This window comes from Litchfieldella anticariensis FP35 = DSM 16096 (assembly GCF_000409775.1).
GTDB lineage: Bacteria > Pseudomonadota > Gammaproteobacteria > Pseudomonadales > Halomonadaceae > Litchfieldella > Litchfieldella anticariensis.
Genome location: NZ_KE332388.1, coordinates 235,277 through 347,743, shown reverse-complemented (window position 1 = coordinate 347,743; position 112,467 = coordinate 235,277). Strand labels below are relative to the sequence as shown.

At 59.3% G+C, this 112,467-nt stretch carries 112 protein-coding genes and 1 riboswitch (2 of these 113 only partly in view); of the genes, 61 read left to right on the top strand and 51 right to left on the bottom strand.

The genetic code is table 11. From position 1 onward, the window contains the following. The 3 genes in view from L861_RS08600 to L861_RS08590 are tightly spaced (at most 59 nt apart) and all read left to right on the top strand, a layout consistent with a single transcriptional unit that may run on beyond the window. Window positions 1-339: the 3' portion of a GntR family transcriptional regulator gene (locus tag L861_RS08600; RefSeq protein ID WP_236617117.1), read on the top strand. It extends 375 nt beyond the left edge of the window; only the last 339 of its 714 coding nucleotides appear in the window; its start codon lies off the left edge, out of view; it ends in the stop codon at window positions 337-339. A gap of 59 nt (window positions 340-398) precedes the next feature. Beyond that, window positions 399-830, top strand: coding sequence for an RbsD/FucU family protein (locus L861_RS08595; protein WP_016416670.1), 432 nt, complete (start codon window positions 399-401; stop codon window positions 828-830). Then, entirely contained in the window at window positions 827-1,657 is an 831-nt protein-coding gene (locus L861_RS08590; RefSeq protein ID WP_016416669.1) for an amidohydrolase family protein, read from the top strand. Before L861_RS08595 ends, L861_RS08590 begins: the two co-directional genes overlap by 4 nt. A 54-nt stretch (window positions 1,658-1,711) precedes the next feature. On the opposite strand, the gene L861_RS08585 is transcribed toward L861_RS08590, so the two are convergent. Both L861_RS08585 and L861_RS25355 read right to left on the bottom strand, forming a co-directional pair. Continuing rightward, window positions 1,712-2,029 carry a CcdB family protein gene (locus tag L861_RS08585; protein WP_016416668.1) on the bottom strand — a complete coding sequence of 106 codons (318 nt, stop codon included), beginning with the start codon at window positions 2,027-2,029 and terminating at the stop codon, window positions 1,712-1,714. Then, complete coding sequence (locus L861_RS25355) at window positions 2,029-2,808, bottom strand: type II toxin-antitoxin system CcdA family antitoxin (protein ID WP_442915663.1); 780 nt, start codon at window positions 2,806-2,808, stop codon at window positions 2,029-2,031. The genes L861_RS08585 and L861_RS25355 overlap by 1 nt, the downstream gene beginning before the upstream one ends. A gap of 134 nt (window positions 2,809-2,942) precedes the next feature. On the opposite strand from L861_RS25355, the gene L861_RS08570 reads away from it, so the two are divergent. Beyond that, window positions 2,943-4,103, top strand: coding sequence for a Fic family protein (locus L861_RS08570; protein ID WP_016416664.1), 1,161 nt, complete (start codon window positions 2,943-2,945; stop codon window positions 4,101-4,103). A gap of 80 nt (window positions 4,104-4,183) precedes the next feature. Here the strand turns inward: L861_RS08570 and L861_RS08565 are convergent, their stop codons facing one another. The 3 genes from L861_RS08565 to L861_RS08555 all read right to left on the bottom strand — a co-directional run bounded on the left by L861_RS08565 (window position 4,184) and on the right by L861_RS08555 (window position 9,852). Continuing rightward, window positions 4,184-5,056: an SDR family oxidoreductase gene (locus L861_RS08565; RefSeq protein WP_016416663.1), complete on the bottom strand. Its 873-nt coding sequence runs from the start codon at window positions 5,054-5,056 to the stop codon at window positions 4,184-4,186. A 219-nt stretch (window positions 5,057-5,275) separates the two neighbouring features. Beyond that, complete coding sequence (locus tag L861_RS08560; protein WP_016416661.1) at window positions 5,276-8,572, bottom strand: AAA family ATPase; 3,297 nt, start codon at window positions 8,570-8,572, stop codon at window positions 5,276-5,278. After that, complete coding sequence (locus L861_RS08555; RefSeq protein ID WP_016416660.1) at window positions 8,569-9,852, bottom strand: exonuclease SbcCD subunit D; 1,284 nt, start codon at window positions 9,850-9,852, stop codon at window positions 8,569-8,571. Before L861_RS08555 ends, L861_RS08560 begins: the two co-directional genes overlap by 4 nt. A 276-nt stretch (window positions 9,853-10,128) precedes the next feature. On the opposite strand from L861_RS08555, the gene L861_RS08550 reads away from it, so the two are divergent. Together L861_RS08550 and nfi are read left to right on the top strand one after the other, a co-directional pair. After that, window positions 10,129-10,545: a DUF1499 domain-containing protein gene (locus L861_RS08550; RefSeq protein WP_016416659.1), complete on the top strand. Its 417-nt coding sequence runs from the start codon at window positions 10,129-10,131 to the stop codon at window positions 10,543-10,545. A 27-nt stretch (window positions 10,546-10,572) separates the two neighbouring features. Next, window positions 10,573-11,238, top strand: a complete 666-nt coding sequence (gene nfi, locus L861_RS08545) for a deoxyribonuclease V (RefSeq protein ID WP_016416658.1) — start codon at window positions 10,573-10,575, stop codon at window positions 11,236-11,238. On the opposite strand, the gene L861_RS08540 is transcribed toward nfi, so the two are convergent. Further along, on the bottom strand, window positions 11,235-12,125 hold the full coding sequence (locus tag L861_RS08540) for an aldo/keto reductase (RefSeq protein WP_016416657.1): 891 nt from the start codon (window positions 12,123-12,125) through the stop codon (window positions 11,235-11,237). The two genes, nfi and L861_RS08540, sit on opposite strands and share 4 nt — an antisense overlap. Window positions 12,126-12,256: 131 nt before the next feature. Between L861_RS08540 and L861_RS08535 the strand changes: the two genes are divergently transcribed. From L861_RS08535 to L861_RS08525, 3 genes are all read left to right on the top strand, one after another. Beyond that, window positions 12,257-12,817 carry a DUF1415 domain-containing protein gene (locus L861_RS08535; protein WP_016416656.1) on the top strand — a complete coding sequence of 187 codons (561 nt, stop codon included), beginning with the start codon at window positions 12,257-12,259 and terminating at the stop codon, window positions 12,815-12,817. Window positions 12,818-12,888: 71 nt separating this feature from the next. Then, window positions 12,889-13,389 (top strand): thiol peroxidase, encoded by a 501-nt coding sequence (gene tpx / locus L861_RS08530; protein WP_016416655.1) that lies wholly within the window; start codon window positions 12,889-12,891, stop codon window positions 13,387-13,389. A gap of 95 nt (window positions 13,390-13,484) precedes the next feature. Then, window positions 13,485-13,916, top strand: a complete 432-nt coding sequence (locus L861_RS08525; RefSeq protein ID WP_016416654.1) for an OsmC family protein — start codon at window positions 13,485-13,487, stop codon at window positions 13,914-13,916. Between the two features lie 80 nt (window positions 13,917-13,996). Here the strand turns inward: L861_RS08525 and L861_RS08520 are convergent, their stop codons facing one another. The 5 genes from L861_RS08520 to L861_RS08500 all read right to left on the bottom strand — a co-directional run bounded on the left by L861_RS08520 (window position 13,997) and on the right by L861_RS08500 (window position 18,949). Beyond that, on the bottom strand, window positions 13,997-14,617 hold the full coding sequence (locus L861_RS08520) for a glutathione S-transferase family protein (RefSeq protein ID WP_016416653.1): 621 nt from the start codon (window positions 14,615-14,617) through the stop codon (window positions 13,997-13,999). Window positions 14,618-14,631: 14 nt separating this feature from the next. Beyond that, entirely contained in the window at window positions 14,632-16,317 is a 1,686-nt protein-coding gene (locus L861_RS08515) for a GMC family oxidoreductase (RefSeq protein ID WP_016416652.1), read from the bottom strand. Window positions 16,318-16,420: 103 nt separating this feature from the next. After that, on the bottom strand, window positions 16,421-17,119 hold the full coding sequence (locus L861_RS08510; RefSeq protein ID WP_016416651.1) for a gamma-glutamyl-gamma-aminobutyrate hydrolase family protein: 699 nt from the start codon (window positions 17,117-17,119) through the stop codon (window positions 16,421-16,423). Beyond that, the gene (locus tag L861_RS08505; RefSeq protein ID WP_016416650.1) at window positions 17,116-18,120 is read right to left on the bottom strand and encodes an amidoligase family protein; all 1,005 of its coding nucleotides are present in this window, start codon (window positions 18,118-18,120) and stop codon (window positions 17,116-17,118) included. Before L861_RS08505 ends, L861_RS08510 begins: the two co-directional genes overlap by 4 nt. Window positions 18,121-18,205: 85 nt before the next feature. Beyond that, on the bottom strand, window positions 18,206-18,949 hold the full coding sequence (locus L861_RS08500) for a sulfite exporter TauE/SafE family protein (protein ID WP_016416649.1): 744 nt from the start codon (window positions 18,947-18,949) through the stop codon (window positions 18,206-18,208). A gap of 107 nt (window positions 18,950-19,056) precedes the next feature. Between L861_RS08500 and L861_RS08495 the strand changes: the two genes are divergently transcribed. The 4 genes from L861_RS08495 to L861_RS08480 all read left to right on the top strand — a co-directional run bounded on the left by L861_RS08495 (window position 19,057) and on the right by L861_RS08480 (window position 24,614). Then, window positions 19,057-21,414 (top strand): mechanosensitive ion channel domain-containing protein, encoded by a 2,358-nt coding sequence (locus L861_RS08495; protein ID WP_016416648.1) that lies wholly within the window; start codon window positions 19,057-19,059, stop codon window positions 21,412-21,414. Between the two features lie 134 nt (window positions 21,415-21,548). Continuing rightward, window positions 21,549-22,541, top strand: coding sequence for a LacI family DNA-binding transcriptional regulator (locus L861_RS08490; RefSeq protein ID WP_016416647.1), 993 nt, complete (start codon window positions 21,549-21,551; stop codon window positions 22,539-22,541). A 217-nt stretch (window positions 22,542-22,758) separates the two neighbouring features. Continuing rightward, window positions 22,759-23,538, top strand: a complete 780-nt coding sequence (locus L861_RS08485) for a ThuA domain-containing protein (protein ID WP_016416646.1) — start codon at window positions 22,759-22,761, stop codon at window positions 23,536-23,538. Beyond that, window positions 23,538-24,614, top strand: coding sequence for a Gfo/Idh/MocA family protein (locus tag L861_RS08480; protein WP_016416645.1), 1,077 nt, complete (start codon window positions 23,538-23,540; stop codon window positions 24,612-24,614). The genes L861_RS08485 and L861_RS08480 overlap by 1 nt, the downstream gene beginning before the upstream one ends. On the opposite strand, the gene L861_RS08475 is transcribed toward L861_RS08480, so the two are convergent. The 8 genes from L861_RS08475 to L861_RS08440 all read right to left on the bottom strand — a co-directional run bounded on the left by L861_RS08475 (window position 24,574) and on the right by L861_RS08440 (window position 31,859). Continuing rightward, window positions 24,574-24,990 carry a hypothetical protein gene (locus L861_RS08475; RefSeq protein ID WP_016416644.1) on the bottom strand — a complete coding sequence of 139 codons (417 nt, stop codon included), beginning with the start codon at window positions 24,988-24,990 and terminating at the stop codon, window positions 24,574-24,576. The two genes, L861_RS08480 and L861_RS08475, sit on opposite strands and share 41 nt — an antisense overlap. Before the next feature lie 5 nt (window positions 24,991-24,995). Further along, window positions 24,996-25,847, bottom strand: coding sequence for a DnaJ domain-containing protein (locus L861_RS08470; RefSeq protein WP_016416643.1), 852 nt, complete (start codon window positions 25,845-25,847; stop codon window positions 24,996-24,998). 150 nt (window positions 25,848-25,997) lie between these two features. Next, a complete protein-coding gene (gene cdd / locus L861_RS08465; protein ID WP_016416642.1) occupies window positions 25,998-26,423 on the bottom strand; it encodes a cytidine deaminase in 426 nt (141 codons plus the stop codon). Window positions 26,424-26,426: 3 nt separating this feature from the next. Continuing rightward, a complete protein-coding gene (gene deoD, locus L861_RS08460) occupies window positions 26,427-27,161 on the bottom strand; it encodes a purine-nucleoside phosphorylase (protein ID WP_016416641.1) in 735 nt (244 codons plus the stop codon). 37 nt (window positions 27,162-27,198) lie between these two features. Beyond that, window positions 27,199-28,416 carry a phosphopentomutase gene (locus L861_RS08455; protein WP_016416640.1) on the bottom strand — a complete coding sequence of 406 codons (1,218 nt, stop codon included), beginning with the start codon at window positions 28,414-28,416 and terminating at the stop codon, window positions 27,199-27,201. Next, window positions 28,413-29,756 (bottom strand): thymidine phosphorylase, encoded by a 1,344-nt coding sequence (gene deoA / locus L861_RS08450; RefSeq protein ID WP_016416639.1) that lies wholly within the window; start codon window positions 29,754-29,756, stop codon window positions 28,413-28,415. Before deoA ends, L861_RS08455 begins: the two co-directional genes overlap by 4 nt. Further along, a complete protein-coding gene (gene deoC / locus L861_RS08445) occupies window positions 29,756-30,532 on the bottom strand; it encodes a deoxyribose-phosphate aldolase (RefSeq protein ID WP_016416638.1) in 777 nt (258 codons plus the stop codon). The genes deoA and deoC overlap by 1 nt, the downstream gene beginning before the upstream one ends. 52 nt (window positions 30,533-30,584) lie before the next feature. After that, window positions 30,585-31,859, bottom strand: coding sequence for a NupC/NupG family nucleoside CNT transporter (locus L861_RS08440; RefSeq protein WP_016416637.1), 1,275 nt, complete (start codon window positions 31,857-31,859; stop codon window positions 30,585-30,587). A gap of 246 nt (window positions 31,860-32,105) precedes the next feature. Here L861_RS08440 and L861_RS08435 point away from each other — a divergent pair, with 246 nt between their 5' ends. Next, a complete protein-coding gene (locus tag L861_RS08435) occupies window positions 32,106-32,879 on the top strand; it encodes a DeoR/GlpR family DNA-binding transcription regulator (RefSeq protein ID WP_016416636.1) in 774 nt (257 codons plus the stop codon). A 15-nt stretch (window positions 32,880-32,894) separates the two neighbouring features. Then, complete coding sequence (locus L861_RS08430) at window positions 32,895-33,707, top strand: alpha/beta hydrolase (RefSeq protein ID WP_016416635.1); 813 nt, start codon at window positions 32,895-32,897, stop codon at window positions 33,705-33,707. 15 nt (window positions 33,708-33,722) lie between these two features. Here the strand turns inward: L861_RS08430 and L861_RS08425 are convergent, their stop codons facing one another. Then, window positions 33,723-34,325, bottom strand: coding sequence for a class I SAM-dependent methyltransferase (locus L861_RS08425; protein WP_021029145.1), 603 nt, complete (start codon window positions 34,323-34,325; stop codon window positions 33,723-33,725). Between the two features lie 246 nt (window positions 34,326-34,571). On the opposite strand from L861_RS08425, the gene L861_RS08420 reads away from it, so the two are divergent. The 7 genes from L861_RS08420 to L861_RS08390 all read left to right on the top strand — a co-directional run bounded on the left by L861_RS08420 (window position 34,572) and on the right by L861_RS08390 (window position 41,164). After that, window positions 34,572-35,267, top strand: coding sequence for a CBS domain-containing protein (locus L861_RS08420; RefSeq protein ID WP_016416633.1), 696 nt, complete (start codon window positions 34,572-34,574; stop codon window positions 35,265-35,267). Window positions 35,268-35,658: 391 nt separating this feature from the next. Beyond that, the gene (gene cyoA, locus L861_RS08415; RefSeq protein ID WP_016416632.1) at window positions 35,659-36,576 is read left to right on the top strand and encodes a ubiquinol oxidase subunit II; all 918 of its coding nucleotides are present in this window, start codon (window positions 35,659-35,661) and stop codon (window positions 36,574-36,576) included. A 4-nt stretch (window positions 36,577-36,580) separates the two neighbouring features. Further along, window positions 36,581-38,608 carry a cytochrome o ubiquinol oxidase subunit I gene (cyoB, locus tag L861_RS08410; RefSeq protein ID WP_016416631.1) on the top strand — a complete coding sequence of 676 codons (2,028 nt, stop codon included), beginning with the start codon at window positions 36,581-36,583 and terminating at the stop codon, window positions 38,606-38,608. Between the two features lie 2 nt (window positions 38,609-38,610). Next, the gene (gene cyoC, locus L861_RS08405; protein WP_016416630.1) at window positions 38,611-39,213 is read left to right on the top strand and encodes a cytochrome o ubiquinol oxidase subunit III; all 603 of its coding nucleotides are present in this window, start codon (window positions 38,611-38,613) and stop codon (window positions 39,211-39,213) included. A gap of 1 nt (window position 39,214) precedes the next feature. After that, on the top strand, window positions 39,215-39,532 hold the full coding sequence (gene cyoD / locus L861_RS08400; protein ID WP_016416629.1) for a cytochrome o ubiquinol oxidase subunit IV: 318 nt from the start codon (window positions 39,215-39,217) through the stop codon (window positions 39,530-39,532). Continuing rightward, complete coding sequence (gene cyoE, locus L861_RS08395) at window positions 39,532-40,419, top strand: heme o synthase (RefSeq protein WP_016416628.1); 888 nt, start codon at window positions 39,532-39,534, stop codon at window positions 40,417-40,419. The genes cyoD and cyoE overlap by 1 nt, the downstream gene beginning before the upstream one ends. A gap of 142 nt (window positions 40,420-40,561) precedes the next feature. Next, complete coding sequence (locus tag L861_RS08390) at window positions 40,562-41,164, top strand: Yip1 family protein (protein ID WP_016416627.1); 603 nt, start codon at window positions 40,562-40,564, stop codon at window positions 41,162-41,164. A 92-nt stretch (window positions 41,165-41,256) separates the two neighbouring features. On the opposite strand, the gene L861_RS08385 is transcribed toward L861_RS08390, so the two are convergent. The 3 genes from L861_RS08385 to L861_RS08375 form a co-directional block, all read right to left on the bottom strand. Then, the gene (locus L861_RS08385; RefSeq protein ID WP_016416626.1) at window positions 41,257-42,375 is read right to left on the bottom strand and encodes an aminotransferase class V-fold PLP-dependent enzyme; all 1,119 of its coding nucleotides are present in this window, start codon (window positions 42,373-42,375) and stop codon (window positions 41,257-41,259) included. Between the two features lie 173 nt (window positions 42,376-42,548). Then, on the bottom strand, window positions 42,549-43,598 hold the full coding sequence (locus L861_RS08380) for a L,D-transpeptidase family protein (RefSeq protein ID WP_236617115.1): 1,050 nt from the start codon (window positions 43,596-43,598) through the stop codon (window positions 42,549-42,551). 292 nt (window positions 43,599-43,890) lie between these two features. After that, complete coding sequence (locus L861_RS08375) at window positions 43,891-44,229, bottom strand: DUF6482 family protein (protein ID WP_016416624.1); 339 nt, start codon at window positions 44,227-44,229, stop codon at window positions 43,891-43,893. 226 nt (window positions 44,230-44,455) lie between these two features. On the opposite strand from L861_RS08375, the gene L861_RS08370 reads away from it, so the two are divergent. Next, window positions 44,456-44,992 carry a porin family protein gene (locus L861_RS08370; protein ID WP_016416623.1) on the top strand — a complete coding sequence of 179 codons (537 nt, stop codon included), beginning with the start codon at window positions 44,456-44,458 and terminating at the stop codon, window positions 44,990-44,992. A gap of 46 nt (window positions 44,993-45,038) precedes the next feature. On the opposite strand, the gene L861_RS08365 is transcribed toward L861_RS08370, so the two are convergent. The 5 genes from L861_RS08365 to L861_RS08345 form a co-directional block, all read right to left on the bottom strand. After that, window positions 45,039-46,316, bottom strand: coding sequence for a PQQ-dependent sugar dehydrogenase (locus L861_RS08365; protein ID WP_016416622.1), 1,278 nt, complete (start codon window positions 46,314-46,316; stop codon window positions 45,039-45,041). A gap of 213 nt (window positions 46,317-46,529) precedes the next feature. Continuing rightward, window positions 46,530-46,952: a helix-turn-helix domain-containing protein gene (locus L861_RS08360; protein ID WP_016416621.1), complete on the bottom strand. Its 423-nt coding sequence runs from the start codon at window positions 46,950-46,952 to the stop codon at window positions 46,530-46,532. A gap of 3 nt (window positions 46,953-46,955) precedes the next feature. Further along, complete coding sequence (locus L861_RS08355; RefSeq protein WP_016416620.1) at window positions 46,956-47,264, bottom strand: type II toxin-antitoxin system HigB family toxin; 309 nt, start codon at window positions 47,262-47,264, stop codon at window positions 46,956-46,958. Between the two features lie 90 nt (window positions 47,265-47,354). Continuing rightward, a complete protein-coding gene (gene thiC, locus L861_RS08350; protein ID WP_016416619.1) occupies window positions 47,355-49,244 on the bottom strand; it encodes a phosphomethylpyrimidine synthase ThiC in 1,890 nt (629 codons plus the stop codon). Between the two features lie 86 nt (window positions 49,245-49,330). Beyond that, window positions 49,331-49,462, bottom strand: a riboswitch (TPP riboswitch). Between the two features lie 67 nt (window positions 49,463-49,529). Continuing rightward, a complete protein-coding gene (locus L861_RS08345; RefSeq protein WP_016416618.1) occupies window positions 49,530-50,120 on the bottom strand; it encodes a CDP-alcohol phosphatidyltransferase family protein in 591 nt (196 codons plus the stop codon). 111 nt (window positions 50,121-50,231) lie between these two features. On the opposite strand from L861_RS08345, the gene L861_RS08340 reads away from it, so the two are divergent. From L861_RS08340 to L861_RS08325, 4 genes are read left to right on the top strand one after another with little or no spacing between them, the layout of a single operon-like run. Continuing rightward, on the top strand, window positions 50,232-51,209 hold the full coding sequence (locus tag L861_RS08340; protein WP_016416617.1) for a zinc-dependent alcohol dehydrogenase: 978 nt from the start codon (window positions 50,232-50,234) through the stop codon (window positions 51,207-51,209). Between the two features lie 26 nt (window positions 51,210-51,235). Next, on the top strand, window positions 51,236-51,634 hold the full coding sequence (locus tag L861_RS08335) for a 6-pyruvoyl trahydropterin synthase family protein (RefSeq protein WP_016416616.1): 399 nt from the start codon (window positions 51,236-51,238) through the stop codon (window positions 51,632-51,634). Next, window positions 51,631-52,725, top strand: a complete 1,095-nt coding sequence (locus L861_RS08330) for a glycosyltransferase family 4 protein (protein ID WP_051149312.1) — start codon at window positions 51,631-51,633, stop codon at window positions 52,723-52,725. Before L861_RS08335 ends, L861_RS08330 begins: the two co-directional genes overlap by 4 nt. After that, complete coding sequence (locus L861_RS08325) at window positions 52,722-53,618, top strand: class I SAM-dependent methyltransferase (protein WP_035568068.1); 897 nt, start codon at window positions 52,722-52,724, stop codon at window positions 53,616-53,618. The genes L861_RS08330 and L861_RS08325 overlap by 4 nt, the downstream gene beginning before the upstream one ends. 71 nt (window positions 53,619-53,689) lie before the next feature. Here the strand turns inward: L861_RS08325 and L861_RS08320 are convergent, their stop codons facing one another. After that, entirely contained in the window at window positions 53,690-54,550 is an 861-nt protein-coding gene (locus tag L861_RS08320) for a RibD family protein (RefSeq protein ID WP_016416615.1), read from the bottom strand. Between the two features lie 88 nt (window positions 54,551-54,638). Between L861_RS08320 and L861_RS08315 the strand changes: the two genes are divergently transcribed. After that, the gene (locus L861_RS08315) at window positions 54,639-55,760 is read left to right on the top strand and encodes a GTP cyclohydrolase II (protein ID WP_016416614.1); all 1,122 of its coding nucleotides are present in this window, start codon (window positions 54,639-54,641) and stop codon (window positions 55,758-55,760) included. Here the strand turns inward: L861_RS08315 and L861_RS08310 are convergent. From L861_RS08310 to L861_RS08300, 4 genes are read right to left on the bottom strand one after another with little or no spacing between them, the layout of a single operon-like run. Continuing rightward, on the bottom strand, window positions 55,739-56,560 hold the full coding sequence (locus tag L861_RS08310) for a creatininase family protein (protein ID WP_016416613.1): 822 nt from the start codon (window positions 56,558-56,560) through the stop codon (window positions 55,739-55,741). The two genes, L861_RS08315 and L861_RS08310, sit on opposite strands and share 22 nt — an antisense overlap. Beyond that, window positions 56,557-56,727 carry a hypothetical protein gene (locus tag L861_RS24680; protein WP_016416612.1) on the bottom strand — a complete coding sequence of 57 codons (171 nt, stop codon included), beginning with the start codon at window positions 56,725-56,727 and terminating at the stop codon, window positions 56,557-56,559. Before L861_RS24680 ends, L861_RS08310 begins: the two co-directional genes overlap by 4 nt. Before the next feature lie 3 nt (window positions 56,728-56,730). After that, window positions 56,731-58,647, bottom strand: coding sequence for a glucans biosynthesis glucosyltransferase MdoH (gene mdoH / locus L861_RS08305; protein WP_016416611.1), 1,917 nt, complete (start codon window positions 58,645-58,647; stop codon window positions 56,731-56,733). Then, the gene (locus tag L861_RS08300; protein WP_016416610.1) at window positions 58,634-60,358 is read right to left on the bottom strand and encodes a glucan biosynthesis protein; all 1,725 of its coding nucleotides are present in this window, start codon (window positions 60,356-60,358) and stop codon (window positions 58,634-58,636) included. Before L861_RS08300 ends, mdoH begins: the two co-directional genes overlap by 14 nt. A 133-nt stretch (window positions 60,359-60,491) precedes the next feature. Here L861_RS08300 and L861_RS08295 point away from each other — a divergent pair, with 133 nt between their 5' ends. Genes L861_RS08295 through L861_RS08285 form a run of 3 tightly spaced genes read left to right on the top strand, consistent with a single transcriptional unit; the run spans window position 60,492 to window position 64,156 of the window. Then, entirely contained in the window at window positions 60,492-62,150 is a 1,659-nt protein-coding gene (locus L861_RS08295; protein ID WP_016416609.1) for a sulfatase-like hydrolase/transferase, read from the top strand. Beyond that, complete coding sequence (locus tag L861_RS08290) at window positions 62,122-62,709, top strand: YceI family protein (RefSeq protein ID WP_016416608.1); 588 nt, start codon at window positions 62,122-62,124, stop codon at window positions 62,707-62,709. The genes L861_RS08295 and L861_RS08290 overlap by 29 nt, the downstream gene beginning before the upstream one ends. Window positions 62,710-62,746: 37 nt before the next feature. Further along, entirely contained in the window at window positions 62,747-64,156 is a 1,410-nt protein-coding gene (locus L861_RS08285; protein WP_016416607.1) for a mannose-1-phosphate guanylyltransferase/mannose-6-phosphate isomerase, read from the top strand. Between the two features lie 25 nt (window positions 64,157-64,181). Here L861_RS08285 and L861_RS08280 read toward each other — a convergent pair whose 3' ends face one another. The 3 genes from L861_RS08280 to L861_RS08270 all read right to left on the bottom strand — a co-directional run bounded on the left by L861_RS08280 (window position 64,182) and on the right by L861_RS08270 (window position 65,950). Next, complete coding sequence (locus L861_RS08280) at window positions 64,182-65,117, bottom strand: lysophospholipid acyltransferase family protein (RefSeq protein ID WP_016416606.1); 936 nt, start codon at window positions 65,115-65,117, stop codon at window positions 64,182-64,184. A gap of 6 nt (window positions 65,118-65,123) precedes the next feature. Then, window positions 65,124-65,504 (bottom strand): DUF4870 family protein, encoded by a 381-nt coding sequence (locus L861_RS08275; RefSeq protein WP_016416605.1) that lies wholly within the window; start codon window positions 65,502-65,504, stop codon window positions 65,124-65,126. 65 nt (window positions 65,505-65,569) lie between these two features. Further along, complete coding sequence (locus tag L861_RS08270; protein ID WP_016416604.1) at window positions 65,570-65,950, bottom strand: VOC family protein; 381 nt, start codon at window positions 65,948-65,950, stop codon at window positions 65,570-65,572. An 82-nt stretch (window positions 65,951-66,032) separates the two neighbouring features. Here L861_RS08270 and L861_RS08265 point away from each other — a divergent pair, with 82 nt between their 5' ends. The 4 genes from L861_RS08265 to L861_RS08250 all read left to right on the top strand — a co-directional run bounded on the left by L861_RS08265 (window position 66,033) and on the right by L861_RS08250 (window position 70,232). Next, entirely contained in the window at window positions 66,033-66,680 is a 648-nt protein-coding gene (locus L861_RS08265) for a class I SAM-dependent methyltransferase (protein WP_016416603.1), read from the top strand. 172 nt (window positions 66,681-66,852) lie between these two features. Beyond that, a complete protein-coding gene (locus L861_RS08260) occupies window positions 66,853-68,289 on the top strand; it encodes an MFS transporter (protein WP_016416602.1) in 1,437 nt (478 codons plus the stop codon). A 90-nt stretch (window positions 68,290-68,379) separates the two neighbouring features. Then, window positions 68,380-69,228 carry a 3-hydroxybutyryl-CoA dehydrogenase gene (locus tag L861_RS08255; RefSeq protein WP_016416601.1) on the top strand — a complete coding sequence of 283 codons (849 nt, stop codon included), beginning with the start codon at window positions 68,380-68,382 and terminating at the stop codon, window positions 69,226-69,228. A gap of 230 nt (window positions 69,229-69,458) precedes the next feature. Beyond that, entirely contained in the window at window positions 69,459-70,232 is a 774-nt protein-coding gene (locus L861_RS08250) for an enoyl-CoA hydratase-related protein (protein WP_016416600.1), read from the top strand. A gap of 72 nt (window positions 70,233-70,304) precedes the next feature. On the opposite strand, the gene L861_RS08245 is transcribed toward L861_RS08250, so the two are convergent. Further along, window positions 70,305-71,195 (bottom strand): DMT family transporter, encoded by an 891-nt coding sequence (locus L861_RS08245; protein ID WP_016416599.1) that lies wholly within the window; start codon window positions 71,193-71,195, stop codon window positions 70,305-70,307. Between the two features lie 668 nt (window positions 71,196-71,863). Here L861_RS08245 and L861_RS08240 point away from each other — a divergent pair. The 3 genes from L861_RS08240 (at window position 71,864) to L861_RS08230 (ending at window position 73,857) form a co-directional block, all read left to right on the top strand. Continuing rightward, a complete protein-coding gene (locus L861_RS08240; protein WP_016416598.1) occupies window positions 71,864-72,475 on the top strand; it encodes a cell wall hydrolase in 612 nt (203 codons plus the stop codon). A gap of 221 nt (window positions 72,476-72,696) precedes the next feature. Then, window positions 72,697-73,302 (top strand): CBS domain-containing protein, encoded by a 606-nt coding sequence (locus L861_RS08235; RefSeq protein ID WP_027947530.1) that lies wholly within the window; start codon window positions 72,697-72,699, stop codon window positions 73,300-73,302. A gap of 270 nt (window positions 73,303-73,572) precedes the next feature. Then, entirely contained in the window at window positions 73,573-73,857 is a 285-nt protein-coding gene (locus L861_RS08230) for a DUF4282 domain-containing protein (RefSeq protein WP_016416596.1), read from the top strand. Between the two features lie 109 nt (window positions 73,858-73,966). Here the strand turns inward: L861_RS08230 and L861_RS08225 are convergent, their stop codons facing one another. Continuing rightward, the gene (locus L861_RS08225; protein WP_016416595.1) at window positions 73,967-74,191 is read right to left on the bottom strand and encodes an amphi-Trp domain-containing protein; all 225 of its coding nucleotides are present in this window, start codon (window positions 74,189-74,191) and stop codon (window positions 73,967-73,969) included. A 192-nt stretch (window positions 74,192-74,383) separates the two neighbouring features. Between L861_RS08225 and L861_RS08220 the strand changes: the two genes are divergently transcribed. Beyond that, window positions 74,384-75,508, top strand: coding sequence for an ion channel (locus tag L861_RS08220; protein ID WP_016416594.1), 1,125 nt, complete (start codon window positions 74,384-74,386; stop codon window positions 75,506-75,508). A 3-nt stretch (window positions 75,509-75,511) separates the two neighbouring features. Here the strand turns inward: L861_RS08220 and L861_RS08215 are convergent, their stop codons facing one another. Further along, window positions 75,512-76,471: an AraC family transcriptional regulator gene (locus L861_RS08215; protein ID WP_330217774.1), complete on the bottom strand. Its 960-nt coding sequence runs from the start codon at window positions 76,469-76,471 to the stop codon at window positions 75,512-75,514. A gap of 150 nt (window positions 76,472-76,621) precedes the next feature. Here L861_RS08215 and L861_RS08210 point away from each other — a divergent pair, with 150 nt between their 5' ends. Then, window positions 76,622-77,803: an MFS transporter gene (locus L861_RS08210; RefSeq protein ID WP_016416592.1), complete on the top strand. Its 1,182-nt coding sequence runs from the start codon at window positions 76,622-76,624 to the stop codon at window positions 77,801-77,803. Between the two features lie 221 nt (window positions 77,804-78,024). Here the strand turns inward: L861_RS08210 and L861_RS08205 are convergent, their stop codons facing one another. After that, on the bottom strand, window positions 78,025-79,041 hold the full coding sequence (locus L861_RS08205; RefSeq protein WP_016416591.1) for a zinc-dependent alcohol dehydrogenase family protein: 1,017 nt from the start codon (window positions 79,039-79,041) through the stop codon (window positions 78,025-78,027). Between the two features lie 97 nt (window positions 79,042-79,138). Here L861_RS08205 and L861_RS08200 point away from each other — a divergent pair, with 97 nt between their 5' ends. Continuing rightward, a complete protein-coding gene (locus L861_RS08200) occupies window positions 79,139-80,023 on the top strand; it encodes a LysR family transcriptional regulator (protein ID WP_016416590.1) in 885 nt (294 codons plus the stop codon). 100 nt (window positions 80,024-80,123) lie between these two features. Here L861_RS08200 and L861_RS08195 read toward each other — a convergent pair whose 3' ends face one another. After that, the gene (locus tag L861_RS08195) at window positions 80,124-80,837 is read right to left on the bottom strand and encodes a GntR family transcriptional regulator (protein WP_016416589.1); all 714 of its coding nucleotides are present in this window, start codon (window positions 80,835-80,837) and stop codon (window positions 80,124-80,126) included. 282 nt (window positions 80,838-81,119) lie between these two features. Here L861_RS08195 and L861_RS08190 point away from each other — a divergent pair, with 282 nt between their 5' ends. The 4 genes from L861_RS08190 to L861_RS08175 all read left to right on the top strand — a co-directional run bounded on the left by L861_RS08190 (window position 81,120) and on the right by L861_RS08175 (window position 85,758). Further along, window positions 81,120-82,511, top strand: a complete 1,392-nt coding sequence (locus L861_RS08190; protein ID WP_021029143.1) for a flagellar protein FlgA — start codon at window positions 81,120-81,122, stop codon at window positions 82,509-82,511. 112 nt (window positions 82,512-82,623) lie between these two features. Further along, a complete protein-coding gene (locus tag L861_RS08185) occupies window positions 82,624-83,592 on the top strand; it encodes a Bug family tripartite tricarboxylate transporter substrate binding protein (protein ID WP_016416587.1) in 969 nt (322 codons plus the stop codon). Window positions 83,593-83,711: 119 nt separating this feature from the next. Continuing rightward, a complete protein-coding gene (locus L861_RS08180; RefSeq protein WP_016416586.1) occupies window positions 83,712-84,227 on the top strand; it encodes a tripartite tricarboxylate transporter TctB family protein in 516 nt (171 codons plus the stop codon). A 28-nt stretch (window positions 84,228-84,255) separates the two neighbouring features. After that, window positions 84,256-85,758 carry a tripartite tricarboxylate transporter permease gene (locus L861_RS08175; RefSeq protein WP_027947531.1) on the top strand — a complete coding sequence of 501 codons (1,503 nt, stop codon included), beginning with the start codon at window positions 84,256-84,258 and terminating at the stop codon, window positions 85,756-85,758. Between the two features lie 4 nt (window positions 85,759-85,762). Here L861_RS08175 and bla read toward each other — a convergent pair whose 3' ends face one another. Next, window positions 85,763-86,656, bottom strand: coding sequence for a class A beta-lactamase (gene bla, locus L861_RS08170; RefSeq protein ID WP_016416584.1), 894 nt, complete (start codon window positions 86,654-86,656; stop codon window positions 85,763-85,765). Window positions 86,657-86,732: 76 nt separating this feature from the next. Between bla and L861_RS08165 the strand changes: the two genes are divergently transcribed. From L861_RS08165 to L861_RS08150, 4 genes are all read left to right on the top strand, one after another. Further along, the gene (locus L861_RS08165) at window positions 86,733-87,770 is read left to right on the top strand and encodes a LysR family transcriptional regulator (protein WP_282705710.1); all 1,038 of its coding nucleotides are present in this window, start codon (window positions 86,733-86,735) and stop codon (window positions 87,768-87,770) included. Window positions 87,771-87,957: 187 nt separating this feature from the next. Continuing rightward, a complete protein-coding gene (locus L861_RS08160; protein ID WP_016416582.1) occupies window positions 87,958-88,287 on the top strand; it encodes a hypothetical protein in 330 nt (109 codons plus the stop codon). Window positions 88,288-88,381: 94 nt separating this feature from the next. Continuing rightward, window positions 88,382-89,320: a metallophosphoesterase gene (locus L861_RS08155; protein ID WP_016416581.1), complete on the top strand. Its 939-nt coding sequence runs from the start codon at window positions 88,382-88,384 to the stop codon at window positions 89,318-89,320. 50 nt (window positions 89,321-89,370) lie between these two features. Further along, window positions 89,371-90,126 carry an aspartate racemase/maleate isomerase family protein gene (locus L861_RS08150; RefSeq protein WP_016416580.1) on the top strand — a complete coding sequence of 252 codons (756 nt, stop codon included), beginning with the start codon at window positions 89,371-89,373 and terminating at the stop codon, window positions 90,124-90,126. 96 nt (window positions 90,127-90,222) lie between these two features. On the opposite strand, the gene L861_RS08145 is transcribed toward L861_RS08150, so the two are convergent. Continuing rightward, on the bottom strand, window positions 90,223-91,221 hold the full coding sequence (locus L861_RS08145; RefSeq protein WP_016416579.1) for an NADP-dependent oxidoreductase: 999 nt from the start codon (window positions 91,219-91,221) through the stop codon (window positions 90,223-90,225). A 152-nt stretch (window positions 91,222-91,373) separates the two neighbouring features. On the opposite strand from L861_RS08145, the gene L861_RS08140 reads away from it, so the two are divergent. The 4 genes from L861_RS08140 (at window position 91,374) to L861_RS08125 (ending at window position 95,036) form a co-directional block, all read left to right on the top strand. Further along, window positions 91,374-92,351 (top strand): LysR family transcriptional regulator, encoded by a 978-nt coding sequence (locus tag L861_RS08140; RefSeq protein WP_016416578.1) that lies wholly within the window; start codon window positions 91,374-91,376, stop codon window positions 92,349-92,351. Window positions 92,352-92,403: 52 nt separating this feature from the next. Then, a complete protein-coding gene (locus L861_RS08135; protein ID WP_016416577.1) occupies window positions 92,404-92,718 on the top strand; it encodes a cupin domain-containing protein in 315 nt (104 codons plus the stop codon). A gap of 93 nt (window positions 92,719-92,811) precedes the next feature. Further along, window positions 92,812-93,987, top strand: a complete 1,176-nt coding sequence (locus tag L861_RS08130; protein WP_016416576.1) for a zinc-binding dehydrogenase — start codon at window positions 92,812-92,814, stop codon at window positions 93,985-93,987. Beyond that, on the top strand, window positions 93,984-95,036 hold the full coding sequence (locus L861_RS08125; RefSeq protein ID WP_016416575.1) for a proline racemase family protein: 1,053 nt from the start codon (window positions 93,984-93,986) through the stop codon (window positions 95,034-95,036). The genes L861_RS08130 and L861_RS08125 overlap by 4 nt, the downstream gene beginning before the upstream one ends. Before the next feature lie 104 nt (window positions 95,037-95,140). Here L861_RS08125 and L861_RS08120 read toward each other — a convergent pair whose 3' ends face one another. Further along, the gene (locus tag L861_RS08120) at window positions 95,141-97,375 is read right to left on the bottom strand and encodes a thiamine pyrophosphate-dependent enzyme (protein ID WP_016416574.1); all 2,235 of its coding nucleotides are present in this window, start codon (window positions 97,373-97,375) and stop codon (window positions 95,141-95,143) included. 325 nt (window positions 97,376-97,700) lie between these two features. Beyond that, the gene (locus L861_RS08115; RefSeq protein ID WP_027947533.1) at window positions 97,701-98,660 is read right to left on the bottom strand and encodes an AraC family transcriptional regulator; all 960 of its coding nucleotides are present in this window, start codon (window positions 98,658-98,660) and stop codon (window positions 97,701-97,703) included. Window positions 98,661-98,820: 160 nt separating this feature from the next. Here L861_RS08115 and L861_RS08110 point away from each other — a divergent pair, with 160 nt between their 5' ends. Both L861_RS08110 and L861_RS08105 read left to right on the top strand, forming a co-directional pair. Further along, a complete protein-coding gene (locus L861_RS08110) occupies window positions 98,821-99,759 on the top strand; it encodes a homocysteine S-methyltransferase family protein (RefSeq protein WP_016416572.1) in 939 nt (312 codons plus the stop codon). A 194-nt stretch (window positions 99,760-99,953) separates the two neighbouring features. Further along, the gene (locus L861_RS08105) at window positions 99,954-101,531 is read left to right on the top strand and encodes a tetratricopeptide repeat protein (RefSeq protein ID WP_016416571.1); all 1,578 of its coding nucleotides are present in this window, start codon (window positions 99,954-99,956) and stop codon (window positions 101,529-101,531) included. A gap of 10 nt (window positions 101,532-101,541) precedes the next feature. Here the strand turns inward: L861_RS08105 and L861_RS08100 are convergent, their stop codons facing one another. The 3 genes from L861_RS08100 to L861_RS08090 all read right to left on the bottom strand — a co-directional run bounded on the left by L861_RS08100 (window position 101,542) and on the right by L861_RS08090 (window position 104,228). Further along, window positions 101,542-103,479, bottom strand: coding sequence for an aconitate hydratase (locus L861_RS08100; RefSeq protein WP_016416570.1), 1,938 nt, complete (start codon window positions 103,477-103,479; stop codon window positions 101,542-101,544). Between the two features lie 67 nt (window positions 103,480-103,546). After that, window positions 103,547-103,741: a winged helix DNA-binding protein gene (locus L861_RS08095; RefSeq protein ID WP_016416569.1), complete on the bottom strand. Its 195-nt coding sequence runs from the start codon at window positions 103,739-103,741 to the stop codon at window positions 103,547-103,549. Between the two features lie 121 nt (window positions 103,742-103,862). Then, a complete protein-coding gene (locus L861_RS08090) occupies window positions 103,863-104,228 on the bottom strand; it encodes a MerR family transcriptional regulator (protein ID WP_027947535.1) in 366 nt (121 codons plus the stop codon). A 98-nt stretch (window positions 104,229-104,326) separates the two neighbouring features. On the opposite strand from L861_RS08090, the gene L861_RS08085 reads away from it, so the two are divergent. After that, window positions 104,327-105,100, top strand: coding sequence for an SDR family NAD(P)-dependent oxidoreductase (locus L861_RS08085; protein WP_016416567.1), 774 nt, complete (start codon window positions 104,327-104,329; stop codon window positions 105,098-105,100). Window positions 105,101-105,251: 151 nt separating this feature from the next. Continuing rightward, window positions 105,252-105,812, top strand: coding sequence for a GNAT family N-acetyltransferase (locus L861_RS08080; protein WP_016416566.1), 561 nt, complete (start codon window positions 105,252-105,254; stop codon window positions 105,810-105,812). Between the two features lie 128 nt (window positions 105,813-105,940). Here the strand turns inward: L861_RS08080 and L861_RS08075 are convergent, their stop codons facing one another. Continuing rightward, entirely contained in the window at window positions 105,941-106,870 is a 930-nt protein-coding gene (locus tag L861_RS08075; RefSeq protein ID WP_016416565.1) for a LysR family transcriptional regulator, read from the bottom strand. Window positions 106,871-107,047: 177 nt separating this feature from the next. On the opposite strand from L861_RS08075, the gene L861_RS08070 reads away from it, so the two are divergent. From L861_RS08070 to L861_RS08055, 4 genes are all read left to right on the top strand, one after another. Continuing rightward, window positions 107,048-108,037 (top strand): Bug family tripartite tricarboxylate transporter substrate binding protein, encoded by a 990-nt coding sequence (locus L861_RS08070; RefSeq protein WP_016416564.1) that lies wholly within the window; start codon window positions 107,048-107,050, stop codon window positions 108,035-108,037. 24 nt (window positions 108,038-108,061) lie between these two features. Continuing rightward, a complete protein-coding gene (locus tag L861_RS08065) occupies window positions 108,062-108,496 on the top strand; it encodes a tripartite tricarboxylate transporter TctB family protein (RefSeq protein ID WP_016416563.1) in 435 nt (144 codons plus the stop codon). A 33-nt stretch (window positions 108,497-108,529) separates the two neighbouring features. Then, window positions 108,530-110,026 (top strand): tripartite tricarboxylate transporter permease, encoded by a 1,497-nt coding sequence (locus L861_RS08060; RefSeq protein ID WP_016416562.1) that lies wholly within the window; start codon window positions 108,530-108,532, stop codon window positions 110,024-110,026. Between the two features lie 62 nt (window positions 110,027-110,088). Continuing rightward, window positions 110,089-111,402 carry an aminotransferase class V-fold PLP-dependent enzyme gene (locus L861_RS08055; protein WP_016416561.1) on the top strand — a complete coding sequence of 438 codons (1,314 nt, stop codon included), beginning with the start codon at window positions 110,089-110,091 and terminating at the stop codon, window positions 111,400-111,402. Window positions 111,403-111,588: 186 nt separating this feature from the next. On the opposite strand, the gene L861_RS08050 is transcribed toward L861_RS08055, so the two are convergent. Both L861_RS08050 and L861_RS08045 read right to left on the bottom strand, forming a co-directional pair. Next, complete coding sequence (locus L861_RS08050; protein WP_016416559.1) at window positions 111,589-112,260, bottom strand: 2OG-Fe(II) oxygenase; 672 nt, start codon at window positions 112,258-112,260, stop codon at window positions 111,589-111,591. Between the two features lie 6 nt (window positions 112,261-112,266). Beyond that, window positions 112,267-112,467 carry the 3' portion of a CoA pyrophosphatase gene (locus L861_RS08045; RefSeq protein ID WP_016416558.1) on the bottom strand. 450 nt of this gene lie beyond the right edge of the window, so 201 of the gene's 651 nt are visible here — the last part of the coding sequence; its start codon lies off the right edge, out of view — the gene reads right to left on this strand; its stop codon occupies window positions 112,267-112,269.

Sequence of the window (112,467 nt, the reverse complement as noted above, 5' to 3'; positions counted from 1 at the left end):
GTCAGGCTGCAGCGACTCTTGGTAGAGGACGGTGATTTTTCAGGCTTTTACACGGCGGATGAGGAGTTTCACGAACTGATCATGGAGTTCACCGGATTTCCCGGCGTCTCTCTGGTCGCCGGCAACGTTTCGTTGCAGCTCAAACGTGCGCGCATGTTGTTGCTACCAGAAGAAGGCCGCCCCGCGGGAGCCGTCAAGGAGCACCAGCGGGTGCTCGACGCCATCCGCGCCGGCGATCCGGCGGCCGCTCAAGCAGCGATGAAAGCGCATCTGAGACAACTGATCCCCCGTCTCGAACCGTTGGAACGGCTGCATCCCGAGTATTTTCGCTCGCGCTGACCGGCTCAGCCCCGGTAGCCGAAGGTCGAACGCGACACAGCTCAAAGAGGAGAGGGCGCATGCTACGCAACATCCCCGCGATTCTGTCACCGGATCTGCTCCATGCGCTGCGGGCAATGGGCCATGGTGATGAAATCGTCATTGCTGATGCCAATTTCCCGGCCGAGAGTTGCGCCCTTCGCGTGATCCGGCTGGATGGCGTATCGGCGACCGAGACACTGGGCGCCGTTCTGCAGTTGATGCCACTGGACACGTTCGACCCGAAACCGGCACTGACCATGCAGGTGGTAGACGACCCCGATGCGGAGCCCGACATCGTCGCCGCCTTTCAGGAGATCATCGACCGGACCGCCGATCATCCTGCCCAGCTTGCCGGTCTGGAGCGCTTCGCATTCTATGAACGCGCCCGCTCCGCCTACGCCATCGTCCAGACCGGCGAGCAGCGTCTGTACGGCAATATCATCGTCAAGAAGGGGATCGTCCAGCCATGAGAGTCGATGCTCACCAACATTTCTGGCAACTCGCACGTGGTGATTACGGCTGGCTGACACCGGAACTTACCGAGTTATATCGCGATTTCCTGCCCGAGAATCTTGTCCCTCTTCTGGTACAGAACGGCATCGACGGCACGGTACTGGTCCAGGCAGCCCCCACCAAGGCCGAAACGGCATACTTGCTCTCATTGGCCGAGAAGCACGATTTCATCAAAGGCGTGGTTGGCTGGGTGGATTTTGAAGGTCCGGACGTGGAGTCGGAGATCGCACAACTGGCGGAGCAGCCGAAAGTAGTGGGTCTGCGCCCCATGATTCAGGATATCCCCGATCCGGACTGGATGCTCAAGCCCGAGCTGGAACGGGCCTTCAAGGCTATGATCGCCACCGATCTGACCCTCGATGCCCTGACGCTTCCCCAACACCTGGCCAACCTGTTGCAACTCTTGCAGCGCCACCCCGAGATGCCTGTGGTGATCGATCACGCCTCGAAACCCCGGATTCGTAGCGAAGAGTTCGACCCGTGGGCCCGGCAGATGGCCGAGCTGGCGGCAAACACCAATGCCTACTGCAAGCTCTCCGGTCTGGTCACGGAAGCCAATGAAGGATGGTCCCTTGATGACCTGAAACCCTACGTCGATCACCTGCTGGATTGCTTCGGAGCGGAGCGGCTGATCTGGGGAAGCGACTGGCCGGTCTGCCTGCTGGCCGGCGACTACAGGCAATGGCTCATGGCAGCAGAGCAACTGCTCGAAAGCGTCTCCGACACCAGCGGAATCTTCGGCCGTAATGCACTGAGGGCCTACAATATTCCAATAAGCTTTTAACAATGCATCAGGTAACTTTCATGGGCTGATTGGGGAAAACATGGAACCTGTCATTCATATACCGGAGATCATGAAATCGACAGCAGCGATGATTTTCTCTCGGTCTTGGTTGAGGTCACGAACCTTGCTTCCCAGGCGTTGCCTGTCCATGCCAGCAAGATCTTGAATCATGGCGATGAAAACTTCGCCATTGATCTGGAGGCTGGGATTGAGCCGAGAGATTTGCATTCCTTCTGCCAAATTGGCAGGGCAAAGCGGAACAACAACAGTGGTGCGGAGCTCGCTCAGCAAGTCACTTTGGATATCGAGCAGGTAAGGGTATTGCTTGCGTGATGCCGGGTTCTTGTTTTCGTACACCCAGAACTGGGCCATCAGAATTTCCTTGCGCTATCACCGAACGTTCCGTTTTCCTCAACGAATTGGTTGTACGCCTGGATCGCGCCAGTATTCTCCTGTTGCCATTGGGTGCGTTGCTCGGCACGGACCTGCTCGGCGAGGATGCTTTCCAGCGAAGCGGATAGGTTGATGCCAAGACTTCTGGCTTTTTCAAGCAAGTCACTATTAATGCTGACGTTTGTTGGTTTCTTTGGAGCTTGGGTATCGTAGATCTGATGCATGGTTGCTGCCTCGCCAAAGTTATGCGTATAGCCTATGCGCATTGGTGATGACGGGCAAGCCATGCGAGCAAGAAACAAGCAGAGGCCTTCAATGCAGGGAAAATCAGACTGCGGGGAAGGCGGCAACTTCGGGTTTCTGTCCGGGCACGACCCGATCTTTCTCGAGCTCGCCAGTAGTGCCGAGCGTGCCTTCTCCCACGACCCCAACACCACCCTGATCAAGCTGCGCCAGCCCGGCAAGGCCATGCCCTGCACGCCTGGATGCCCGCCCAGCGCAAGTGGCTCGAGCGCCTGGCCAAGCAGCTCACCCACGAGGTGGTGCTCGACCGCGACTTCATCAACAAGCGCTTCGCCGACCATGGCGGCCTCCAGCGCCTCGACGCCGTGCTGGACCATCATCTCGATGAGGTGCTGGAGGCCCTGAATGACTCCCTCTGGGAAGCCAGTTGATATGTCCACCACATCGACACATCGCCACGACATGTTTATAAAACGCGATTTTATCGACACGTCTTTGGGATATGTCGATAGCATCGGCATGTCGGCGGTTGGGGAAGGCGACGAAACTAAAATAATACCGGCGCTTATTTTAATTTAGGCCTTAAGTTAAAATAAGATGCGTCACTATTTTAACCAAGCGCTGCATCCAAGCAGTGGGATCAAACGCCATGGAACGCGGACTCACAGGCCACTACGTAGACAGCATTGCCGGTGGGGTGCGCTGCCAGGCGTTTCTCCCCGATTCGCTGCCGCCGGAACCACCGCTGGCACTGGACAGCAAGCTGCAGCGCCGTATCAACCACGCGATGCTGGCGTTGGGGCGTCTTGACGCCATCAGTACCCTGCTGCCCGATGCCTCACTGTTTCTCTACAGCTATGTGCGCAAGGAAGCGGTCATGTCATCGCAGATCGAGGGTACCCAATCCTCGCTCAGCGACCTGATGCTCTATGAGATGGAGGGCATGCCGGGGGTGCCCATGGACGACGTTCAGGAAGTCTCCTGCTACGTGAACGCCTTGACACTGGGGGTGCAACGTATCCGCGAGGGCTTTCCCATCAGCCATCGGCTGGTGATGGAGATGCATACGGCGCTGATGACCTCGGGGCGTGGCATCCACCGCGGGCCGGGCGAGTTTCGCAGTAATCAGGTGTGGCTGGGAGGACACCGCCCCGATGAGGCAGTCTTCGTCCCACCACCACCCCAGCACCTGGCCGATTGCTGGTCGGCGCTGGAACATTTCATCAACGATATCCCCGAGGCTACCGATCCGCTGATCAAGGCCGCGCTGACCCATGTCCAGTTCGAGACCATTCACCCCTTCATGGATGGCAACGGTCGACTGGGCCGCCTGCTGATTCCTTTGATCCTGGTCGAGGCAGGCATTCTCAACGAACCCTTGCTCTACCTGTCGGTGTTCTTCAAGAAGCATCGCCAGGTCTACTACGAGCGGTTGCAGCAGGTACGCGTTACCGGAGACTGGGAGGCTTGGCTGCTGTTCTTCGTGGATGCCGTCGCAGACACCGCGACCCAGGCGGTAACGACTGCTCAGCAGCTCAACCAACTACGCGAGCAGGACAAGGCGCGCCTGGCGGTGCTTGGCCGCCAGGCGGGATCGGCTGGGCTGCTGATCGACGCTCTCTTCCAACAGCCCATCGCCAATATCAGCCATCTCTGCCAACGCACGGGGCTTACCCCGGCCACGGTTGGCAAGCTGCTGACGGCCATGGAAGCCGAGCTTGGCATCATCAATGAGATCACCGGCCAGAAGCGCAACCGTATCTACGCCTACCGGGCCTATATCGATATTCTCAATCAGGACCCACTATGACCCAGAACGACATTGTCCAGAAGCCTGGCGCTGATGAACGCCTTACTACACGGCAACCACGGGCCTGCGGTGGCTTGTTTCTATTGTGATAATTCCCGCTCATCCCTAGTCGAACGCAGCAGCACCCGATCCATGCCCCGGGTGCTCAGGAGTCGCTTCAGCGCCGCGAACAGGTGGGTGGGCAATGTCACCGCGTAGCGGGGCCGCGGGCGTCGGCTCTCCAGGGCGTGGATGAGCTTGGCCACCACCGCGTCGGCCTCCAGCGTGAAGGGCGCCTTTCCGTCCTGACTGGCGAGGCGGGCCTCCACCTTGCGATAGGTATCGGCATGAACGCTGTGGGCGACGTCGATATTCGCCTTGAAGGCGCGGTAGGCGTTCTCGCGGAAGTGGCTGGCGATGGGGCCGGGCTGGATCAGGCTGACGTGGATACCACTGCCCTTGAGCTCCTGGCGCAGGGTGTCGGTGAGCCCCTCGAGGGCGAACTTGGAGCAGACGTAGGCGCCGCGATAGGGCAGGGCGGCGAAGCCCAGTACCGAGCTGTTCTGCACGATGCGGCCGTGTCCCTGGGCGCGCATCATCGGCAGGACCCGGGCGGTGAGTTCGTGGGTTCCCAGCAGGTTGGTCTCCAGCTGGGCCCGCAGCACCGCCCGGGACAGGTCCTCCACCGCACCGGGCTGACCGTAGGCGCCGTTGTTGAACAGCGCCGTCAGCCGTCCTTGGGTACGTTCTCGCACTGTCGCGACCGCGCTCTCGATCGAGGCGCTGCTGGCGAGGTCCAGGGGCAGGGCCTCCAGGCCTTCCTCGCGGAGCCGTGCGACGTCCGCCTCGCGGCGGGCCGTGGCGAAGACCCGCCAGCCGCGCCTCGCCAGGGCATGGGCCGCGGCATGGCCGATGCCGCTGGAGCAGCCCGTGATCAGTATGCTGCGCGTCGCCGTCTCTCGTGCGTCTGGCATCCTCGTCTCCTCATGACGGCCCATCAGTGTTCGATGCCTCAGTAGCGGTAGTGCAACTGCGCGATCAGCAGCGCATCTTCCGTCACCTTGTAGACGAGAAGGTGCTCATTGTAGCTGATAGCTTCCATGATCTTTTCCTGTACAAAATATTGTCCAGTACGGAATGGCGTACGTATTTAGGCAGGACAATCCGTAAGGGAAAACTCACCCCTTCGCTGCTCAAACGCTAACCAACCTTGCCCGGCTGGTCCCATTACCCAGCGGCTCCACCTGGATTTGCACCGGGATTCGCTCGTGCATCTCCTGCACATGGGAGATCACCCCCACACGGCGACCCAAGGCCTGCAGGCCGTCCAGCGCTTCCATGGCCAGCGCCAGTGACTGAGGATCGAGGCTGCCGAAACCCTCGTCGATGAACAGTGACTCGATGACCAGTTCGCCGGAGGCCATGGAGGCCAGCCCGAGGGCGAGGGCCAGGGAAACCAGGAAGGTTTCGCCGCCGGAGAGCGAGTGCACCGAGCGGCGTTCGTCACCCATGTCGTGGTCTACTACCAGCAGGCCGAGGGGCGTGCCGCCGCGCGCCAGGCGGTAGCGGCGGCTGAGGCCGGCGAGGTGCAGGTTGGCGTGTTCCAGCAGTTGTTCCAGGTTGTAGGCTTGGGCGATGCGCCGGAATACCTTGCCATCGGCCGAGCCGATCAGTTCGCTGATACGACCCCAGCGCACTTGCTCGGCACGCGCCGTTTCCAGTTCAGCCTGGCCCTCCTGCTGGCGTTCCCGGCGCCGGTCGTCGTCACGCAGCGCGTGAACGGCGTCATCACGCTTCTGCTGGGCGGTTTCCAGTCGCGGGGCAAGCGATTCTCGCTCGCCGGCCAGCGCTTCCCGGCGTCGTTGGATCTCGGCCTCTACGTCACCTCCCAGAAGCGCTTCGTCATTCTCGGCCAGCGCTTGATCGCGGCGATGGTGGATGAGTGACTGGCGGCGCTCGGCCAGGCTAGCGTCAGCGCGCTGACGCGCCTCCTCGGCTTCGGTCAGTTGCTGCTCCTGGCGTCTGGCTTCCTCCTCTGACTGGGCGAGCAGCCTTGTCAGGGTGGCATCGTCCAGTTCCGGGTGAGCCTGGCGCCATTCGGCCAGTTCGTAGTCCAGAGCATCGCGTTCCTGGCGTAGCTTGGCGAGCTGCTCGGTTTCGAATTTCGCCTGTTGGGCGAGCCGTTGATACTCCTGTTGTGCGTCATGGAGATTAGCGAGCGCCGTATTCCGCGCTTTGTGGGCAGTATCCTGGCGAGCGTCCAGGTGTTGCTGCCAGGCGTCCGGGGAGCCGTGCTCGCCGAGTATGCCTTTGAGTTGGCTGACGGTCTCGTCTCGTGCCTGGCGCAAAGGAGGTGTCTGCTCGGCCAGCCTGGCTAGCTCCTGCTCGAGGCCGGTTCGCTGGGTCTCGAGTTGAGCGAGCCGTATCTCACCCTGGCGCAGCGTTTCCTCCAGCGGTGCCAGTTCGGCCTCGGCACGGGCCAACTCCTGTCGCATCGTTTCGGTACGTTGACGCTCTGCGTCACTTGCCTGGCGCTGGTGCTCAAGCCAGGCGTTGCGTTCGCCGGCGTCGATGATGGCAAGCTCGTCATACAGGGGATGATTGCAGAGAACTTGCTGGGCACTGGCCAGACGCTGTTCGGCTTCCCGCAGGTCTTGGAGCTGCTCTGTGAGCGACGCCTCGACGGCTCGGTATTGCCCCAGGAGGTCATCGCGCTGCTGTTGGGCCTGGTCCCGCTCTTGCAGTGCCTGCGCCAACTGGCGATCTTCCTCGGCCTGTTGGGCAGCGAGTTGGGTGGCTTCGGGTGTCTCCGGTGGGTGGTGGCGCCATGGGTGATCGAGGCCACCGCATACTGGGCAGGGCGCGTCCTCTTGCAGGCGTTGGCGGAGTTTCATCACGCTTTCGCTGCGCACGGCGCGGTTGCGTTCGATGACCTCGTACACGCTGCGGTAGTGACGCTCCCGCTCGTCCAGCCGCTGCCGCGCGGCCTTGCCCTGTTCCATCAGCCGTGCCTTGCGCCTTTTGTCGTCATCCAGACGCGTCGTGAGCTTCCGGTGGGCTTGTTCGGCGCGGCAGGCTTCCTGCCAGGCAGCGGCCAGCTCGTTCAGCGCCAGGCCGCGCCGCGCGGCTTGGTCATGGTCCCTCTGTGTCGCTTGGCGTGCACTTTCCAGCCGTTTGTGATCGCCCATCAGTCGGCGCAGGGTGGCCTGCCACTCTTCGCGCTGGCGGGTAAGCCTGAGCTGGTCATTCTCGGCCTGTTGGCGTGCCTTGGCGAGTTGGCTGGCCTGCTGCTGGCGTTCGATGCCGGCTTTCTCGAGGTCCGCGAGTTGCTTCTCTAGTGTATCGAAGCGCTGGGCATGCGCTCGGGCTTCGCGCAGCGTTGGTTCGGCCTGCTGCCGCGCAGTCGTGGCGGCGGTCAGCGCTTGCTCGGTTTGATCGCGGTCCTTTTCGGCGTCCTGCTGACGGACCTGGGCCTCTTCCATCGCCTGACGAGTTTGGGTATGGGTCTTCTCGAGGTTGGCGACCTCACCGGGCAATTCGGCCAGGCGTGTCAGGCGATGGCGCTGGGGGGGCAGTAGGCGGCGCCACTCCCTATCCGAGCGTGCCTCGGCGAGTGCCTGCCAACGGGCCTCGGTGTCCTGTCGTTGCTGCCATCCCTCGGCGTGGGCACGGCGTAGCTGCTCGTCTGTTGCGTGCCACTGCTGACGCGTCTCCAGGCGTTTGGCTTCCTGTTGCACGCTGTCCAACTGGCGCTGGGCATCCTCGGTGGTGCGCTCGAGTTCGGCACGGGTCTCGGCATCCGCGGGAAGGTCTTCGGCGAGTTTGGTCTCCAGGGCATCGACCCGCTTTTTTGCCTCGTTGGCGCGCCGATAGGCGGCGATGGAGATCGCAGAGTATTCTGCGGTGCCGGTCAGGCGCTCCAGCAGGTCGCTGCGCTCGTTGTCGTCGGCCTGCAGGAAGGCGGCGAACTCGCTCTGGGCCAGCAGTACGGCACGGGTGAACTGGTCGAAGCTGAGCCCCAAACGTTCCGGTAGCAGGCGGTCGAACTCGCGCTTCTGGGTGGTGAGCAGGCGGTCGTCGTCGAGGTCGCGTAGCGACTGATCCACAGCTTGCAGGCGTCCTGTGGCTTTTTCCCGGGCGCGGCGCACGGCCCAGCGCGCCCGGTAGCGGCGGCCGTCGCGGCCCAGGAAGTCCACCTCGGCATAGCCGCTGACGGTGCCGCGGCGCAGCAGGGTACGCGGATCGGCCGTGCTCACTGTTTCGCCTTCCACATCGGGCAGCGGGGCATCGCGGCCGGGCGCCTGACGCAGCCGCGGCGTGCTGCCATAGAGTGCCAGGCACAGCGCGTCGAGTAGGGTGCTCTTACCGGCACCAGTGGGGCCGGTAATGGCAAACAGGCCCGCGTCGCGCAGCGGCGAGACGGTGAAGTCGAGCTCCATGGGGCCGGGAAGGGAGGCCAGATTGGCCAGGCGCAGGGCGAGGATCTTCATGCGTGTTCCTCTCTGGCGGCGCTCTCCAAGGTATCGTTATCCAGTACGTCCTGGAGCAACCGTTCGAAGTCGGCCTGCACTTCCTCGCTGGGTGGTTCTCCCCAGCGCTCCAGCCAGGTGCGCTCGAAGAGGCGTCGTGGGCCTAGTTCTTCCAGATCGACCCGGGCCGACGCGTTGTCGCTGTCGACCTGGGGCAGGCGGCGTTCCAGTCGCAGCAGCCGCAGCGCTTTGCCCTCCAGCGCGGTTTCCACCTGGGCGCGTAGGTCGGGCACCGGCGCACTGAGCTCGACGCGTACCTCGAGCCAGGGCCACTGCTCGCGGGGAAGGGCAGGGTCGTGCGCCAGTGCCTTGAGTTCGGTCAGCGCCTCGGGAAGTTTCGCGGGCCCAATACGGTGCATGGCCACTGGGCGCGGCACGGGAATCGCTTCCACGGCGGAGAGGGATTCGCCCTCCAGGGTTACCTCCACCACTTGGTGGGGATAGGCCACTTCACTGAAGTCCAGTGGCAGGGGGCTACCGCTGTAGCGGATGCGTTCCTCTCCGACTCGTTGGGCGCGGTGCAGATGCCCCAGCGCCACATAGGCGATCTCCTCGGGAAACAGCGTCGCCGAGATCGACTCTTCGCCGCCGATCACGATGGGGCGTTCGCTGGTTTCGGAGACGGCGGCGCCATGCAGGTGGGCGTGGCTCATGGCTACCAGCGCCTGGCCGGGCTGGCGCTGATTACGCGCTGCCTCGATCAGTTGTTCGTGGACCCGGGAAATGCCAGCCACATAGTCGTTGCGGCTGTCGCTCCCAGCGTCGTCGTCGCGGGCCAGCCCGCCACCGGTGACCTCGGCTGGTCGCAGGAAGGGCAGTGCCAGGCACCAGGCACGCGTCTCGCCGTTGGTATCGGTCAGCGGAACCAGTAAGCGCTCGGTATCGAGGGTGCCGTCGTCGCACCAGCTTACTCGGCCCAGGGCATGGGCATTGAGGCGTTTCATCAACGGCGCCGGGAGCTCGATACGGTTACCGCTATCGTGGTTGCCAGCAATCATCACGATGTCCAGCATCGGCAGGCGCTCGTGGGCGTTGACGATGAAGTCATAGAGCAGTTCCTGGGAACGCAGTGAAGGGTTGACTACGTCGAAGATGTCGCCGGCCACCAGCAGGGTATCGGCCTGGCGCGCCGCCAGGGTATCGAGCAGCCAGGTCAGGAAGGCGCGATGCTCGAAATGGCGCTCCTGGCCATGGAAGGTCTGGCCCAAGTGCCAGTCGGCGGTATGAATCAGCTTCAACACAGGCTCCGAACTCTGTGGGACTTCATTGGACCGATGATACACGATGAGGGTGGTGTGCCGTGTCTTGTCCTCAGTGTGTCGTTGACAGCGAAACTTGCGCTCCTGAGAGGGGTGAACTTGACTGATAAGTCGAAGTCGCATCGGTAAGAGACTGTTGGCCTGTGAGCGATGGTGCTTGACAAGTTTGTGTTTGTGGAAAATATTTCCATATAATGCTGTGGGAGTGTGACTTCCCCTGCGTATTCGGGATGGCTACAACAACAGAGGACGCACTCTATGATCACCAACCCATTGACCAGCAAGCGCCCCCAGACACTGGGCGTTCATCAGGGCAAGTTGGCGAGCTGCCCGTCAGTGCCCAATAGTGTCTGCAGCCAGGCGGAAGATACCGCACATTACATCGAGCCATTGGATCCAGGTTGGCGCACCAAGAAAGAGTTGATGCGTCGGCTCAAGAGCGCTCTGACCGCCTGCGAGGAAGCGGAGATCATAACCGCGACAGATGACTACCTGCATGCGGAGTGCCACTCTTCGCTGGGGTTCGTCGATGACCTGGAGCTGTTGTGGAGTGAAGAGGAAGGTGTCTGTCATGTTCGCAGCGCTTCGCGCCTGGGGGTTACCGATTTGGGCAAGAATCGGGCCCGGGTCGAGAAGCTGCGCATGTTGCTGGAGGGTTGGGGTTTTTGTGAATGATGCGGATGCGCGAGCGTTGGCGCAGTGATGCCTTTGCATGAATGGACATTGAGTCCCGAAGAGGCAATCGCACTTCAATGGCGCTTGGCCCCGCGTGTGGAGTGTCGCGATCGTATCGGTGACGTACACCGCATCGCGGGGATCGATATCGGTTTCGAGCAGAACGGCGAAATCACGCGGGCCGCCGTAGTGGTGCTGGCGTGGCCGGGGCTCAGCATGCTTGAACATGTCGTTCATCGCGAGCCGACGCGAATGCCCTACATTCCTGGATTGCTGTCGTTTCGCGAGGTACCGGCGGCGCTACAGGCGTTCACCCTTCTGAATTCACCTCCTGATCTGGTGATGGTCGATGGCCAGGGGATCGCGCATCCCCGCCGGCTGGGGGTCGCCTCCCACTTGGGCCTATGGCTCGATATTCCCACCATTGGCGTTGCCAAGTCGCGGTTGTGCGGTACGCACGATGATGTGCCGCCGCGGCGAGGTGAATGGACACCGCTGCGTGATGGCGACGAGACGATCGGTGCCGTGCTGCGTAGCCGTCAGAGCGTGAAGCCGGTGTACATCTCGCCAGGTCATCGGCTCGGGCTCGAGACAGCGGTGGCTTGGGTGGTGCGTTGTCTGGGACGTACCAAGCTGCCGGAGCCGACGAGGTTGGCGGATCGCCTGGCTTCACGACGGGGGGCGTTTCTCTAGACAATATCCAGCGATACCTTGCCTTCAGGTGCCGGGAAAGCGGCATCGAGCCGAGCAATGGCTTCCTCGCTAAGATGTACCTCCAGCGCCTTGGCATTCTGCTCGACATGCTCGCGCTGCACCGCCTTGGGGATGGCGATCACGTCGCGACGTCCCTCGTATTCGCGAATGACCCAAGCCAGTAGTAGCTGAGCCGGTGTGATACCGAGTTCGGCGGCGACTTCCAGCACCTCGGGGTGAGACATCAACTCGTCACGCAACCTGCCACCTTGTGCCAGAGGACAGTACGCCATTAGTGGCATGCCTCGCTCGCGCATCCAGGGACGCAACTGGAGCTCGATGCCACGTGACCCAAGATGGTAGAGCACCTGATCGGTCGCACAGGCATCGCCACCCGGTAGCCCACACAGTGATGCCATGTCATCGACATCGAAGTTGGATACCCCGAAACGACGGATCTTGCCCTGCTCCTGCAGGCGCAGGAACGCCTCCAGCGTCTCGTCGAGCGGAATACTACCTGGCCAGTGCAGCAGATAGAGGTCCAGGTAATCAGTATCTAGACGTTTTAGGCTGCGCTCGCAGGCCTCGATGGCGTTGTCGCGTCCGGCATTCCAGGGATAGACCTTGGATACCAGAAATGCCTGGTCACGGCGACCGGCGAGGGCTTCGCCGACGACTCGTTCTGCGCCGCCGTTGCCATACATCTCGGCGGTATCGATTAGTGATAGACCGAGTTCCAAGCCTTGCTGCAGGGCGCGTACTTCCGAGCGATGCGGCGCCAGGCCCTCGCCCATGTACCAGGTCCCTTGGCCGATGGTAGGCACTTCGACGGCTGGCAGATCGACGGTGGTGGGGAATGGCACCCGAGGCAGAGACGTGGGGTTCATGATGACCTCTTCATGTCATGAATTTTTATGGAAGCCTTTTCTATCCCATGCTGGCCCAGGGCGTGGGGCTTTGCAATGACCGGTGGCGATATCGGCTATACTGGACATCCTCTCACCACCCGAGTCTTGCCATGAGCCGATCCGATAGTGCGCTTGCCGCGACCCGTAGCTGGGTCGAGGACTTCGTGGTAGCGCATGATGTCTGCCCTTTCGCCGGCCGCGAACTGCGTCGCGAAGCGATTCGCTATGTAGGCGTCGCCGCCGATGACTGGCCGGCTACACTGACGACACTGATCGAGGAGTGTCGGCGTCTGGACGGTGCTCCGGACATCGCTACCACGCTGTTGGTGCTGACCAGCGGAGTGGAAGACTTCGACGACTATCTCGACCTGCTGGCCATCGCCGAGACGCTGTTGATCGATCAGGGCTATGAGGGCACTTATCAGCTAGCGAGCTTTCACCCCGATTACTGCTTCGCGGATACCGATCCCGGAGATCCTGCCAATTTCACCAATCGTTCGCCTTGGCCGATGCTGCATCTGCTGCGTGAAGCCGATATCGAGCGGGCGCTAGCGCACTACCCTGATCCCGAGGAAATTCCCGAACGCAACATTGCGGTCATGCAACGCCTGGGGCGGATGCCGTTGGCCGAGCAATTGGCAGCGTTACGACATTCCCGGGATCGGACTTGAATCTGCGCCGAGGACATCGCCATAGGCTATGGTATAGAGGCTGTGAACCCTGATGAGATCGAGGAGCAAAGATGAACCAGGTCACCCGAGCGGGTACCCCTATCGATGTTGCTGGTGATTTCCCGGTGGTTGGCCACCCGGCACCACCGCTGTGTCTCACGAACCAGGAATTGCAGGACGTGACCCTGGCCGATTTCGCCGGCAAGTGTAAGGTCCTCAATATCCTGCCCAGCGTGGATACCCCCACTTGCGCGACCTCGACACGCAAGTTCAATGAACTGGCTTCCACCCTGGACAATACCGTGGTGCTGGTGGTGTCGGCGGACTTGCCGTTTGCTGCCAAGCGCTTCTGTGGTGCCGAGGGGCTGGAGAATGTCATTACCCTATCGACGTTCCGTCATCCCGAGTTTCATCGTGATTATGGCGTCGCGCTGTCCAGCGGGCCGTTGAGTGGTTTGACGGCACGTGCTGTGGTGGTGCTCGATGAACACGATCAGGTCATCCATAGCCAACTGGTGCCGGAGATCAAGCAGGAACCGGATTATGACGCTGCCCTGGCGGTATTGAAATGACCGCACTTGCTAGCAGCCGTCTACACTGATTCGGGCAAATCCATGGCGGCATCTTGCGGTGCCGTCGAGTCAAGACAATCCAGGAGGGAGGTGCTATGAGCATCCAGAAGACCGGGTCCGCAGAATGGCAAGGCAGCTTGAAGGAAGGCAAGGGCACCGTGTCGACCCAGAGCGGTTCACTCAAGGATAATCCTTACGGCTTCAAGCATCGCTTCGAGGGTGAGCCGGGAACCAACCCCGAGGAATTGATCGGTGCCGCCCATGCCGCCTGCTATTCCATGGCGCTGTCGATGATTCTGGGCGAGGCGAACCTGGAAGCCGAAAGTATCAAGACCAAGGCCACCGTCACCCTGGATCAGGACGCCAGCGGCTTCAGTATTAGCCGGATTCATATCGACACCACTGCCCGGATTCCCGGCGCCGATACGTCGACGTTCGAAGAGTGTGCCAACAAGGCGAAGGAGGGCTGTCCGGTGTCCAAGCTGTTCAATGCCGATATCACGCTGGATGCCAAACTGGAAAACTGATCCGAGTAGTTACGTACCCTCATTTGGCTGTCGGCCACCCTCCAAGAGGGTGGCCGATGTCGTTCAGGAGCGATGCTTGTTCAGGTGAAAGCGCTGTACTGGAAACTGCGCCGTGACAAGCGAGCGTCCTCCCAGGCTGCCAGGGCTGGATAGTGAGACACCCAGTCCAACTCCTGAAAACGCAGACGCAAGTAGTCCAACCCCACACCGATGACGATATCGTCTAGCGTGAGGTGGGCATCATCGGCATAACGGTGTCGGGGGGCAGTTTCGGCTTCCAGGGTCGTCAGGGTGCGTTCGATGGCAGCCAGGCGACGGCGCCCCAACACGCTGCGATCAGGATCGTCCAAATCGGCATGCCGGCGGGCGGTCGTCTGTTGGAAAGCGGCATCGATCAACCCCATGCCGAGTCCCACGCCGTGCAATACCTCGGCCAGCGCTTCAGCCGGTAATAGATCGGGGCCGGTACCGATGTTGTCCAGATAGGAGGCAATCAATAGGGTTTCGGTAATGGTGACGCCTTCCGGTGTGCGTAGTGTCGGCACCTTGGCGTGGGGGTTGGCTTCGAGCAATGCTTCATCGTCGGCCCAAGGGTCGACCCAGCGCAATGTCAGGCGATCCCCGAAGCCTTTTTCCTGGGCACAGATACGTGCCACCCGGGCGTAGGGGGACGTAGCATTGAGAAACAGTTCCAGGCTCATTGATACCTCCTGGATCACGAAGTGGCTGTCGTCGCCATGTCGTTCACTTGTTGTGGTTGCTGATGACGGCTATGGCGTTCCTCGGTCACCATTTGCGCAGCTTTCTCGGCAATCATCAATGTTGGCGAACAGGTGTTGCCCGAGGTGATAGTCGGCATGATCGAAGCGTCGACGACGCGCAAGCCATCGATACCGTGGACCCGTAGCCGGGCATTGACCACGGCATCGCTGTCCTGACCCATCTTGCAGGTACCCACTGGGTGGAAGATCGTCGTGCCGATATCGCCAGCGGCTCGGGCGAGATCGTCGTTGCTTTCGAGTTCAGGGCCCGGTTTGATCTCTTCGGGACGATAGCGAGCCAGCGCCTTCGAGGCTGCGATGCGTCGGGTCAGGCGAATGGCATCTACTGCCACGCGCCGGTCTTCCTCGGTACTCAGATAATGAGGGTCGATCGAGGGTGCCACCCAAGGATCACGTGAGCGGATATCGACCCGTCCACGGCTTTCCGGCCTCAGGTAGCATACGGAGGCGGTAAAGGCCGGGAAGTCGTGCAGAGGCTCGCCGAAGGCCGGTAGTGACAAGGGCTGGACGTGATATTCCAGATTGGCGCTGGTCTGGCTGGCATCGGAACGAGCGAAGGCGCCGAGCTGGCTGGGCGCCATCGATAGTGGCCCACTGCGCGAGATCAGGTACTCCCAGGCGATGCCGGCCTTGCCCCACCAGTTCGAGGCGATCTCGTTGAGTGTCTTGACGCCCTGGACGCGAAAGATCATTCGTAGCTGCAGGTGATCCTGGAGATTGCCGCCGACGCCTGGCAGTTCGTGGACCAAGGGGATGTCGAGCGAGGCCAACAGACGGCGTGGCCCGATCCCTGAACGCTGCAGAATGGCTGGCGAGCCGATCGAGCCGGCACACAGGATCACCTCGTCGGCATGCATCGCCTGCCAGGCGCCCTTGAGCCGAACCCGTACGCCGGTGGCACGTGGCCGTATACCATCCCGTGAGCCGGACTCGGCGAACAGCAGGCGATCGACCTCGGCACCGGTCACGATAGTGACGTTTGGACGTTTGTCCAGGCCACGCAGGAAGGCTTTGGAGGCGCTCCATCGTATGCCTTTTCTCTGGTTGACCTGAAAGTAGCTGACTCCTTCGTTATCGCCGCAGTTGAAATCATCGACCTTGGGAATGCCGCACTCGCTGGCGGCATCGCGGAAGGCCTCGAGGATTTCCCACTGGAGTCGCTGGCGTTCGACCCGCCACTCGCCACCACTGCCGTGGTGTTCGCTGGCGCCGGCGAAGTGGTCCTCGCTGGCCTTGAACAGCGGTTCGACGCTAGCCCAGTCCCAGCCAGGGTTGCCGAGTGTTGCCCAATGGTCATAATCGCGCGCTTGCCCGCGCATATAGATCATGCCGTTGATCGATGAGCTGCCGCCTAGCACCTTGCCACGTGGATAGCCGAGACTGCGTCCGTTCAGTCCAGGGTCGGCCTCGGTGCGGTAGCACCAGTCGGTACGTGGATTGCCTATGCAGTAGAGATAACCCACTGGGATATGGATCCAGGGGTAGCCATCCTTGCCACCGGCCTCGAGCAGGACCACCCGGTGTGCGGGATCCTCCGAGAGGCGCTTGGCGAGCAGGCAACCGGCGGGGCCGGCGCCGACGATCAGAGTCGTGGTGGTTGCGGGAACGGCTGTGGTCATAGGGAATCGGTCCGCCGCTATGGTGCTGAAGACATTATCGTTGTGTGGATCAGCTTAGAGCAAACCGTGGCCGTGAGAGAGGCGACCATGGTCCAAAGGAAGTTCAAGTGCTTTCCAGTACGGTTCGGGATTGGCTTCGGTGACGCTCGGCGGCTTTGATTAGAGCGCGAATCAGGCGTTGCTGAGGACGATTGAATATCAGCCACTCGGGGTGCCACTGCACACCAAGCAGGAAGTCGTGATCGCGGGACTCGATACCCTGGACCAGGCCATCACGATCGCGGGCGACGATGTCGATGCCACGCCCGGTGCGTTGCACCGCCTGGTGATGCAGGCTGTTGATGCGACACCAGGTGACCGAGAGGATGCGGTGTAGCTTGGTGTCGGCGACGATGTCCACGGTCTTGCGCGGTAGTACCGTCCGGCGCCGCTTGAGTCCTTGGTGGGTAGTGTAGATGTCGCTGTCCAGGGTGCCGCCGAGATGGACGTTGATCAGCTGAGCACCACGGCAGATGCCCAGCACCGGGCAGCCTTGAGGAATGAAGTGCTCCAGCAATCGTAGCTCCAACGCGTCGCGTTGAGGGTCGACACGCACGTCGAGTTGGACTTCGCCACCATAGAGATGTGCTTCGATGTCATCGCCACCACCGATGATCAGGCCGTCGAGGGATCCCGGTGTCGGACGCGAGGGTGACAGGCGCAGGGGACGACCACCATGTCGCCATACTGCCAGCCAGTCGAAGAACCAGGCGATCAGGCTCTTGCGGTCTGAGGTGGTGATGCCGATCAGAGGACGCGTCATTCGTTCATCCACCCGCGTAGCTTGTCCAGCCAGCGTGACATGGGGGATTGCGCGTGATGGGCAAGGTATTCACGAGCTCGAGCGTCGAGCCGGCCAAGGTCGGCGGCCAGACACTCCACTTCCCGCCAGCGATTCCACTCGGTGACCACTCCCCAGTCGGGAACCGAGAGTTGCGCATTGGGTAGGCGGTAGTGGTAGGTCGGACGCGGCTTGACCAATTCATTGGCAAACAACTGGCTGGGGTACTCCGGGCGCAGATAGGCGAACAAGGGAAACAGGTCCAGTTCGCGGTTACGAGTGGGGTTGTACTCGAGATAGTCGGCAATCAGTTCATCCAGCCCAGGGTGGTAGGCGGGGTCGAGCATCTTGATGGCATAGGCCTTGGAAAAATGGTTGGCGTGCGGCAACACTTCTCGGGTGATATCGATGTCGATCTGGTCTCGCAGCCATGCGGCCAACAACAAGTAGGCGCGTAGGTGGGCCAGGATGCTCTCTGGCTCCAGGCTCGGGACCTCGGGATTCAAGTGCAGGCCGAAGCCGTACAGCAGGCTGGCGTCGGTCCCCTTGGCACCATGCTCGCGCAGAGCGTCGAACAGGGCGTCCAACTCACCCAGTTCGTTCCAGGGAATAGGGGGGCAAGCGATTTCGGTGGGCACCAGGCCGGCTACTACATCACCGATCAATTCACGTGTCTTGGTGTGGAATTCGATCCGCAACTGACGGCGCTGCAAATCCCACTCGGTGTCGCTCTTGGGGGGCTTATCGATCACTTTGGTGTCGGGGTGAGCGTATTTGGCATCGAGTTCGATGACGAATTCACCCCACCGGCTATCGGACACCTTGAGGCGATGCGGACTGACCACATGCACATGCCCTCCGAACAGCCGGGTGACGAGCCCTGCGGCATGGTGAGGGGGGATCCCGGCAAACTCGAGTTCCACACCGACTCGCCGGATCTCGCCCGTAGGTGTGTACCCGATCGGGGGCGATTGCGGTTCCATGGCTGACTCCGAAAGCCAAAGTAGGTCAATGCTTTGCAGACTATCATAGCTTAGGAGGTGCTGAATAAATCGACGTGAGGGCTGCCTAACTCAACGCTCGATAGATCAACTGCACACCCACCGTGGCCATGGCCAGGATGATCAGCCGATAGAATAGTCGTTCGTTGACGCGATGTTGCAACCACAACCCGCTGCGAACCCCGGCCCAGGCGATCGGTACCAACAGTAGTGAGGCCCAGGCGCTGGAGATGTTTATCTCGCCGAGCCACAAATAGGGCCCCAGCTTGAGCAGGTTGACGCAGGTGAACGTCACCACGCTAGTGGCAATGAACGTTGGCTTGTCGAGCCCTCGGGGGATCAAGTACAAGTTGACCGGCGGTGCGCCGGCGTGGGCCAGGAAGCTGGTGAAGCCACAGCCGATGCCGGCCGGCCAAGCCCATAGGGGATGGGGTGGGCGCGGGGTCAAAGGTTTGAATAGCATGTAAGCGGCAAACAGGATCGAGATCAAGCCGAGAATCAGGCGCACGGTATCGTCGTCGAAGACGCCGCTAAGCAGGGTGCCGATGATGATACCGATAGCGGCAGCGGGCACCAGGCGTTTGACCTCGGATACCGAATGCCTGCCCCACCAAGCCCGGATACTGAAGACATCCATGGCGATCAACAATGGCAGCAACAAGCCTGCGGCTTCCACCGGTCCAATGGCGATTGCCATCAAGGGAACCGAGAGCCCGCCGAAGCCACCTGCGAAACCACCTTTAGAAATGCCGGTCAGGTAAGTGGAGAAGACGATCAGAGCCCAGGCGAGCAATGAGTAGTCTGGCAGCATGGTGCGACGCGTCCTTGTCCTGAAAAGATGGTGACGAGAGCCGTGTACTGTACCCTGTTCGTTGCCTCGTGAAGACTCTGACTTTGCGCGCCGCTTCGGGAGACCTCATGTTTCAGACGCTTTCATATGCTTGCTCATGGCGTATCGGTATCCGTCACTTGCTCCATTTGCTACTTGGTTTGTGCTTGTCGCTATCGTTGGTCGCGGGGGTGGAGGCCCAATCACTGTCGCTCCCCGACCTGACGGGGAACCAACAATCGGGTAGCGAGCAACAGCAGGGGCCGAAGCCCGACCCCGAGTCGTTGCGGCAGTCGCTCGATGAAGTGATCGCCACTCTGGAAAACTCCGAACGTCGTAGTGCGCTGCTAGAGCGCCTCAAGGAATTGCGAAACGCTACGGCACAGGTGGAAGAAGAGGAGCCGCCGATACATCAAGGGTTGCTTGGCGCCCTGGCCGATACCCTCAGCGATTTTGGTGAGCAAGCCGAGGCCGGCCAGTCACCGTTGGATGACTGGCAGCGTCATTTCAACCAGGCGTGGCAGGAAGCGGTTGCGATCGTCAGCGAGGCAGGATGGGCCGACGTGGTACGCGTGATCTTCGAGGCCTCGGTCATGCTATCGCTGTGGGTTGGCGTGTTGGCTTTCCTGATCCTGGGAGGGCGCCTGATTGCGCAGCGCCAGGGGTGGCCACTGCAATTACCCCGCGAGCCACGCGCCTGGTTGCTCGGCATACATTTCGTACGACGCCTGCTGCCCTGGTTGCTTGCCTTTGCCCTGATGCTGGCCTTGGCGCAGTTCATCGAGCCGGGCCCCGGGCGTAGCCTGGGGCTGGTAGTCGCTTATATCGCCTTTTGTGGGCGTTTGCTGTCGGTGGTCTGCGAGGTGGTCATTTCAGTATTCTCTCGCGGTCACCGCTATGTCGCCGTGGCCTATCTGCGACGGCGTGGTGTACGTCGCCTGTTCGTGATCGGGGCACTGGTGGCCTTGGCCGATGCCTTGGATTCCAGCCGGTTGATCGCATTACTCGGTGACAACTTGGCTGGCTTTCTCTCGATACTGGCCAATGTCCTGGCGGCCTTGATCGCCGGAGCCTTCGTGCTGCGTTTCAAGCGCCCCATCAAGCATTTGATCTGCAATCGTCCCTACTCACAGCGCAAACAGGCCAATACCTTCGATGAACTGGTCTGTGTGCTGGGCAGGCTATGGCACATACCGGCCCTGTTGCTGGTAGGGGCATCGCTGGTGGCGATTTTCGTCTCGATGGGGGATGCCGGTGGAGCCCTGACACGCTCGATCATCTCCGCTGCCTTGCTGGTGGTGACGCTGGTAGTCACCGGTTTGATTCGACGTAACAGCGAAGCCTTGGGGCGACGCAAGCGCATGTCGCAATATCGCAAGCGGCTGGAGCGATTCGGTTATGCGCTCTCACACCTGCTGTGCTGGTTCGTTTTCGCCGAGTTGTCGCTGCAAGTCTGGGGTGGTTCGTTGATTGGCATCGGTCGCCAAGGGGTGGCCAGTGCACAGATCGGCCAGGCTCTGTTGGCTATTGGGTTCACCGTGCTGCTGGCCTGGTTGGCGTGGATCTTTGCCGATACCGCCATTCATCGGGCGCTGATGTCGTCGGCACGAGCACGCGGCGGGCGGGTCAACAGCGCGCGAGTGCAGACTATCACACCGCTGATTCGTAACGTCATTTTCGCCACCATCGTGATCATTGCCGCTATCGTCGGCCTGGCCAACCTGGGGGTCAACGTCACGCCGTTACTTGCCGGCGCCGGTGTCATCGGGCTAGCTGTCGGCTTTGGTGCCCAGACGTTGGTGCAGGACCTGATCACTGGCATGTTCATCCTGATCGAGGATTCGCTGGCCATCGACGACTTCGTCGATCTTGGCGGGTATATGGGCACGGTCGAAGGTTTGACGCTACGTACTGTGCGACTACGCGATATCGACGGCATCGTGCATACCATCACCTTCAGCCAGATCAACTCGATCCACAACATGTCCCGGCAATTTGGCATTGCCCTGATGCGCGTGCGTATTCCCCATGGCATCAAGATCGACGATGCCATCACCCTGATGCGTGAAGTTGCCGAAGAACTGCGCCAGGACCCGATGATGCGCCATCACATCTGGTCGCCACTGGAGATGCAGGGTATCGAAAGCTTCGAAGAAGGCGCGGCAGTGCTGCGCATGCACATGCGTACGGCACCGGTGAAGCAGTGGGACGTAGCACGCGCCTTCAATCTGCGTCTCAAACAGCGTATGGAAGCTGCTGGGATGGACATGGCCATGCCACGCATGTCCATTCAGATGGAAAACCGCACCGGGCAAGAGAGGAAGGACACCGCGTCTGATGACCGAGATACCTCTGGCCGCGCATTGGGTGAAGCCGGTATCGCCGATCCGGAGGGGGATACCAGTCGTAGCGGTGGCTCGCCGGATGCTTCGCCATCCCAGGACTAGCCTTTCGGCCGATCATCGGACGAGAGTGATGCGGTGTGACCATCAAGCGGCAGCAACGCCGCTTTCAAGCTGCAAGGAGAGGGGAAATCGGGCACAATCGTGGCACTCTCTCGTAACATGCATGGCATTCGCCAATGACCAGACACCCTGATGTTCCGGGCCAGCCGGCGAAAAGTGCCACCATCCATGAAATCGCCAAGGCAGCGGGAGTATCGATCGCCTCGGTGAGCCGCGCCTTGAACGGCAAGCCGGGGATCAGCGACAAGCTTCGTCAGCACATCCTGCAGATCAGCCGTGACATCCATTACCAACCCAGTGCTGCGGCACGAGCCTTGATCAGTGGCAAGAATGCCGTGGTGGGTATTTCCCTCGGTCGCCAGGATATCGAGCTGCGCCCCTATTACACCTTGATCTATCAGCACTTGACGCTGGCCTTGCATCGCCAAGGCATGGTGCCGGTCTTCTTCCACCACGACGAGACCGAGTCGTTATCGCAGCGTGCGGGGTCGGCGATCCTGTTATGCAGCATGCCGGACGACGATCGACCGACATGGCTTGCCCGCCACGGGATACCGTTCGTGAGAATCGGTGAACGACAGGCAGGAAGTTTCTCAGTGGCCCCGGACGATCAACATGGTATTTACCTTGCCACTCGGCATTTGATCGAGACAGGGCGTCGCAAGATCGCCTATATGGGCGACGATCTGCAATGGCCCCATAACCAACATCGTCTCAAGGGTTACCTGCAGGCGCTGGTTGAGACAGGGCTGCCCGACTTTCGCATCAGCGTGCCCTTCAACTACGACCCGGGGTTGACCGCTTATCGCCATCTCACCCGTTTGCTGCTGCAGGGGCCACCAGACTTCGACGCCGTCGTTTGTGACAAGGACGAACTGGCCTTGGGCTGCTTGGCTGCATTGGACGATCATGGCATTGCTGTACCCGAGCAGGTAGCGGTGACCGGCTTCGATGATCTGCCGACTCTGGCTGCCCAACTGACCACGGTACGCCAGGATATCGGTCAGATCGCCAGCGAAGCGGTGAGCCTGCTGGGCGATGCCATCGCCGGTGCTTCCCCTCGCCATGTCACGTTGCCGGTCGTTCTGGTTCCACGCCAAACGAGCTGAGCTGCCCGCATTCACGACAGAGAACCACCAAGCGTCTGTTTTTCGCACCAATGGCCATTATCGGCATATGGTTTGCCTTCCCATACTTTGGTTGGATTGACGTGAAAAGTTATGGGTAAACGTTTACTCTCAATGCGTAAGCGTTTACTTTCCACGATATCGGCTATCAAGCAAAGCATACGATATATCCATCAATCACCCTGAAAGGAGAGTCGCGATGACACTCAAGGTCACCGTTTGGGGAGAAAATGTGCATGAACAGACCAACGAAGTGGTTGCCCGAATCTATCCCGATGGCATGCATGCCTGTATTGCTGCCGCTCTGAACGAAGACCCCGAGATCGAGGCTCGCTCGGTGACGCTGCAGGACCCCGAGCACGGCCTCACCGAGGACGTGTTGGAGAACACCGAGGTATTGCTGTGGTGGGGGCATGCCGCCCACGGCGAGGTGCGCGATGAGATCGTCGACCGGGTGCAGGAACGGGTGCTGCAGGGTATGGGGCTGCTGGTGCTGCACTCCGGCCATTACGCGAAGATATTCAAGCGCCTGATGGGGACCACCTGTTCACTGAAGTGGCGGGAAGCCGGCGAGCGCGAGCGGTTGTGGGTGGTCAATCCTGGCCATCCCATCGTCCAGGGGCTGGGGGATTACATCGAGCTGCCGCACACCGAGATGTATGGTGAGCCATTTGCGGTACCCAATCCTGATGAGGTGATCTTCATCAGTGCCTTCGAGGGCGGTGAAGTATTCCGTTCGGGGCTGACCTACAAGCGCGGCAACGGCAAGATCTTCTACTTCCGTCCCGGACACGAAACCTATCCCATCTACTACGACGAGCAGGTCCGCCGGGTGCTGAAAAACGCCGTGAAGTGGGCGCGTCCCGAGGGATCGCGCTGGATTGACAGCTGTCCCAATGTGCCGCCGGAACGAGCGCCGAACCCGGTGACGGCCAAGGGAGAAGGCTTGCACAAGCCAGGAGAGGAGGGATTCCGCTAATGATCAAACTCGCGATCATCGGTGCCGGTAGCATGGCCGGCGAACATGCCAAGCATTTCAAGGCGATCGAGGGCGTCGAGGTGGTGGCGGTCTGCGATCTGGATGGCGATAAGGCGCGTGCCTTCGCCGAGCAGCACGGCATTGCCGAAGTATCTACCGACCTCGCGGCAATGCTGGCGCGTGACGACATCCAGGCGGTGGCCAATGTCACTCCCGACGGCGCCCATAAGGTAACGTCACTGGCCGCCATCGCCGCCGGCAAGCATATTCTGTGCGAGAAACCCCTGGCCACCAATGCCGCCGACGCCGAGGAAATGGCGGAAGCCGCGCGTCGTGCTGGGGTGATCAACATGATCAACCTGAGCTACCGCGATGCCCCAGCGATCCAGCACGCTCGCGATTTGATCGCTTCCGGCGCTATCGGTCGGGTGATGCATGTCGATGCCAGCTACCTGCAGAGCTGGCTGGTGAGTCATGCCTGGGGCCGCTGGGATAGCGACAGTCAGTGGCTGTGGCGGTTGTCCGAGGCACATGGCAGCAAGGGCGTACTGGGTGACGTCGGGGTGCACATCCTCGATTTCGCCAGCTTCCCGGTAGGCGATATCACGCGGGTCAACTGCCAGCTCAAGTGCTTCGACAAGGCCCCTGGGGATCGGATCGGCGATTACGGTCTAGACGCCAACGATAGTGCTCTGATGCGTGTCGAGTTCGAGGGTGGCGCACTGGGAACCGTGCAGGCCACGCGCTGGGCCACCGGGCATCTCAATTCGCTGAAGCTAAGCGTGTATGGTGACAAGGGGGCGGTGAGTGTAGTACTTGACGATGCACGGGATAGGGTACTGACTTGCTTTGACGACGATGTGCATCAGGCGAAATGGACATCGGTTGAGTGTCCGCCGACGCCGAGCATTTACCAGCGTTTCATCACCGGTATCGTGAGCGGCCACAACGACCAGCCCGACTTTGCACGCGGTGCTGCACTACAAAGGGTGCTGGATGCCTGTTTCCTGGCTGATGAGCAGGATCACAGCGTGGCTATCGCAACAATAGATGGCAGAGCGCTATCCCCAGCATGATGCCAACGGCCAGCAGGCCAGCCATCGACCAAGGCCCGCGCCAGCGCTGCCAGCGATTGTGTAGCGTTACGGCGTGGGTCACGCGGCCGATCAACTCGTCGTGTTGCGAGCAGGTGTTGTCCGGCGGCAACGAGAAGTCATTGGCCACGCTGTCCTGCCAGTAACGACCGTGAGTGAGGCCGAGCCGTGCCCGCAGTAGTCCAATGTCGCACAGCGTAGCATGCAGGGCGTCATACTCTTCGCGGCGCGACTTCACACTTAGTACCGTACGCGCATCGGCTTTCAGAGCCGTATGTTCGCAGGCCTCGATGGCCGTGGCGATATCGCTGTCGGAGGCTTGGGGGGTGATGCCCAGACGTTTGTAGAGGTCGCGCATAGTGTTCAGCTTGCCTGCATCAAGTAGTCATAGGCCTTCTTGATCTTCTGAAAGCGCATCGAAGCGTTGGCCACCATCGCCTCTCCTTCGGCGAAGAATCGGTCTGGGTGATGGAGTTGTGCCAGTCGGCGATAGGCCTTGCGAATCTCGCTGCGGCTGGCACCCGGTTCCAGACCCAAAATTGCCAACGCGCGTCGGGTTCGGTCACCGGGTGGTGGCTCTTGTGTCGAGTGGTGGCGATGCTGTCGCTGGGAGCCGCCCGTTCCCGAGCGCTGGTGATGCTGTTGACCGGAAGAGTATCGCTCATGAGAGTGCCGTTCACGAGAGTGCCGGTCTTGGCTGCGCTGGCGTTCTTGCTGCTGGTGCTCCTGCTGTTGGCGATGACGCTCCTTGGCTTGCCAGTAGCCGGTGCGGCTGGGATCGTCGGGATTGGCAAACTCCTTGCCGGCGACTTCAGCAAACAACTGAGCGAACTCGGAAGGCGAAACGCCCAGCAGATCGGCCAGAAAGCGCAGGATATGGTGGTGAGCGCTCGCCAACTTGCCGTCGGCCACCGCCAGGGCGATGACCTGGCGCAGGAAGGGGTAGGCCTGTTCGCCGCAGCAGTCCTTTTGCATTACCTCGGCAGCCAGTTGAATGGCGCCTAGATCCTGCTGTGCGGCGATCTCGATGATTGGCTCGAGCTCATGACCATGCCGGAAATCACGTGCCAGTTCAGTCAGGCGCCGTCGGTCGGCATCGGCAAGATGTCCCTTGCTGGCCAACACCCAAGCCAACAGCAACAGGCCCGCGGTGTCGGCCTGGTTGCGGCTCTTCAATAGCAGCAGTTCGAAGGGTGAAAACCGAGCGATGGGCATTCCCTGGCTCCGCGACAGGTATCTCTGTTGTTGTGGCTAGCGCTAGCAATGGTCGCCCCGCCGGAGAACGAAGGCAAGTCCCATAAAGTATCGGCGTTCTCTGGCCGGGCTTTAGGACGGGAGCAGGAGGGGGCGATAGCGCCTGTCGTCTCAAGGTCGCATTGGCGAGGACTGGCCGAGGTTCTCAGGCCCGAAGGAGTCAGGCAGCAGTTCGTCCATGCTATAGCTCTTGAGCCATTCGCCCTGTGCATCGAGCACATGGATTTGCGTCTCCGGCGAGGCGAATTCGCGGATTCGTTGGCGGCAATCGCCGCATGGCGTGCATAGGTGCTCGCCAGGGCCGATCACGTAAAGTGCCGTGATGGTTTGTTGGCCGCTGGACACCATGGCGGCGATGGCCGAGGCTTCGGCACACAACCCCTTGTAGTTGGCGATTTCCACGTTGCAGCCATAGAAGATCTGGCCGTTGCCACTTTCCAATGCCGCGCCTACCGGATGATGGGAGTAGGGCACGTAGGCGTTGTCGCGTACGGCGAGAAGCCGTTGGCGAATGTCGTTGGGGATCGGGTATGTCATGGGTCAACCCTTGCTGCGACTGGTGGAATCGTCACGCAGTATCGCTTCAAACGTCACTTCCATCATCTCGTTGAACGTATTCTGGCGTTCGTCCGAGCTCAGTGCTTCGCCACGCAGGATATGGTCGGACACCGTGCAGATGGTCATCGCGCGGGCACCGTATTCCGCTGCTACGCCATATAGTCCGGCAGCTTCCATCTCGACGCCGACGATGCCATAGCGCTTCATGAGTTCGAACAACTCGTGCTGTGGCGAATAGAACAAATCGGCCGAGAACAGGTTGCCGACCTTGAGTGGAATGTGCCTCTCCCGGGCCACGCTGACCGCATGGCTGACCAGGTCGAAATCGGCAATGGCGGCGAAATCGTGACCCATGAAGCGCGTGCGGTTGACCTTGGAATCGGTGCTGGCACCGAGTCCAATTACCACGTCGCGGACCTTGACATCGTCGCGCACCGCACCGCAAGAACCGACACGAATCAATGTCTTGACGTCGTAGTCGGTGATCAATTCCTTGGCATAGATGGACACTGAGGGAATGCCCATGCCGTGGCCCATCACCGAGATCTTGCGACCCTGATAGCGGCCGGTGAAGCCCAGCATGTTGCGGACCCGGTTGACTTCCCGGACATCGGTCAGAAAGGTGTCGGCGATGAACTGTGCGCGTAGTGGGTCGCCAGGCATCAACACGGTATCGGCAAAATCGCCTTTATCTGCCTGAATATGTGGCGTCGCCATGGGAAACTGACTCCTGTCGATTGAGTAATGGGTCGTGTCACAAAAAACTGCAGCCGTAGTCCATGGAGCTCAGTGCGAAGTGGTTGGCCAGCGACTGGCCGATATCGGCGAAGGTCTCGCGCATGCCCAATGAACCAGGCTGCAGCCCGCCGCCAATGGCCAATACTGGAATATGTTCCCGCGTATGATCGCTGCCGTGCCAGGTTGGGTCGCAGCCATGGTCGGCGGTGATGATCAGTAGATCGGTTGGTGCGAGGCGTTCCAGCAACTCCGGCAGGCGTGCATCGAAGGCTTCCAGTGCCGCGGCGTAGCCGGCGATATCGCGGCGATGGCCGTAGACCATATCGAAGTCGACGAAGTTGGTCATGACCAGGGTGTTGTCGCCGGCTTGCTCGAAGGCGTCGAGGGTGGCGTCGAACAGGGCGTCGTGGCCGCTGGCCTTGACCTTTCGAGTGATGCCGCAGTGAGCGTAGATGTCGGCGATCTTGCCGATCGACACTACGTCACCGCCTTTTTCGTCGACGAGCTTTTGCAACACCGTGGGTGAGGGCGGTTCCACCGAATAGTCGCGCCGATTGGCGGTCCGCGAGAAACTCGTGGCGTTCTCCCCGGTAAAGGGGCGAGCGATTACCCGCCCGATATTGTAAGGCTCGAGTAGGCGCCGAGCGATCTCGCATAGCCGATAGAGGCGCTCGAGACCAAAGGTATCTTCATGCGCGGCTATCTGGAATACCGAGTCTGCGGAGGTATAGACGATTGGCTTGCCGCTGTGCACATGCTCTTCGCCGAGACGTTCGATGATCGTGGTACCCGAAGCATGACAATTGCCAAGTAACCCGGGCAGTTCGGCTTCTCGAATCAGTGCGTCGAGCAACTCGGGCGGAAAGCTCGCCTCCTTGTCCTTGAAATAGCCCCATTCGAACAGCACCGGTACTCCCGCGATCTCCCAGTGGCCAGAGGGGGTGTCCTTGCCCGAGGAAAGTTCGCGGGCATGGCCATAAGCACCATTGATGGTGGCCGGTACCTCAACCCCTGGTGCCCAGCTACCAGTGCTCGCATGGTGGGCATGAAAAAGCCCCAGACTGGCCAGGTTGGGCAGCGAAAGTGGGCCTTGTCTGCCAATGTCGGCTTCCCCCCGAGCACAAGTCTCAGCGATATGACCCAGAGTATCGGCTCCGGCATCACCGAAAGCCTCGGCATCCGGTGTGGCGCCGATGCCAAAGGAGTCCAAAACCAGAACGATGGCACGTTTCATATGGCCTCCCCAGCATGGGTAATAGGACGAATTACATCGTGAACCAGAGTCGGGGGCGTTGCCCTGGAATCGCTGATGACGAAGGTGTCATGTATCTGTTGGGCAGCACGCTCGGCATCGGCTTCGGTGCGGGCATGCACCAACGCTAGTGGCCGTTCGCTGTCCACGGCCTCTCCAATGGCAGCGACGTGAGCCAACCCTACGGCGTGGTCGATGGTGGCACCGGACTTCAGGCGGCCGCCGCCGAGTTCGACTACCGCCATGCCCAGTGCCCGAGTGTCCATGGCTTGGACATGTCCTGGCTGGTTGGCATGCACCGCGCGCACGATGGGTGCCTGGGGTAAATAGCGTTCACGGTGAGCGAGAAAGTCCCCAGGCCCTCCGAGCCCAGCGACCATGCGCTCGAAACGTTCAGCGGCAGCGCCAGAACTTAGTGCCGAATCGAGCCGTTCGAGTGCCGCTTCGCGTGAATCAGCCAACCCTCCCGCAAGCAGCATCTCGACCGCCAGTGTGCGAGTGACTTCGAACAGGCGCCCGTCATGACGTTCACCGGTCAGTAGCGTTGTGGCCTCGTGGACTTCCAGGGCGTTGCCGGCACAGCTTGCCAGCACCTGGTTCATGTCGGTTAGCAGTGCCGTGGTTGGGGTGCCGGCACCATTGGCGACAGTGACGATGGCCTCGGCCAATTCTCGTGAGGCGGCATCGGTAGGCATGAAAGCGCCGCTACCGGCCTTGACATCCATGACCAGTGCCTCGAGGCCACAGGCCAGTTTCTTGCCAAGGATCGAGGCCACGATCAGGGGAATGGACTCCACGGTGGCGGTGACGTCACGAATGCTATAAAAGCGCTTGTCAGCGGTGGCCAGGTTACCGGTCTGGCCGATGATCGCCACTCCGGCATCTCTGACCAGGCGGCGGAAGGTGGCGTTGTCCGGTGAGACATCATAACCGGGAATCGACTCCAGCTTGTCGAGGGTGCCGCCGGTATGACCCAGGCCACGCCCGGAGATCATCGGTACGTGGCCGCCACAGGCGGCGACCCAGGGGCCGAGCACTAGCGATACCACATCGCCCACACCACCAGTGGAGTGCTTGTCGAGTACCGGGCCAGGCAGGTCTAGCCCGCGCCAATCGAGCACTTCGCCGGAGTCGCGGATAGTCGTGGTCAGCGCCACTGCTTCGTCAGCATTCATGCCGTTGAGGAATACTGCCATGGCGAAGGCGCCGATCTGGCCGTCGCCAATGCTGTCATCGGCAATGCCGGCGACGAATTGGCGGATCTGCTCGCCGCTGAGCACCTGGCCGTCGCGTTTACGGCGAATGATCTCCTGCGGCAACATCAGTAGCCTCCCGATGTCGGGCGCGTACCCGCTTCGACTCCTAGAGTGGCGAGCAGGTTGCCAAGTAGTCCCGAGGCACCAAAGCGGAAGTGTGCCGGGGTGAGCCAGGTTTCTCCCATCAGCCGGGTGGCGAGGTCGAGATAGGCCTTGGCCTCCTCGGCGGTGCGCACGCCACCGGCGGCTTTGAAGCCGACGTCTCGGCCACTGTCGCGGATAGTGCTCAGCATGATCTCGGCAGCCTCCAGGGTCGCGTTGACCTCGACCTTGCCGGTGGAAGTCTTGAGGAAGTCGGCGCCACCGGCGATGGCCAGCTCGCTGGCCTGGCGGATCAACTTGGGTTGTTTCAATTCACCGGTTTCCAGAATCACCTTGAGCGGGCGCCCGCCACAGGCCGCCTTACAGGCCTCGACCAACGCTTGGCCCATGGTCGTATCGCCAGCCATCAACGCATGATAGGGGAAGACCACGTCGATCTCATCGGCGCCCAAGGCCACGGCTTCGCGCGTCTCGTGGACGGCCTGGTCGATGTCGTCATCACCGTGAGGAAAATTGGTGACGGTGGCGATTTTTACAATACCGCCGAGCCCCAGCAACTCGAGTTCGCTCCGCGCCCTGGCAATGAATGGCGGATAGATGCAGATCGCAGCGGGAGAGCCCACTGGTGTTTTCGCCTGGCGACACAGTGCAACGATACGCGCATCGCTGTCGTCGTCGTTGAGGCTGGTCAGATCCATCATCGCCAGGGCCTGGCGTGCGGCATGCTGCAAATCGGTCATGGCTGTTACCACTGTTAATGAGCTTGGCGTGAGTGGGGTGATGTATCAAGTGTCAGCCGCCCGAGGCGGTCAGGGCAATGAAGAACCCGGCGATCGTCGCCGACATCAGGTTGGACAGCGTCCCGGCCAGTACGGCCTTGATGCCATAACGGGCGATATCGTGACGGCGGCTGGGGGCGATGCTGCCCAGGCCGCCCAACAGGATGGCGATGGATGACAGGTTGGCGAAGCCACACAGCGCGAAGGAGAGTATCGCTGCGGTATGCGGTGTCATCGCCTCTCCGGTCGCTGCCACCATCTGTTCACCGTCGATGTAAGGGGCCAGGTTGATGTAGGCCACGAACTCGTTGACCACCAGCTTCTGGCCGATGAAGGAGCCGGCCAGTGTCGCTTCCTCCCAAGGAATTCCAAGCAGGAAGGCCAGCGGGGCGAACAGCCAACCGAGCAGCATCTCGAGACTCAGGTTTTCCATGCCGAACCAGCCGCCGACACCGCCCAGGATGCCGTTGATCAAGGCGATCAGGCCAATGAAGGCCAACAGCATGGCGCCCACGTTGGCCGCGAGTCTGAGGCCTGAAGAGGCACCGGCCGCTGCGGCATCGATCACATTGGTGGGATGGTCTTCTTCCTCGATGCGCTCTCTGGCATGGGCGATGTCGTCATCGGGGGTATCGGTTTCGGGCATGATCAGCTTGGCGAACAACAGACCACCAGGTGCCGCCATGAAGGAGGCGGCGACCAAGTACTCCATGGGAATGCCGAGCGCCGCATAACCTGCCAGTACCGAGCCGGCCACCGACGCCAGGCCACCACACATCACGGCAAACAGTTGCGATGATGTCATGTTGGCGATAAAGGGGCGTACCACCAGCGGGGCTTCGGTCTGGCCAACGAAGATATTGGCGGTGGCCGACAGCGACTCGGTGCGCGAGGTGCCCAGTGCCTTTTGTAGCGCCCCACCCAATAGGCGAATGATCCACTGCATGATGCCCAGGTAATAGAGCACCGCGATCAGCGACGAGAAGAAGATGATCACCGGCAGGACATTGATGGCGAACACGAAGCCTATCTGTTCGTTATCGACCAGCCCACCGAACAGGAAGCCGACACCGTCGTTGGCGTAGGCCACCACCTGACTGACCCCGTCGGAAATGGCCTTGAGTACTGCCTGGCCGAAGGGCACATAGAGCACGAAAGCGCCGATGCCTGCCTGGATGGCGAAGGCGCCTGCCACGGTGCGCAGCCGAATGGCGCGCCGATTGTAGGAGAAGATGATGGCGATAAGGATCAGCGTCGCCATCCCTACCAAGCTCATGATGATGGTCATGGGGAACCTCGTTGTTTGTCATTGTTTGCCCGGTTCGCCTCGGGCACTCGATCTCTGTGAAGTGAAAAATATAACATCAAGTGTTATATTTCTAACATTTTGTGGCTCGACTAAGCATTCGGGTCTGCCTATCCCTTGTATTGCCCATGGGTGGATATTCCCCGTTGAGTGGCGCAGCATGAAAAGGCAAGCAATTGATGGGCATAGGGTTGTGTCGAGAGGGCAGCGAAATGAGAGGGCAAGGCCATGAACAGCCGTAGCGCCATGCGCTTGGCGCGTCTGCAGGAGGCCCTGAGTCGCGGTGGAACCATTCATCTATCCGAAGCGGCACGTCTGTGTGGTGTCTCGGAAATGACCATTCGCCGTGATGTGGTCGCAAGTGAAGGGACCATGACACTGCTTGGTGGGCGGCTGGTGATGGCCGACAACCCGCAATATGCCCCTGCCTACAATCTTGATGAGCAACGGGATAGCCACTATCTGGCCAAGCAGCGCCTGTGTCAGTGTGCGGAAGCTTTCATCGAGGATGGTGACACGCTGTTCGTCGATTGCGGCACCACCTTGATGCCATTGGTGTCTTCCCTGGCTGGTGACAAGACACTGACGGTGGTGACTTACGCGCTGAACGTTGCCAATGCCGTCAGTCGGTTACCTCATGTGCGACTGGTACTGCTCGGCGGGCTCTATCATTCGAGCTCGCAGTCTTTTGGCAGTGACGACATGGCCGGGGCGATTCAGCGGTTGGGGATCAACAAGGCGTTCATTTCGGCGGCGGGAGTCCATGTCGAGCGAGGGGTGAGCTGCTTCCACTTCCATGAGGTGGCTCCCAAGCGGGCAGCCATCGAAGCCGCCGGCAAGCGCATTCTGGTTGCCGACGACAGCAAGTTCGGCGTCATTCGTCCGGCTTACTTCGCGCAGCTCGATGAATTCGATGTCGTCGTCACCAATGGTGGTGTCGGCGAGCGTTTGAGCCGCCGGCCATCGGACGACACGACGTTGCCTCGCATCATGGTGGCTTGAGTGAGCCGGGCTCTCATGGCGATCGTCATTCTGGCCCTGTCATCCCAGGCGCAAGCCGTCGATCGTGAGGCTACCGTATGCGGGGTAATCAAGGAACGTTTCTGCTTCTGGCAGTGGAGCCGGATGGCGCCATCACCCGACCCGGCGCGGGTAGCCGGGCTCGAGCACGTGGAAGTGACAACCTTCGTTACGGGCGACAATAAGCGACTGGCCGGCTACCGCTATGCTGCTTACGACAATCTGAGCGAGAAAGGCAAGCCGCGTGGCTACGTACTGATGGCCATGGGCAATGCCATGGTAGCCGACATGATGATCCAGCATCTGGGCGATTTCGCCGCTGCCGGCTTCGATACCTATGTATTCGACTATCGTGGCTATGGCAACTCACAAGGACGCCGACGGATCAATGCCATCATCGAGGACTACAAGGAGATTGTCGCCGCGCTCAACGAGCGCTATCCGAGCGCGCGGCTGTATGGGACTTCCCTGGGCGGGGCGGTGATGATGAATGTGATTGGCAGCGGTGTCGATTTCGATCGTGCGGTGATCGATGCCAGCCCCAGCCGCTTTTCCCCTTTCGGCTGTCCGCGCCGCATCGATCCGGTCGAACATCTCCCTGACGATGCCAGCCGGCTGCTGGTCATCACCGGTCAACAGGACTCGGTGCTGAATGCCGGCATGACCCGTGAACTGCGTGTCGAGGCCGAGAAGCGGGGTGCTACGGTAATTGATGGAGAAAGCTATGATCATCCATTCATGGACCGGTCAGAGGTGCATCGTGAACGGATGGAAAGAATCGAGCGGTTTCTGTTAGCCGAGCTGTTGTGATGCCAGTTGCGTTTCTCAGGGCACGCAGTAATAGAGCTGTGCCGGCAAAACGTTGAGTGGCTCGAAACCATGCCGGACTTCCGAGAATACATTCTGGAGATGCGGCAATACCTTGGGTGAGAACTGATAGATCAGCAAGGCCCCGCTAGGGGATAGTACCTGATGGGTGCTGCGCAGCACCGCCTCACAGATGGGTGTCGGCATGGTGCTGAAGGGAATTCCCGCGATCACGTAATCGGCACTCTCGAGTTCGCGCTCGACGAGAGTATCGCAAATGTCGGCTGCCGAACCATGAACCACTTGTAGCCGAGGATCGGGGAGAGAGTCGTGCAGGAAAGCCACGAAGTCCTGATTGGTTTCCACCACCACGAGTAGCGCGTCGGGATGCATGCGGCGTAGGATCTCGCGGGTAATGGTGCCCACACCGGGGCCGTATTCGACGATCACACGGGCACGAGCCCAGTCGACCTGGTCCAGTAGCCGCCTGACGAGAAAAGGGGAACTCGGGATGATCGAACCCAGCATCCTGGGGTGTTTGAAGAAGTTTCTTGCGAACAGCGACCACTGGTTACGCTGGGATGGCTCGGGCTTCTCTGACGTGCGCGACTGAAAATCCATAGACCACACCCTTTGTCCGAATATGAAGACGTTTTCTCCACTCTAGGTCACCGGGGAGCACTGGGAAAGGGCAAATACTTGAAATGGCGAAACTTCGCCTTTCCTTCAAAAAACTGTCCTCGATCAAGGTGGATCGTCGAACGTCTTGCTAGATTGATAAACAGGAGCGGAATTGAGGTCGCCGCCGTGCGCTGCCCATGCCATTGTCCGGTCGCTTTGTCGCGACGATCACCGGGAGACATCGCCATGCAAGCTGTAGACGTCATGACCCCCAACGTCATTACGGTAACGCCCGATACCGAGGTGCGAGAGATCGCCCGACTGTTGCTCGAGCACCGTATCAGTGCTGTGCCGGTGGTCGATACCGACCACAATGTGTTGGGTATCGTCAGCGAGGGCGATCTGATGCGTCGCGTGGAGAACGAGACCGACAAGCGCCAGTCATGGTGGTTGAGGTCGATCTTTGCCGGTGAGAGCCGGGCCAGCGACTACGTCAAGACCCATGGTCGCAAGGCACACGAGATCATGACTACCGAGTTGGTGGTAGTGGGCGAGGATGAGCCCTTGTACAAGATCGCGACGCTGCTCGAGAAGCACCATATCAAGCGCGTACCGGTGGTTCGCGATGGTCGATTGGTGGGTATTGTCAGTCGCGCCAACCTGCTGCGGGGCTTCGTGGCAACCACCCCGGATGCCGGCGCCCAGATGACGGTGGACGATCGTGAAATCCGCGATGCTATCCTCAAGGAGATCAACGACAACACCGGGCTGACGTTCGATCGCGTCAATGTCATCGTGCAGGACGGCGTCGTGCAGCTATGGGGCCTGGTGGAATCCCAGGATGAAAAGAGTGCGGCGGAGGTTGCCGCCGAGAATACCCCCGGTGTCAAGCGGGTGGAAAACAATCTGGGCTTCTTGCCGCTGGGCATGAGTAGCGTCTGATTTCACTCGTTCACCAGAGCAAGAACGACGGGGCGGCTGAAGAGCCGCCCCGTCGTTTTTGCGAATCGTTCACGATGGTATGGCTGCAATTGCTGTCCTTGTCGAAGGATAACGGACTATCTGCGACAAAACGCCCTGCGACAAAACGCCTCTTCCCATCATGGCATCCCATGCCGACAATTCCGCCTCCGCGGCCGGACTGATGCTCGACCGTGTGGCTCGAGATGCTGCTTATGGCAGCTCAAGCTTTCGACGTACTCCTCTCGGAGCAACTTCACCTCTTCAGAGGGGCGAAGCGACCGATTCCAAGGGGGGTGTTTGTTGCGCTCGTTAGCTTGCTTATTAGTAGCATATTCACAATACCCTGCCTCCAGCCCTGACGAGGTCGTACATGAGAAGAACACCCTGCCTGCGTGTGCTCGGCGTCTTGCTGTTGCTATCGCTGCCCTTGCTGCTTGGCGGCTGTAGTTCGGCGCTACTGGATCCCAAGGGCCAGATCGGCGTCGAGCAGCGCACTCTGATCCTGACCGCCTTTGGCTTGATGCAAATCGTCGTCATTCCCGTGATCGTGATGACACTGCTTTTTGCCTGGCGTTACCGTCGAGGCAACAAAGAGGCTGCCTACCATCCCGAGTGGGCGCACTCCACTCGGATCGAGGCCGTCGTTTGGCTCATTCCTTGTGTGATCATCGCCTTCCTGGCGGCATTGACCTGGTACACCTCGCATAGCCTGGATCCCCACAAGCCTCTGGCCGAGGAGGAGGGAGAAGCACTCGAGATTCAAGCTGTGTCGCTGGATTGGAAGTGGCTGTTCATCTATCCCGAGCAGGGCATCGCCACCGTCAACGAGATCGCCTTCCCAACCGATATGCCGGTGCATTTCCGGGTGAGTTCGGGGTCGGTGATGAATGCCTTCTTCATTCCAGACTTGGGCAGCCAGATCTATGCCATGGCAGGGATGGACAACGACGTTCACCTGATCGCCAACGAGGAAGGCACCTATCCTGGCCGGTCGACCAACTACAGTGGGGCAGGGTTCTCGGGCATGACCTTCGAGGCGCATGCCACCTCACAGCAGGAATTCGATGCCTGGGTCGAGCAGGTGCGCCAGTCGCCCGACACGCTGACCTTCCCCGATGGGTACGACGTCTTGGCGCAGCCTAGCGAGGACCATCCGGTCGAGTACTTTTCCCAGGTATCCCCTGGTCTTTACGAAAGCATCATCAAGAGTTTCCACTCCGGTTCCGGGCATGACGACATGCATGGTGGCCATGGTGAGATGCTCATGAGCGCGGAGGCAGCGGAGTAACATCATGTTCGGAAAACTCAGCTTAGAAGCGATTCCCTATCACGAGCCGATCCTGGTGGCGGTGGGAATCGTCGCCGCCATCGGCGGTCTTGCCCTATTCGGTGCCCTGACTTATTTCCGCAAGTGGAACTGGTTGTGGAGCGAGTGGTTCACCTCCGTCGACCACAAGAAGCTCGGCATCATGTACTTCATCGTGGCGCTGGTGATGCTGCTCAGAGGCTTCGCCGATGCCATCATGATGCGTACCCAACTGGCCATGGCATCTGCCGGCTCGGCGGGGTATCTGCCTCCTGAACACTATGACCAGATCTTCACCGCCCACGGCGTGATCATGATCTTCTTCGTCGCCATGCCCATGGTCATCGGTCTGATGAACCTGGTAGTGCCGTTGCAGATCGGCGCCCGCGACGTTGCCTTTCCGTTCCTCAACAACCTGAGCTTCTGGTTGTTCGTGGCCGGCGCGCTCCTGGTCAACATCTCCTTGTTCGTCGGGGAATTCGCCAAGACCGGCTGGCTGGCTTATGCCCCGCTATCGGGAATCGAGTACAGTCCCGGGGTCGGAGTCGACTACTGGATATGGGCATTGCAGATATCGGGGATCGGCACGACGCTCACCGGTATCAACTTCTTCGTGACCATCCTGAAGATGCGCACCAAGGGCATGACGTTGTTCCGCATGCCGATCTTCACCTGGACCTCGCTGTGCGCCAACGTTCTGATCATCGCGTCCTTCCCGATACTGACGGTGACCATTGCCCTGTTGACGCTGGATCGTTACCTGGGGATGCACTTCTTTACCAACGATTTCGGCGGCAACATGATGATGTACGTCAACCTCATCTGGGCCTGGGGTCACCCGGAGGTATACATCCTCATCCTGCCGGCGTTCGGCGTGTTCTCCGAAGTCATCGCGACCTTCGCTCGCAAGCGCCTGTTCGGTTACAACACCATGGTCTGGGCGACCGTATGCATCACCCTGTTGTCGTTCATCGTCTGGTTGCACCATTTCTTCACCATGGGAGCGGGGGCCAACGTCAATGCCTTCTTCGGCATCATGACGATGATCATCGCCATTCCCACCGGGGTGAAGGTCTTCAACTGGCTGTTCACCATGTATCGCGGCAGCCTCGAGCTCTCCTCGCCGGTGCTGTGGACGCTGGGCTTCATCATTACCTTCACCCTGGGCGGCATGACCGGGGTGATGCTGGCGGTGCCGGCGGCCAACTTCGTGTTGCACAACAGCCTGTTCGTCATCGCGCACTTCCATAACGTGATCATCGGCGGCGTGGTATTCGGCATGCTGGCGGGCTTGACCTACTGGTTCCCGAAGGCCTTCGGCTTCAAGCTCGACGAAAAATGGGGCAAGCGCTCCTTCTGGTGCTGGCTGGTCGGTTTCTACCTGGCCTTCATGCCGCTCTACGTACTGAGCTTCTTCGGTGCCGTACGTCGTATGCAGTCCTATGAGAACCCCGAGTGGCAGTCGTGGATGATCCTGGCCTGGGTGGGTGCCGTCATCATCATGCTGGGTATCGCCTGCACTGTGATCCAGTTCTATGTCAGCATCCGTGACCGCCGCAAGTACGCGGATGTCACCGGCGACCCCTGGGATGGACGTACCCTGGAGTGGGCCACATCTTCGCCTGCACCTTTCTACAACTTCGCGCATCTGCCACAGGTCGAGTCCGTCGACTGCTTCTGGGAGCAGAAGCAACAAGGCATCGCGACGGTAAGCAAGGGGCCGTACCAGGACATCCATATGCCCAAGAATACCGTGGCCGGCCCGATCATCAGTCTGTTTGCGCTGATCATGGGATTTGCGTTGGTGTGGCATATCTGGTGGCTGGCGATCGTCGGTGCCGCGGGAACCTTCATCAGCTTCCTGGCGCGTATCTTCAACGAAGATGTCGACTACTACGTGCCCGCGGCGGAAGTCGAGCGTATCGAACTCGAGCACCAGCAGCGGCTGAAGCTGCACGAGCAGCAGCCTGAAGATGAGAGCGTGCTCAACACACGGTTTGGAGTGCAGGTGTAATCATGACTACCGAAACATTGAGTCATCACGATGCGCATGATCACCACGATGCCGGAGGCACCAAGGTATTCGGCTTCTGGGTCTACCTGATGAGTGACCTGGTGATCTTCGGATCGCTGTTCGCCACTTACGCCGTGCTCATGAAGGGCACGGCTGGGGGGCCGACGGGAGCGGATATCTTCGAGCTGCCGTTCATCCTGGTCGAGACCTTCCTGCTGCTGTTCAGTAGTTTCACCTATGGCATGGCGGTGCTGGCGATGAATGCCGGCAGGATCGGCCAGATTCAGGCCTGGCTGGGGATCACCTTCCTGCTCGGTGCTGCCTTCGTGGGCATGGAGATCTATGAATTCCAGCACCTGATCCATGCAGGCTTCGGCCCTGATCGCAGTGCTTTCCTGTCGTCGTTCTTCACCTTGGTCGGTACTCATGGTCTGCACGTGACCTTTGGCCTGATCTGGATCCTGGTGATGCTCGTGCAGCTTCGCACCAAGGGGCTGAACGACGTGACCCGGCCGAGGATCCTGTGTCTGAGCCTGTTCTGGCACTTCCTCGACATCGTCTGGATCTGTGTTTTCTCTTTCGTTTACCTGATGGGAGTCCTGTGAGATGAGCGATTCGCACTCTGCGCACGGCAGTGTCAAGTCCTATGTCATGGGGCTGATCCTATCCATCATACTGACCGTGATTCCGTTCAGTGTGGTAATGAGCGGTGCGTTCAGCACCATGGCCATGGTCGCCGTCATCGTCGTCACGGCGACACTGCAGATTCTCGTGCAGTTGATCATGTTCATGCACATGAACACCAAGTCGGACGAAGGGTGGAACTTCCTTTCCTTCGTCTTTACGGTGACGATACTCGTCCTGGTCGTCGGAGGTTCGCTGTGGATCATGCATCATCTGCATCTGAACATGATGATCGGCTGATGCCGCGTCGTGGAATGGTCAGGGATCTCTTTATCCTGACCAAGCCAGGGATCATCGGAGGCAACCTGATCTCCGTCATGGGCGGCTATTTCCTGGCCGCCCGCGGTGAGTTCGACCCGTGGTTGTTTCTTTCCGTGTTGATCGGGCTGGCGTTGGTGATTGCCTCGGGGTGCGCCTTCAACAACGTCATCGATCGTGATATCGATGCCGTGATGCGGCGTACCCGCGACCGTCCGCTAGTGCAAGGACGCATCACACCCACCGTAGCCCTTTGTCAGGCGACATTGCTGGGTATTGCGGGTTTCGTGCTGTTGGCAATAGGCACCAACCCGTTGACGGTCGGTCTGGCGGCATTCGGTTTCGTGATCTATGTCGGTGCCTATAGCCTGTACATGAAGCGGCACTCCGAGTATGGCACCCTGGTAGGCAGCCTGTCGGGGGCCGTGCCGCCGGTGGTAGGCTATTGTGCCGTGACCGGCCACTTCGATGCGGGTGCCCTGACACTGTTGATCATCTTCAGCTTGTGGCAGATGCCGCATTCCTACGCCATTGCCATCTTCCGTCTCGAAGACTATCGGATGGCCTCGATCCCCGTACTGCCAGTGGTCAAGGGGATTGCAACGGCCCGTCATCATATCCTCGGCTATATCCTGGCCTTCGTCGCGGCGTCTCTGGCGCTGGCGCTGGCCGGTTATGCGGGACCAGGCTACGTGGTGATCGCCCTCGTCATGGGAGGCTATTGGCTTTACCTGGCCTTGCAGGGCTACCGCACCCAGGACGAGGTGCGCTGGGCAAAGCGCGTGTTCGGTGTCTCGATCCTCACCATCACCGCCTTGAGCCTGATGATGTCGCTCGATTCCACTCTCGGGACGTTGCCCCTCCTATAGGCTGACTGGCTTCCCTGCCGGGAGGCCGTCCGTCCACGGCTGCGTTGAAGCAGCATTGCAAAACGCCTGCCTATACTGTCAGTGACGCCCATGCGGGCATCACTGGCGGTATTCCGTTCAAACGGATATCAGGAGGCTTTGGATGCTGACTCATGTCTGGGGGCTATTGTCCCATCCCTATCGGGAATGGAAGCAGATGCATGACGAGCGGGAAACGGTGACGCATCTCTATGCGCACCATGTGCTCATCATGGGCGCCATTCCCGTGATCTGCGCCTATATCGGTACCACTCAGGTCGGATGGGGCCTGGGAGGGGAACGCGTCATCAAGTTGAACCTGTTGGATGCGTTCTATGCCGGCATCGTCTTCTACATTGCGATACTGGCTGCCGTATTCATGATGGGAAGCGTGATCCACTGGATGGCGCAACGCTACGCCAATCCACCCAGCCGTCGGCGCTGTGTGATTTTCGCCGGCTATCTCGCCACGCCCATATTCCTGAGTGGGATAGTGGCACTCTATCCCGTGGTCTGGCTGTGCTTGCTGGCAGGGATCATCGGGCTCTGTTATACCGCCTATCTGCTCTACGTGGGCATACCCGCCTTCCTCGATATCAGTAGTGAGGAAGGCTTTATCGTCTCCAGTACGACCCTGGCAATTGGCGTATTGGTACTTGAGGCCATGCTGGCAGTCACGGTGCTGCTGTGGGGTTACGGCGAACGAATCCTGCTGTCGCTGTTTTGAGCATCGATCCACCAGCCATGACGTAATAATGAAAAGGGCGATCCGCAGGGTCGCCCTTTTCAGCGATAGACACTAGCTCGAGAGATAGTGTCCTATAGTCGGTCCAGCGCCTGCTCGAGTCGCGCCACGGCGCCGTCCACGTCGTGCAGCTTGTCCAGGCCGAACAGACCGATGCGGAAGGCTTGGTATTCATCGCCTTCGTCGCACATCAGCGGTACACCTGTAGCTACCTGCAGGCCGGCCGCCATGAACTTGCCCGCAATGGCGCCATCCTCGGTATAGCTGACCACCACGCCAGGGGCCTTGAAGCCTTCGGCTGCCACACTCACGAAGCCGCGTTCTTCGAGCAGGGCTCGCACTCGCTTGCCGAGTTCCCACTGTTCGTCGCGGACCTTGTCGAAGCCATAGTCGGCGGTTTCCTGCATGATGTCGCGTAGGCGTCGCAGGCCATCGGTGGGCATGGTGGCATGGTAGGCATGGCCGCCGTTCTCGTAGGCCTGCATGATCTCATGCCATTTACGCAGGTCGGCGGCGAAGCTGGTGCTGGTGGTGGCTTCTAGTCGCTCCAGGGCTAGTGGTGAGAGCATTACCATCGCGCAGCACGGTGAGCCGCTCCACCCTTTCTGTGGAGCACTGATCAACACGTCTACGCCGATCTCCCGCATATTCATCCACAGCGTACCGGAGGCGATGCAGTCGAGCACGAGCATGCCGCCGACCCGGTGTACGGCATCGGCGACCTGCTTGAGATAGTCGTCGGGCAATAGCATACCCGAGGCGGTTTCCACATGGGGGGCGAATACCAGATCCGGCCGTTCAGTCTCGATGGTGGTGACGACCTCGTCGATGGGAGCAGGGGCGAAGGGCGCCTGTGGGCCATTGCCGATGCGGTGGGCTTTCATCACCGTCGACGCAACAGGGATGTCACCCATCTCGAAGATCTGTGTCCAGCGGTAGCTGAACCAGCCGTTGCGAATCACCAGGGTCTTCTTGCCGGTGGCAAACTGCCGGGCTACGGACTCCATGCCAAAGGTGCCGCTGCCGGGCACGATCACCGCCGATTCGGCACGATAGACATCCTTCAGGGTCCGGGAAGTGTCGCGCATCACCTGCTGGAATGACTGCGACATGTGGTTCAACGAACGATCGGTATAGACCACCGAATACTCGAGCAGTCCATCGGGGTCGATGTCGGGAAGCAAGCCGGGCATGGTGATCTCCTGTGTCGCGCCTAGAGGCCAGAATCGGTCATGATGCCATAACATGGCTGCCATGGGGTGTGTCAGCCCTTGGCTGGCCGCCCGAGACGGTGCACTTGGAGCCAAACGTTCCACGTTGGGTGACCATTGCGATCCGCGCGGAGCAGCGTTCCAACGCTGCCACCTCAGTCATCCTCTGCCATGGTGATGATCAGCTGATTGTAGAAGGTTTCATCCAGTTCGAGCTGGTCATAGAAATGGTAGGGAATCTCGAACGGTGCGCCGGCCAAGTATAGGGGGACGGTTAGGCCATCGGGGGTATCGAGTGCGTGCTTCAACCGCCCGTAGTCGACGAGGAAGTCACGACCCTTTACCGCCTCGGTGGCTTCATTCAGGCCCTTCTCGATGCGTGAATCGGCGTTGTCTCCCCCCTCTTCCGATGAGGGATATGCTTGTACCAGCAGCCCTTCCTCGTCTGTCCAGCCGAACTTGACCGGCTCATTGACAATCCGAACCTTAGTGCCTTTGGGGACGCGATAGATCAGGTTTTCGATATCACCAGGCAGCATGCGTATACAGCCATGAGAAACGTACATGCCCACCCCTTGGGGGCGGTCGGTGCCATGGATCAGATAACCCGGAATATCCAACAGCATGGCGTAGTCGCCAAGCGGGTTGTCAGGGCCCGGGGGGACGACCCGTGGGAGGTTATCGCCTCGCTCGGCATGTTCCTGAATGATGCTGTCGGGCGGATACCAGGCAGGCGACTCCAGCTTGGTCGTTATCCGAGTCTCCCCGAGTGGCGTCTGCCAGCCCTGGCGGCCGATACCAATTGGGTAGGTCTCGACTCGGGGCGCCTCACCCTCTTCCACGGCAGGGTAGTAATAGAGTCGTAGTTCGGCGATGTTGATCACGATGCCTTCGCGGGGGGCTGAAGGAAGCACGAAGCGAGTGGGCAGGACCACCTCCGTGCCTTCCCCCGGTATCCAGACGGGAGTATCCGGGTTGGCGGCAAGCATCGCGTTGTAGCCGATCCCGTGACGAAGTCCGATATCGATCAATGTATCTTCGTGGGAGGCCTTGACTCTCTGGATGTCCCCGACGACGTTTCCTTGCTCAGGAAGCGGATAATGGCCGGTTGGCCATTCGTCTTCGTCTTGCGCCATGAGCAGGCGCGGAATCGTCAACATGCCCACCAACAGCCAACTGCTCATCCGTCGTTGTCGTAATCGCATCGTTCGTGACTTTCCTGTCAATTCGTAACATTGTGGGGGAATCGCCGAAAACACCGTAACCTAACCAAAGGCGTAGCCGGTGTCTATCGCCAGGGAGTGAGTGCACGTGTTCATCGCGCTATTGCTGATGTTGTCATCAGGGCGGCATTAGGCACGCCAAGCCTGGCCGATGCTCGGCGCCTGGTGGCTGCTGGGTGAGTGTGTTGGAGCGGCGCAGGTCATCGGCAGCCTGGTGGTGATCAAGGGGGCTGATGATCTGCGCTGCCAAAAGGCAAGGCGGGGATGAGTATCCTTAGAACCCTATGCGTGTGCCGTTTTTCAGTGCGTCTTCGCTGCTCACCCTATCCATGGCGGTACCAATCATTTCGTCACTGTCATCGATGAAAGTCAGCGTGCCATGGGTGAAACCCAGTGGACGCAGTAGATCCTTGGCTTCCTCGATGGCATGAAAATGAAGAGGCATCTGATGGTTGTCGACGAGTTGATAGGACTTGGATCCGTCATGCAGGTGTACCAGATAAACGCCGGCTCGGCAGGAGCATAGTTCCACTTGTGGCGGGGGATTCTGGTGAGCCATCGAGCGGAGTTGCTGCTGAGTCACGTTCTCGAGGGTGTCGGGCCTTGTGGTCATGCGAGGGTCTCCTTCTTGATCATTGGAGAATCGCCATCGGCTGGATGGGCAAGCCGTGATCCAGCGCTATATTCTCTTACCATAGCGCTGTGTGATCAGGCTGCAAGCAGGGAACAGGATCGTTCGTCCCGAATGATCGAGTAACGCGCTGATTGCAAGTGACGAGGTTGTAGGCCAAACTGCAGTAAAATAAAAAACACTGTTTTTTAATGGGGAGAGGTGGGCCATGAAGATTCTTGCTATATCCACTGCCGTACTACTGATGTCAGGCACCGCTGCCATGGTTCAGGCACAGTCATTCTCGTCCACCAATTATCCTCACTTCTATGTCGGCGGTGACGCTATGTGGTGGGAATTCGATCCGGATCGTGGGTCTGCCGTCGACAGCATCGGTCTGCGCCTGCTGGGGGGAGCCCAGTTCAATGACTATTTCGCTGTAGAAGGGCATTTAGGCGGTGGTGGCTCCGATGCCGAGCAAGACATCGAGACCAAGTTGGAATACGTGGTCGGTGCCTATGCAAAGGGTATCTTGCCGGTAGCCGACAGATTTCGCCTCTATGGCCTCGCTGGCTTCTCTGAGGTGAGAACGGATGTCTCTGGCCCACTCTCCGGCGATGATCGGGAAGGCGGCTTTTCCTATGGTGCGGGAGCTGAGTTCGATATGGCGCCCAATGTCGCGGTCGGCGCCGATTACATGCGTTATCTCGACAAGTCCAGCCATACCTTCGATGCTGCCAGTGTCGGTGTGCGTTACCGCTTTTGAAGCAGAGCCTCCGGCGTGGATGCACGCCGGAGGCGATTCGCCTTGACTATTCGCCGCTTTGAGATACGTCGTCGAGAGTGGTGTCGGCACCGACGGGTTCGCCATCGAAGGTCACCCGGTAGAGCCCACTGTCGCCACTATCGGAGGTGAAATAAAGTGCTCCGTCTGGAGCAAAGGCGATGCCGGTGGGGCGTGCCCAACGCTTGCCTTGCTCATTCTGGAAACCGCTCAGCAGTTCGTTGACTTTTCCCTGGTCTTGGCCATCGAAAGTAATTCCCACGATTCTCGGTTCACGGCGTGTCGCCGGGTCGCCGGAAGCACGGCCATCTGGCAGGGTCGCCCAACTGCCGTGTACGGCAACCACGGCATCCAGTGCTAAGCCATTGCCCTCGGGCAGGAAGTCCATTCCCAAGGGGGCGCTGCGTGCCGGCAGGGTGGCGGCTGGCGCCGCAATGCTGTCCGCCGAGTGTGGCGGCTCGCTGTTGACACAGTCGTCGCGGCGATACTCACCATCCACCCATTGGAACCAGGGCATGCCGTGGAAACTGCCTTCCTCGGTACGCACCACGACTTCTCTAGGCACCTCATAACCCCAATGATCCGGGCCATTATTGGTGGCAAAGAGGACGCCCTCGTGATTCCAGGCCAGTCCGACCGGGTTGCGTAGGCCAGTGGCATAGGGTTGCCATTGGGGAGAGTCACCGCTTTCGTCGAGCACCATGATGCCGCCGCGGCGATCGGCAAAACCATAGCCTTCGCCAATGAACTGATCCGAGCAATTGCCCTGGATACCCAAGGACAGGTGAATACGTCCATCGGGGCCCACTGCCAGTGTACGGGTATTGTGCCCGCTACCGCCCGGCAGCTTGGCGACTTCCTTGAAGTCATCGGCCGAGAGGGAAGCGCCGGCCTGGTAGTCGGCCCGCAACAAGGCCGTGGTGGTGGCGACGTAGAGGTGGTCACCGCGCTGTATCACACTGTTCGGATAATCCCCAATCTCGGCGAGAGCGGAGGCTTGGTCGTAAGGTGGAGCCGAGCGGTAGATGCTACCGCTAGTGCTGCCGATGAACATCTCGCCATCGAGCCCGATGCTGATCATTCGGGGTGAGTCCAGCGAGGCGATTTTTTCGACCTGCACACCTTTGGGCGCCACTAGCTGATGACTGGTGCCGGCGACATCGATCGTCTGCAGGTCGCCACTCTGTTCTTGGTCATTCTGGCCAAGTGCCGCACTGGAAACTGTCAATGTCAGTGCCAGCATAGTGAATTGGGAAATGCGCCACAGGCAATGTGAAGGGAAAGCAGAACGAGAGTTGACGGGCATGGTTTCGGCTCCTTGAATCGGGTCGTCCTGTCCAGGACGATAACCTTCCGGGTGACAATATCGGTTTGCGTACAACCGCAGCGTTCCGTCCCCCAGTGTAGACGACCTCTTGTGGTGCCCTTGCGTTCCTTTCCGATTCTCTTGGCCGGGAATGAAACCTTGGACACGACAACGCCCCGCGAGGGGGCGTTGTCGACGGTACTCGCGCGTTTTTCAATGTCGATGGAAGAAAAGCGCTGGACTGATGTCGAAGCGTTGGCTCAGTGCTTGGATATGGTTGCGGGTGAGGTGCCGGCCACGACCATTCAGGATCTTCGAGACCAACGATTTGCTGCCGATCTCGGGCAGGTCGGCGATACCCAGCCCGTGTTGCTCCATCAACAGCTTGAGTACAGCGACGTCATCCAGGCCGGCGACCCGAGCATTGAAGTCGGCGAATTCTTCCGATGTTTCCTCCCAGCGCTCGATCGATGCCTCGAGGACCTCAATGAGCGTCCGGTTGTCATCGTAGTCATCGATTAGTTCGTCCATCAACGCCAGCGCCTGACGATAGTCATCGTCATTGTGGATATGGGCGATGAAAGGGGCTTCGCGAAAGAGTTCATGTGCCTTGGCGGCAATGGTGGCAAGCTCCATCAGTCAACCTCCTTTCGCATAGCGTTTGCAGAGTCGGTCATACTCGGCATGTGTCACGATGTGCTTAACGTACATGCGTTGGTCACGAAACTCGATGAAAGCCATCAGGCGCAGATTGTTGCCACCGATATCGATGACCCACCACTTGTCTCGGTAGCGGAAGTTGTCCAGGGAAGGGAAGACTCGACGAAGTGCATCGGGGGTCTCGAAACTTCCCGCTTTGAGTATCCGATAGGTCCGAATGATAGCCTCGGCATCGTTGGGATAAGCTCTGGTGGCATCATTGAATGGTTTTCTCGAGATAACATGCATCCGTGCATCGATTCCTGGTTCTACGATCTAGAAAACACTTTGGCAGCGAGTTGACATTTTGTCAACTCGCTGCCATTGGTTTACGTTTCTCTACACCTCTTGGTATAGCTCGGCGCCTTGCTGGCGGAACTTCTCGGCCTGTTCCTCCATGCCTTTCATCACCGCTTCCTGATCGCCGTCAAGCCCCTTGTCCTTGGCGTAGTCGCGCACTTCCTGGCTGATCTTCATCGAGCAGAACTTGGGTCCGCACATCGAGCAGAAGTGGGCGACTTTGGCGGAGTCCTTGGGTAGAGTCTCGTCGTGGTACTCACGCGCGGTATCGGGGTCGAGCCCCAGGTTGAACTGGTCTTCCCAACGGAACTCGAAACGTGCCTTGGACAGCGCGTTGTCGCGGCGCTGGGCGGCTGGGTGGCCCTTGGCCAGGTCGGCGGCGTGGGCGGCGATCTTGTAGGTGATGATGCCGGTCTTGACGTCGTCCTTGTTGGGCAGGCCGAGGTGCTCCTTGGGCGTCACGTAGCACAGCATGGCGCAGCCGTACCAGCCGATCATCGCTGCGCCAATACCCGAGGTGATGTGGTCGTAGCCAGGAGCGATGTCGGTGACCAGCGGGCCGAGGGTGTAGAAGGGCGCTTCGTCGCAGTACTCGAGCTGCTTGTCCATGTTCTCTTTCACGAGGTGCATGGGCACGTGACCGGGGCCTTCGATCATCACCTGCACGTCGTGCTTCCAGGCGATTTTCGTCAATTCGCCCAAGGTCTTGAGCTCGGCCATCTGCGCCTCGTCGTTGGCGTCGGCCACCGAGCCGGGGCGCAGGCCGTCACCCAGCGAGAACGCCACGTCGTACTGCTTGCAGATCTCGCAGATCTCCTCGAAATGGGTATAGAGGAAGCTCTCGCGGTGATGGAACAGGCACCACTTGGCCATGATCGAGCCGCCGCGGGAAACGATGCCAGTGACGCGCTTGGCGGTCAGTGGCACATAGCGCAGCAGCACGCCGGCGTGAATGGTGAAGTAATCCACGCCCTGCTCGGCCTGCTCGATGAGTGTGTCGCGGAATACCTCCCAGGTCAGATCCTCGGCGACACCGTTGACCTTCTCCAGCGCCTGGTAGATGGGCACGGTTCCGATCGGCACCGGCGCGTTGCGGATGATCCACTCGCGGGTCTCGTGGATGTTCTGCCCGGTGGACAGGTCCATGATGGTGTCGGCGCCCCAGCGGATGCCCCAGGTCATCTTGTCGACCTCTTCCTCGATCGAAGAGGTCACCGCCGAGTTGCCCAGGTTGCCGTTGATCTTCACCAGGAAGTTGCGGCCAATGATCATCGGCTCGGATTCCGGGTGGTTGATGTTGTTGGGAATGATGGCGCGGCCCGCCGCCACTTCCTGGCGCACGAACTCTGGGGTGATCTCCTCGGGTAGACGAGCGCCGAAGCCTTCACCCGGATGCTGGTGGCCCAGTATCCGTTCGACTTCCTCGGTACCCAAGGCTTGCCGGCGCTGGTTCTCGCGGATGGCGATGAACTCCATCTCCGGGGTAATGATGCCCTGGCGCGCGTAGTGGAGTTGGGTGACATTCTTGCCGGGCTTGGCCCGACGCGGGGTGCGAGTCAGGTCAAAGCGCAGCGGCGCAAGCATCGGATCATTGGCACGGCGTTGGCCATATTCGCTGGTTGGGCCGTCGAGAAACTCGGTATCGTCGCGTTCCTCTATCCAGGCACGCCGTAACTCGGGCAACCCCTTGCGCAGGTCGATGTCGGTATCAGGGGCGGTGTAGGGGCCAGAGGTATCGTAGACCAGCAAGGGCGGGTTCTGCTCATCGGCGCCGGAGGTCTTGGTCGGCGACAGCGAGATCTCACGGAAAGGTACGCGGATATCTGGACGCGAGCCTTCGACGTAGACCTTGCGCGAGCCGGGCAGAGCCTGGACAGCGGCTTCATCGACGCGCGCGCTCTCGGCGAGAAAGTGGGCAGTTTTTGCCATGCGGGGGTTCTCCCTTCCTTATTAAGCCAGTGTGTGGTCGTCAGGGAGGACCGGCGGGGAAGGGACAGGGGCAGGTGGGATCGGGCGCCTGCTTGTCGCTTGATCCCTACGCTGGTCCTAACCAGGTCAGGTTCAACGGGCCCCGCCGTGACGACATCGGCGCGATGCGTGTCGTAAGGCGATCTCAGCCGGTTCCACCGGCACCCCGTCAAGCGAGTGATGGTCAGTCTAGGTGATGGCGACTATTGCCGCAATGGCCCCAACTCTCGTGGGGGCAAGGTCGGTTCAATCAGCGTTGCCTCGCAACCAGCGTACATCCATGGCAAAGGAAGCCGACAACAGCAGTAGCGCCATGCCACTCAGCAGCGATGCCTGGGCATGGCCGACGATCGGCAACAAGCAAATCAGCAAGGTGGTGACCTGCCATACGCAGATCGCCTTGCGTCGCCGGCTGTCGGGCAGTTCAGCGCGTAACCAGTCCCAGTGCCACCCAGCGATGATGAAGACATAGCGCATGGCGCCGATGGCCAGCACCCAAGCGCCAACCTTGTCGAGCACCATGAGGACGGCGCACAGTACCAGGATGAAGATGGCATCCACTTCCATGTCGAAGCGGGCACCGAAGGCGCTGATCATACCGGTGCGTCGTGCCACCCAGCCGTCCAGCCCGTCGAGCAGCAGGGCGACGAAGGCTAGAGAGGCCAGGGATATGCTCTGGCTCGCCATGAACTCGGGAAATGGCAGGGTCGCGGCGATCATCATCACCAACAGGGCACGTAGCAGGGTGATGCGATTGGCCCAGCCGTGCCATGGTCGCGTATGAGCAAACGCGAGGAGCCGGTTGGCAGTGCGAGTGGGTGATGACGGCTCATCCATCGGCGGTTTACCTAGGCTTTCTACTATGTTGAGTGGAAGCGCTATGTTGAGTGGAAGAGCGTGATTGATTGAGCGTAGATCTGGCCACCCAACAACCACAAGGACAGTGTCATGCCACTGATTTCCGCCAAGGCATTCTGGCTTCTGGCTCCCGGCCACGGCGCATTGCGTGATGAGTCGTTGCGGCCACCGGAAAGTGGTGAAGTGCTGATCAAGACACGCTTCAGTGCCGTCAGCCGCGGTACCGAAGCGCTAGTGTTCAACGGTCAAGTACCCGTCAGCGAATACGAGCGTATGCGTGCTCCTTTCCAGACTGGCGACTTTCCCGCACCGCTGAAGTATGGCTATGCCAATGTCGGCATCGTTGAAGAAGGGCCCAAGACACTGGTAGGACGGCACGTTTTTTGTCTCTTTCCCCATCAGGATCGCTACGTGGTGCCAGCCGATGCCGTACACCCGCTTCCAGAGGGGCTTCCGCTGGAGCGCGCAGTGCTAGCAGCCAACATGGAAACCGCACTCAATGGCTTGTGGGATGCCGCCCCATGCCTTGGTGATCGCATCCTGGTAATCGGCGCTGGAGTCGTTGGGGCGTTGGTCGCCTATCTATGTGCCCGTGTTCCCGGCACTCGCGTGCAATTGATGGATATCGAGCCGCAGCGAGCCAAACTGGCCGAGGCGCTGAATGTCGGCTTTTGCTCCCCTATGCAGGCGACTGGCGACAACGACCTGGTGATACACGCCAGCGGTAATCCAGAGGGATTGCGTCAGGCCCTGTCGTTGGCTGGACCGGAGGCCACCGTGCTGGAGATGAGTTGGTATGGTGAGCAAGAGGTGGCGTTACCTCTGGGCGAGGCGTTTCACGTTCAGCGGTTGACCTTGCGTTCGAGCCAGGTCGGTGGAATCGCTGCAGTGCGGCGTCCACGCTGGGATCATCGTCGGCGCATGGCTTTGGCGCTCGAGCTGTTGACGGACGAACGTCTCGATGCCTTGATCAGTGGTGAGAGCGATTTTCTCGATCTGCCCGAAACCATGCCGGACCTCGTCGCCGGATGCGGTGAAGTGCTGTGTCATCGGCTGCGTTACCGCTAGCCTCACTTCATGGATTGGAGAACCACATGTTCAGTTTGACCGTTCGCGATCATTTCATGATTGCCCACAGTTTCAACAGCGAGACCTTTGGCCCCGCCCAGCGCTGCCATGGGGCCACTTATGTCGTCGATGTGACCTTCAAGCGTCCGGACCTCGATCGTGACGACCTAGTCGTGGACATTGCCCAGGCCAACAAGGCGCTGCACGAGGTGCTGACCGAGTTCAATCTGCACAATCTCGACGAATTCGAAGAATTCAAGGGGCACAATACCACCACTGAGTTCATGGCCCGGGTGGTCTTCGAACGCCTCTCCAAAGCCGTTCACAAAGGGCGATTGGGAGACACCGCCAAGGGACTCACGGCCATGTGCGTTACCCTGCACGAATCGCATGTCGCTTGGGCTAGCTACGAGGGGGCACTATGACGAAGTCACTGACCCTGATCGTTGCTGGGGATCCTGCACAAATCACGGGTGGTTATGTCTACGATGCTCGAATCGTGGCGGCATTACGTGCCCGGGATTGGCAGGTCGAAGTGCTAGGGCTGGAGGGCGCGTTCCCTGAACCCGACGCTGTGGCGGCTGGTGCCTTGGAAACAGCGTTGGCCCTTCAAGAGGATGGTGCGTATGTGGTGATCGATGGCCTGGCCATGGGCGGTTTGCCCGAGGTAGTGGCGGCACATGCCAAACGGCTCGACATTACGGCGTTGGTGCATCATCCATTGGCGGACGAGACCGGGCTCGACGATGCCGAACGGACACGCTTCACGATCAGCGAAACCCGTGCCTTGGCGGCGGTAGGGCGGATCATTGCCACCAGTCCCTTTACCGCGCGGCGACTCGCCGACTTCGACGTGCCTGCCACCAAGGTGGCGGTGATCGAACCCGGCGTCGAGCCTGCTCCCTTGGCTGCCAGCGTCGCTGACGGAAGTGATGAGCGTTTCCAGCGCTTGCTGTGCGTGGCTACCGTTACCCCCCGCAAGGGGCACGAAGTACTGATCGAAGCCTTGGCATCGCTGACCGGTCGCGACTGGCAGTGCGATTGCATCGGTGGGCTTGATCGTGATCCGGCACACACCGAACGGGTTGCAGAGTCGATCGCTGCCCATAAGCTCGGTGACCGTCTGCGACTGCTCGGCGAGCGTCCGCCCGAAAGGCTGGGAGAGGCCTATCATCACGCCGACCTGTTCGTGTTGCCTTCTCACTACGAAGGTTATGGCATGGTAGTGACAGAGGCTTTGGCACGGGGACTGCCAGTGATCACTACGACCGGTGGGGCATTGGCACATACACTGCCTGCAGGGGCGGGAATTGCGGTGCCACCCGGAAATGTCGCCGCCCTGCGCGATGCTTTGCAACAGTGGCTCGATGACTCTGAGTTGCGTGCGCGACTACGCAGGGGGGCACGTGAGGCTCGTGGTCGCCAATACGACTGGCAGGCCGCTGGTGATGCCTTTGCCGCTGCCCTGAGCCAGCGCCCCTTGGGGGAACCCGACGATGCGGGAACTCCACCATGAATGTTTCCGCACGTGATAGCCGCTTTACCTTCGACTGGCTGGCGCTGCGCGAGCGAGCCGACGGCCAGGCGCGTAGTTGGCGGTTGACCCGCTTGGCTGCCGATTTTCTGCGACAGTGCGACCCGCCGTTGACCATGGTCGATCTTGGCTGTGGCGCCGGTGGCAACTCATGCTACTTGGCTTCACGGCTACCGGGGCCTCAGCGCTGGCGTCTGATTGACCATGACGCTGATCTGTTGGTCCAGGCCGCTCAGCGCTGTCGAGTCGTGGGTGACAGCGAGGGGCGTGCTCTGGACATTGAGACGTGGCTCCATGACTTGAACGACCTTGGCGCCGCCTGGTGGAAGGGGGTTGTCCTGGTCTGTGCTTCTGCTCTGTTCGATCTAACCTCCCGTGACTGGGTGAAGCGTTTCGTGGCTGCTTGTGCCCGACAGAGGGCCGCCGTGTTGCTTACCTTGAATGTCGATGGTCATTGGGCCTTCATCGATCGACGTGGCCTGGTTGATGATGATGAGGATGATGCGTGGGTCAAGGCCTTGTTCAATGCTCATCAGCGACGTGACAAGGGTCTGGGAGTGGCGCTAGGCAGCGAGGCGCCGACGGTACTGCGCGATGTTTTCATCGAGCATGGCTATGAAGTGGAAATGGCACCCAGTCCTTGGCAGCTTCCCGCTGGCGATCCCGATACTCTGGAACTTGCCAGTGCCCTGGTCGATGGTTGGTTGGATGCCGCTTGTGAGCAAGAGCCAGCGTCGCGTATGCGCTTGGCCGATTGGCATGGCCGTCGTCGTACGGCACTGGCCAGGGGAAAGTTCGGTGTACGGGTTGGACATGTCGATCTCTTTGCTTGCCCTCGACCACGACAATCCATGCAAGGAGAGAAACGGACATGACCTTGCCGGCTCCACGTTTCGCACAGGCTTACGATATGGTGAGCGAGAGTACTGTGTCGGAGGATGCTGGGTCAGGTGACGGCGGTCAGATCGAGGTCGAAGAGAATGTCGTCGCCGCAATCGAAGTGCCTCCATGCGGGACGCAACGCCTGGTCGAGCGTCAGGATGGGAGGAAGCTCGAGTCCGGGGCGGCCCGATCCGATCAACAGTGGCGCTACCAGCAGATGAAGGCGTTGCAGCGCCCCGGCTTCCAGAAAGCGAGATACCGTCTTTCCTCCACCTTCGATCAGTACCCGCTTGAGGCCCAGTCTTGCCAGTCGTTCGAGGATGGCGTGAGGCTCGATACCGTTCTCGGTCTGCGTCATCGTGAGCCGTGTGACATGCTTGCCCATCGGTCCCGAAGGCAGTACACCTTCACCGATCACATGCAGGGTTGGAGCCTCGGCGACCTGGAAGACATGGCTTGCAGCCGGCACCCGCCCGCTAGGGTCGATCACCACACGTTGCGGCTGGTGACCATTGACATGGCGCACACTGAGCTTTGGATTGTCGGCTATGACGGTGCCGGCGCCCACCACTACGGCGTCGACCAAGGCGCGCAAGCGGTGAAGATGTACGCGACCGGCAAGGCCGTTCACGTACTGCGAGTGACCTGAGACGGTGGCGATGCGTCCATCGAGGCTTTGCCCAAGCTGTGCGATTGCCAGCGGGGCATCATGGGCGACTAACGGCAGCAGGCAGTCGAGCAGGTCTCGGGCCTCGTCGGGAAGGGGCGCTTCGGCATGCCAGATGCCGCCTCGTTCGACGCTCAAGTGGATGTCTCGTAGGGTGAAATGCTGCAATGACGACGTTGACCAATCGCGTTCGCATGACCGGCGTACGCAATCCCAAGCCGCCTCGAGCAGCGAGGCTTCGCGGGGGGTATCAGACATGCGGCCTCCTAATCGGAGCGGGCTTTAACATCTTGCGCAGTCCATCATGGAAGCACAACCCTTCGCCTAGTGCTGACAGGAGACGTCCATGCATCAGATCGAACGTGCCATTTTCGATATCCGACGCGGCTTCCCGGTACTCCTGCATGATGGTGGCACCGACGTATTGGTTCAGCCCGTCGAGGGTGTGGATGATGGGGGGCTCGATGACTTGATCGCTACGGCAGGTGAGTCCCCCTCGCTGGTGATCAGTCGCTATCGCCTAGCCCTGCTGGGTGAGGACATCGCTGCTGAAGCCGCGCGTCTGCCGTTGACGTCGTCAGCCCCGCTGAGCGTTCGGTGCCTGAATGCTTTGGCATTCGGTGACCAGCCACGGCGCCTCAGATTGTTTCGAGCACCGCAAGCTGCCGAACTCGCTGATCTGGCTGCCCTGGCATTGATGCGTCGCGCCTTGTTGATTCCTGCAGCACTAACGGCACGGGTGGCGGCCAAGGCGAAGTCTCGGGTTCAACAACTGGTCACCGAGGGGAGCCTGCTGTCGGTAGCGGCCGAGAAGGCGGTGCGTTGTTTCGAGACTTCGACAGGACTGTTGAAGCGGGTCAGTGAAGCAAGGATTCCGCTTGCCGACGCACATGAGAGTCGCTTCATCCTGTTCCGTGAACCGGACGGGTTACGCGAACATGTAGCGGTGATGATTGGTGATGTCGAGCGTTGGCGGGACGCCGTGCCGTTGCGCCTGCACTCGGCCTGCCTGACTGGCGATCTGTTCGGTAGCTTGCGCTGTGATTGCGGTGAGCAACTGCGCAAGGCAGTGGCGGATATCGATGCCATGGGGGGCGGCGTGCTGCTGTATCTGGCTCAGGAGGGACGCGGCATCGGCTTGGCCAACAAGTTACGCGCCTATGCCCTGCAGGATACCGGGTTTGACACCTTGGATGCTGACCAAGTGCTGGGTTTTGGTGAAGACGAACGCGATTATCGAGTTGCCGTGGATATGCTCTCGGCTTTGGGAATACAACGAGTGCAACTGCTGACCAACAATCCACGCAAGATCGATGCTCTGATAGAAGGAGGCATTGAGGTCGTCGATCGCCAGGCACTCTATGGGCGGCTCACCGATCATAACCACCGTTACTTGAGCGCCAAGGCCGAGCGGGCTGGTCACCTGCTCGACGAGGTCCTCAATGGTCACTCTTCCGGCCAAGCTTGAAAATCGTCGATCTCCATGTCGCCGGCCTCGCGCAGGATACGTGCCAGTCGCTTGGCATAATGGGCGACCAGGCGTTCGCCTAGTTCGGGCGTACCCAACCGGGCGTTTCCCGTTGTGCCGCTGGGGTGCAGGTCCTCAGCCAGCCAGGCGAATGCCGCTTCACCTTCCGGTGCCAGCAGCCAGCCTTCGTTCTCCATCGCTTCGCCTCGCGAAGCCGGATGCTCGAGATGCTCGACACGTACTTTGTGGGGGGCCAGATAACGCATCATGGCGGTTTCCACCGCGCCACCGTGCAATCCATGACGCAGTTCCTCGGCAGGCAGGCCGCCGCTTGGCAACATTCCGGGGGGAGGCATCTTCATGTACTGGGCTTTGACCACCAATAGGCCGTGGCGTTGGCGAAGTGCTAGAGCAGCGAGGTCCATCACCGCTTGGTTGCCACCGTGGCTGTTGATCAGTACCAGCCTTTCGAGTCCGGCACGAGCTACGGCATCGCCATGGGCCTCCAGTGTGGCGATGGCAACGTCTGGGGGCAGGCTCAAGGTGCCTGGAAAGCTTAAGTGCTCGTCGCTGGTGCCCACCGCCATACTCGGTAGCTGGACCAATGGAAACCCGTCCGGTAAATGCTCCAGAGCTGCTTCGAGCAGCCCCTCACCGATATCGAGGTCAGTGGATAACGGCAGATGGGCACCATGCTGCTCAATGGCCCCTAGCACCATGACGGCAATGCTCTCTTCAGGTAGTTCGGCGATATCCTGACTGGTCAAGTCCTGCCAGAGAGGGAAGGTCGAGATGCTCATGAGACGTTCTCCTGCGATATGAGTCGTACAGAGCGATCGCCGGAGGCCATGTCATCGGCACCGTTGTGTAGCCAGGCGCCGATATCAACGGCCGACTGCCAGTGCGAGCGCACCAAGCCCAGGCAACTCCTCAACCGGGAGGCTGGAAACTTGGTGGCTCGGCCCATGGGCTACTCCTTGACGGGAACTTTCGTCAGTGGGCGGGCTCGTGGGTGCGGTAGATCGGTGAAAGACTGTATCGGCATCTCACCGGGAAGCTCCGGAGGAGGTGGCGCCAGACTAAGCCCTTGGGAATCCGACGATAACGACGACGTTTCCAGTGGCTGCAAGACCGGTGGAGGCGACACTTCGGACGGCACTAGCAAGAGTCCAAAGCGGCGTAATCTGGCACCCCGCTTCAGGCTACTGGTGAACCTCACCAGCGGAGCTGCCAGCAGCAGTCCGGCCCACACCGGCGACAGCCACCAGAAAAACTCCGGTGCCATCTGGTAGGTGGCAAGTCCCCATATCGCCCCGAGCAGAGTGCCCGCCCAGGTATGACGAATGGCATCTTTCCATGGTACCGAGCGTCCTTCGCGAACCTGAGCGTTCCAGGTCACGTTATAGCCGGTCAGTACACCGATGATGAAGAGGCTGTGAAACGCCATCATGATGGGGGCGATCAGGACGGCGATGGCGATTTCCAGAAAGGTGCTTGCCACGAGACGGAATCTTCCGCCATAGGCGGCTGGGCACTGAATGAAAGCCAGCAAGACGCCCAATGCCTTGGGCAGCAGTAGTAATACCACCGTGCTGACCAATAGCGGGATGATCAGGCCGGGCGTAGAGATTGGCCAGTCGGGGAAGAGCTGATAGCCATCGCTGAAGAAATGGTGCTGACCTTGCGCGCGGCCGATGGCGTCCACGGTACTGACACCGAGCATCATGGCCCATAGCAATGAAGAAAGGTAGGCCAGGGCGCCGCACAGGAAATGGAAACGGTTCATGGTATGCAGCCCACGTCCGGTAAGAAGACGCAAGTGCTGCATGTTGCCCTGGGTCCAGCGACGATCTCGCTTGGCGAATTCGAGCAGGTTGCTGGGTACTTCCTCGAAACTCTCTTCGAGGCTGGTATCCAGTCTGACTTCCCATCCCGCTCGCCGTAAGAGTGCCGCTTCGACGAAGTCATGACTCAGGATTTCACCACCCAGCGGTGGTTTTCCGGAGAGAGTCGGCAAACCACAGCAGTCCATGAAGGCACGTGTGCGCAAGATAGCGTTGTGCCCCCAGAAGTTGGCGGCATCACCCTGCCAGAAGCTTTGTCCAGTAGCCAGCATGGGGCTGTGCAACGCCGCGGCGAATTGGGTGAAACGTCCGAAAACGCTATCCTGGCGGATCGGTATCGGTACCGTCTGGATCATGCCCACGCTGGGGTTGGCCTGCATCGACTGCACCAGTGACATGAGCGTCTTGCCGCCCATGATGCTGTCGGCATCCAACACCACCATATAGTCGTAATGCCGGCCCCAGCGGCGACAGAAGTCCGCCAGGTTACCTGCCTTACGTCCGTGATTTTCTTCGCGGCGTCGATAGTGGATAGTGAAGCGTGATCCCAGCCGTTGTTGGAGGGCGGCCACGGCGATCTCTTCCCGGCGAGCGATCTCGTCATTCGAGGTATCGCTTAGCACGAACGCCTCGAACCGTTCGGCGCCGGGATATTCCAACAGCGAACGACAAGTACACTCAAGCCCATTCGCTACCCGCTGTGGATCCTCGTTGAAGATGGGCATTACCAGAGCGGTACGATGCTCCCCAAGCTGAGTTGGTACGTCATTGGTGCGGAGCTTGGCCAGGGTCAAGGGATCACGTCGGGTCAGTTGCAGGACAAAACCCATGATGGAGGTCCAGAAGGCGATCGTGATCCAGCCGAAGGTGATCACGAACAACCCCAGGATCACGCATTGCAACGGCGTGATGCCATTGACACGCAGGATTTCGAACATCGTCCAGCCACCCAGCGCCGTACTGGTCAGCACCAGAAGGGCGAAGATTGCTCGCCGTGTGCCTAACCAGGGTATGTCATGTGTGGTCGGGTCAGCGGAGTTCATTTGGGGTCCATACATAGTTCCAGGTTTCCGTTACTGGCTTACCGCGCATCGACAGCCTCAGGCGCATGTCGACGGGCTGTTGGCCTTCCGGTTGCAGATGAAACGAAGCTCTCCATGTTCGTCCATCGGGCAGTTGCTGTACTTCTAGGTTGCGAATCTCGCCGTTCGAGGCGCTCAAGTCGGCCTCGACGGGGTGGCTGGCATCCAGGGTAGAGAGATCTCCACCCTGGAAGTCGACCACGAATTGACGTTGGGTGCGGGGCGGTGGCTCGACCTGCCCCGGTTCTCTTGCCCAGCCTTGCCGGGTACGCACCACGCTGGCCAGCGTCTGTTGAGGCAAGTGGGCGTCGAAGGTGGATATCTGATAGCGATAGGTACGTTCATCGCCGGCTTGCATCGAACGCTTGGGGACCCAATAAGCCACGATGTTGTCGTTGGTCTCGGAGTCGCTGGGGATTTCGACCAACTCCACGCTGCCGGGGCCCCAATCGTCCAGTGGCATTACCCAGTAGCTGGGGCGGCGATCGTATCGACGCTTTGCGTCCAAGTAGTCTTCAAAGTCTCGCTTGCGCTGGACCAGGCCGAATTGTGAAGGAGTCTCGTCCTGAAAGCGCGAGATGCGTAGTTCACGGGGGTTGTTCAAAGGGCGCCAAACCCATTCCTTGCTGCTGGTGCGTGTCAATAGCCCCCCGGAGTCGTGCGCCCTGGGGCGGAAATCATCCGCTGGAAAGAGACTGGCATCGCCATGGCCGAACATGCTGGTCAATGGTGCTATGCCGAGCTTGTCGATGTCCTGGCGAGCGAACAGGCGTGCTTCGACATCCACCGTCACTCGCTCGCCTGGTCGAATAGTGAAAAGATAGGCGCCAGCGACGGAGGGGCTGTCGAGCAGGGCCACCACATTCATGCTGGTATCATCGGGGCCGGGTTTGAACAGCCAGAATTCGCGAAAGGCGGGAAACTCCTCGCCTTCGGGTGTGGCGGTATTGATGGCCAGACCTCGTGCGGAAAGGCCATATCTCTGATGACGGCCTACCATACGGAAGTAGGAGGCACCACGAAAGACCAGAAATTCGTCGTGGTAATTTTCGCGGTTAATGGGATAGTGCAGGCGAAAGCCAGCGAAGCCCGCGTTGCTTAGATCGCGCTCCGCCAAGGGAGCAGCATCACCCTCGTACTGGAAGAAGTCCTTGCTGAAGGATAGGGGATCGATCTTGCCATCCTTTACTAGATGAATACTCACTGGCTGGTTGTACAGGAAACCGGAATGGAAGAGTTGAACCGAAAACAGTTCTTCACCCTTCCACAAGGCACTTTCCGGGCGAAAACGGATCGACTCATAAACATTGTGATCGAGTTCACGCAGAGCCTCGGGCAATGCACCTGAACGACTCTCGTAGGAGGAGGAAGCCAACTCGCGCGCTTGCTCCGTGACGTCATTGAATACCGACGTCGGCGTGGCTTCGGGCTGGGTCTCGTTGACTTGAGCCTCTTCCGGTGAGGCATCGTCAGCTTGGTTCTCGCTAGCTTGTTCCTCTTTGTCAGTCGTTTGTGCCTCTTCCGATGAGGCTTTGTCGGCTTGTTCTTCGTCGGCTTGAGCCTCTTCCGATGGGGCTGCGTCGGCTTGGGGTTCATCGGACTGAGCCCATGAAGAAGGCGCTAGAATCGTCCCTAGCAGCAAGGCGATGGCCAGTTGCCGCACCAAATGCATGTGGTTCTCCTCCCTGAATTGATAGTGCCCTAGCGTGGTGACAACAAATCCGTAGTGAAGTTGCGAGAATAAAACGCTACAAGGGCTATACAATACTCGAAAGGTGGTTCAAGCAATCTGGATATCCTTATCAATGTTTTCTCTCCCGGTAGTTCGGTGGCTGTTACTCACCGTTGTCTTCAATGTCGTACTGCTGGTTCCGATATGGCTTCGGTTTGGAGAACTGGCACCGCGTTGGGTCGCTCTCGAAGCTTGGTTGATCGCGGCTAGTCTTGCACTGTTGCCTACCTGGCGATGGCATCGGGCACTTTGCTGGAGTGTCGTCGTCATGATCATGCTGGCCTTGCTGGCCGGGTTCGGTGATGCCGCTACACAACTCGTACTCGGGCGTTCATTGAATCTGTACCTCGATATGCCATTGTTGCTGTCGGTCCATCACTTGCTGGAAGGCAATCTCGGCTCTCTGCTGGCGTTGCTGGTCTGTATCGTGACGGTGCTTCTGTTGCTGGGCTTAGCAGTCATGCTGGCAAAATTGTTGCAGCGTTTGCCACGTCTTAGCTCACGCTCGCCGACAGGAATTGCCATCAGCGGGGTACTACTGATCAGTATCGTGCTGTTAGTTGCGGAAGCTAGCGACCGACGACTGGTTGGCATCGCACGGACACCGGTGATAGACACCTTGGCATCTCAGAGCCAACAGATGTTGGATACGCATCGTGCTCGCCAAACCTTCATCGCCAGCCTGCAGGCCACGCCTTATCCGGTGCAAGCCTTGCCTGCTCTAAGTGACAAGGATGTGATCATAATGTTCATTGAATCATATGGTATCTCAACTATCGAGAATGAACGTTATGCCGAAATAGTGGTGCCACGACTGAAAGCACTGGAAAAGCGTTTGGAGGAGGTTGGCTTGGAGATGGCTTCAAGCACCCTGGCCTCGCCGATTCGAGGGGGGCAATCGTGGCTTGCGCATGCCACGGCTCTGAGTGGGCGCTGGATCGATAATCAGCTCTGGTATCGGCTATTGCTCGATAGCCGCCGTGCGACCCTGATCGATGACTTCCGCGCTACCGGCCATGTCACACTGGCGGTGATGCCGGCGATCAACATGCCTTGGCCGGAGGGGCAGGCCTATGGGTTCGATCAGATCCATGCCGCTGCCGATATCGAGTATGCCGGTCCGGCGCTGCACTGGGTGACCATGCCCGATCAATTCACGCTGTATCATTTCCAGCAACGGATTCGAGCAAGGCTCGATGAGCCGATATTCGCTCAGATTGCACTGATCAGCAGTCACGCGCCTTGGACACCGATTCTTCCTGTGTTGGAAAACTGGGACGACGTGGGCGATGGCAGTGTCTTCATGCGCTGGAAGGATGCCGGAGAAGCGCCGGGAGTCTTGTGGCAAGACCAGGAACGGGTACGCCAGCATTTCGCCTTGTCGGTGGACTACGCTGTGAATGCAACCTTGAGCTGGGCGGCGGAATTCGTCGACGATCGAACCCTGTTGATCGTGCTGGGCGATCACCAGCCGGCTTCTCTGATTACGGGTGATGATGTCGGTACCGGCGTACCGGTACATATCATCAGTGGTGATACCGATTTGCTCGAGCCGTTTCTGGCTCGTGGCTTCGAACCCGGAGCCGTGCCAATGCCGATGAGCGATCCTCCAGGTATGGACCGTCTGAGACACTGGCTTCATGAGGATTTCAGTGGAGCCTCTAAGCTGCGTACGTTTTCAGCCTCGCCGAACGGAGACCAACATGGCACATCGCATCAAACCGCTCCTTGAGCCATCCGGATATCTGATGAGCATCCTGCTGTTGGGTGTGGCTTTGTCGGCGAAGGGGGCTACGACGCCCACTTGGAAACTCGAGGGTGAGTCCAGCAAGATCGAATTGGTAGGCGTTGCCGAGGACCGCAAAGCGGTGGCCGAGGTGGGGCACTTCGATGCCAATGTCGATCTGAACCTGAAGAATCCATCTGCCAGCAGCGTGGTGGTAATCGTGGATGCTGCCAGTATCACCACCGGAGATGCCACGATCGACGCCATGCTGCATGGCCGCAAGTGGTTCAAGGTCGAGAGGTATCCCGAGATCGTCTTTCGCAGCACCGAGATTCTTGGCCCTAGCGAGGGCAAGATGAGTATCGAGGGCGAACTGAGCGTGCTTGATACGACGCGTGAGGTCGTGGTGCCGATGGAAATCGAGCAGGCGGAGTCCCGCATTCACGTCCAGGGCTCGCTGGAACTGGACCGAACCGACTACGACGTCGGCCAGGCAGCCTGGCGTTCCGATGACACCGTGGAGCATGAGGTAAAAGTGGTATTCGACCTGACGCTGGTACGTTGACGCGTCTTGCATCGAGTGAGGAACGAGGGAGGGAAATGTGTTGATTCCCGTCATTCTGGCTGGTGGCAACGGCACGCGGTTATGGCCGCTGTCGCGCCAGCACCGCCCCAAGCAGTTCCTGGCCGTGGCCGGTGAGACCACCATGCTGCAGCAGACTTTGGCTCGGCTGGAAGGGCTGAACAAGGCTCCGCCTATCATCGTTGCTCATCAGGAGCATCGTTTCCTGGTGGCTGAGCAACTGCGCGAGCAAGGCATCGAAGACGCTACCTTGGTGCTCGAACCCGAGGGCCGCAATACCGCGCCGGCGATCGCTGTGGCGGCACTGGTGGCAAGCCGTCGGGAAGATGATCCGCTGCTGCTGGTATTACCCGCCGACCATCTGCTTCATGATGACGAGGCCTTCCGAGCCAGTGTCGGTCGCGCTGTGAAGTTTGCGGAACAGGGCTGGTTAGTGACCTTTGGGGTGGTGCCGAGGCATGCTGAAACCGGCTACGGCTATCTGCAACGCGGCGAATTGTTGGGTGGAGGAGATGGCCACCGCGTGCGGCGTTTCGTCGAGAAGCCCGATGCCGACACGGCTCAAACCTATCTCGATAGTGGCGAATTTCTATGGAACAGCGGCATGTTCCTGTTTCGCGCTTCGCGCTATCTCAACGCCCTGGAGCGACTCCAGCCGGAGATGTTGGATGCCTGTCGTGCAGCGGTCGCCGGAGCCCAGAGCGATCTCGATTTCTTGCGTCTCGATACCGACGCCTTCCTTGCCTGCCCCGCGAACTCCATCGACTACGCAGTGATGGAGGAGACTGACGATGCCGCCATGGTCTCGCTCGAGGCCGGTTGGAGCGATATCGGCTCCTGGTCAGCGTTATGGGAGCATCAAGCACATGATGCGCAGGGCAATGCCGCATGGGGGGACGTGGTCGCGGAGGATACCCGCAACAGCCTGATTCATGCCGACTCGCGTCTGGTGGCAACGCTGGGGGTCGAGGATCTGGTCATCGTCGAGACCCAGGATGCACTTCTGGTAGCCAGGCGCGATCGGGTACAAGACATCAAGACCCTCGTTGAGCGACTGCTGGTGGAAGGTCGTCGTGAAGGGGTCGAACATCCTCGCGTGCACCGCCCCTGGGGGTATTACCAACGCATCGACATCGGTTCACGCTACCAAGTCAAGCGGATTCACGTGGAGCCTGGGGCCAGGTTGTCGCGGCAACTTCACCACCACCGTGCCGAGCATTGGGTGGTGGTCAGAGGGACCGCGCAGGTGAGTGTCGGCGGCAAGACCTTCCTGATCGGCGAGAATCGTTCCACATACATCCCGGTGGGGCAGGAGCATGTGCTGGAGAATCCTGGACGGATAGCCTTGGAGTTGATCGAGGTGCAGTCGGGTACCTATCTGGGTGAGGACGATATCGTGCGACTCGACGACCAATACGGCCGGGTGTGATCCACCCGGCAGGGACGCTGTACGGTCAATACAGCCGGAAACGCTTGTAGTGGGGATGCCCGGCGAGTTCCTCGGGAACCTTGCGATAGCGCTTGTATTCCCACTGGTACTGGACGGGATCGAGGGCGATAGCGGCTTCCACACTGGCGTTGACGCCGGTGGCGGATTGCATTTCGTCAGTGTCGTAGACCCGCTCGTCTGCGGGCAGAAAGTGAATCGCGAACCCTTGGCCGGTATTGAGCCGTCGAGCCACACCCGTGACTACCCGAGCCTGAGTGCGTGCCACCAACTTGGGTAGCAGGGTGGCGGTGTAGGCGTCACGCGAATAGAAGGGCGCGAACACGCCACTGCCCCAATCGGGTTCCTGGTCGGGGAGAATGCCGATCGCTTCGCTGCGTTTCAAAGCCTTGAGCAGGGCAGCAACCCCACGAGAATTGGTGGGTACCAGACTGGCTCCCATGCGCTCACGGCCTTGGCGGGTCACTGGGTCCAAGGCGTCGATCTTGGGTGGCTCGTACATGGCGGTGAACGGAAAGTGGCTGGAAAGCCAGAAATTCAGCACTTCCCAGTTACCGAAGTGGGGTGCCAGCACGATCACGCCACGGCCTTCGGCACGGGCTTCGTCGAGCAGTTCACGACCGTGGACCTCCTGAATCGACGCTTCCACCCGTGAGGGCGCGGCCATCCAGGCGAAGCCCAGTTCAAGCATAGTGGCGGTGGAGTGGACCAGGCTTTCACGTGCCAATTGGCGGCGCTCGGTCGCCGGTCGTTCGGGGAATACCTCGGCCAGATTGATCTCGGTGACTTGGCGTTCACGACGACTGAAACGGTACACCAGTGGGCCACCCAAGCGGGCCATCCGCCACAAGGTCGGCAAACGCCGGCCAGCCAGGGCGCGCCATAGCCCAGCGATAGCACTAGCTTGCCATGATGAGGGGGAGAAGATATAGCGACGATTCATGAACGATCAAACCAGCCAGGTATCCACGTTGGCAGGCGCTTGCTTTTCCTGCAGACCCTTGAAACCCTTGACACAACGGACGATCAACCACACGGCCAGGATGATCATCAATAGAAAGCCGATGCCGATGAGTGCCAACACCACGCAAACCAGGCCATAGAGCATGCCGATCCAGAAAGTGCGGATCTGGTAGCGGTAGTGCTCATCGAGCCACTCCGGCCCCTTGCCACGGTAGACATAGGCGATGACGATGCCAACCAGTGCCGTTAAACCGACGATCATGCTGGCCAGATAGAGAGCGTAGACCACCATCGCCATGGTGGTATCGGGACCCTTGGTCTGTTCGGATTCATGGGCGCTGGCCTGAGGAGATGTATTGTCGTTCATGGCAGGTCTCGTCCCTGAAGGTTACGATTCGGGCCACATGATAACCGCCTGGCGCGTCGATGCCATCATCGGGTCGGACGACAGATCTCCAGCAGGTTGCCATCCGGGTCGCGGAGATACAGTGATTCAATAGGGCCCAAGGCACCTTCGCGGGTGACCGGGCCGAGTTCCACAGACACAGCCAGCGCCTCCAGGTGGCGCTGGATCTCTTCCAGGGGTAGCACGCTGCGGAAACACAGATCGAGGCTTCCCGGCGTGGGAGTGGTGGCTTTTGGACTGACGGGAGTATCGGCCTGGTGCAAGCGTAACGCGAGGCCGTCGAGCATCAAGTCGACGCGCTCGGCATCGCGATAACGGGTCTCCAGGCCAAGCACACGAGTATAGAAGTCTACGGCACGTGGTATATCGGTGACGGTGACGACCAAGTGGTCGAGGCCTGACAGCATGGCGTTCTCCCTTGCAGATGCAGTTTCCACCCAGAGTCACTAGGCTTGGCGGAATATCGTTTTCTACCAAGAGCATACGCTGATGAGTCAGTCGCTGTCCTGTCCGTTATGTGGTGCTCGCGGGCCCGTTCACTATCATCGCGGTATGCAGCGCGACTACTGGCAGTGCAACACTTGCGCTTTGGTATTCGTATCACTGGACCAGCGCCTGGGCTCTGAAGACGAACGGGCAGTCTACGATCTGCACGAAAACTCGCCCGGCGATCGCGGCTACCGGCGTTTCCTGGGGCGGTTGTTCGAGCCGTTGTGCGAGCGTTTGGCGCCGGGGGCGCGTGGGCTGGACTTCGGTGCCGGACCGGGGCCGACCCTGTCGGTGATGTTCGAGGAGGCGGGCTACCCGATGGCCATCTATGACCCCTTCTATGCACCAGGCAAGGAAGTTCTCGAGGGGAAATACGACTTCATCACTGCCACCGAAGTGGTCGAGCACCTATTCGCTCCCGGGCACGAGCTCGAGCGGCTTGCCAGTTTGCTGCGCCCCGGTGGCTGGTTGGGACTGATGACCCAACGCGTGATCTCGCCGCAAGCCTTCGCGAACTGGCGCTATACCCACGACCCGACCCATGTGTGTTTCTTCAGCGAAGTTACCTTCCTCTGGCTCGGCGAGCACCTCGACATGAGTGTCGAGTTTCCTGCGAACGACGTGGTGCTGTTGCGCAAGCACTTTTGAGCGCCGCTCGATAAGCATGGGTTATCGAAGAAAAAATCCCTGTCTTAGGTGGCGAAATCGTTTGGCAAACGTCTAGTCTGGGCTTATATTCGCCGCGCGATTTTCTGGTTATTCTCCCGGCGTCATGGCGTCGCTTTCTCGTCCAAAATCTATCCGCGTGAGGCATCCGCTCATGTCACGGCAGTTGTTGGCCATGGCGCTGGCCCCCCTTCTGGGATTGTTCATTCTCGGCATCGGCAATGGCTTCCTGGCCACCCTGATTACCCTGCGTCTCGATGCGGCGGGCGAGTCCGCATTGGTTATCGGCTGGGTATCGTCGGCCTATTTCATCGGCCTGGCACTCGGGGCGATGTTGAATGACCGGTTATTGCTTCGGATTGGCCATATCCGCGCTTATGGTTGCTTTGCCTCACTAGTGGCGGTCACCGTGCTGCTTCAGGGACTGTGGCTGAATCCTTGGTCGTGGTTCGTGCTGCGCCTGATTGGTGGCTGGGCCACGGTGGGCGTGTATCTGGTCATCGAGAGTTGGCTGCTGACGTCATCGGAGACCAAGGTGCGCGGGCGCCTGCTGGCGCTGTACATGATCTCGCTATATGCTGCCGGCGTGCTGGGGCAGTTGTTGTTAGGGGTGACCGATGCCGCCGGTGAGACAACCCCATTCATGGTGATTGGGTTGCTGGCGTCGCTATCGGTGCTGCCAATGGCGATGATCCCGCGGGTGTCGCCGCTGATCGAACATGCCGAGCCACTGCCGCCGCACCGCCTGATCATGATAACCCCTACTGGGGTGATGGGGTGTTTCGGTTCTGGGCTGGCGGTGGCGGCTATCTACACGCTGTTGCCGCTGTATCTGCAGCGCACTGGGCTTTCGGTAGCCGAAGTCGGCCGGATGATGGCAGTGGTAGTGCTGGGCGGCATGCTGTTGCAGTACCCGATCGGACGCTGGTCGGACAAGCAGGACCGGCAGATAGTGTTGATCGTGATCGGTGCATTTACCACCGCGATCTCGCTGGCCATGTTGTTCCTGCCAGCTTCGCCTTGGTTGCTAGCCGGGCTACTGTTCTTCCTTGGTGGTGGTGCTTTTGCCCTCTACCCGGTGGCAGTCAGCCATGCTGCCGACCGAGCTCCTGCTGGGGCCTTGGTGCGCATGAGCCAAGGATTGCTTCTGATCAATGCCATTGGTTCGACCCTTAGTCCGCCGATGATCACTCCAGTAATGACTGCCGTGGGAGACGGAGGCCTGTTCTGGTCGATGGGTGCGCTGGGGGTGATCCTGGTGGCGTTCTTCTTCTGGCGTCGTAGCGTGCGGCCAGCACCGATTCCCGTGGCGCCCTTCGTGGCCAATCCTCCCCAGACGATGGTGGGTGCCGAACTCAACGTGACCGAGGAACTGGTGCAGGGTGCCATCGAGCACGAGTATGTCGAGGATCTTTCCGATGTAGTACCCGATGTGGAAGTGGCCGAACCAGTGGTTGGTCCGCCACGCGAGGATCAGCCTCATGTCGACTACTACGTTGGAAATGGCACGGTCGAGAATGGCGGACCCGAGCAAGCCCATGCCGAAGACGAAGAGCCGCGTACCGAGGCGTATCAGGCGAACAGAAGCTGACGGCTTGGCTGCTTGCACTGGACGCCGGCGTTTGGCCAGTGCACCTTATGTTCAACGCTTTTCGAGACTCACGGATATGGGAGGAATGCGATGGACAAGCAGGCAATCGGTGTGGTTGGCGCTGGTACCATGGGGCAGGGTATTGCCCAGGTACTACTGACCAGTGGCCGTCAGGTCAAGCTGTATGACGTGGCCGAGACTCAACTCGAACGTGCCGAGGGTAAGATCGACCAGGGACTCTCACGTCTGGTCGAGAAGGATAAGCTCAGCGAGGAAGAGCGAAGCTCGGCCTTGACGCGACTCGACAAGACCACCTCGTTGGAAGCGTTGTCCGAGTGCGAAGTCATCATCGAAGCGGCGCCCGAACAGTCGGAGCTCAAGGAAAAGCTGTTTCGAGACCTTTCTGCGCTGAATCAGGACGTCATCCTCGCCTCGAATACCTCCTCCCTATCCTTGACCCGACTGGCCGCCGTCAGCGAACACCCCGAGCGGGTGGTGGGCATGCACTTCTTCAACCCGGTGCCAGTTCTGAATCTGGTCGAGGTGATCCGCGCCGAACAAACGTCGGACGCTACCGTGGTGAAGGTCGAAGCGCTGGCTGGGGAACTGGGCAAGACCGCTGTGGCCATCGCCGATTCCCCGGGCTTTGCCGTCAACCGCTTGCTGGTGCCGATGATCAATGAAGCGGCCTTCCTGCTCCAGGAAGGGGTTGCCAGTGCCGAGGACATCGACCAGGCGATAAAACTCGGCGCTGCTCACCCCATGGGCCCTCTGGCGCTAGCCGACTTGATTGGCCTGGACGTATGCCTGTCGATCATGGAAGTACTACAGGATGGCTTCGGCGATCCCAAGTACCGCCCCTGTCCGTTGCTCAAGCGCATGGTGGATGCTGGCTATCTCGGTCGAAAGAGTGGGCGCGGCTTTCATATCTACGAATAGGCTGCACTCCGAGTTCTGAGCCTTGCCCTTCAGTTCAAACATACAAGCGCAGCTTCGCTGCGCGATGAAGGAGTCGCAAAAGCCGGCCTGGCGGCCGGATCGCGCAGAAGATCTGCGCTCCCACGAGGGTCATGCTATTCGGACAACATGACCAAAGAGGGGATTGTCGCCCAACCAAGCGATCGGTAGGTTGTGTCAGGACAGTTCGTTCCCACTCACAAGGAGTCATCATGAGCGACAAGCTGATTGAAACTCGGGGCAGTGCTGGTGTCATGCGCCTGACGCTGAACCGCCCCAAGGCACTCAATGCATTGAATAGCGGCCTGTTAATCGAATTGGATGCGGTGTTGGCCGAACTGGAAGGGCGTAGCGACCTACGTGCAGTATTGATCACCGGTGCTGGCGAGAAGTCCTTCGTCGCCGGTGCCGATATCGCCGAGATGCGCGACAAGACGCCGGAACAGGCTCACCAGTTCGCCAGCCAGGCCTTGGCCACCATCAAGCGTCTGGAGCGCCTGCCGGTACCGGTGGTGGCACTGGTCAACGGCTTCTGTCTGGGTGGTGGCTGCGAACTGGCCTTGGCCTGCGACTGGGCCGTGGCCAGCGACAACGCCATTTTCGGCCAGCCAGAAGTCGGGCTAGGTGTGATTCCCGGCTTTGGTGGCACCCAGCGCCTACCGCGCCGTATTGGTCCCGCCATGGCACTCGATCTGATCACCACCGGTCGCAAGATTGACGCCAATGAGGCCTTGCGTATCGGGCTGGTCAACCGCGTGGTGCCACAAGCCGAGCTGGAGTCGGTGGCCGAGGAGCTTACTCAGCAGCTCGCCGGTAATGGTCCCAACGCCGTGCGTGCCGCCAAGCAGGCTATCCACTATGGCCAGAATCAAGACCTTGACAGTGCTCTGGCACTGGAAACCAGCTTGTTTGCACTGGGCTTCGCCGGTGAGGAGCAACATGAGGGGATGAGTGCTTTCCTTGAGAAGCGTAAAGCGAACTTCTGATCGATCAAGCCCGATAGGGGGCTTGCGGCAAGCAATACTGAGCGGCAGTGTCGATGACGACACTGCCGTTTTTCATGACTGAGGGCTTGAAGATTGCCGGCGCAGGCGCAGGATCCCGGTGGCGATAGCCGTCCCGACCAGGGTGATTGTCATACCAATCAGAACCTGCAGGCTTAGCACCTCTCCCAGCAGCAAGTAGCCCCAGATCAGCGCACTCACCGGTACCAGGAAGGTGACTGTGGACGTGGCAGTTGCCCCGGCACTGGAGATCAAGGTGAAATACAGAAGGAAGGCGACGGTGGTACTGAGCACCGCCAATGCCAGGCCATTGGACCAGGCCAGGCCGCTGATGGGTTCGGAAGGCCACAGTAGCAAGCCAGGAAGCAGCAGGATCAAAGCGGACATGGCGGTGCTGCCCGCTGCCAGCACCCGTATGGGAAGGTGTGACAGGTGGGTCTTGGAATAGTTGGTGGCGACACCATAGCAGAAGGTGGCGCCTAGTGCGGCGAGAATGAACCAGCCATCGCCACCTAAAGTAAAGTCCAGTCGGTTGGCCGAGAGCACATACACCCCAAAGAAAGCCATCGCCAAGCCTACATACTGCTGACGCTGCACTGGAGTGGTGAAGAACATGGCACCCAGTAGCGCGGTGAAAATGGGTGTAGTGGCGTTGATCAAGGACGTGAACCCTGCTTCAAGGCGTGTCGTGGCCAAGGCCAGCAGAGTGAAGGGCAGCACGTGGTTGGTCAGACCCAGCAACAACAGGCCGCCTTTGTTTTCCCACACCAGCTTGAGATAGCGCAGGCTGAGCAGCAGTGGAATCAGCAGTAGAGAACCTACGCCCATACGCACCAAAATCAGGGGGATGGGGCCGAACTCGGGAACGGCGACCCGCATGAAGATGAACGACATCCCCCACAGCGTGGACAGTAGGATCAGGCGTAGTGCATCGACTGGTGACATGGGGATACCCTCGCAGATGCGCGAAAGAGAAAAGCAGCTTACGGTTGATGCGCGTTTATTGGAAGTCGGCTATCAGCGCTTTTGCTTCGATATTGATACTGAGCAACCGTGATAGAGTTTGGGAGCCAGCATGGTGTTTTCCCTCGGCTGCGTGTTTGCAGTGTATACCCGCGAATAGGAAAAACTAGCCAGATTCGGAATCATAGGACGCAGCCACGACACTGTCGAAATAGAGGACATTGGCGAGTCATACCGAGCAGTTCATCATTAATGAATTGCACAACGCCGGACAGCTTTCGATTTCTCTCGTTGCCAAGAAAACTAAAATTCATCCTGATGGTATTTGCTTTATTAGTATGTTTTTCCTGTTTTTATCCTGATAAAGTCAGTCCTTTGCATGATTTTCATTATTTATTAATCACGACTAAATCAGTGTTTCCTGGAGATCTCATTCGTCACTATAGGGCTTTGGCTGGAAGCGTGGGGCAGGTCTGATAGTCTCCAGCTATACTGAAAAACACCGGTTCATCCAAGTGGAGATCATCCACTGGTTCGCTTCAACCATCGCCTAAAAGCGGAGAAGCTGACTTCTCTCATTCGACGGAAATTCTCCGTCGAACCTATCATACTGGCGTAGAGCCAGGTTTGGTTCATCCAGAGGTTCGACCATGCACCAGTTTTGGATGGTAGCCAGCCTTGTAGCCATTCTTTCCATGGGCCAGGCGATGGCGGCTGAACAGGAGCAGAAGGAGGAAACTGCTGAGACCAAGGCGGAAGAGTTGGAGCAAAATGTAGTTGATGAGGTACTCCCTTCTCCAACCGAGATCATTACCAAGCCTGAGGCGCAAGCCGTCGATCCGAAGGGTGAAGACCCCCTGGACGATGCAATCACCTGCCTGTCACGTACCATTTACTGGGAAGCCAGGGGTGAAGAGGCTGCCGAGATGGAGGCCGTTGCCAATGTCGTCATGAATCGGCTAGGGCATGAAGACTTTCCTGATACGACTTGTGAAGTCGTCATGCAGGGCTCCGAGCAGGGGGCCTGCCAGTTCTCATGGTGGTGCGATGGTCGTTCGGATATTGCGGAAGAGGACGAGGCTTACGTAATTGCCAAGGATATCGCCCGAAAGGCTCTCAATGGACAGCTAATAGACCGAACCGGTGGAGCGCTATATTTTCACCATCGGGAAACTACCCCTGATTGGGCTGCGGAATACATCAAGACGGTCGAGGCCGGCGTGTTTGTCTTTTATAAACCTCACGAGATCCTGGAAGAATAGGTTCTCATACATTTCGCTCATTTGCGTTCGTTCAAGCAGGTGCCTGAAGTGATGTGGTTATCTCACTGGCTGTTCCCGTCAGTTCTCCGGGATATCCTGTAACCGCCGAGACGCAGGCGATAGTACCTTAAGGTTCTCTTAAGGTAGGCATGGCACACATGGGACTCACTCACAATTCCGGCGGTAAGCTTCCGACCGGATTCAGGTTCGCGAGGTGTACCATGCCTGCTACAGCACACAAGACCCTACCGCTTGAAACCCCTGACCAACGTCTTCCCATCAGCACTCCCGCCGGGATTCCATTCCTTGATATGGATAGCCCTGCCCGGGCCCTATTGACCGATTTCACGACTGTCCGCGCACAGACGGTAACGATGGAGACTCCTGCCTCCCTGGCACAGACCATCATGCAATGTAACAAGGTGAGGCTGTTGCTGGTTGCAGATGCAGCAGGACTTTGCACCGGCATCATCAGCGCCCGGGAACTTCTAGGCGGGCGTCGTATCACTCAGGCCATGCAGCGCTATGACATTCCCCGCGATGAAGTCTCCGTTGGGATGATAATGACGCCTTGCCAAGACCTTCACACGCTGTCATTGGCACACTTGGGATCTCTGACCGTTGGTGATTTGGTCGAGGCTCTCCTGGCATTTGGCGATCAACACTTGTTGATAACCGACCTCGACCAGCACCACCAACAACGCATACGAGGGGTGATTTCGGCGTCCGACGTGGGCCGTGCCTTGTCGCTGGACCTGGGGCAGCAGCCTCCCGAGGCACGCAACTTCATCGACATCTGTCGTGTGATACTGGGTCGCGAGCTATAATCATGTTCTCTCGATAAGCGGTTAATCTGTTGCTTGCCAGGGGTTCTGCACAGGCTACCCTTACGCGCTCACTATCGTGATAATGGGGAGGTCCATCTTCCTTTCAACAGTGCCGGCTGCTCTTCCCGCTTGAAGCAGGGAGAGCAGCGAGCACCGAATACTATTTCACCACCGAGGGTGATGGGATAGGATAGCTTCCAACCAATAAGATGATGCGACAGGGAGCATGCGCCAGCTTGCTGGGTCACCATCTAAATACGAAGGAATGCTATGAATTTCAAAGATTTTCTTAACTTTGACCGACTCCTTTCTCCTAGCCTGATTCGAATTGGTTATTGGGTCGGGATTGTCTTGATTACCATATCGGGTCTCGTGGGGTTCATGGGAGCCTTCGCCAGCTATGGCGGAGGGCTTGGCCGTGCCTTGTTAGCGCTCGCCGGGACGGTACTCGGCCTGATTATCTGGCGAGTCATATGCGAAGGAGCCATATTGGTTTTCAGCTTGAACGATCGACTTGCTGAGATTCGCGATCGACTTCCCGCAGGCCGAGATTGAGCTGAATGTGGCATCATCAAGACACAGCGTGCAACACGATACTCGCATCAATTCAGGTGATTCTTGTGAATTGAAGTTGAATATGTCTGTTTAGTGAGACGGCATCCGTTTAGTTTCTTTTCCACTTAATCTGAAATTCTATCTCCTCTTCATCGTCGGACCGTTCGTGTTCGACGGTGAATTCAGCCCGGACAGGGATATAGATGCGCTCACCAGCGATTTGTATCTCAAAGCGCTTCCCTTGCTCGATAGCGTCCGCCAGGCGTCTCAGCTTTGCTACGAAGTCGGCTTTTGAGTACCCCTTCTCGATGTCGCGCTCTTGCTTGGGTGACATGACCTGCTCCCTTTGATTCTCGACTGAAAATAAACCATGTACGCTTTGGTGGCTTCCAGTGTAGCGGAAGTAGACCTCAGGGCTAGCGCGGTTGGTGTCTGGCAACAGAGTGGGGTAGCATTCTTGCCCTGAGCTACCCGATTGCCTTGTCATCTGATGGGAGTTTCAGCACCCTGCTCGGGTGCGTTCGTGATGCGACTTCTTCGCGTACTACGCCGCCGCCAATCCAGCAAACAGATCATCCAGCGGCTCGATATCAACATGCGTTCGCGCCTGCGCCGTGCCTTCTATTGGCTGCTGGTACTCACCGGCCTGCATACCATCGCGATGGTGGTTCTCGAGGCCATGGGGTGGGGGGATGCACTCTGGCTGACGCTGACCACCATGACCACGGTAGGCTACGGTGATCATTCGGCCGTTACACCACTTGGCCGTGCCGCCACGGTGGCGTTGCTCTATGTTGCTGGCATCACCCTCCTGGCACAGTTGGCCAGCGACTACATCGACTACCGCCTCAAACGCAAAGAATCCATGATCAAGGGCCGCTGGAGGTGGCAGATGAAAGACCATGTGCTGATCATCAACAGTCCCAACAACAACGCCGCTGTCTACTTTGAACGGCTGGTGGCGCAGTTGCGAGCTACCGAGCAGCTCGAAGATACACCCGTGCAGATTCTCACCGATGCCTTTCCCGATGGATTGCCCGAGAATCTGCGCGAGATGGGTGTGGTTCATCACCATGGCGAGCCTTCCGATCCTCAGGCATTGAAGGCCGTTACGCCGGAGCAGGCCAAGGCCATCATCGTTCTGGCCCAGGATGAATATAGCCGGGTGTCCGATAGCATCACCTTGGACGTACTGACGCAATTGCGTGGTCTGTGCCAGAGCGCTATTCCTTATACTGTCGCTGAGTGTGTCCACGAGGATAGCCGTCAGCGGATCGAGCTAGCAGGTGCCAGTACTACACTGCGTCCAATCCGTGCCTATCCGGAAATGTTGGTTCGCTCCCTGGTGGCGCCGGGAGCGGAAAAGATCTTGGAGAATCTGTTCACTCACTGCGACGACCATGCCATGCGTTATCCGGTGAAGCTGGAGAACGCCGTCTGGTCCGAGGTGACCTGTCGACTCATGGCAGCCGGCATGGGAACTCTCATGGCTTACGTGGCGGAGGAGGATGGGCAGGTGAACTGCCATCCGGCCCATGATCATCGGTTCAATGCCAGCGCGTTGATTCTGATGGTAAGGGAAGAGTTCGTTCCCACCACGCAAGACATCGAGCGATGCATTCATCAAACCCAAGTACCAACGTCCGTCTAGCGATCAGTACAACGGTGCATCATCAGATGCAAGGTTCTCAGTGGTGGCGATGGCGCGAACGGCGCCAGGCGATTGCCCAGTGATACGCTTGAAGGCTCGGCTGAAGGCGGCTTGTGAGCCGTAGCCGAGACACTGCGCGACGGTTTCGATTGGCATCCGGTCACGTCCTATCCATTGAGCCGCGAGACGCATCCGCAGCTCTGTCACATAGCGGTGGGGCGTGAGGCCTGTTACCGCCAGGAAGCGTTCGGCGAACACCGAGCGAGAGCTACCCATTTCCGAGGCGAGTTCAGCCACTGTCCAATGCCGGCCCGGGTCACGGTGAATTGCAGCGATAACGCGGCCCAGGCGCGGGTCGCGCAATGCTTCTACCCAGCCGGTTGCATCGCCGCAGCCGCACTCAACCCAGCCGCGTACGATGAAGGCGGAGACGACATCAGCGAGCCGAGCCAAGATGCCGGCATAGCCCGCTCGTTCCGTGCGTGCTTCGCGTTCCATCGCCTCCAGCATTGGCATGATCTCCGGGTGTCGCTCCAGAAGCGTGCTGACGAGCATGACTTCAGGCATCAGTGCGACGAGTGGATGCATGCTCCCGAGATCGAATTCCAGGCAGCCGCTGAAGATCAACGCTTGCCTCGTTGGACAGCTGTCTTGCGGGCAGGCTCGGATCGAACTGACAGCCTTGCAGAGCGTTGCTGTCTCGAACGTGGCGATGTCTCGGCTGGGCAGGTCTGGCTCGGAAAGAAGGCCATGCGGACCGCCCCGCGGCAATAGCAGGGCGTCACCTGTATTGAGGGCGTGCAGCATTCCCCCGGGGCTGCGCAGGTAGACCGGGCCGCGAGCAATGAAATGGAATTGCGCCCACCCATCCACGGTACCGAAGCCGATACCGAAGGGAGGTTCTACCTGAATCCGGCGATACCGAATGCCGCTTAACCGCATCCCAAGGAGCAGCTCGCTCACTAGGTCATCCGGGAGGGTGGTGTATGGCGCTTTACGGCTTTTTACGGACGAATTATCAAACATTCGAGAGTTTTTAGCATAGACCGTCCGAAACGTCCAACCTATTCTGCTGTACCGCAGCAACACTTCATCTGGGAATAGGAAAAGCTGATGAACGAATGGACACAACGGGCCGAGCCAGCCTGGGGCGCGGTCTTCTCGATGACACTCGGTGTGTTCGGACTGGTAACGGCAGAGTTCCTGCCAGCCAGCCTGCTGACACCAATGGCAGAGGCGCTGGGGATAACGGAAGGTCTGGCGGGCCAGGCCGTGACGGCGACCGCAGCGGTCGCCTTGGTGACGAGCCTGCTGATCACGGCAGTCACGCGTCACATCGACCGCCGCCTCGTGCTACTGGCCTTTTCGGCCCTGTTGGTTGCATCGAACCTCTTGGTCGCCTTCGCACCCAACCTAGTGGTCCTGCTATTCGGGCGCGTCCTGCTAGGTCTCGCGCTTGGCGGTTTCTGGACCATGTCTGCAGCGACAGTGATGCGGCTCGTGCCTGAAGCACTGGTGCCACGCGCGCTGTCGATGATCTTCAGCGGCGTCTCAGTGGCGACGATCGTCGCTGCCCCGTTGGGCAGCTATTTCGGCGATATTGTCGGCTGGCGCAACGTTTTCCTGATGGCGGCAGTGCTGGGTCTTGTGGCGCTGGTGGTGCAATTCATGACGCTTCCCCGGATGGCGCCTAGTGGTTTGACGAGTCTGCGTACCTTGGTCGAGGTGTTGATGCGCCCACGGGTTGGGCTCGGCATGGTCTCCGCCGCTTTGGTCTTTACAGGGCACTTTGCCTTTTTCACCTACATCCGCCCCTTCCTCGAGACCGTGACCGGAGTCGGTGTGAGTGGAGTGTCCGGCATCCTTCTGGGCTTCGGTATCGCGAACTTCCTGGGGACTTTCCTCGGTGGGTTGATGCTTGAACGGAGCATGCGTCTGACGCTGATCGTGATGCCACTATTAATGGGCATACTTGGCTTGGGGCTTGTCGGTATCGGAGGCGCACCTTTGGTTGACTCGGTTATGGTGGCTCTCTGGGGGCTGGCGTTCGGGGCCATTCCCGTGGCTTGGTCCACCTGGCTTACCCGTACGGTACCTGATGAGGCCGAGAGTGCGGGTGGCCTGCTCGTTGCGGCAATTCAATTTGCTATTGCCACAGGTGCGGCTGCTGGAGGTGCGATCTTTGACGTGAGCGGCGCAACCGGTGTTTTCACCGTAAGCGGTTTCGTGCTTCTTTTGGCGGCGCTGGTGATCCTGGTTGGTGTCCGGCCCCGACCAGTCGTTGCCACCATCTGATGCCGTATAAAAAGGAAATTGAGCCGAAATGGCATCGGGGAGGCATGTTGTCGGCAATGTCTTACATGAGCTATCGACAATCTCGCACAGGTCGACCCGCCTTACCGTGTTAGCGTAGCCCTGTGTCGCCGGATTAACGGTTCATGCCGTTCCTTCGCTGGGTGGCACCTAGAAGCCCCCGGCGAGGGGATGCGTCGGGGGCTTCTAACCATCTTCCTGGCTCACTCGTTGTCGAAAATGATGACGGGCTTGCCGAAGCTAGGCGTCTTGCCTCGATCATGAATGGCAGTGGCGGCCTCCTGGAATGGAAAGTGTGTACCTACGACAGGGTGAATCCTGTTGCGCGATAAAAACTCTAGATACCGCTCGAATTGAGTCCGACTGCCAACGCTGACGGCTCGAAGCGAGAGTTGGCGGGCAAGCAGCGGGCCAATCAGATTGCCGTGCACGTCGAATCCTTTCAGGAAGCCGACGATCGCTATGCTTCCCTCGTCGGCCATCATGGCTGTCGTCTGCAGCAATTGCTCGCCACCCAGTACCTCCACCGCCATGTCAATGCCGTGGTTGCCTGTGGCATTCAGTACAGCACCCACCATGTCGTCAGTCGTGTGGTAGTCGATGATCTTGGTGGCTCCAAGCTCGTAAAGCGTCTCATGGCGGTCTTGCCTGCCGCTCATGACAACTGTCTTGGCACCAACCGCGTGGGCAATCTGCAAGGCTGAGAGTGAGACGCTTCCCGTTCCTTCGATAAGCACCCACTTACCGGTCAGATCGTTGGGTTCGTCCAGTGCTGTCCAGGCGGTGAGACCTGATACGGGGAGAGTGGCGGCCTCGGCCAGTGTCATGTGGTCTGGAACAGGTAGGAGGGCAGCCTCCGGCAAGATGACTGTCTCGGCGAGCCAGCCGTCGAGAGGGCCACCAAGCTTCGTCGCATGGTTCGTCGAGACGAACGGGCCATCCAACCAGCCAGTCGTATAGTGTCCCAGCACTCGGTCACCAATAGCGAAATGGGTGACATCATCGCCGATTTCCACGACTGCCCCCGCTCCATCGGAGAGGGGGATGAACGGTTTGGTTAGATCGGGTTGATAAATGCCTTCGATCAGGGCGTAGTCCCGGTAGTTGATGGAGGCAACGCCTGTCTTGATCTTGACTTCACCTGGTCCCGGGGAGGTGTCCTCGCGGTTGATGGGGATAAGGGCTTCGAAACCGTTCCCTGTCAGCTCGTAGGCACGCATGGGTCGTCTCCTTTGGTTTGTTCATGGAGACTTTGACATTGAATGAATCGCAAAAAAACGGGTGAACGAGCAAGTATCCTTTGCATAAAATGCAAAAATGAAAGATACAACTCTTGCCGAACTACATACGCTGGCTACCGTCGTGAAGAAGGGTAGCCTGACCGCGGCTGCGGATCATCTAGGGATCAGTGCCGGGACCGTCAGTCGTCGCCTGGATGCCATGGAGACTCGCCTGGGTGTGCGGTTGTTCAATCGTTCCACACGCGCCGTACGCCTCACGGCAGCGGGGGAGGCATACCACGCCAGCATTGTTCCGGCTCTGGAAGCCATCGCCGAGGCAGATGAGCTGGTTCGCGCGCAGACGGCAGGGCCGAGAGGTGAAATACGCGTTTCTCTTCCCGTCAACTATGGACGCGTACACTTGGCGCCGCGGCTTCCGGAATTTCTCCAGCGTTATCCGGATATCCGGCTCGATGCCCACTTCGATGATCGCTTCGTTGATCTAGTGGCAGAGGGCTTCGACTTGGCTATTCGAATCGGCCAGCTAGAAGACTCCCGTCTGATTGCACGTCGCATTGCAGATGACAGACGGCTGGTGGTTGCCTCCCCGGCCTACCTGGAACGCTCTGGACGGCCATCGCATCCCAAGGATCTGCTCACACATGAGTGCCTGCATTACACCAACTTTCGCGGTCCGGTCGTCTGGTCTTTCAGCAAAGGTGGCAAGCAGTTGGACATTCCCGTCAGCGGGCGCTTCAACTCCAATTACGGATTACCCCTTACGATTGCCGCGGAGCAGGGGCTGGGGTTGGTGCAGACAGCAACGTCCTTGGTCGGAGAAGCGTTGCGCGAGGGACGTCTCGTCGAGGTTCTGGAAGATTGGAGACTCCCTGAGATCGGTATTTATGCGGTCTATCCGGGACGCAAGCATGTGCCTGCCAAGGTACGGGCATTCATCGATTTCATCTCTTCTTCGTCTTGAACGTCGGTATGTCGCCGCTGCGTCTCCAACCGAAGCTTCATTTACAATGCCACATCAATCATCAGTCGCCACTCAAGTGTCAGCGGTGCAATGTAAGGTATCAGGGAGCATGCTGCTCAAGCGTCTTCTTGCCTTGCTCGGGAGCGGCGTTGGTGTCTTCATCGCCATGGTTGGCGTATTTGAACCAGGTCTTGCCTAGGTGATTGCGAAGTTCCAGCCCCACGCGCGTGGCATCTCGAGCTTCCAGAGCGGCCATGATGGCTTCGTGCTCCGTCATGGCAGTGGTCCATTTTTCGCTCTTCTGATTGGAAAGGTAGCGAACACGGTACAGTTGTCGATTCAGGTAGCCGTGCATCTCGATCAACGAGGCATTACCCGAAAGGGCGACGATCCGGTTATGTATTTCCTGGTTGATACGAAAATAGTTCTGTCGGTCTCGCCGTAGGTAAGCCGCTTTCATTTCGTAGTGGAGTGCCTGTAGCTCGGCAATGTCCTGGTCGGTAGCCAACTGGCAGGCCAGCTCCGCTGCGGCCTGTTCCAACACGCTCAACACGTAGGCCTTTTCCTTGACGTCCGCTGGGCTCACGTCTGCCACCACGGCGCCTCGGTTGGGCAGTATTTCTACCAACCCTTCGGTTGCCAGAATCTTCAACGCTTCGCGTAACGGGGTTCGCGAGACTTGCAATTCGTCCGCAAGTGAACGCTCGGGCAGGCGCTGCCCGGGCTGGAAGTGATCCATCACGATATGTTCCCGAAGGTAGTTGGCTACCTTCTCGACCAATCCTGGCCGGGCAAGCTGATCTACGTCGTCCATTCGATTCATCGCGTCACAACGGTCTCTAATAGACAAGAATGGCATACCAGAATTCTTCTTTCAAACTTTCTTTTCTCATTGCCCGCCCCCTTTTCTCTTTCTTAATCAATCCATTATCGTGGATTTCATAGGCATGAAGACCAAAGTCGAATAGTCGCATCGTTGACCATTAAAATGGTATACCACTAGTCTTCTTTCAAGTTGTTCGAACCATCCGGTGCTGAATGAATATGCATTGCGGCCAAGGCTTCTTTCCGTCCGCACATGGAATAAGCGAGACACATGAATTACTTACAACACTTTGATTCAATACAGGTTGTCGAGGCCTGTGTTGCTGGTGCTGGAGACTTCGGCACGGGAGTTCTGCACCAGGCGCGCCAAATGCAAGGCCTGTCGGCACGCATCGCGGTGGATGTCAGCGCTGCCGCTGCCCAACGGGCGCTGGAACGTGCTGGAGTGCCAGTAGTCCAAATAATGGTATGCCATTCTGAAGAAGAAGCGCTCGAGGCTTGGAAATCCGGGCGTTACATCGCAGCTGGATCAATTGACACGGTGATTGGGCTACCATTCGATATTCTGGTGGAGTCAACTGGTATACCAGAAGCCGGAGCTCAACATGCCTATACCGCGATCATGGCAGGTAAGCATGTGGGGATCGCGACCAAGGAGACCGAGTCTGTTGTCGGTCCATACCTGACCCATCTAGCACGTCGCAAAGGGCTTGTCTTCACGCCGCTCGATGGTGATCAACCAAGCTTGTTGATTGGCCTGGTGACCTGGGCAAAGACCTTGGGATTCGAGATTGTCGCTGCCGGCAAGAGTAGCGAGTACGACTTCATCTGGGATGAGCAGCGGCAACACATCCTGTGCAATGGAGAGAGCTATCCGGCGCCAGCGATGACCAACTTGTGGTCACTGCCCGAAGGGGCAGAGCGAGAGAGCGTAGCGGCCAGAGCCGCGGCTCTTGAGGCCATTCCGCTGATTTCGGTGCCGGATCTGTGCGAAATGGCCAATGTGGCAAATGCCACTGGCCTGCTGCCGGACTGCCCCGAGTTTCATGCCACCGTGTTACGTATTCCCGAGGTGCCTACCGTATTGGATACCATCGAGAACGGCGGTGTGCTGAGTGGCACTGGGCGCCTGGAGGTATTCAATTGCTTGCGCAAGCCTGATGAGGTCAGTTTCGCGGGCGGTGTATTCGTGGTGGTGCGTTGTGAAGACGATGCGGCTTGGGAATTGCTGCGTGGCAAAGGGCATATTCTTAGCCGCAGCGGCCAAAGTGCCATGATCTATTTGCCCCGGCATTTGCTCGGCTTGGAAGCGCCGGTCTCGCTGCTCGACGCGGTGCAAAATGGCCTGGTATCCGGTGGTGGAGAAGCCACCGCGCCCAGGATCGATCTGGTGGCGCGGGCCACTTGTGCGCTACCCGCTGGCCATACGTTCGAAATGAGGGGGCATCACCGCAACATCGAGGGATTGCGACCCGAAGCGCATCCAGCTCGATCATTGGACCCGGACGGCGCGGTACCTTTCTATCTGCTGCCCGGGGCACGCCTGAGACGAAACATCGCCGCTCACGACATCATCCCGTTCTCTGCGCTCAAAGTGGCGGACTCTACGCTGCTGCGCCTGCGTCGGGAGCAGGACGAGATTTTTCAACGGGTGATGTCATGACGGATATCGCTGAAAGGGGAGGTGTTGTTAAACGCGAGATACGTGTGACGCATGCATGAGGGTGTCAACACTGGACGCCTGATCGATATGACAACAATGAATGGAGAGCGCTATGTCTAGCAAGTACAAAATCGCGGCAATGAGTTCCATCGGCGCCTTGGCGATGATGGGGGCGGCCTTGGTGTCTGCCGGTGAAAATGGTGCGAATTATCCGAGCGACGATATCCAGTTCTTGGTGGCTGCGGGGGCCGGTGGCGGTACCGATAACTTTGCCCGCACCGTGAAGCCCATGCTGGAAGAGCAATTAGGCACCTCGATAACGATCATCAATCTGCCGTCGGCATCCGGCGCATTGGCGCATCAACGCACAGCGAACGGCGAGCCGGATGGTCATACTTTGGATTTCGCGTCATCGACACTGGTGACGTCATTGGCGGCGGGGCAGAACCCGACCGGACTCGATCAGTTGACGCCCGTGGCGCGCATGCAGTCGGATGTCATGACGCTGATCGTCAATCCAGAAAAGTATGAAGATTTCGATGACTTCATGACGTATGCGAAGGACAACCCGGGCAAAGTCATCATCGGAGGTACGCATGCCGCCAGTCCCGACAAGATGGCGTTTCTCTCGTTTCGGGATGCCTCGGGGCTGGACATCAACTTCATCCCCTACGATGAAGAGGGCAGCGTTTCCGCCAACATACTGGGCGGGAACATCGACGGCATGTTTGGGGAGATCAGCTCGACGCTCAGCTATATCGAGTCGGGAAAGATGAAGCCCATCCTGGTGTTCGCCGAGGAGCGTCTCGAGAACTTCCCGGAGATCCCGACCACCGTCGAGCATGGTTGGGACCTGACGGACGGTAATGAGCGTGGCGTCTTCGTCCATGCCGGGACACCACCGAAGGTCGTCAGTCAGATCGAGCAGGCACTGAAAGCCGTATACGACTCCGACGACTATCAGACCTACGAAGAAAAGGTCAACCTGCATTACCGCGAAGGGTGGATGGGGAGCGATGAGTATCGCCAGAAATTGGAAAAGAACCTGGAGCTGTATTCGCGCTTGATCGAGAACACCTGAAGAATGGATGTCACGTCAGATGTGTTCCACATTGGCTGGCCCATGCGGGCCAGCCTTCCAACGCTGGATGACACGATGCCAAGCCGGCGTCGGTGAATGACACACTCACGGGCAGAATCATGAGTCATAAAACCTATCTCTTCTCCTTTGCCATCATCGCGTTTGCCTTGGCTTGCCTCGTCCCGACGCTGCAGCTGCCCAGTGCCGAACAGGTCTCGACGTTCGTTGGGCCACGGCTGTGGCCACTGGCCTTGCTGATCGCCTTGCTGCTGTTTACTGCCGTACTGCTGATCTCGACCCTGGTGGCGGACAAGAAGAGGGGCGCCATGAGGCGCAACGAGATGCCCGACACGCAGCATGGAGAACGGGAGTGTCACGCCGATACAGAGGTGTCATTGGGGACTGGCTGGCGCCTACTCGAAAGGCACCGTCATTGGGCCGTTCTTGCGGCCACCGTTGCCTACACAGTGCTCATGCAATTCGCCGGGTTCCTGGTCGCCACGGTCGTGTTCGCGTTCTGCTGCACGCTGCTGCTGGGTGCCAGGGGAAAGAGCGCCATTGTGACTACAACGGTCACGGCGACAGTGCTGGGAATGGTGGTTTTCGTCTACCTGCTGAACATTCCATTGCCGTAAGCCGCCATGAGGCTGCTTGGAGATGACGATGCTAGATAGTTTTCTGAATGGGTTGGCTGTGGTGCTGCAACCCATGAACCTGCTGATACTCACGTCGGCGGTGTTCATCGGCTTCATTGGTGGTGCATTGCCGGGGATCAGCGGTGTCATCCTGGTGGTGATCCTGCTGCCGGTCACCTATGGCATGGATCCGACTGCCGCGTTCATGTTGCTGACGGCCATTTACGGTTCCACCGTGTTTTCGGGGTTGATCACTGCCATTCTCTACCGCGCGCCGGGGACACCGGAAGCGGTGATGACCTCTTTCGACGGCTATCCGATGACCCAGCAGGGTCAAGCGGGGAAGGCGCTGGGGATTGGTGTGTTGAGTTCCGCTATCGGGGGACTGGTGGGGACGATCGCGTTGATCGTGTTCACGCCGCTGCTGGCATCAGTAGCCTTGCGGTTCTCTTCACCTGAGTATTTCGCCTTGGCGATCCTTGGCTTGACCGTCGTGGCATCGCTCGGTGGCAAGCTGATATTAGGCTTGATCGGGGCGGCGCTGGGACTTTTCATCGCCACGATCGGTATCGATCCGCTGACCGGTACGAGTCGTTATACCTTCGGCAACCTGAACCTGGCCGAGGGTGTGGGCCTGATCCCGGTAATCGTGGGGCTCTTCGCTATTTCGGAGGTAATGAAGCGTACCTTGGGTGGCGACGCCCATCAGCCACTTACCAAGGTCAAGGTGAAGATCTTCGATTCCGCCATCATGCGGAAGATCGGCGTGACGCTTTCGCGGTCGTCGATCCTGGGGGTGGTGATCGGTATTCTGCCGGGTATCGGCGCGAGCACCGCTGCCATGGTGAGCTATAGCGAAGCGGTGCGCTGGTCGAAGCATCCGGAAGCTTTCGGCAAGGGGGCACCCGAAGGCATTGCCGCGCCCGAGGCAGCCAACAACGCCGCGGCGATGGGAGCGCTGGTGCCTCTCTTCGCGCTGGGGATTCCAGGAAGCGGTACCACAGCCATTATCCTGGGCGCCTTCATCATGCATGGCCTGCAGCCTGGTCCCACCTTCATGGTGACCAGCAGCGAACTCATTTACGCGGTGTTCGCCGGCTTGTTCATCGTCAACTTCATGATCTTGCTGTTTTCCAAACCTTTCATTGCGCTGTTCACGAGACTGCTGAACATTCCCTATTCGGCACTGGGGCCCATCATCATCATGTGTTGCATCGTGGGCACGTATTCCGTGCGCAATTCGATGTTCGATGTGTGGCTGATGCTGGGTTTCGGGGTGTTGGGGTTCCTGCTGGAAAAAATCCGGTTCCCCTTGGTGGCGATCATATTGGGCCTGGTTTTGGGACCGATAGCCGAGAGCGAGTTGCGCCGTTCGCTCGCCATGTCTCAAGGGGACCTATCCATTTTCCTTTCAAGACCGATCAGCGCCACCTTGATTTACATTTCGTGCCTGCTTTTAGTGATTGCCATTGCTGCTCCGCTGATCAGGAAGTACAAGCAGAGAAGCAAGTGCCGGGAGACGTTCAGCTAATGGCTTATGCATCCAGCATGGCATTCACCGCTCGGCCAACGTCAGCAATAGCGGCATTGCGATCATCGAAGGAGGCTTCCGTTTCCGTGATATAGACGCTCACGATCAACGGCTTGCGGCTAGGCGGCCAAATCACGGCTACATCATTTGTCGTTCCATACTCGCCTCCTCCCGTTTTATCGCCAATACGCCAGTTCGTCGGTAGGCCTGCGCGAAGCCTCGCGTCACCTGTCTTATTGGAAACGAGCCATGTCGTGAGTTGGTCGCGTGATGTCTGGGAGAGGCGATCCCCTAGAATGAGCGAGCGCAGGTTGGCGGTCATCGCGGCCGGTGTCGTAGTGTCACGTGGGTCGCCGGGGATCGCTTCGTTGAGTTCGGTTTCCCAGCGGTCGAGGCGGGTCATGGAATCGCCGAGCGATCGCGCGAACTCGGTAACGCCGGAAGGTCCGCCAAGACTTTCCAGAAGGATATTGCCGGCAGTGTTATCACTCATGGTCAGCGCGGCCTCGCAGAGCTCTGCGAGCGTCATCCCTTCGCCACCGACTCGATGCTCCGTGACAGGTGAGTAAGTCACGACATCGCTGGCTTCGAAGCGGATGCGCCGGTTCAGGTCCTCCTGGCCGGCATCGACACGGGTAAGCACCGCGGCGGAAGCGAGCAACTTGAACGTGCTGCACATGGGGAAGCGCTCGTCGGCACGCTGTGTCCATTGGCGTTGCGTTTCCGTATCAAGAATCGCAATGCCCATCCGCGCCCTGAGTCTCTCTTCTATCTCGGTCAGCTTCCGGGACAACTCATCCTTGGTAGCGTCTGCTGCAAAGACGATACCCGGTTTCGCAATGACGCTACTGGCCAGCATGGAACCGACCAGTGCTGCGAATTTACGCCGTGTTAGCATCAATCTCACAATATCCTCCTGATCATGCTAGATACATGAAGGTAGCTGATGTGTTGTATGGTCTATCGTGGCGATCATGAAAGGGCTGTCATGCAATGCACGTCGCCAAAGCCGCGTTGGGTTTGTTGCCGCGTATAAGAAAATAGAAATAATGAACTTGTGCTGCAAACCATGTTATTTTGATGCTGATATAAATTTAATTTGGTCATATATGGTTAGACCCTACCTTCCTCTCAATGCTCTCCGGGCCTTTGAAGCATCTGCGCGACATTTGAGCTTCACCCGTGCGGCAATTGAATTGAACGTTACGCAGGCTGCCGTCAGCCACCAAGTGAAGGTTTTGGAAAACCGGCTGAACGTCATGCTCTTCAAGCGCTTGCCCCGTGGGCTGATGATCACTGCGGAAGGAGAGGCATTACTGCCTGTATTGCGGGATTCCTTCGATCGAATGGCGGACATGCTGGAGCGATTGGAAGGCGGGCATGTCCGTGAAATCCTGATGATAGGCGCAGTTGGTACCTTTGCTGTCGGTTGGCTACTGCCGCGGTTGCCAGACTTTCAGCAGCAGTACCCGTTCATCGATGTTCGCCTTTCGACAAACAATAACCGTGTCGACATGGCGGCTGAAGGCCTGGATTACGCCATCCGGTTTGGAAATGGTGCTTGGCACAGCATTGAGGCCATGCGTCTGTTCGAAGCGCCTCTTTCGGTTTTATGCATTCCGAAGATTGCCGATAGGCTACGTGAGCCAAGTGATCTGATGAATCAGACGTTGTTACGCTCCTATCGGGAAGACGAGTGGAGCAACTGGTTTGCCGCTGCCGGAATCGCTTGTCCTGCCCCACTCTTGAAGGGTATCGTCTTCGATTCATCGCTCGCCATGATGGAAGCCGCTCTTCAGGGCGCCGGAGTTGCTCTTTCTCCTCCTCTCATGTTTTCTCGCCAACTTTCCACCGGGGCTATCAAACAGCCTTTCGATCTATATACTTCAATGGGAAGCTATTGGCTTACCAGCCTCAAATCGCGTTCTTCGACACCTGCGATGGAAGCTTTCCGTGATTGGCTTTTCTCCGTGATAAATGAGGAGCATTTGGAACTACCACAGATATCTTGAGTCAAATTGATGTAATGGCTTCTCACTATTGCGCTACAGAGAGAAGTGAAAGAAAAGTTTTACAATTGGTAAGGATTTTCTTTTATTCGATAACTATCATTTATCAATGGCTTTTAACAATACATAGGAGGTTCTGTGAAGGAATTTGTTATACTCGATCATTCAAAATGTGATTGGTGGAGGTGAAATGAGCAAAGAGTTGGATGAGTTCGAGCAGAACATGCAGCGTGAGATCAACGCTTTTCTGAACCCGAAAAAGGAAGCTGAGCAGAAAGCTCGAACTCCGGCACCCAAACGCACCACAACGTCTCGCCCGACCAGACAGGCAGCTACGTCCCACAAGACCGGCTACATCGTCAAACTAGCCGTGCGAACCAAGCGCCTTGAACTGGATACCGTCTTCGAGCATCGTTCATCCAGTATTTCCAAGCTTGAAGCGCAACTGGAAGCTGAAAAAGCTGCCAGGCAGGCCGGCTTTCCCATCATTGGACACGTCATCGAAGTCCAGCGTCTCTAGGGTGTGGCATCCGAGGATATAATCGAGTCCGCTTTGACATTCTCCTGCGTCGCATCGAGCAGGGCAGACACATTCGCAGGGAAAAGAAATACGCATGTTTGATCTCATCGGCGATATCCATGGCTATGCCACGCCACTTAAACTCCTGCTCGACAGGCTCGGTTATCGCGAACGTAAAGGCGTCTGGTCACATCCTAAACGCCAAGTAGTCTTTTTAGGTGATTTCATTGATCGTGGCCCCGAGCAGATGGCGACCGTACACATCGCGCAGACCATGGTCGAGAGTGGCCAGGCCTTGGCGGTCATGGGCAACCATGAGTTCAATGCCGTAGCGTGGGCTAGTGAAGATCCCGATATTCCTGGCGGGCGCCTGCGTCACCACAGTGACAGAAATCGGCGTCAGCATCAGGCCTATCTGGATCAAGTGGGGGAGGGAAGCCCACTGCACCAAGAGCATATCGACTGGTTCAAGACCCTACCGCTGTATCTCGATCTCGAAGGGCTGAGGGTAGTGCATGCATGCTGGCATCGGCCATCTCTCGACATGCTGGTCGACTATCTCGATGCACATCAGCGAATCCTGCCCGATGCCTGGCCGGCCCTCACTCGCGAGGACACTCCGGCTTTCGATGCTCTGGAAACCCTACTCAAGGGCCTTGAGGTTCCACTGCCCGCGGGTACCGAGTTCCTTGATAAGGATGGCAACCCTCGTGGGCACATCCGTACCCGTTGGTGGGAACTGGAAGGCATCACCTATCGCGACTTGGCAATGGTACCGCCGGAAGTCATCGGAGAGATCCCTCATGAACCGATTCCAGATGATGTGTTGCCCGGTTACGAGGGGGACAAACCGCTATTCGTCGGTCACTACTGGCTTACCGGGATCCCCGAGCCATTAACGCCTCATATCGCCTGCCTGGACTACAGCATAGCTGCCGGTCATACCCACAATGGCAATAATGGCAAGCTATGCGCCTACCGCTGGGACGGCGAAACCGAACTGGATGCCGGGAAGTTCGTATGGGTAGAGTGAGTTGCCATATGTTAGCTTTTCGATATCGCTGAATGGCGGGGAGTCATGATATGCCGGTCGAAAAATGCTTGGGAATTCTTCTTCCCGAAGATGGGCCACCTGATTATGAGTGGTATGGGCTTGACCGCAGTCCAGCCTTTCAGGAGGGGGGGGCGCCCAGGATCGAAGTGGGGCAGATCAAGAGTGATGGCCATCATGCTTCGGAGGCGCTATTGGCGCTTGGGGCAACAGAACGTCTGGCCCCTGTCGGCGAAGTGTTGGTGCGTGAAGGCAGAGCTCAAGCCGTGATTTGGGCGTGTACCAGTGGGAGTTTCATTGGCGGCCTTGAATGGGCCCAAGCTCAGGCCAGCGATCTGGAGAAGCGGTTGGGTGTGCCGGTCATCAGCACCGCGCTCGCTTTCCGTGAAGCAGTGTTGGCACTCGGCTACCGATGCGTCGATCTGCTCAGTCCCTATCCGGCAGACGTGACCGAGCAACTGGTCGCTTTCCTGCATGATAGCGGTGTGACAGTGGGCAACATCAAGGTGCTCGATTGCCCATATGCGGCGGACTCTCATCAAGTCGATATCGTGCAGGAAGTGCGTGCCTTCTGCGAGGTGAATCACGATGAAGAGATCCCGCTGCTCGTTCCCGATACGGCAATCAATACTCTGGAACTGGTCGACACGATGAATCGACAGGCTGGGCGGGTCGTGCTCACGGCCAACCAGGTGAGCCTGTGGGCGGGCTTGAGGCTTCTGCAGTGGCCACACCTGCCGGCACGATATCTGAACGGCCTTGTCGATGCGGAGTGGCAGAAGTCCTGAGCCAATAGTTTTGACGGGAAACTGGTTGGCTCGTCTATAAGGAAGGGAGCCGGCAGCACACTTACGCTGCTGCCGGCTTCTTGATGCCCACGTGGCTTACAATCGCACCAGCATCTTGCCTCGGTTGCTCCCTTCGAACAGTTTCAAGAAAGCATCTGGCATACGTTCCAGACCGTCCTCGATGGTTTCCTCGTAGTCGATCTCGCCGTTGGCCACCTGTGGGCCAACTTCCTCCAGGAAACGTGGGTACTGTGACCAGTGATCGAGAACGATGAAGCCTTGTATGTGTGCTCGTTGGATCAGGACCATGTCCAAGTTGCTTGGGCCATGACCCGGAGTTTCATCATTGTAGCGAGCGATCAGGCCGCAAATGGCGATCCGCGCTCCTAGACGAAGATTGGTCAATGCCGCCTCCAGGCATATATCACCAACGTTCTCGAAATAAACATCGAAACCCTCGGGGCAAGCCTGCTTGAGGTCGGCGCTCAATTGCTCGGCATTCTTGTCACGGTAGCTGATTGCCTTGATGCCGTGTGATTCCAGCCAGTCGAGCTTCTCTTGCGAGCCGGCGATGCCGACCACGGTGCCACCTTTGGCCTTGGCCAATTGGACTACCAAGGAGCCCACCGCACCACTGGCGGCACTGACCAGGACATTGTCACCTTCGCGCATTTCGGCAATCAGGTTGAGACCAGTCCAGGCGGTCATGCCCGGCATGCCGAGTACACCTAGATAGGCTTGCTCCGGTACCTCGAGTTTGGGTAGCGGATCCAAGGCTTCTCCCGTCAATTGAGCGACATCGCGCCATCCGGCGTTATGTAGCACCTTGCTTCCTTCAGGAAAGCGCGAGTTGCGCGACTCGATGACTTCACCGATGGCTCCACCTTCGAGAGGGGCGTTGAGTTCGAAAGGCTCGACATAGGTCTTTATCCCGTTCATGCGACCACGCATATAGGGATCGACCGAGAGCCAGGTGTTGCGGACCCTTACTTCTCCGTCTTTCAGTGATGGCAATTCGATCGTATGTAGTTCGAACAATCCACGTTCCGGCATGCCTTGGGGGCGGTCATTGATGACGAAATAGCGTGACTGCATGGTTGGGTTCCTTCTCGCGGATAGGAATGCACTCAGGCTACAGTAGTTCTGCGATATCATGCCAATGCAAGTGACTCAAAAGTGATATGCATGAAGCTGATATCATGGGTCATTGATATTCTGCCCATATTCCCCATATCGATGAGGGTTGTATGCATTTGGCCGAACTTGCCCGCCACGACCTCAATGCCTTGGTGACGCTGCACGCACTGCTTGATTCTCACAGCGTGTCACGTGCCGCCGAACGTCTCAATCTCAGCCAGCCTGCGGTATCTCGTACCTTGGCGCGGCTGCGTCGTGCATTCAATGACCCGCTATTCGTGCGCACGCATCGTGGTTTGCGCCCTACCGCCCGGGCCGTGGCACTAGGGCCACCTCTGGAGCGTTTGTTGCAGGAGCTGGATACCTTACTGGCGCCGCCCGAGTTCCAGCCGGCCAGCACCACTCGGCGTTTCAGGGTGGCCAGCACCGACTACAGCATGCATGCTTTCTTGGCGCCGCAGTGGGAGACACTCAAGGCCGAAGCGCCTCAAATGCGGTTGGATATTCAAGCCCATGGCGGCAATATCGAGCACCAACTCGACGAAGGCGGGCCGGAATTGGCAATATGCTCACCCACTGGCCGGGTACCGGCCTCTGTGCATGGTCGTGAGATTGGCGACGATCATTTCGTATGCGTGATGCGCCGAGAGCATCCGTTGGCCGCTCCTGACAGCAATGCCTTGACATTGGAGGCCTTTATCGAAGCCGACCATCAGCTGATCAGTATGGGAGGCGACGATCGCGGAGTGGTAGATCTGGCACTGGCCAAGCTCGGGCTCAAACGACGTGTCAGTCTGCGCCAGCCACATTTTCTAGCCGGTTTTTCGATTGCCCAGCATAGCGATCTGTTGTTGTGCATACCTGGTTGCCTGGCTGCTAGCGTGGCTGACTGCTGGCCGTTGGCAGTACGATCGTTGCCCTTGGAGGTGGCGCCGTTTTCCTATTGGCTGGTATGGCATGAACGTTATCAGGCCGATGCCGGTCATGTCTGGCTACGCGATCGGCTCTTTCACGGTTTGCAGGCCCGTCATCGCGTACTTAGCCAGCGCTTGTCACTGTGCATGGTGCAATCAGCAATTCCTCATTGATATCAACCATGCCTTGGCGGCACTTCCTGCATGGTATTTGGAGCAAAGCAGTATGCAGAATCTGTTTGAGTCAATAACGGAAAATATCGATGAAGAGGTATTCGACATCATCGTTGAAGGCAAGGACGTCAGAGTCGAGCGTATCGTTTCCAAGGGCCACAGTTCCCCGGATACTGGTTGGTATGATCAGGACCGGAACGAGTGGGTCATAGTGCTGAAGGGAGCGGCTATTCTTGCGTTTGAGCAGGGCGGTGAGGTGACCCTCAAACCTGGTGACCATGTCAATATACCAGCCCATGAAAAACATAGGGTGAAATGGACGGCCCCTGATCAGGAAACAATATGGCTAGCAGTTCACTACACTTGATGAGCACCTCCCATCTCTAACGTGTTTTCGGGTGCAAGAGCAAATTTGTTATGGTCGCGCTATGACGTAGCGATCAACGCAAGGAGGCAGCACATGGTTTCCGATACTCTCCCGGAGAACGTTCCCGACACCATGTCGGCTATGCTGCTGACCGGGCATGGTGATATCGACAAGCTGGTCTATCGTCAGGATGTGCCCACCCCTAAGCCTGCCAAGGGTGAGGTGCTGGTGAAGGTTACGGCCACGGCGAAGAACAATACCGACCGCAAGGCACGAGAGGGGCTCTATCCTACGCAAGACAAGGGCGATGTGACCTCATTCCAGATCGGTGGATCACCGACCTTGACCTTCCCGCGTATCCAGGGTGCCGATGTGGCCGGTCGCGTGGTTGCCGTGGGTGAAGGCGTGGATGCCGAGCGCATTGGGCAGCGCGGGCTGCTGGATTTCAATCTGTACGCCGATGAGCGTCCCGACATCAATCTGACACCGGATTACTACGGCCACGGTGCTGACGGTGGTTTCGCCGAGTACATCGCCGTGCCGTCGAATCAGTTCCATACGGTAGGCAACCCCGAACTTGCCGATGCAGAGCTTGCCGCGATGGGAATGTGTTCCTACCAGACCGCCCTGCACATGCTGAACGCCGCCAACGTGAAAGCCGGCGAACGTGTGCTGGTCACCGGTGCCAGTGGAGGCGTGGGTACGGCATTGATTCAGTTGTGCCGCATCATGGGCGCGATTCCATATGCTCTCAGCAAGCAGGACAAGGCCCAGGCACTGCTCGAGCTGGGGGCAGAAGCTGTGTTGGACCGCTCAAACATGCAGGATTTCACCGACAAGGTGCGTGCGGTGACCGGGGACCAGCCTATCGATGCGGTGATGGACCTTGCCGGTGGCGAGATGACCAATCACTTCATCGACACCATGATTTTCGACATGAAGCGCCGCACGACCTACCCGCGCCTTAGTATTGCCGGGGCTAGCGCTGGCAACGTCAGCGAGATCATGTGGACCCGTATCTATCTGTATCAGGTGCAGATCTTTGGGGTATCCCACGGCACCCGCGAAGAGGCCAAGCAACTGGTGGAATGGATTCGCTCTGGTCAGTTGAAGCCGGTACTGCATGCGGCATTCAAACTGTCCGACTTGCATGAAGCCGAAACCTACTTCGTCAATCGCAGCAGCAACTTTCTGGGCAAGATCGTGATCGTCCCGGACTCACAGTGGCAAGAGCATGGCGTGCCTTACGCGTTGGAGACGACAGGATGAGTCACGAGCTGAGCATACGGCTGATCGATACCCATGCTGGCGGCGATGTCAGCCGCATCGTGATCGGGGGTATCGACCCATTGCCTGGCGCTACAGTCAGGGAGCAGATGGAATATCTGCGCGACGATGCCGATGGCCTGCGTAAGCTTCTGCTGCATGAACCGTATGGTATGCCCGAGATGTCGGTGAATCTGATCGTTCCCGCTACCGACCCCGAGGCCGACATGGGCTACATCATCATGGAGGTGATGGGCTATCCGATCTATTCCGGCTCCAACACCATCTGCACGGCCACGGCGCTATTGCAAACCGGCATGATCGAGAAACGGGAAGGTCGTCAGCGCTTCATATTGGAGTCGCCGGCCGGCTTGGTGCATATCGAGGCGCTGGTGGAAAACGGCGTGGTGGAGGCCATCACCTGTGAAGGACTGCCCACCTACATCGACACCTACAAGGCCAGTATTCATGTTCCGTCGATCGGCGATGTGACCTATAGCGTCGCCTACAGTGGCGGTTTCTATGCCCTGGTGGAGGCCGCCGATCTAGGGTTCGCCCTGACCCCGGACGAGGAAAGGCGCCTGGCGACGTGTGCCCACGCGATCGTGGAAGCGATCCAGGCGCATAGCGGTTTCTCCCATTACACGCTGGGCGATGTGGGACCGCTGCCGTTTCTACACTTCATGGGGCCGGTCGAGCATGTGGCGGATGGTTTCTATCGCTCGCGTTCGGCCACTTATGTGCATCAAGGAGTGATCTGTCGCAGTACCACCGGTACCGGTACCTCGGCGCGGCTGGCCTTGATGCATTACGAAGGTACTATCCAGCCAGGCGACAAGTTGGAAACCGTGTCTCTGCGCGATTCCGGCTTCATCGGCGAGTTTACTGGTTCACGGCAGGAAGGTACTCATCAAGTGGTGGAAAACACCATTACCGGCAAAGGGCACGTGTTGGCCCGTTCGGACACGGTCATCAATTGTGACGACCCCATGGTGGAGTGCGATGGTCTGCACCATATACTCACCAGTGGTCACCGCCACTCAATGGATTAACCACCGTTACAATGTTGATGCCTCGGTTGGCGGTCATGCCTTCACCAGCATATTCCGCTGCTCTTCGATGCCCATGCTGAGCAACAGTGCGATGGTGTCTTGGCTCATACCTTGTCGCTCCCTGCTAATGTCTTGTCGCTCATCGTCTCATCCGGCTTACCGATTCGTTTGCTGGCCGTACCCACTGCACGCTGGGCATATTCGATAATGGAGGCTACCGAAGGCAGGGTCGCCGTCGCTGCCCGGCCCAGTGGAATGAAGCTGTCCTCGGCAGTGAGCCGGTGTAGTCGCTCGCTTGCTACGCCGCGCTCGACCAGGGCGGTGATCAATTCTTCGCTGACGGAGCCGCTACGGCGGCACTCGCCCACCACCAGGATCTGCGTACAGTCGCTCACTCGGCGATGTACCGCATCATGATCGATGGCGGTGAGCCAGCGCAGGTCGATGATGCGAAGGGCGATACCATCAGCCTCCAGACGGACGGCGGCTTGGCGCGAGAGATGGACTCCGTTGCCATAGGTGAGAATGGCGAGTTCCTTTCCTTCACCCCACTGGCCGAGTTCGCCCACCGGCAAGCGGTAGTCCGGCCCAGGGTCGGCGAAACACCACTTCTGGTCGTCTGTCTCGAGCAGGTCGCGGTTGTGGTAGAGCGCGATGGGTTCGAGTAACACCACCACGCGCTGTTCTTCATCGGCCAAGCGCACTGCCTCCTGCAGCAGGCCCACCGCGTCGGCGGCGTTCGACGGACAGGCCACCAGCAAGCCGGGGATGTCGCGTAGCACGGCGATGGCGTTGTCGTTGTGGAAGTGACCGCCGAAGCCTTTCTGATAGCCGAGCCCGGCGATGCGCACCACCATCGGGTTGGTGTACTGACCATTGGAAAAGAAGCTGAGTGTGGCAGCCTCGCCGCGTAATTGATCCTCGGCGTTGTGCAGATAGGCTAAAAACTGAATCTCCAGGATCGGAATCAAGCCGTTCTGGGCCAGGCCGATGCCAAGCCCGAGGATACTTTGCTCGTCGAGCAGGGTATCGATCACCCGATGTAGCCCAAAATTGGCTTGCAACTTTTGGGTGACTCCGTAGACGCCTCCCTTGCGGCCGATGTCTTCGCCGGCCATTACCAGGTGCGGATAGCAACTCATCAAGCGCTGCAGGGCTTGGTTGAGTAGTTTGGCCATGGGCGCGGGAGTAGTGTCCACCTCGCCTTGCCAGAGGCGGCGACGGCCAGGGCGGGACGGTGGCACGATACTGGCCATGACCTGCTCGGCAGTTTCCAGCTTGGGCCGGCGAATCGCCTCTTCGGCCACTCGGGCCACGCGCTCGCTGGTTGCGTGGTAGAGCGTGGCGATGGCGTCGTTGTCGAGTACGCCGTGGCGGCGCAGCAGACCGGCGCTGAACAGCAGCGGGTCACGCGCCTCGTCGGTCTTGATCTGCTGTGGCGTAAGGTAGGCCTGTTGGGCATCGGAGCCAGCATGGCCGAATAGCCGTACGCAGTGCATGTGCAGGAACACGGGTTGCTTGCGGGTGCGTGCGATACGGGCCGCCTCGCAGGAGGCGCACCAGGTATCGAGCAGGTCGAGTCCATTGCAGCTCAAGTAATGGAAGCCGGGACGCGAGCGCATGCTGGCCTCGATCCAGCCGCTTGGGGTGGGAGTGGAAATACCGATGCCATTGTCTTCGCAGACCATCACCAGCGGCATCGGTGAGCCTTGGTAGGCCGCCCAGCCGGCAGCGTTGAGTGCGCCTTGTGCAGTGGAGTGGTTGAAGGAGGCGTCGCCGAAGCTGCATAGCACCACGCTGTCGGCGGGCCACTCGCCGCCGTCCTTCACACGCCGCCAGAGTCCCAGGCCATAGGCGGCACCCATCGCTTTGGGCAGATGCGAGGCGATGGTGCTGGTCTGCGGCGGGATGTTGAGCGTCTTCGACCCCAGTACCTTGTGTCGGCCGCCGGAGATCGGGTCTTCTGCCGACGCGGCAAAGCTCAGCAACAGGTCCCGCAACGGTGTTTGGCCCGGTACGGCGCGGCTGCGTTGGATCAGGAAAGCGGCATCACGATAGTGCAGGAAGGCCGGATCCGTCGGTCGCAAGGCATGGGCAATGGCGGCGTTACCCTCATGCCCGGCACTGCCGATAGTGTAGAAGGCCTCTCCACGCGCTTGCAGGCGTCGGGCGTGCAAATCCAGGTGGCGGCTCATCAATTGCGACTCGAACAACTCGACCAACGCAGGTGCATCGAGACCGACCGCGTCGAGTGTCCAGTCGGATGCAGGCTCAGGCCAATCATCGTCACGCAGGGCGGTGAGAAAAAGCGCTTCCTGGGGCAAGGGATCAATCGGCATGGCGACTCCAGGCATTATTGTGGTGTTGCCTAGAGCGTAGCGTGCCTGCCTGATAAAGGAATAATACCGTCATCCTTTATCAGGTAAAGGCATGGCCTATTCAGGCGAGAAGCTAAGGAAACACTGAATAAATGCCTGCGCTACTCAATCGCTGCGTTGCGCGGTGCCGAAGCGTCGGACCGGCGGATCCTCACATATACCCCCATATGCTCCGGTTCCTGTGCTCGGTGCTCCGTGCTCCGTGCGCCTTGCGCTTGAGCATGCTCGTCGGTTTATTCAGCGTTTCCCTAACACCGCTGCTGGAGCTGGCACGTGAGGCCAATGTCTAGACGTGCCCTTGCTGCCTGCGAAAAGCCCCCGGTGCCGTGCCGAATTCCCGCTTGAAGGCGCGGGTGAATGATGCCTCGGATTCGTAACCGGCTTCATCGGCGATCCGGCTGATCGGCACGCCACTCTGACGCAGCCGGTCGGCAGCACGTTGCAGCCGCTGGCGGGTCAGGTAGCGTACTGGCGAGACGCGGACCAGGCGCACGAAATGCTCTGAAAAGGCTGAGCGAGAGAGGCCGGCGTGTTGCGCCAATTCGTCCAGTGTCCAGGGCTGCCCCGGGTGCCCGTGCATCAAGGCGAGGGCACGTGCCACGTAGGGATCGCGCAGGCCGGCCAGCCAGCCCATCTGTTGCGGTGGGAGCGCTTTCAGGTATTCGCGTATCGCTTCGGCGAACAGGAGTTCGGCAAGTCGGGCAAGGTTTGCTGAAGCACCTTCACCGCCGGACGTGACCTCGCTTGCCGCGTAGCGCATGGAGCCTTCGATCCAGGGGCCGGTCAGACGGTCGTGCAGGTCGAGCTTCACGATGGGCGGAAGGCTAGCGACCAGTGGGTCGTTGCTATTTTCGCTGCCGAGAAAGCCGCACAGGATGCGAGTGCGCGTACCGCCGCCTCCGAAACGAATTCGCCCCAGGCCATCCTCTCCGGCGGGTTCGATAAGCGCGCCAGCATCGGCTGGAGCCGCATTCAGGGTGCTTCCCAGGAGGTGGGCATCGTTGCGTGGCAGGACGAGCAGTTGCTTCTCGTGGGCCTCCATGGGTGGCTGCCCATCGAGAGAAAGTGTCAAACGTCCCTCGACAACATAGTGATAGGCAATCAGCCGGGGCGGCATGCGCATGAACTGGTGGCAGTCTTCCGGCTCCACTTGGGATCTGATGCACCAAGGCTCCGTGAATTCCGCATCGAGGAACACACCACCCGACAGCCTCATCGCTCGTAGAATTTCTGCCAATGTGTCCACATTCGTACGGCCTCCGCGTTTGCTGGCAGCCTGGACAAGAAATCCGGTAGCGCGGCCATATGGTTCGTTCGATCCTCCCAGTAATTTAGCCTCACATCCCAGCCATGGTGTGGCGGATGTTTCCTGAAGCAGATATTTCGACAACAAGAGAGAAGTGAACATGGCTAAATACCGGACTCAATTGCCCCAACTTTCTGGGGAACCGTTCCTCACTGATGCAGGAATCGAGACCACGCTCATCTTTCACGAGAAGCTGGAGCTTCCCTATTTCGCGGCTTTCCATCTGCTCAAGAATGAGCAAGGCACAGAAGCGCTGCGCCGCTATCACTGGCAGCATGCCGAGATCGCTCGGGACAGCGCCATGGGCTTCATACTCGAGAGCGCGACCTGGCGTGCCAGTCCGGATTGGGGCGATAAGCTCGGCTATTCAGCGCGAGAACTCGATGATGCCAATCGCAAGGCCATCACCATACTGCACGAGCTTCGCGAAGCGTTGGAAACAAGGCGCTCGCCAATGGTCATCAGTGGCTGCATCGGGCCGCGTGGTGATGGCTACGATCCTGGTACCTTGATGACGCCTGAACAAGCTGCCGATTATCACTCGGGGCAAGTTCGTGTGTTCGCGGAATCGGATGTCGATCAGGTGACGGCCATCACCATGACCAATAGTGCCGAGGCGATCGGCATTGCTCGTGCGGCCAAAGCGGCAGGTCTACCCTCTGTGATCTCGTTCACGGTCGAAACCGACGGGCGGCTGCCGACCGGTCAGCCGTTCGGTGAAGCGATTGGCGAAGTGGATGAGGTCACCGGCAACGCTCCCGCTTACTACATGATCAACTGCGCGCATCCCACTCATTTCGAAGGCGTGCTTGCCGACACAGGCTGGGGACGACGCTTGCGAGGCATTCGTGCCAATGCCTCGCGCTGCAGCCATGCCGAGCTCGACGAAGCTGAAGTGCTCGATGAAGGGGATCCCGTGGAACTAGGGGGGCAATATGCGGCACTGCGCCAGCGTTATCCATGGATCAATGTACTTGGCGGCTGTTGTGGTACGGACCACCGCCATATTGCCCAAATCGCCGCCGCTTGCCGTGTGTAAGGAGTGGGCTGAACAGACGGCTCAAGCAACTGTACCGGTACCTCTGGACGGTATCGCCGCACGGGCCGATCATTGCCGGTACTTCTGACTTCCGTCCGGATGCAAGCGATCACCCAGGACGTCATGGATAGCGTCCTGGGTTCCTCCCGGCGACACTGTCCTGTGAAGCCCCGTCTTGACCGGGAGGTAGCGCCATGCCATCCACCTCTTATATTGCGTCGGCCATGGTTGGCTGTGCCGTGGCTGGCGCGTTCCTTCCCATGCTGAGCCATGCCGACTCGGGTATCCCACTGTATGAGAATCTGGGGGATTACGGTCGTTCCATCACCACTGACTCGACACAGGCCCAGGCCTATTTCGACCAGGGCCTGCGCTTGGCCTATGGGTTCGCCAGAGAGGAAGCCACTCGCTCGTTCCGTGCGGCGCAGGTACATGATCCGAGCTGCGCCATGTGTTATTGGGGCGAGGCCTGGGCATTGGGTCCGTATCTAAACGACCCTCACGGCGTGGGGGATCCGCGCGATGCCCATGTCGCCGCCAGCCAAGCCCTCGAGTTGGCCGATGCCGCTGCGCCTTGGGAGCGTGCACTGATCGAGGCCATGAGCGTACGCTATCCCACCCCCGACAGTGATGCCGATCAGGAAATAGCCACCCAGCGCTATGCCGAGGTGATGGCCGAGGCGGCAACGGCGCATCCCGATGACCACGATGTGCGCACGCTGCATGCCGAAGCGTTGATGATGTTCCGCCCTTGGGACCTCTATCGCACGGACGGGGAGCCGTATCCGCAGACCCTCACATTGATCGAGGAACTCGAGGCGGTGCTCGCCGAGGATATCCGTCATGCCGGCGCCTGCCATCACTATATTCATGCTGTGGAGGCTTCCCGACCGAGACGCGCCGAGGCTTGCGCCGACGTGCTGGCCGATGAGGTCCCTGGAGTGAGTCATATCCAGCACATGCCCTCGCACATTTACATGAACATCGGCCGTTATGGCGACGCCGTTCGTGTCAATCAGAAAGCCCGCATGATCGATCAATCGGCACGATTCGGTGAAGGGGTGAGTGTCTATGCCTCGCACAATACCCTGATGCTGCTTTTCGCCGCTTGGATGGACGGGCAAAGCGGCGTGGCGTTATCAGCCGCGCGCGACATCGCCCGTGAACAGCCCAGTGAGGCTTTCCAGGTCCATCTGCAACTCGTTCGCTTCGGCCGCTGGGACGAACTGCTCGAACAGCAGACTTCGCCTGAAGGATCGTTTCAGACCGGGATGTGGCACTTCGCGCATGGCCTGGCGCAACTGCGCACCGGGAATACCTCGGCAGCGGAGATGGCGTTGAGTAAGTTGCACGACCTCCGTGGGGATGGTGCCAAGGACATGTCCTCCCGTCATCACGACTTGATGGGTATCGCAGAGCATATCCTGGCCGGCGAGATCGCTGCGGGAGAGGGTCGTATCGATGCCGCTCGGGAACAACTGCGCAAGGCCATCGCACTGGAAGACGGGTTGCCCTACAGCGAGCCCGAACCCTGGCCCCTCCCCGCACGTCATTTCCTGGGCGCGATCCTGCTCGATGCCGGCGAGGCATGGGAGGCGGAGGCCATCTATTATGAGGCACTGGAGATCCATCCGGGTAACGGCTGGTCGCTGAAAGGTTTGGCGCAGAGTCTTGCCGCCCAAGGTCGGGACGGGGGGGCCGAGCGTGTCGAGCGGGCGTTCGAATTGGTCTGGCAGCGGGCCGACGTGTGGCTGCCGGCCTCGCGTTTCTAAGCGTCCAGCACTACGATTCCGTACGCACCAGGTTGATCAGGCTGCCATGGCGAATCATGCCGATCTGGCGTGGCGACAGGCCGTGGCGCATGGTGTAGTGCCGGTCCTTGGTCTTGTTGTAGAGGGTGATCTCTTCACTGCTTTCGAGAGCGTCAACGATGTCGTCCAGTGCCAGTTCGTCGCCCTGTTCGATGGCATCGAGGTCATCCGGGTCGGCAAAGGTCAGTGGGACGACGCCGAAATTGGCAAGGTTCTGCCAGTGGATCCGACCGTAGGAGATAGCACACACCGCCCGCAGTCCCAGATATCGCGGAGCAATGGCAGCGTGCTCGCGACTGGAACCCTGACCATAGTTGCGGCCGGCGACGATAAAGAAACCATCACTATCCAAGTCCCTGGCTCGCTGGTTGAAGTCGCGGTCGATGGCCTTGAATACGTGCTTGGCAATGGCTGGGATGTTGCTGCGCAGCGGCAGCACCTCAGCACCGGCCGGCATGATCTCGTCGGTGGAAACGTCGTCGCCGACTTTCAACAGCACCGGGCCGCTGAACTCGGCTGGAATGGGATCGAACTCGGGTAGGCTCTTCACGTTGGGGCCTTTGACCAGTTCCACCAGCCCGCCGTCGTCGAGGGGGGCGACGAGCATCTCTCGGTTGATCGTCAACGTTTTGGGTTCCTGGAAGTGTGGGTAGTCCATGTCCAGGTCACGGGGATCGATGATCTTGCCGGTCAGGGCGGCAGCAGTGGCGGTTTCCGGGCTGCACAGGAATACCCGGTCCTCTGGAGTACCGGAACGACCTGGGAAGTTACGTGGCACGGTGCGCAGGCTGTTGCGGCCGGTGGCTGGCGCCTGGCCCATGCCAATACAGCCGTTGCAGCCGGCCTGGTGCAGGCGAGCGCCGGCGTGAATCAGGCGCGACAGGTAGCTCTGGTTGGTGAGGTTTTCGAGGATCTGGCGCGACGTCGGATTGATATCGAACGACACGCCTGGTGGTATGCGGCGGCCCTCGACCATCATCGCCGGCACGGCGAAGTCGCGAAAGCCGGGGTTAGCCGAGGAACCGATATAGGCCTGATAAATCTCCTCGCCGGCCACTTCACGCACCGGCTTGATGTTGCCGGGGCTGCTGGGCAGCGCGATCAACGGCTCGAGTGAAGTGAGATCCAAGCTGATACGTTCGTCATAGTCGGCGCCATCGTCGGCAAGCAATTCGTGCCAATCGTCGCCTCGCTCCTGCTGGGCCAGGAAGCGCCGCACCTCGCCATCGGAAGGGAATACCGTGGTGGTGGCGCCCATTTCGGTGCCCATGTTGGCGATCACGTGGCGGTCCATGGCGCTCAACGCCTCGAGTCCAGGCCCGTAGTACTCGAAGATCTTGCCGGTGCCACCCTTGACGTCGTAACGGCGCAGCATTTCCAGCACCACGTCCTTGGCACTGATCCAGTCAGGGAGTTCGCCGGTCAGTTCCACGCCCACCACTTGAGGCATTTTCAGGTATAGCGGCTTACCGGCCATGGCTAGCGCAACTTCCAGGCCGCCGGCGCCGATGGCCAGCATGCCCAGCGCTCCGGCCGCTGGGGTGTGGCTGTCCGAGCCCACCAGTGTCTTGCCGGGGATACCGAAACGTTCCTGATGGACAGGGTGGCTGACCCCATTGCCCGCCGGGCTGAACCATACCCCGAATTTGCGGCAGGCACTTTGTAGGAACAGGTGATCGTCGGGGTTCTTGAAATCTTCCTGGAACAGGTTGTGATCGACGTATTGAGCCGAGAGCTCGGTACGCACACGGTCGATCCGCATGGCCTCGAATTCTTGCATGACCAGCGTGCCGGTAGCGTCCTGGGTCAGTGTTTGATCGATGGCCAGCCCGATTTCTTCGCCCGGCGTCATTTGGCCGGACACCAGGTGGGATTCGATCAGCTTTTGGGTCACGTTGAGTCGAGCCATGACGAACTCCTGTCTCAATGTATTCCCCGATGAAATGTATGCCCAGTCTAGCAGTCGGGGCCGGTGCTCAGATTCCTGCTTCCTGACGAATGGGAACGCGACTCAGGCTGTTGTTCTCATCGGCGACCTTCTTCAATAACTGACACAGTAGCTGACGCTCGCGTTCATCCAGTGGCGCAAGTATGTCCGCTTGGGTTTCGGCAACCGCCGACTCGGCGGCGTTACGTAGCCTCTCGCCTGCTGCCGTCAGTGTGACCAGCATCGAACGGGTCACTCGAGATCGGAAATGTAGTAGGCCAATGATGATCTCAATGGTGCCATACGGGATGCTGGGCAGCCTTGTTCACCTAACCCTAACCAGGAGATGGTCAGAGTTATGCGACTCAGGCCGCTGGAGGGTGCTGATCCAGACTCCTAAGGTATCCCGCTATTATTTTTCGGCTTTCCTTCAAGTCGCGTAGTTTTCGATCCAGATTCTCAACTTCCTTGTGAAGTGCTGCCCTAACTTCCAGGCAAGGATCAAAGATCGGCTGATCATCCAATATGCATGGCAGTAGAGTACGAATGGATTCCAGCTTCAGACCAGCAGCGCTGAGCATGCCAATACGCTTGGCCACCAACATCGCGTTTTCATCGTAGTCGCGATAGCCCGATTCTGTTCTAGCGGGTTTCAGGAGACCTTCTTGCTCGTAGTAACGCAGCATACGTTCGCTAATACCCAGACGTTGTGACAGCTCTCCAATCTTCATGACTTCCCCACTCTCGATTGACGTGTTGACTTTGACAGTGCTGTCAGGGTTTAGCATTTCCTCGTGGATGGAACAACCCACCTAACGAGGAGGAGAATATGCTACTTGAGGCATTCAGCTTGGACGGAAAGGTCGCTATCGTCACTGGCTCAGGTCGCGGGCTTGGTAAAGCGATCGCTCTTGGACTGGCTTCTGCTGGAGCTAAAGTCCTTCTGGGCTCCAGGAATCCTGAACATCTATCCGATACCGCTACGGCAATTGAAAATTCAGGTGGAACAGCTTTACGTGCGTCCGTTGATATCTCGGATCCTACGTCCTGTACCGCACTGGTGGCGAAAGCAGAGGAAGAGTTTGGGCAACTGGATATCCTGGTGTGTAATGCAGCCACCAATATCCAGGGGCCTGCGGCAGATATGACACCTTCGGACTGGTGCCGAGTCATCGATACCGAAATGTCGGGTTGTTTTTATTTGAGCCAGGCGGCTTATAAGCCAATGGCCAAACAGAGACGTGGGTCGATCATCATGATCTCTGCCAATTCCAGTTCTGTCGGCTATACCGGCTTGATCGGTGTGGCTACAGCAAAAGGTGGTGTTGATATGATGGCTCGTAATCTTGCCGTTGAGTGGGGGAAGGACGGTATTAGAGTCAATACGATCAATCCTGGCTGGACTGAACACGTTCCCGAGGACGGGGCAGACGTCGCCGCAGGTGACGGTGATCTAGATGATGATATTAGAGCCACCACACCGTTAGAGCGTCGAGGGCGTGTAGAGGAGTTTGCCAATACAGCCATCTTCTTGGCCAGTGATGCCTCAAGCTATGTTACCGGACACAATTTGGTTGTCGACGGAGGCTACTCAGTGAAGTGATTTTCAGGGACCCGCTGTTGCATAGCCCGACCGGGGGCGCTGCAGCTTGGCTCCTTCGGCTTTAGCTTTGAGAGCGCGCTGGCGGCGCGATAAGCCGATAACAGAACGGACAGTCTAATTTCTGTTATGAGAATAGAATAAGGAGGTACCAATGGCCCTGTCGTTCAAACCGCTAACCAAGACTACTTGGCGCGATTTCGATGTGCTACTGGGCACCTACGATGGTTGCAAGGGTTGCTGGTGCATGCACTGGCGCCTGTCATTTGCCGACTGGAAGAAGCAACAAGGCGAGGGTAATCGCCGCGCAATGAAAACTTGCGTGGATTCCGGAGACGTGCCGGGCATCCTCGCTTATGAGGAGGAGCGCCCCGTCGCTTGGTGTGGGTGTGGGCCGCGTGAATGGTATCCACGCCTGAACAAGTCACTGGTTACCAAGCCGGTAGACGATCAGCGAGTGTTATCGGTGAATTGTTTCTTCGTAGATCGCTCAGCCCGAGGAAAGAATATTCAGCTCGCGTTTCTCCATGAAGTTTCTCGTTTCGCAAAGAAGCAGGGTTACAAGGTAATTGAGGGGTATCCTGTCGAACCGGGAGGCAGGCGCCTCGATTCCACCACCTCGCTTGTCGGATTTGCGAAAGCTTTTGAAGACGCCGGCTTTAGGGAAGTGGCTCGCCGGAAGAAGGATCGGCCAGTCATGCGTAAGGATGCTTAACCCCATAACAACGCGCTGCACCGACAACTCCGCCATGCTCCATTACCACCGGTGCCCCAGCTCCAGTTGCTTCAATACCCATTCGATAGAGTCTCGGGCGGTGAGGTGGGGTCGATGCAAGTGCCTTGTCAGCTACGAGCAGAGCTCTTCTCGGAGAAGAAGAAGGGGCGGGTGAAGTCGGCTGCGTTGACGAGGCGGTGGGCGAGCTCTTCAAGCAGCCGGATACGCACCCCGCCATGGTACAGGGCGTAGTAACCGATCGTGGGCAGACGGGGGATGGTCTTGAGGATCTCCAGCCCCTGCTCGCGGGCGAAACGCTGGACACAGAGTTTTGGCAATACGCTGATGCCACGTCCCGCCGCCACCAGACCAACGAGTGCCAGCAGGTTATCGGCAGTCAGGTTGGCGGCGGCCATGCCCTGGTGGGAAAGCCAGCGATTGATATCCTGCGCGAACCCGGAGCGCTTGCCCTGGCTGATCAGGGTGTAGCGTTCGAGCGCCCCTATGGGGATGGGGCGGGGGCCGTCCACCAGGCCCTCTCTGGCCATGAAGGCCATCTCCACCTCCTCCAGCAGCCGGGTTTCCACACCCGGCTGGGCGAAGGCCTCGGGGACCTGTGGTATCACCACCAGGTCCAACTCACCATCCTGAAACTGCTGGTACAGGGTACGGCTCATGTCGATGGTGATGTCCAGCCGGATATCGGGCCGTTCGATGGTGTAATCCCGCAGAAAGCCCGGTAGCCAGGTAAGGGCGGCCAGATCGGTGAAGCCGATACGCACACGATGCAGCACGCGCTCGGGTTGCTCGTTGAGCTCGAGGATCCGCTTCGCACCATCGAGCGTCGCGTAGGCCAGCTCCAGCATTCGTTCGCCCTCTTCGGTCAGACGCGCGTTGCGGCGCGAGCGGTCGAAGAGGCGCAGGCCACTGGCCTGCTCCAGCTCGGAGATGCGCTTGGAGACGGTGGACTGCGTCGCGTTGAGGCGCTGCGAGGCGCGCTCGAACGTACCGAGCTCGACCACTTGGACGAAAGTTTCGAGCTGCTTGAGGGTCAACATGGCATCGCCGAATAATGAAATTTTCGACTCTTAATATATGCAATTAATTCGCTTTTTTGAAAGTGTGGAATGTTTTTAAGTATTGGGCAGGGTTCTCTGCAGCGTCAGGCTAGGAGGCGGCTCCTGGCGAGCGACCTGCATGGTTCTGAAACCACAACAGTAACAAGGAATAAGGCGATGAAGACTCAATCCAGGCTGGCGCGAAAGGTGGTGCTGGGAGCGATGGCGACGATTCTGACAGGTGGTCTGAGTACGGCAACCCTGGCAGCGGACTACCCCAACAAGCCGATTCAAATGATCGTCGCATTCGGTGCTGGGGGCAGCACCGATACCATGGCGCGGATTTTCGCCAAGTACGCCGAGGAGGAACTCGGCCAGCGGGTGGTGGTGGTCAACCGGCCTGGCGCCGGTGGCGAACTGGGCTGGGTTCACCTGGCCAACGCTGACCCCGACGGCTACACCATTGGCCTGATCAACTCACCCGCAGTGGAGGTTTACCCTTTCACCCGCGAGGATACCGTCGGCTACTCCCTCGATGAGATCCGCCCGCTGGCCAACGTGATCACCGACCCGGGCGTGTTGGCGGTTGTTGCCGACAGCCCCTACCAGTCCCTGGATGACTTGGTCGCAGCGGTAAAAGACGATCCGGAATCGGTGATCATCTCCCACGAGGGCGTTGGGGGTGACGACCACCTCGCCGCGCTCAACTTCGCCGAGGAAGCGGACATCGGCCTGAGTTTCGTGTCCTACAACGGCAATGCCGAGGCGACCGCCGCGCTGCTGGGCGGCCACATTACCGCCTTCGAGGGCAACATGTCGGAAGCGGCGGCCCAGATCCAGGAAGGTAAGGCGCGTGGGCTGGCGGTATGGGCCGACGAGCGGGTCGAGGCCATCGCCGACGTCCCCACCGGGAAGGAACAGGGCTATGACGTCCAGTCCGCCGCATCGCGCGGATTCGCCGTGCCGGCGGACGTGCCCCAGGAGGTCTATGACACCCTTTTGGCCGTTACCCGCGATGTCGTCGACAACCCGGAATTCCGCGCCGAGATGGAGCAGCTCAACATGCCGGTCAACCCCATCTACGGGGAGGAGTACGTCGAATTCATCCACGACAGCCATGATCGGTTGAAGGCGCTCTGGGAAAAAGATCCCTGGGTCGAGCAGTGATCCGACGCTTGGAGAGATAATTCCATGACTCTCGACACTATCGATCGTTGCGTAGCCGTGCTGGTGGGAGCGCTCTGTGCGGCTGCGGTGGTCACGGGCCTGGGCATGCCTGGCGACGCGGGGGTCTTCCCCGTGATCACCGGCACGCTGGGGTTACTGGCCAGCGCAGGGATCGCTCTGGGTACCCTGCGCGGTCGCGCCCCCGACGATCTGCCACCTTCGTTGCCCTGGCCGCGTTTCCTCCTCTGGTGCCTGTGCGTGTTGGGGCTGCTGGGACTGATGGTGACCGCCGGTGCTTTCGTCGCGCTGCCGCTGTTCCTGCTGGCCAGCCTTCGCTGGCTGGGCCACTTGCGATGGCCGGCGGCCCTGGCAATTGCCGTGGTGTTCTCTGCCGTGATCTACGTGGTCTTCGTGTACCTGCTGTCCGTGCCACTGCCTGCCGGCTGGCTGGTGGCCTAACGGCGGCCTGCGACCTCCCTCAAGAGGCTTCCTATGGATGTGTTGCTTCCTGCCCTCGGCAATGTGCTGACGCCGATGGCCCTGCTTACGCTGTTTCTCGGCACACTGGCCGGCATGACGATCGGCTCGCTGCCGGGGCTCTCCTCGACGATGGGCGTGGCGCTGTGTATCCCCATCACCTTCAACATGCCGCCGGACCTGGCGCTTATGCTGCTCGGGGCGGTTTACGTCAGCTCGGTCTATGGCGGGTCGGTGACAGCGATCCTGTTGCGCACCCCGGGCACGGATGCCTCCATCGCCACTGCGCTCGACGGCTATCCGTTGGCCGCGGCCGGGCGAGGCGGCGAGGCGCTGGGCATGGCGACCCTCGCCTCGCTGTTCGGCGGGCTGTTCAGCGTGGTCGTGCTGATCGCCATCGCTCCGCCGCTGTCGACGGTCGCGCTGGCCTTCGGCCCCCAGGAGTACACCGTGCTGGCGATCTTCGGGCTGGTAACCATCGTCGGCGTGGCGTCGGACCGTCCTCTCAAGGGCGTACTCTCGGCTGCGGTGGGACTGGTACTGGCCTGTGTGGGATTGGACACCTTCACCGGCATGCAGCGCTTCACCTTCGGCCACAGCGAGTTGTTCGAGGGAGTGCCGCTGCTGCCGGTGCTGATCGGGCTGTTTTCAGTTTCCCAGGCCTTCAACCTCTGCGTGCCCGAAGGCGGTGGCGTGCTGGCGGGCAAGGGGCAGCAGCTCAAGGGGCGCCGCCTGCCGCTGTGGCACGACATCCGGCGCAGCTTGCGTACCCTGCTGCGCTCCTCGGTCATCGGTTCGGTAGTGGGCATTCTGCCCGGGGCCGGTACCAGCATTGCCTCCTTTATCTCCTACAGCGAGGCGCGTCGTCATTCCCCGACGCCCGAACGCTTCGGCAAGGGAGAACTGGAAGGGGTGGCGGCCTCGGAGTCGGCCAACAACGCCGTGACCGGCGGCACGCTGATCCCTACTTTGACGCTGGGCATTCCCGGCAATGCGGTCACGGCGGTGTTTGTCGGTGGCTTGACCATCCACGGCATGATTCCGGGGCCGAGCCTGTTCACCCAACATGCCGAGACGACCTACACCCTAATCCTGTCCCTCTTTCTGGCCAACATCCTGTTTGCAGTGCTGGGACTGTGGCTGTGTCGTTACCTGGTGGTGGTGACCAAGGTACCGGGTGCGGTGCTGGGGCCGATGATCCTAGTGTTCAGCGTGATCGGTACCTATGCGCTGCGCAACGAGGTCTTCGACGTCTGGCTGGCGGTGGCCTTCGGCGTGGTGGGCTTTTTCATGGAGCGCTGGCGTTACCCTGCCGCGCCCTTGGTTATTGCCCTGATCCTTGGGCCCATCCTCGAGGTCAACTTCCGCCGCTCGATGCAGATCTCTCACTGGGACCTGACCACCTTCTTCACTCGGCCACTGTCACTAACGCTTTGCTTGCTGGTGGTGTTGGCACTCGCATATCCGCTCTGGAACCAGTGGCGTCGACGCCATAGCAGCGTCCAGCACTGATTCCCACTGCGTTTTCTAGGAAGGTCAGGCATTCCTGTGCCTGATCGATGGAGATATCAATCATGACGACGACTTCGGCCCATATTATGTCCACCCCCCAGGCCATCCCTGCAGAGGGTATTTTCTTGCCCCAAGAACTACTGTGCCAGGTACGGGAGTCCTTCCTGCACGTTGATTCCTGCCCCTTCACTGGCAAGCGAGTATTCTTCGAGAACGCAGGCGGTTCATTGACACTCAAGTCGGTAGTTGAGCGCAGCGCCGAAGTCGCCGGCATTCCCGATAATGAGCACCGCGACAATCCCGCCTCCCACGCGATGTCGCAGATCGTTTCTGCCGGCCGAAATGATCTGGCCAGCTTCATGGGTGCTAGCAGCGGCATCATCTTTGGTGGTGAGACTGGCACAGAGTGTCTATTTCGTGTGATCCGTGCAGCGGCGCTTTCCGCCGAGGAGGGCGGCAGTATCGTCGCAAGCTCGGTAGAGCACCCCGCGACCTATGATGCTACCGCCCAGTGGGCGCAGCGCACCGGGCGCGACTGGATCGAGGTTCCCTTCGATGTTGAGACTGGTCAGGTGACAGCAGCACATTACGCCGACTGCGTGCGTCCGGACACCCGTATCACAACCATCCTGCATACCAGCCCGATAACCGGCATGAGCATGGACATCACCGAGATCGTACGAACCATCCGCGCCGTGGCCCCCGAGTGCGTGATCATCGTCGACGGCATCCAGCATGCACCACACGGGGCTCTGGCCGTCGACGACTATGATGTCGATGCCTATGTCATTTCTCCTTATAAAGCATTTTGCCGCCTCAATAACGGTTACGCTTGGGTTTCTGATCGCCTGAGTGTCGTTGACCACGACCGGCTGTTGGGCAAGCCCGCCGATGCCTGGGAATTGGGCAGCCGTGACCCCTCGGCCTTTGCCGGCTTCAGTGCGGTGATCGATTACCTCACCTGGCTGGGCGGACACTTCACCGAGGAGTCGTCACGCCGCGCCTGTCTGGTTGCCGCTGGTCGGGCAATGCAAGCCCACGAGCGTGCCCTGGTGCATCGGTTGCTGCACGGCGACGCGGACCTGCCGGGGTTGTGCGACTATCCCGGGCTGCATCTGATTGGGCCGGCGGATTCACCGTACCGCGAGGGAGTGGTGTCGTTCGCCGTCGAGGGGGTCGAGGCCAAACATGTCGTCGCCGAACTCGGTGCGCGGGGCATACGCGTCCACGCGCGAAGCGACGACGTCTTCTCCGGCAACATCCTGCGCCCGCTCGGGCTGAAAGCGGTCACCCGCGTCTCGCTGGCGCACTACAATAGTGCCGACGAGGTCGACGCCTGCCTGGTGGCCTTGGCTGAGGTGCTGCCGCGGTCGTGACGCACCGAACCACTGCGGTGGAGTGTCTTCGGCGCGCCACCAGGTATGCATGGCAGTGATGGGGATGATGCGGATCTTCTGGTTGCTTACGTTCTCCAGATTCTCGACCTGGGTGTCGCGCATCAGGATGTGGCACATGCCGGCAAAGGTGTAATTCAGCTATATCGCATGAGGATCAAGCGGAACTTATCTAGCTGGGTCGATCAGTCCACCCAGCGAGGCATTGCGACGGAACCAGCCGGCGATGCTGGCGCGCGGCAATCGGGTAGGCAGCACTTCGTGAGGCACGCTTTCGGAGAAGAAGCAGGCGAAGGTGCCGGCGCGTGGAAGAATGCGTGCCACTTCGCACTTGGGTTGGTCGGCATCGAACAGTGCCATTTCGCCGCCACCATCCATCGGCCAGTCGGGGTTGAGGTAGAGCACTGTGGAAACCACACGATTGGCGCGCCCCTGAAAGCTATCGACGTGCTTCTTGTAGAAGGCGCCGGGCGGGTAGTGGGCGAAGTGGGCCTCGAATTCGAACAGTCCGAGGTAGAGCGCGTGGTTGAGTTCGCGCTGCAGTGTGCCCATGGCGGTGAGATACTGGCGCTGGGCCAAGGTTTTGCGGTCCAGCCAATGGATGGCGTCGCCACGGATATCGCGCCGCAGGCTGTGCTGCTTGCCGCGCCCGATACCGGCGGCGTTCAGTGCATCGTGCTCGGCTAGCGTCATCAGCTCGACATACAGTGCTTGGCAAAGTCCAGCATCGACGAAGTTTTCGCCGACGAACCAGCCGTGCGCCACCAAGGCGTCGACCAACTGAGCCAGCTTGTCGCGGAGTACAAGTTCATGGTCGAGCACGTGATTGAGAGGTTGCATAGTGATTCAGTCGGTTCGGGTCGAAGACGGAAATGCACTGGCTGTCGTTCTACGAGGCGGAAAGTAGCATAGCCAGCCTGCTGTGGGGGCGTGGTCGAGGCTGATTCGGCAGCCGAAGCCTTCGGCAAGCAACTCCACCAGCATCATCGCCGAAAGTCCCCAGATCACATGCTTGCCTGCACGATAGCTGGGGACATAAAGGGCGCG

Bases quoted from the DNA above. Each gene is read 5' to 3' on its own strand.
- L861_RS08105 (WP_016416571.1), top strand. From the start codon at position 99,954: ATGCCATCCACCTCTTATATTGCGTCGGCCATGGTTGGCTGTGCCGTG.
- L861_RS08280 (WP_016416606.1), bottom strand. From the start codon at position 65,117: ATGAATCGTCGCTATATCTTCTCCCCCTCATCATGGCAAGCTAGTGCT.
- L861_RS08560 (WP_016416661.1), bottom strand. From the start codon at position 8,572: ATGAAGATCCTCGCCCTGCGCCTGGCCAATCTGGCCTCCCTTCCCGGC.
- L861_RS08095 (WP_016416569.1), bottom strand. From the start codon at position 103,741: ATGCTGGTCACACTGACGGCAGCAGGCGAGAGGCTACGTAACGCCGCC.
- L861_RS08165 (WP_282705710.1), top strand. From the start codon at position 86,733: ATGAAAGGGCTGTCATGCAATGCACGTCGCCAAAGCCGCGTTGGGTTT.
- deoD (WP_016416641.1), bottom strand. From the start codon at position 27,161: ATGGCGACGCCACATATTCAGGCAGATAAAGGCGATTTTGCCGATACC.
- L861_RS08430 (WP_016416635.1), top strand. From the start codon at position 32,895: ATGGCGATCGTCATTCTGGCCCTGTCATCCCAGGCGCAAGCCGTCGAT.
- L861_RS08380 (WP_236617115.1), bottom strand. From the start codon at position 43,598: ATGCGATTACGACAACGACGGATGAGCAGTTGGCTGTTGGTGGGCATG.
- L861_RS08265 (WP_016416603.1), top strand. From the start codon at position 66,033: ATGAGTCAGTCGCTGTCCTGTCCGTTATGTGGTGCTCGCGGGCCCGTT.
- L861_RS08160 (WP_016416582.1), top strand. From the start codon at position 87,958: ATGAGCAAAGAGTTGGATGAGTTCGAGCAGAACATGCAGCGTGAGATC.
- L861_RS08275 (WP_016416605.1), bottom strand. From the start codon at position 65,504: ATGAACGACAATACATCTCCTCAGGCCAGCGCCCATGAATCCGAACAG.
- L861_RS08590 (WP_016416669.1), top strand. From the start codon at position 827: ATGAGAGTCGATGCTCACCAACATTTCTGGCAACTCGCACGTGGTGAT.
- L861_RS08255 (WP_016416601.1), top strand. From the start codon at position 68,380: ATGGACAAGCAGGCAATCGGTGTGGTTGGCGCTGGTACCATGGGGCAG.
- L861_RS08290 (WP_016416608.1), top strand. From the start codon at position 62,122: ATGGCACATCGCATCAAACCGCTCCTTGAGCCATCCGGATATCTGATG.
- L861_RS08075 (WP_016416565.1), bottom strand. From the start codon at position 106,870: ATGTTGACCCTCAAGCAGCTCGAAACTTTCGTCCAAGTGGTCGAGCTC.
- L861_RS08200 (WP_016416590.1), top strand. From the start codon at position 79,139: ATGAAAGATACAACTCTTGCCGAACTACATACGCTGGCTACCGTCGTG.
- L861_RS08135 (WP_016416577.1), top strand. From the start codon at position 92,404: ATGCAGAATCTGTTTGAGTCAATAACGGAAAATATCGATGAAGAGGTA.
- L861_RS08240 (WP_016416598.1), top strand. From the start codon at position 71,864: ATGCACCAGTTTTGGATGGTAGCCAGCCTTGTAGCCATTCTTTCCATG.
- L861_RS08225 (WP_016416595.1), bottom strand. From the start codon at position 74,191: ATGTCACCCAAGCAAGAGCGCGACATCGAGAAGGGGTACTCAAAAGCC.
- L861_RS08480 (WP_016416645.1), top strand. From the start codon at position 23,538: ATGATCAAACTCGCGATCATCGGTGCCGGTAGCATGGCCGGCGAACAT.
- L861_RS08220 (WP_016416594.1), top strand. From the start codon at position 74,384: ATGCGACTTCTTCGCGTACTACGCCGCCGCCAATCCAGCAAACAGATC.
- L861_RS08155 (WP_016416581.1), top strand. From the start codon at position 88,382: ATGTTTGATCTCATCGGCGATATCCATGGCTATGCCACGCCACTTAAA.
- L861_RS08295 (WP_016416609.1), top strand. From the start codon at position 60,492: ATGTTTTCTCTCCCGGTAGTTCGGTGGCTGTTACTCACCGTTGTCTTC.
- L861_RS08490 (WP_016416647.1), top strand. From the start codon at position 21,549: ATGACCAGACACCCTGATGTTCCGGGCCAGCCGGCGAAAAGTGCCACC.
- mdoH (WP_016416611.1), bottom strand. From the start codon at position 58,647: ATGAACTCCGCTGACCCGACCACACATGACATACCCTGGTTAGGCACA.
- L861_RS08120 (WP_016416574.1), bottom strand. From the start codon at position 97,375: ATGCCGATTGATCCCTTGCCCCAGGAAGCGCTTTTTCTCACCGCCCTG.
- L861_RS08050 (WP_016416559.1), bottom strand. From the start codon at position 112,260: ATGCAACCTCTCAATCACGTGCTCGACCATGAACTTGTACTCCGCGAC.
- L861_RS08325 (WP_035568068.1), top strand. From the start codon at position 52,722: ATGAATGTTTCCGCACGTGATAGCCGCTTTACCTTCGACTGGCTGGCG.
- L861_RS08190 (WP_021029143.1), top strand. From the start codon at position 81,120: ATGAATTACTTACAACACTTTGATTCAATACAGGTTGTCGAGGCCTGT.
- L861_RS08520 (WP_016416653.1), bottom strand. From the start codon at position 14,617: ATGAGCCTGGAACTGTTTCTCAATGCTACGTCCCCCTACGCCCGGGTG.
- L861_RS08425 (WP_021029145.1), bottom strand. From the start codon at position 34,325: ATGGATTTTCAGTCGCGCACGTCAGAGAAGCCCGAGCCATCCCAGCGT.
- L861_RS08420 (WP_016416633.1), top strand. From the start codon at position 34,572: ATGCAAGCTGTAGACGTCATGACCCCCAACGTCATTACGGTAACGCCC.
- L861_RS08570 (WP_016416664.1), top strand. From the start codon at position 2,943: ATGGAACGCGGACTCACAGGCCACTACGTAGACAGCATTGCCGGTGGG.
- L861_RS08085 (WP_016416567.1), top strand. From the start codon at position 104,327: ATGCTACTTGAGGCATTCAGCTTGGACGGAAAGGTCGCTATCGTCACT.
- L861_RS08300 (WP_016416610.1), bottom strand. From the start codon at position 60,358: ATGCATTTGGTGCGGCAACTGGCCATCGCCTTGCTGCTAGGGACGATT.
- L861_RS08495 (WP_016416648.1), top strand. From the start codon at position 19,057: ATGTTTCAGACGCTTTCATATGCTTGCTCATGGCGTATCGGTATCCGT.
- L861_RS08525 (WP_016416654.1), top strand. From the start codon at position 13,485: ATGAGCATCCAGAAGACCGGGTCCGCAGAATGGCAAGGCAGCTTGAAG.
- cdd (WP_016416642.1), bottom strand. From the start codon at position 26,423: ATGACATACCCGATCCCCAACGACATTCGCCAACGGCTTCTCGCCGTA.
- deoA (WP_016416639.1), bottom strand. From the start codon at position 29,756: ATGTTGCCGCAGGAGATCATTCGCCGTAAACGCGACGGCCAGGTGCTC.
- L861_RS08310 (WP_016416613.1), bottom strand. From the start codon at position 56,560: ATGAGCATCTCGACCTTCCCTCTCTGGCAGGACTTGACCAGTCAGGAT.
- L861_RS08595 (WP_016416670.1), top strand. From the start codon at position 399: ATGCTACGCAACATCCCCGCGATTCTGTCACCGGATCTGCTCCATGCG.
- L861_RS08180 (WP_016416586.1), top strand. From the start codon at position 83,712: ATGAGTCATAAAACCTATCTCTTCTCCTTTGCCATCATCGCGTTTGCC.
- cyoB (WP_016416631.1), top strand. From the start codon at position 36,581: ATGTTCGGAAAACTCAGCTTAGAAGCGATTCCCTATCACGAGCCGATC.
- L861_RS08455 (WP_016416640.1), bottom strand. From the start codon at position 28,416: ATGAAACGTGCCATCGTTCTGGTTTTGGACTCCTTTGGCATCGGCGCC.
- L861_RS08500 (WP_016416649.1), bottom strand. From the start codon at position 18,949: ATGCTGCCAGACTACTCATTGCTCGCCTGGGCTCTGATCGTCTTCTCC.
- L861_RS08260 (WP_016416602.1), top strand. From the start codon at position 66,853: ATGTCACGGCAGTTGTTGGCCATGGCGCTGGCCCCCCTTCTGGGATTG.
- L861_RS08100 (WP_016416570.1), bottom strand. From the start codon at position 103,479: ATGGCTCGACTCAACGTGACCCAAAAGCTGATCGAATCCCACCTGGTG.
- L861_RS08185 (WP_016416587.1), top strand. From the start codon at position 82,624: ATGTCTAGCAAGTACAAAATCGCGGCAATGAGTTCCATCGGCGCCTTG.
- L861_RS08245 (WP_016416599.1), bottom strand. From the start codon at position 71,195: ATGTCACCAGTCGATGCACTACGCCTGATCCTACTGTCCACGCTGTGG.
- L861_RS08515 (WP_016416652.1), bottom strand. From the start codon at position 16,317: ATGACCACAGCCGTTCCCGCAACCACCACGACTCTGATCGTCGGCGCC.
- L861_RS08585 (WP_016416668.1), bottom strand. From the start codon at position 2,029: ATGGCCCAGTTCTGGGTGTACGAAAACAAGAACCCGGCATCACGCAAG.
- L861_RS08140 (WP_016416578.1), top strand. From the start codon at position 91,374: ATGCATTTGGCCGAACTTGCCCGCCACGACCTCAATGCCTTGGTGACG.
- L861_RS08345 (WP_016416618.1), bottom strand. From the start codon at position 50,120: ATGGATGAGCCGTCATCACCCACTCGCACTGCCAACCGGCTCCTCGCG.
- cyoD (WP_016416629.1), top strand. From the start codon at position 39,215: ATGAGCGATTCGCACTCTGCGCACGGCAGTGTCAAGTCCTATGTCATG.
- L861_RS08335 (WP_016416616.1), top strand. From the start codon at position 51,236: ATGTTCAGTTTGACCGTTCGCGATCATTTCATGATTGCCCACAGTTTC.
- L861_RS08440 (WP_016416637.1), bottom strand. From the start codon at position 31,859: ATGACCATCATCATGAGCTTGGTAGGGATGGCGACGCTGATCCTTATC.
- L861_RS08470 (WP_016416643.1), bottom strand. From the start codon at position 25,847: ATGCCCATCGCTCGGTTTTCACCCTTCGAACTGCTGCTATTGAAGAGC.
- L861_RS08315 (WP_016416614.1), top strand. From the start codon at position 54,639: ATGCATCAGATCGAACGTGCCATTTTCGATATCCGACGCGGCTTCCCG.
- L861_RS08125 (WP_016416575.1), top strand. From the start codon at position 93,984: ATGAGTCACGAGCTGAGCATACGGCTGATCGATACCCATGCTGGCGGC.
- cyoA (WP_016416632.1), top strand. From the start codon at position 35,659: ATGAGAAGAACACCCTGCCTGCGTGTGCTCGGCGTCTTGCTGTTGCTA.
- thiC (WP_016416619.1), bottom strand. From the start codon at position 49,244: ATGGCAAAAACTGCCCACTTTCTCGCCGAGAGCGCGCGCGTCGATGAA.
- L861_RS08505 (WP_016416650.1), bottom strand. From the start codon at position 18,120: ATGGAACCGCAATCGCCCCCGATCGGGTACACACCTACGGGCGAGATC.
- L861_RS08110 (WP_016416572.1), top strand. From the start codon at position 98,821: ATGGCTAAATACCGGACTCAATTGCCCCAACTTTCTGGGGAACCGTTC.
- L861_RS08375 (WP_016416624.1), bottom strand. From the start codon at position 44,229: ATGACCACAAGGCCCGACACCCTCGAGAACGTGACTCAGCAGCAACTC.
- L861_RS08435 (WP_016416636.1), top strand. From the start codon at position 32,106: ATGAACAGCCGTAGCGCCATGCGCTTGGCGCGTCTGCAGGAGGCCCTG.
- L861_RS08250 (WP_016416600.1), top strand. From the start codon at position 69,459: ATGAGCGACAAGCTGATTGAAACTCGGGGCAGTGCTGGTGTCATGCGC.
- tpx (WP_016416655.1), top strand. From the start codon at position 12,889: ATGAACCAGGTCACCCGAGCGGGTACCCCTATCGATGTTGCTGGTGAT.
- deoC (WP_016416638.1), bottom strand. From the start codon at position 30,532: ATGACCGATTTGCAGCATGCCGCACGCCAGGCCCTGGCGATGATGGAT.
- L861_RS08550 (WP_016416659.1), top strand. From the start codon at position 10,129: ATGATCACCAACCCATTGACCAGCAAGCGCCCCCAGACACTGGGCGTT.
- L861_RS08270 (WP_016416604.1), bottom strand. From the start codon at position 65,950: ATGCTGTCAGGCCTCGACCACTTGGTCGTCACCGTCACCGATATACCA.
- L861_RS08365 (WP_016416622.1), bottom strand. From the start codon at position 46,316: ATGCCCGTCAACTCTCGTTCTGCTTTCCCTTCACATTGCCTGTGGCGC.
- bla (WP_016416584.1), bottom strand. From the start codon at position 86,656: ATGCTAACACGGCGTAAATTCGCAGCACTGGTCGGTTCCATGCTGGCC.
- L861_RS08090 (WP_027947535.1), bottom strand. From the start codon at position 104,228: ATGAAGATTGGAGAGCTGTCACAACGTCTGGGTATTAGCGAACGTATG.
- nfi (WP_016416658.1), top strand. From the start codon at position 10,573: ATGCCTTTGCATGAATGGACATTGAGTCCCGAAGAGGCAATCGCACTT.
- L861_RS08360 (WP_016416621.1), bottom strand. From the start codon at position 46,952: ATGGAGCTTGCCACCATTGCCGCCAAGGCACATGAACTCTTTCGCGAA.
- L861_RS08475 (WP_016416644.1), bottom strand. From the start codon at position 24,990: ATGCGCGACCTCTACAAACGTCTGGGCATCACCCCCCAAGCCTCCGAC.
- L861_RS08330 (WP_051149312.1), top strand. From the start codon at position 51,631: ATGACGAAGTCACTGACCCTGATCGTTGCTGGGGATCCTGCACAAATC.
- L861_RS24680 (WP_016416612.1), bottom strand. From the start codon at position 56,727: ATGGGCCGAGCCACCAAGTTTCCAGCCTCCCGGTTGAGGAGTTGCCTG.
- L861_RS08485 (WP_016416646.1), top strand. From the start codon at position 22,759: ATGACACTCAAGGTCACCGTTTGGGGAGAAAATGTGCATGAACAGACC.
- L861_RS08385 (WP_016416626.1), bottom strand. From the start codon at position 42,375: ATGCCCGGCTTGCTTCCCGACATCGACCCCGATGGACTGCTCGAGTAT.
- L861_RS08205 (WP_016416591.1), bottom strand. From the start codon at position 79,041: ATGCGTGCCTACGAGCTGACAGGGAACGGTTTCGAAGCCCTTATCCCC.
- L861_RS08130 (WP_016416576.1), top strand. From the start codon at position 92,812: ATGGTTTCCGATACTCTCCCGGAGAACGTTCCCGACACCATGTCGGCT.
- L861_RS08065 (WP_016416563.1), top strand. From the start codon at position 108,062: ATGACTCTCGACACTATCGATCGTTGCGTAGCCGTGCTGGTGGGAGCG.
- L861_RS08340 (WP_016416617.1), top strand. From the start codon at position 50,232: ATGCCACTGATTTCCGCCAAGGCATTCTGGCTTCTGGCTCCCGGCCAC.
- L861_RS08150 (WP_016416580.1), top strand. From the start codon at position 89,371: ATGCCGGTCGAAAAATGCTTGGGAATTCTTCTTCCCGAAGATGGGCCA.
- L861_RS08060 (WP_016416562.1), top strand. From the start codon at position 108,530: ATGGATGTGTTGCTTCCTGCCCTCGGCAATGTGCTGACGCCGATGGCC.
- cyoC (WP_016416630.1), top strand. From the start codon at position 38,611: ATGACTACCGAAACATTGAGTCATCACGATGCGCATGATCACCACGAT.
- L861_RS25355 (WP_442915663.1), bottom strand. From the start codon at position 2,808: ATGCTATCGACATATCCCAAAGACGTGTCGATAAAATCGCGTTTTATA.
- L861_RS08320 (WP_016416615.1), bottom strand. From the start codon at position 54,550: ATGTCTGATACCCCCCGCGAAGCCTCGCTGCTCGAGGCGGCTTGGGAT.
- L861_RS08390 (WP_016416627.1), top strand. From the start codon at position 40,562: ATGCTGACTCATGTCTGGGGGCTATTGTCCCATCCCTATCGGGAATGG.
- L861_RS08055 (WP_016416561.1), top strand. From the start codon at position 110,089: ATGACGACGACTTCGGCCCATATTATGTCCACCCCCCAGGCCATCCCT.
- L861_RS08565 (WP_016416663.1), bottom strand. From the start codon at position 5,056: ATGCCAGACGCACGAGAGACGGCGACGCGCAGCATACTGATCACGGGC.
- cyoE (WP_016416628.1), top strand. From the start codon at position 39,532: ATGCCGCGTCGTGGAATGGTCAGGGATCTCTTTATCCTGACCAAGCCA.
- L861_RS08175 (WP_027947531.1), top strand. From the start codon at position 84,256: ATGCTAGATAGTTTTCTGAATGGGTTGGCTGTGGTGCTGCAACCCATG.
- L861_RS08235 (WP_027947530.1), top strand. From the start codon at position 72,697: ATGCCTGCTACAGCACACAAGACCCTACCGCTTGAAACCCCTGACCAA.
- L861_RS08210 (WP_016416592.1), top strand. From the start codon at position 76,622: ATGAACGAATGGACACAACGGGCCGAGCCAGCCTGGGGCGCGGTCTTC.
- L861_RS08535 (WP_016416656.1), top strand. From the start codon at position 12,257: ATGAGCCGATCCGATAGTGCGCTTGCCGCGACCCGTAGCTGGGTCGAG.
- L861_RS08195 (WP_016416589.1), bottom strand. From the start codon at position 80,837: ATGGACGACGTAGATCAGCTTGCCCGGCCAGGATTGGTCGAGAAGGTA.
- L861_RS08080 (WP_016416566.1), top strand. From the start codon at position 105,252: ATGGCCCTGTCGTTCAAACCGCTAACCAAGACTACTTGGCGCGATTTC.
- L861_RS08355 (WP_016416620.1), bottom strand. From the start codon at position 47,264: ATGCATGTTATCTCGAGAAAACCATTCAATGATGCCACCAGAGCTTAT.
- L861_RS08230 (WP_016416596.1), top strand. From the start codon at position 73,573: ATGAATTTCAAAGATTTTCTTAACTTTGACCGACTCCTTTCTCCTAGC.
- L861_RS08510 (WP_016416651.1), bottom strand. From the start codon at position 17,119: ATGACGCGTCCTCTGATCGGCATCACCACCTCAGACCGCAAGAGCCTG.
- L861_RS08370 (WP_016416623.1), top strand. From the start codon at position 44,456: ATGAAGATTCTTGCTATATCCACTGCCGTACTACTGATGTCAGGCACC.
- L861_RS08145 (WP_016416579.1), bottom strand. From the start codon at position 91,221: ATGCAGTCACGCTATTTCGTCATCAATGACCGCCCCCAAGGCATGCCG.
- L861_RS08070 (WP_016416564.1), top strand. From the start codon at position 107,048: ATGAAGACTCAATCCAGGCTGGCGCGAAAGGTGGTGCTGGGAGCGATG.
- L861_RS08540 (WP_016416657.1), bottom strand. From the start codon at position 12,125: ATGAACCCCACGTCTCTGCCTCGGGTGCCATTCCCCACCACCGTCGAT.